The sequence below is a fragment of the Paraburkholderia antibiotica genome, assembly GCF_012927125.1.
In the GTDB taxonomy this organism is placed as follows: domain Bacteria; phylum Pseudomonadota; class Gammaproteobacteria; order Burkholderiales; family Burkholderiaceae; genus Paraburkholderia; species Paraburkholderia antibiotica.
Genome location: NZ_JABBFZ010000017.1, coordinates 57,258 through 171,659, shown reverse-complemented (window position 1 = coordinate 171,659; position 114,402 = coordinate 57,258). Strand labels below are relative to the sequence as shown.

103 protein-coding genes, 1 tRNA gene and 1 other RNA gene (2 of these 105 running past the window's edge) are annotated in these 114,402 nt (G+C 64.5%); 46 read left to right on the top strand and 59 right to left on the bottom strand.

The genetic code is table 11. From position 1 onward, the window contains the following. The 8 genes from HHL14_RS24780 to HHL14_RS24745 all read right to left on the bottom strand — a co-directional run. Positions 1-882: the 5' portion of an ATP-binding protein gene (locus HHL14_RS24780; protein ID WP_169500216.1), read on the bottom strand. It extends 111 nt beyond the left edge of the window; only the first 882 of its 993 coding nucleotides appear in the window; it begins with the start codon at positions 880-882; its stop codon lies off the left edge, out of view. Positions 883-1,136: 254 nt separating this feature from the next. Beyond that, the gene (locus HHL14_RS24775) at positions 1,137-2,168 is read right to left on the bottom strand and encodes a tRNA dihydrouridine synthase (RefSeq protein ID WP_169500215.1); all 1,032 of its coding nucleotides are present in this window, start codon (positions 2,166-2,168) and stop codon (positions 1,137-1,139) included. Positions 2,169-2,628: 460 nt separating this feature from the next. Further along, positions 2,629-3,249: a polyhydroxyalkanoate synthesis repressor PhaR gene (gene phaR / locus HHL14_RS24770; protein ID WP_169500214.1), complete on the bottom strand. Its 621-nt coding sequence runs from the start codon at positions 3,247-3,249 to the stop codon at positions 2,629-2,631. Positions 3,250-3,385: 136 nt separating this feature from the next. Continuing rightward, positions 3,386-4,126: a 3-ketoacyl-ACP reductase gene (locus HHL14_RS24765; protein ID WP_169500213.1), complete on the bottom strand. Its 741-nt coding sequence runs from the start codon at positions 4,124-4,126 to the stop codon at positions 3,386-3,388. A gap of 248 nt (positions 4,127-4,374) precedes the next feature. Beyond that, positions 4,375-5,556: an acetyl-CoA C-acetyltransferase gene (locus tag HHL14_RS24760; RefSeq protein WP_169500212.1), complete on the bottom strand. Its 1,182-nt coding sequence runs from the start codon at positions 5,554-5,556 to the stop codon at positions 4,375-4,377. 148 nt (positions 5,557-5,704) lie between these two features. Beyond that, a complete protein-coding gene (phaC, locus tag HHL14_RS24755; protein ID WP_169500226.1) occupies positions 5,705-7,528 on the bottom strand; it encodes a class I poly(R)-hydroxyalkanoic acid synthase in 1,824 nt (607 codons plus the stop codon). A 631-nt stretch (positions 7,529-8,159) separates the two neighbouring features. Next, complete coding sequence (gene pgeF, locus HHL14_RS24750; RefSeq protein WP_169500211.1) at positions 8,160-9,023, bottom strand: peptidoglycan editing factor PgeF; 864 nt, start codon at positions 9,021-9,023, stop codon at positions 8,160-8,162. Continuing rightward, positions 9,020-10,333, bottom strand: a complete 1,314-nt coding sequence (locus HHL14_RS24745; protein WP_169500210.1) for an RluA family pseudouridine synthase — start codon at positions 10,331-10,333, stop codon at positions 9,020-9,022. Before HHL14_RS24745 ends, pgeF begins: the two co-directional genes overlap by 4 nt. 38 nt (positions 10,334-10,371) lie before the next feature. Between HHL14_RS24745 and HHL14_RS24740 the strand changes: the two genes are divergently transcribed. After that, entirely contained in the window at positions 10,372-11,232 is an 861-nt protein-coding gene (locus HHL14_RS24740) for an outer membrane protein assembly factor BamD (RefSeq protein WP_169500209.1), read from the top strand. A gap of 125 nt (positions 11,233-11,357) precedes the next feature. Here the strand turns inward: HHL14_RS24740 and rlmD are convergent, their stop codons facing one another. The 6 genes from rlmD to surE form a co-directional block, all read right to left on the bottom strand. After that, on the bottom strand, positions 11,358-12,788 hold the full coding sequence (gene rlmD, locus HHL14_RS24735; RefSeq protein ID WP_169500208.1) for a 23S rRNA (uracil(1939)-C(5))-methyltransferase RlmD: 1,431 nt from the start codon (positions 12,786-12,788) through the stop codon (positions 11,358-11,360). 202 nt (positions 12,789-12,990) lie between these two features. Further along, positions 12,991-13,767, bottom strand: coding sequence for a 3'-5' exonuclease (locus HHL14_RS24730; RefSeq protein ID WP_169500207.1), 777 nt, complete (start codon positions 13,765-13,767; stop codon positions 12,991-12,993). Positions 13,768-13,771: 4 nt separating this feature from the next. Next, positions 13,772-14,854: an RNA polymerase sigma factor RpoS gene (gene rpoS, locus HHL14_RS24725; protein ID WP_169500206.1), complete on the bottom strand. Its 1,083-nt coding sequence runs from the start codon at positions 14,852-14,854 to the stop codon at positions 13,772-13,774. Positions 14,855-14,865: 11 nt separating this feature from the next. Further along, positions 14,866-15,810 carry a peptidoglycan DD-metalloendopeptidase family protein gene (locus tag HHL14_RS24720; RefSeq protein ID WP_169500205.1) on the bottom strand — a complete coding sequence of 315 codons (945 nt, stop codon included), beginning with the start codon at positions 15,808-15,810 and terminating at the stop codon, positions 14,866-14,868. A 5-nt stretch (positions 15,811-15,815) separates the two neighbouring features. Further along, positions 15,816-17,066, bottom strand: a complete 1,251-nt coding sequence (locus HHL14_RS24715; protein WP_169500204.1) for a protein-L-isoaspartate(D-aspartate) O-methyltransferase — start codon at positions 17,064-17,066, stop codon at positions 15,816-15,818. After that, the gene (gene surE, locus HHL14_RS24710) at positions 17,063-17,821 is read right to left on the bottom strand and encodes a 5'/3'-nucleotidase SurE (protein WP_169500203.1); all 759 of its coding nucleotides are present in this window, start codon (positions 17,819-17,821) and stop codon (positions 17,063-17,065) included. The genes HHL14_RS24715 and surE overlap by 4 nt, the downstream gene beginning before the upstream one ends. A 397-nt stretch (positions 17,822-18,218) precedes the next feature. Between surE and HHL14_RS24705 the strand changes: the two genes are divergently transcribed. Further along, positions 18,219-19,193 carry an NADPH:quinone oxidoreductase family protein gene (locus HHL14_RS24705; RefSeq protein WP_169500202.1) on the top strand — a complete coding sequence of 325 codons (975 nt, stop codon included), beginning with the start codon at positions 18,219-18,221 and terminating at the stop codon, positions 19,191-19,193. A gap of 232 nt (positions 19,194-19,425) precedes the next feature. Here HHL14_RS24705 and HHL14_RS24700 read toward each other — a convergent pair whose 3' ends face one another. The 8 genes from HHL14_RS24700 to ffs form a co-directional block, all read right to left on the bottom strand. Further along, positions 19,426-20,250 (bottom strand): ABC transporter permease, encoded by an 825-nt coding sequence (locus tag HHL14_RS24700; RefSeq protein ID WP_169500201.1) that lies wholly within the window; start codon positions 20,248-20,250, stop codon positions 19,426-19,428. A gap of 82 nt (positions 20,251-20,332) precedes the next feature. Next, positions 20,333-21,145, bottom strand: a complete 813-nt coding sequence (locus tag HHL14_RS24695) for an ABC transporter ATP-binding protein (RefSeq protein ID WP_169500200.1) — start codon at positions 21,143-21,145, stop codon at positions 20,333-20,335. A 237-nt stretch (positions 21,146-21,382) separates the two neighbouring features. Next, positions 21,383-22,420: an ABC transporter substrate-binding protein gene (locus tag HHL14_RS24690; protein WP_169500199.1), complete on the bottom strand. Its 1,038-nt coding sequence runs from the start codon at positions 22,418-22,420 to the stop codon at positions 21,383-21,385. A gap of 326 nt (positions 22,421-22,746) precedes the next feature. Then, on the bottom strand, positions 22,747-23,988 hold the full coding sequence (locus HHL14_RS24685; protein WP_169500198.1) for a CaiB/BaiF CoA transferase family protein: 1,242 nt from the start codon (positions 23,986-23,988) through the stop codon (positions 22,747-22,749). A gap of 126 nt (positions 23,989-24,114) precedes the next feature. Beyond that, positions 24,115-24,711, bottom strand: a complete 597-nt coding sequence (gene recR / locus HHL14_RS24680) for a recombination mediator RecR (RefSeq protein ID WP_169500197.1) — start codon at positions 24,709-24,711, stop codon at positions 24,115-24,117. 250 nt (positions 24,712-24,961) lie between these two features. Then, entirely contained in the window at positions 24,962-25,288 is a 327-nt protein-coding gene (locus tag HHL14_RS24675; protein WP_027197578.1) for a YbaB/EbfC family nucleoid-associated protein, read from the bottom strand. 72 nt (positions 25,289-25,360) lie between these two features. Continuing rightward, complete coding sequence (locus tag HHL14_RS24670; RefSeq protein WP_169500196.1) at positions 25,361-28,063, bottom strand: DNA polymerase III subunit gamma/tau; 2,703 nt, start codon at positions 28,061-28,063, stop codon at positions 25,361-25,363. Positions 28,064-28,311: 248 nt separating this feature from the next. Then, positions 28,312-28,410: signal recognition particle sRNA small type (gene ffs, locus HHL14_RS24665), an RNA gene on the bottom strand. Positions 28,411-28,920: 510 nt separating this feature from the next. Between ffs and trxA the strand changes: the two genes are divergently transcribed. The 8 genes from trxA (at position 28,921) to HHL14_RS24625 (ending at position 38,086) form a co-directional block, all read left to right on the top strand. Then, positions 28,921-29,247: a thioredoxin TrxA gene (gene trxA / locus HHL14_RS24660; RefSeq protein WP_013089343.1), complete on the top strand. Its 327-nt coding sequence runs from the start codon at positions 28,921-28,923 to the stop codon at positions 29,245-29,247. A gap of 319 nt (positions 29,248-29,566) precedes the next feature. Further along, complete coding sequence (gene rho / locus HHL14_RS24655; RefSeq protein ID WP_008921615.1) at positions 29,567-30,835, top strand: transcription termination factor Rho; 1,269 nt, start codon at positions 29,567-29,569, stop codon at positions 30,833-30,835. Positions 30,836-31,045: 210 nt separating this feature from the next. Then, entirely contained in the window at positions 31,046-31,642 is a 597-nt protein-coding gene (locus HHL14_RS24650) for a MerR family transcriptional regulator (RefSeq protein WP_169500195.1), read from the top strand. After that, positions 31,639-33,195 carry an MFS transporter gene (locus HHL14_RS24645; protein ID WP_169500194.1) on the top strand — a complete coding sequence of 519 codons (1,557 nt, stop codon included), beginning with the start codon at positions 31,639-31,641 and terminating at the stop codon, positions 33,193-33,195. Before HHL14_RS24650 ends, HHL14_RS24645 begins: the two co-directional genes overlap by 4 nt. A 13-nt stretch (positions 33,196-33,208) precedes the next feature. Further along, positions 33,209-34,042, top strand: a complete 834-nt coding sequence (locus tag HHL14_RS24640) for a M90 family metallopeptidase (RefSeq protein ID WP_169500193.1) — start codon at positions 33,209-33,211, stop codon at positions 34,040-34,042. A 304-nt stretch (positions 34,043-34,346) separates the two neighbouring features. After that, positions 34,347-34,610, top strand: coding sequence for a type B 50S ribosomal protein L31 (locus HHL14_RS24635; protein ID WP_169500192.1), 264 nt, complete (start codon positions 34,347-34,349; stop codon positions 34,608-34,610). Positions 34,611-34,946: 336 nt separating this feature from the next. Then, entirely contained in the window at positions 34,947-36,704 is a 1,758-nt protein-coding gene (locus tag HHL14_RS24630; RefSeq protein ID WP_169500191.1) for an ArnT family glycosyltransferase, read from the top strand. Positions 36,705-36,706: 2 nt separating this feature from the next. After that, positions 36,707-38,086 (top strand): MATE family efflux transporter, encoded by a 1,380-nt coding sequence (locus HHL14_RS24625; RefSeq protein WP_169500190.1) that lies wholly within the window; start codon positions 36,707-36,709, stop codon positions 38,084-38,086. Positions 38,087-38,341: 255 nt separating this feature from the next. Here HHL14_RS24625 and HHL14_RS24620 read toward each other — a convergent pair whose 3' ends face one another. Then, positions 38,342-38,752, bottom strand: a complete 411-nt coding sequence (locus HHL14_RS24620; RefSeq protein WP_169500189.1) for a carboxymuconolactone decarboxylase family protein — start codon at positions 38,750-38,752, stop codon at positions 38,342-38,344. Continuing rightward, positions 38,749-39,198, bottom strand: coding sequence for a MerR family transcriptional regulator (locus tag HHL14_RS24615; RefSeq protein WP_169500188.1), 450 nt, complete (start codon positions 39,196-39,198; stop codon positions 38,749-38,751). The genes HHL14_RS24620 and HHL14_RS24615 overlap by 4 nt, the downstream gene beginning before the upstream one ends. A 327-nt stretch (positions 39,199-39,525) precedes the next feature. Between HHL14_RS24615 and HHL14_RS24610 the strand changes: the two genes are divergently transcribed. After that, positions 39,526-40,146 (top strand): ComEA family DNA-binding protein, encoded by a 621-nt coding sequence (locus HHL14_RS24610; RefSeq protein ID WP_169500187.1) that lies wholly within the window; start codon positions 39,526-39,528, stop codon positions 40,144-40,146. Between the two features lie 176 nt (positions 40,147-40,322). Then, the gene (locus HHL14_RS24605) at positions 40,323-40,751 is read left to right on the top strand and encodes a YidB family protein (RefSeq protein ID WP_169500186.1); all 429 of its coding nucleotides are present in this window, start codon (positions 40,323-40,325) and stop codon (positions 40,749-40,751) included. Positions 40,752-40,940: 189 nt separating this feature from the next. On the opposite strand, the gene clpB is transcribed toward HHL14_RS24605, so the two are convergent. Both clpB and HHL14_RS24595 read right to left on the bottom strand, forming a co-directional pair. Beyond that, positions 40,941-43,538, bottom strand: a complete 2,598-nt coding sequence (clpB, locus tag HHL14_RS24600) for an ATP-dependent chaperone ClpB (protein ID WP_169500185.1) — start codon at positions 43,536-43,538, stop codon at positions 40,941-40,943. 121 nt (positions 43,539-43,659) lie between these two features. Further along, positions 43,660-44,184: an Rrf2 family transcriptional regulator gene (locus HHL14_RS24595; protein WP_169500184.1), complete on the bottom strand. Its 525-nt coding sequence runs from the start codon at positions 44,182-44,184 to the stop codon at positions 43,660-43,662. Between the two features lie 383 nt (positions 44,185-44,567). On the opposite strand from HHL14_RS24595, the gene HHL14_RS24590 reads away from it, so the two are divergent. Beyond that, complete coding sequence (locus HHL14_RS24590; RefSeq protein ID WP_169500183.1) at positions 44,568-45,110, top strand: group III truncated hemoglobin; 543 nt, start codon at positions 44,568-44,570, stop codon at positions 45,108-45,110. Positions 45,111-45,275: 165 nt separating this feature from the next. On the opposite strand, the gene moaE is transcribed toward HHL14_RS24590, so the two are convergent. The 6 genes from moaE to HHL14_RS24560 all read right to left on the bottom strand — a co-directional run bounded on the left by moaE (position 45,276) and on the right by HHL14_RS24560 (position 51,901). Then, entirely contained in the window at positions 45,276-45,752 is a 477-nt protein-coding gene (gene moaE / locus HHL14_RS24585) for a molybdopterin synthase catalytic subunit MoaE (protein ID WP_169500182.1), read from the bottom strand. A gap of 51 nt (positions 45,753-45,803) precedes the next feature. Next, positions 45,804-46,061, bottom strand: a complete 258-nt coding sequence (gene moaD / locus HHL14_RS24580) for a molybdopterin converting factor subunit 1 (RefSeq protein WP_169500181.1) — start codon at positions 46,059-46,061, stop codon at positions 45,804-45,806. Positions 46,062-46,106: 45 nt separating this feature from the next. Beyond that, positions 46,107-47,423, bottom strand: coding sequence for a molybdopterin molybdotransferase MoeA (locus HHL14_RS24575; RefSeq protein WP_169500180.1), 1,317 nt, complete (start codon positions 47,421-47,423; stop codon positions 46,107-46,109). 345 nt (positions 47,424-47,768) lie between these two features. Next, positions 47,769-49,220, bottom strand: a complete 1,452-nt coding sequence (gene thrC, locus HHL14_RS24570) for a threonine synthase (RefSeq protein ID WP_169500179.1) — start codon at positions 49,218-49,220, stop codon at positions 47,769-47,771. Positions 49,221-49,228: 8 nt separating this feature from the next. After that, entirely contained in the window at positions 49,229-50,560 is a 1,332-nt protein-coding gene (locus HHL14_RS24565) for a homoserine dehydrogenase (RefSeq protein WP_169500178.1), read from the bottom strand. A 93-nt stretch (positions 50,561-50,653) separates the two neighbouring features. Next, a complete protein-coding gene (locus tag HHL14_RS24560; protein WP_169500177.1) occupies positions 50,654-51,901 on the bottom strand; it encodes a pyridoxal phosphate-dependent aminotransferase in 1,248 nt (415 codons plus the stop codon). Between the two features lie 689 nt (positions 51,902-52,590). Here HHL14_RS24560 and HHL14_RS24555 point away from each other — a divergent pair. The 12 genes from HHL14_RS24555 (at position 52,591) to HHL14_RS24500 (ending at position 66,262) form a co-directional block, all read left to right on the top strand. Beyond that, positions 52,591-52,965: an Mth938-like domain-containing protein gene (locus HHL14_RS24555; protein ID WP_169500225.1), complete on the top strand. Its 375-nt coding sequence runs from the start codon at positions 52,591-52,593 to the stop codon at positions 52,963-52,965. Between the two features lie 89 nt (positions 52,966-53,054). Next, positions 53,055-54,956 carry an ArnT family glycosyltransferase gene (locus HHL14_RS24550; RefSeq protein WP_169500176.1) on the top strand — a complete coding sequence of 634 codons (1,902 nt, stop codon included), beginning with the start codon at positions 53,055-53,057 and terminating at the stop codon, positions 54,954-54,956. 24 nt (positions 54,957-54,980) lie between these two features. Beyond that, on the top strand, positions 54,981-55,352 hold the full coding sequence (locus HHL14_RS24545; RefSeq protein ID WP_169500175.1) for an SMR family transporter: 372 nt from the start codon (positions 54,981-54,983) through the stop codon (positions 55,350-55,352). 353 nt (positions 55,353-55,705) lie between these two features. Beyond that, entirely contained in the window at positions 55,706-56,857 is a 1,152-nt protein-coding gene (locus tag HHL14_RS24540) for a DegT/DnrJ/EryC1/StrS family aminotransferase (protein WP_169500174.1), read from the top strand. A 6-nt stretch (positions 56,858-56,863) separates the two neighbouring features. Continuing rightward, complete coding sequence (locus HHL14_RS24535) at positions 56,864-57,910, top strand: glycosyltransferase (RefSeq protein ID WP_169500173.1); 1,047 nt, start codon at positions 56,864-56,866, stop codon at positions 57,908-57,910. Next, entirely contained in the window at positions 57,907-58,836 is a 930-nt protein-coding gene (locus tag HHL14_RS24530) for a formyltransferase (protein ID WP_169500172.1), read from the top strand. Before HHL14_RS24535 ends, HHL14_RS24530 begins: the two co-directional genes overlap by 4 nt. Positions 58,837-58,838: 2 nt before the next feature. Beyond that, positions 58,839-59,885: a bifunctional UDP-4-keto-pentose/UDP-xylose synthase gene (locus HHL14_RS24525; protein ID WP_169500171.1), complete on the top strand. Its 1,047-nt coding sequence runs from the start codon at positions 58,839-58,841 to the stop codon at positions 59,883-59,885. A gap of 10 nt (positions 59,886-59,895) precedes the next feature. Next, complete coding sequence (locus HHL14_RS24520) at positions 59,896-60,789, top strand: polysaccharide deacetylase family protein (protein ID WP_169500170.1); 894 nt, start codon at positions 59,896-59,898, stop codon at positions 60,787-60,789. 249 nt (positions 60,790-61,038) lie between these two features. Next, entirely contained in the window at positions 61,039-61,500 is a 462-nt protein-coding gene (locus HHL14_RS24515; protein WP_169500224.1) for a peroxiredoxin, read from the top strand. Between the two features lie 356 nt (positions 61,501-61,856). Then, the gene (locus HHL14_RS24510) at positions 61,857-63,722 is read left to right on the top strand and encodes a PhoH family protein (protein ID WP_169500169.1); all 1,866 of its coding nucleotides are present in this window, start codon (positions 61,857-61,859) and stop codon (positions 63,720-63,722) included. A gap of 203 nt (positions 63,723-63,925) precedes the next feature. Further along, on the top strand, positions 63,926-65,212 hold the full coding sequence (locus HHL14_RS24505; RefSeq protein WP_169500168.1) for a C40 family peptidase: 1,287 nt from the start codon (positions 63,926-63,928) through the stop codon (positions 65,210-65,212). A gap of 246 nt (positions 65,213-65,458) precedes the next feature. Next, entirely contained in the window at positions 65,459-66,262 is an 804-nt protein-coding gene (locus HHL14_RS24500; protein ID WP_169500167.1) for an SDR family oxidoreductase, read from the top strand. A gap of 182 nt (positions 66,263-66,444) precedes the next feature. Here the strand turns inward: HHL14_RS24500 and HHL14_RS24495 are convergent, their stop codons facing one another. The 10 genes from HHL14_RS24495 to HHL14_RS24445 form a co-directional block, all read right to left on the bottom strand. Next, positions 66,445-67,455 (bottom strand): inorganic phosphate transporter, encoded by a 1,011-nt coding sequence (locus tag HHL14_RS24495; protein ID WP_169500166.1) that lies wholly within the window; start codon positions 67,453-67,455, stop codon positions 66,445-66,447. Beyond that, entirely contained in the window at positions 67,455-68,081 is a 627-nt protein-coding gene (locus tag HHL14_RS24490; RefSeq protein ID WP_169500165.1) for a DUF47 domain-containing protein, read from the bottom strand. The genes HHL14_RS24495 and HHL14_RS24490 overlap by 1 nt, the downstream gene beginning before the upstream one ends. A 170-nt stretch (positions 68,082-68,251) precedes the next feature. Then, positions 68,252-69,640, bottom strand: a complete 1,389-nt coding sequence (locus tag HHL14_RS24485; protein ID WP_169500164.1) for a replicative DNA helicase — start codon at positions 69,638-69,640, stop codon at positions 68,252-68,254. Between the two features lie 188 nt (positions 69,641-69,828). Then, positions 69,829-70,281, bottom strand: a complete 453-nt coding sequence (gene rplI / locus HHL14_RS24480) for a 50S ribosomal protein L9 (protein ID WP_169500163.1) — start codon at positions 70,279-70,281, stop codon at positions 69,829-69,831. 27 nt (positions 70,282-70,308) lie between these two features. Continuing rightward, positions 70,309-70,584, bottom strand: a complete 276-nt coding sequence (rpsR, locus tag HHL14_RS24475; RefSeq protein WP_169500162.1) for a 30S ribosomal protein S18 — start codon at positions 70,582-70,584, stop codon at positions 70,309-70,311. A 2-nt stretch (positions 70,585-70,586) separates the two neighbouring features. Continuing rightward, on the bottom strand, positions 70,587-70,886 hold the full coding sequence (gene priB / locus HHL14_RS24470; protein WP_169500161.1) for a primosomal replication protein N: 300 nt from the start codon (positions 70,884-70,886) through the stop codon (positions 70,587-70,589). A 67-nt stretch (positions 70,887-70,953) separates the two neighbouring features. Further along, on the bottom strand, positions 70,954-71,328 hold the full coding sequence (gene rpsF, locus HHL14_RS24465; protein ID WP_169500160.1) for a 30S ribosomal protein S6: 375 nt from the start codon (positions 71,326-71,328) through the stop codon (positions 70,954-70,956). 349 nt (positions 71,329-71,677) lie between these two features. Next, a complete protein-coding gene (locus tag HHL14_RS24460) occupies positions 71,678-72,778 on the bottom strand; it encodes an anti-sigma factor family protein (protein ID WP_169500159.1) in 1,101 nt (366 codons plus the stop codon). Then, positions 72,768-73,829, bottom strand: a complete 1,062-nt coding sequence (locus tag HHL14_RS24450; RefSeq protein WP_329601725.1) for an RNA polymerase sigma factor — start codon at positions 73,827-73,829, stop codon at positions 72,768-72,770. The genes HHL14_RS24460 and HHL14_RS24450 overlap by 11 nt, the downstream gene beginning before the upstream one ends. A 277-nt stretch (positions 73,830-74,106) precedes the next feature. Further along, entirely contained in the window at positions 74,107-75,021 is a 915-nt protein-coding gene (locus tag HHL14_RS24445; protein ID WP_169500158.1) for a substrate binding domain-containing protein, read from the bottom strand. A gap of 203 nt (positions 75,022-75,224) precedes the next feature. On the opposite strand from HHL14_RS24445, the gene gcl reads away from it, so the two are divergent. From gcl to HHL14_RS24430, 3 genes are all read left to right on the top strand, one after another. Further along, positions 75,225-77,000: a glyoxylate carboligase gene (gene gcl / locus HHL14_RS24440; RefSeq protein WP_169500157.1), complete on the top strand. Its 1,776-nt coding sequence runs from the start codon at positions 75,225-75,227 to the stop codon at positions 76,998-77,000. Positions 77,001-77,197: 197 nt separating this feature from the next. Continuing rightward, positions 77,198-78,019, top strand: coding sequence for a hydroxypyruvate isomerase (gene hyi / locus HHL14_RS24435; protein WP_169500156.1), 822 nt, complete (start codon positions 77,198-77,200; stop codon positions 78,017-78,019). Then, positions 77,964-78,980 carry a 2-hydroxy-3-oxopropionate reductase gene (locus HHL14_RS24430; RefSeq protein WP_407945301.1) on the top strand — a complete coding sequence of 339 codons (1,017 nt, stop codon included), beginning with the start codon at positions 77,964-77,966 and terminating at the stop codon, positions 78,978-78,980. Before hyi ends, HHL14_RS24430 begins: the two co-directional genes overlap by 56 nt. A 392-nt stretch (positions 78,981-79,372) precedes the next feature. On the opposite strand, the gene HHL14_RS24425 is transcribed toward HHL14_RS24430, so the two are convergent. Both HHL14_RS24425 and HHL14_RS24420 read right to left on the bottom strand, forming a co-directional pair. Beyond that, positions 79,373-80,446 (bottom strand): asparaginase, encoded by a 1,074-nt coding sequence (locus HHL14_RS24425; protein WP_169500154.1) that lies wholly within the window; start codon positions 80,444-80,446, stop codon positions 79,373-79,375. Between the two features lie 38 nt (positions 80,447-80,484). Further along, the gene (locus HHL14_RS24420) at positions 80,485-81,393 is read right to left on the bottom strand and encodes a LysR family transcriptional regulator (RefSeq protein ID WP_169500153.1); all 909 of its coding nucleotides are present in this window, start codon (positions 81,391-81,393) and stop codon (positions 80,485-80,487) included. Positions 81,394-81,547: 154 nt separating this feature from the next. On the opposite strand from HHL14_RS24420, the gene HHL14_RS24415 reads away from it, so the two are divergent. Next, positions 81,548-83,131, top strand: a complete 1,584-nt coding sequence (locus tag HHL14_RS24415; protein WP_169500152.1) for an MFS transporter — start codon at positions 81,548-81,550, stop codon at positions 83,129-83,131. 135 nt (positions 83,132-83,266) lie between these two features. Here HHL14_RS24415 and HHL14_RS24410 read toward each other — a convergent pair whose 3' ends face one another. From HHL14_RS24410 to HHL14_RS24390, 5 genes are all read right to left on the bottom strand, one after another. After that, entirely contained in the window at positions 83,267-84,193 is a 927-nt protein-coding gene (locus tag HHL14_RS24410) for a CysB family HTH-type transcriptional regulator (RefSeq protein ID WP_169500151.1), read from the bottom strand. A gap of 151 nt (positions 84,194-84,344) precedes the next feature. Beyond that, a complete protein-coding gene (locus HHL14_RS24405) occupies positions 84,345-85,403 on the bottom strand; it encodes a sulfate/molybdate ABC transporter ATP-binding protein (protein ID WP_169500150.1) in 1,059 nt (352 codons plus the stop codon). Continuing rightward, positions 85,404-86,426 (bottom strand): sulfate ABC transporter permease subunit CysW, encoded by a 1,023-nt coding sequence (gene cysW, locus HHL14_RS24400; RefSeq protein WP_169500149.1) that lies wholly within the window; start codon positions 86,424-86,426, stop codon positions 85,404-85,406. Beyond that, complete coding sequence (cysT, locus tag HHL14_RS24395) at positions 86,423-87,331, bottom strand: sulfate ABC transporter permease subunit CysT (protein WP_169500148.1); 909 nt, start codon at positions 87,329-87,331, stop codon at positions 86,423-86,425. The genes cysW and cysT overlap by 4 nt, the downstream gene beginning before the upstream one ends. 234 nt (positions 87,332-87,565) lie before the next feature. Then, positions 87,566-88,603 carry a sulfate ABC transporter substrate-binding protein gene (locus HHL14_RS24390; RefSeq protein WP_169500147.1) on the bottom strand — a complete coding sequence of 346 codons (1,038 nt, stop codon included), beginning with the start codon at positions 88,601-88,603 and terminating at the stop codon, positions 87,566-87,568. A 311-nt stretch (positions 88,604-88,914) separates the two neighbouring features. On the opposite strand from HHL14_RS24390, the gene lexA reads away from it, so the two are divergent. The 3 genes from lexA to HHL14_RS24375 all read left to right on the top strand — a co-directional run bounded on the left by lexA (position 88,915) and on the right by HHL14_RS24375 (position 90,788). Next, positions 88,915-89,565 carry a transcriptional repressor LexA gene (lexA, locus tag HHL14_RS24385; RefSeq protein ID WP_169500146.1) on the top strand — a complete coding sequence of 217 codons (651 nt, stop codon included), beginning with the start codon at positions 88,915-88,917 and terminating at the stop codon, positions 89,563-89,565. A 116-nt stretch (positions 89,566-89,681) separates the two neighbouring features. Then, the gene (locus HHL14_RS24380) at positions 89,682-90,026 is read left to right on the top strand and encodes a hypothetical protein (RefSeq protein WP_169500145.1); all 345 of its coding nucleotides are present in this window, start codon (positions 89,682-89,684) and stop codon (positions 90,024-90,026) included. A gap of 150 nt (positions 90,027-90,176) precedes the next feature. After that, positions 90,177-90,788, top strand: a complete 612-nt coding sequence (locus HHL14_RS24375; protein WP_169500144.1) for a DUF2939 domain-containing protein — start codon at positions 90,177-90,179, stop codon at positions 90,786-90,788. A gap of 215 nt (positions 90,789-91,003) precedes the next feature. On the opposite strand, the gene HHL14_RS24370 is transcribed toward HHL14_RS24375, so the two are convergent. Next, positions 91,004-91,471 (bottom strand): universal stress protein, encoded by a 468-nt coding sequence (locus HHL14_RS24370; RefSeq protein ID WP_169500143.1) that lies wholly within the window; start codon positions 91,469-91,471, stop codon positions 91,004-91,006. A gap of 496 nt (positions 91,472-91,967) precedes the next feature. Here HHL14_RS24370 and nodI point away from each other — a divergent pair, with 496 nt between their 5' ends. Further along, entirely contained in the window at positions 91,968-92,882 is a 915-nt protein-coding gene (gene nodI, locus HHL14_RS24365) for a nodulation factor ABC transporter ATP-binding protein NodI (RefSeq protein WP_169500142.1), read from the top strand. Positions 92,883-92,962: 80 nt separating this feature from the next. Beyond that, the gene (locus HHL14_RS24360; RefSeq protein ID WP_169500141.1) at positions 92,963-93,790 is read left to right on the top strand and encodes an ABC transporter permease; all 828 of its coding nucleotides are present in this window, start codon (positions 92,963-92,965) and stop codon (positions 93,788-93,790) included. 176 nt (positions 93,791-93,966) lie between these two features. On the opposite strand, the gene HHL14_RS24355 is transcribed toward HHL14_RS24360, so the two are convergent. After that, positions 93,967-94,389 carry a hypothetical protein gene (locus tag HHL14_RS24355; protein ID WP_169500140.1) on the bottom strand — a complete coding sequence of 141 codons (423 nt, stop codon included), beginning with the start codon at positions 94,387-94,389 and terminating at the stop codon, positions 93,967-93,969. A 360-nt stretch (positions 94,390-94,749) separates the two neighbouring features. Continuing rightward, complete coding sequence (locus HHL14_RS24350) at positions 94,750-95,730, bottom strand: LysR family transcriptional regulator (protein ID WP_169500139.1); 981 nt, start codon at positions 95,728-95,730, stop codon at positions 94,750-94,752. Between the two features lie 282 nt (positions 95,731-96,012). Between HHL14_RS24350 and HHL14_RS24345 the strand changes: the two genes are divergently transcribed. After that, positions 96,013-97,401, top strand: a complete 1,389-nt coding sequence (locus HHL14_RS24345) for a M20 family metallopeptidase (protein WP_169500138.1) — start codon at positions 96,013-96,015, stop codon at positions 97,399-97,401. A gap of 186 nt (positions 97,402-97,587) precedes the next feature. Here HHL14_RS24345 and HHL14_RS24340 read toward each other — a convergent pair whose 3' ends face one another. Continuing rightward, on the bottom strand, positions 97,588-98,640 hold the full coding sequence (locus tag HHL14_RS24340) for an NADP(H)-dependent aldo-keto reductase (protein WP_169500137.1): 1,053 nt from the start codon (positions 98,638-98,640) through the stop codon (positions 97,588-97,590). Between the two features lie 287 nt (positions 98,641-98,927). Between HHL14_RS24340 and HHL14_RS24335 the strand changes: the two genes are divergently transcribed. The 3 genes from HHL14_RS24335 to HHL14_RS24325 all read left to right on the top strand — a co-directional run bounded on the left by HHL14_RS24335 (position 98,928) and on the right by HHL14_RS24325 (position 101,228). After that, positions 98,928-99,152 carry a DUF3820 family protein gene (locus HHL14_RS24335; RefSeq protein ID WP_169500136.1) on the top strand — a complete coding sequence of 75 codons (225 nt, stop codon included), beginning with the start codon at positions 98,928-98,930 and terminating at the stop codon, positions 99,150-99,152. Between the two features lie 329 nt (positions 99,153-99,481). Beyond that, entirely contained in the window at positions 99,482-99,730 is a 249-nt protein-coding gene (locus HHL14_RS24330) for a hypothetical protein (RefSeq protein ID WP_169500135.1), read from the top strand. A gap of 1,165 nt (positions 99,731-100,895) precedes the next feature. Next, positions 100,896-101,228, top strand: a complete 333-nt coding sequence (locus HHL14_RS24325) for a hypothetical protein (RefSeq protein ID WP_169500134.1) — start codon at positions 100,896-100,898, stop codon at positions 101,226-101,228. Positions 101,229-101,461: 233 nt separating this feature from the next. Here HHL14_RS24325 and HHL14_RS24320 read toward each other — a convergent pair whose 3' ends face one another. Continuing rightward, positions 101,462-101,731, bottom strand: a complete 270-nt coding sequence (locus HHL14_RS24320) for a hypothetical protein (protein ID WP_169500133.1) — start codon at positions 101,729-101,731, stop codon at positions 101,462-101,464. A 905-nt stretch (positions 101,732-102,636) separates the two neighbouring features. Between HHL14_RS24320 and HHL14_RS33300 the strand changes: the two genes are divergently transcribed. The 7 genes from HHL14_RS33300 (at position 102,637) to HHL14_RS32885 (ending at position 111,302) form a co-directional block, all read left to right on the top strand. Then, a complete protein-coding gene (locus HHL14_RS33300; protein ID WP_230413175.1) occupies positions 102,637-103,026 on the top strand; it encodes a nitroreductase family protein in 390 nt (129 codons plus the stop codon). 147 nt (positions 103,027-103,173) lie between these two features. Beyond that, positions 103,174-104,175, top strand: coding sequence for a tRNA dihydrouridine(20/20a) synthase DusA (dusA, locus tag HHL14_RS24310; protein ID WP_169500132.1), 1,002 nt, complete (start codon positions 103,174-103,176; stop codon positions 104,173-104,175). Between the two features lie 89 nt (positions 104,176-104,264). Further along, positions 104,265-104,340 (top strand) — tRNA-His (locus HHL14_RS24305). A 1,541-nt stretch (positions 104,341-105,881) separates the two neighbouring features. Next, positions 105,882-106,424 (top strand): fimbrial protein, encoded by a 543-nt coding sequence (locus HHL14_RS24300; protein ID WP_169500131.1) that lies wholly within the window; start codon positions 105,882-105,884, stop codon positions 106,422-106,424. A gap of 83 nt (positions 106,425-106,507) precedes the next feature. Beyond that, the gene (locus HHL14_RS24295) at positions 106,508-107,257 is read left to right on the top strand and encodes a fimbria/pilus periplasmic chaperone (protein ID WP_169500130.1); all 750 of its coding nucleotides are present in this window, start codon (positions 106,508-106,510) and stop codon (positions 107,255-107,257) included. A gap of 158 nt (positions 107,258-107,415) precedes the next feature. Beyond that, on the top strand, positions 107,416-110,100 hold the full coding sequence (locus tag HHL14_RS24290) for a fimbria/pilus outer membrane usher protein (protein WP_169500129.1): 2,685 nt from the start codon (positions 107,416-107,418) through the stop codon (positions 110,098-110,100). Positions 110,101-110,108: 8 nt separating this feature from the next. Beyond that, entirely contained in the window at positions 110,109-111,302 is a 1,194-nt protein-coding gene (locus HHL14_RS32885) for a fimbrial protein (RefSeq protein WP_329601724.1), read from the top strand. A gap of 45 nt (positions 111,303-111,347) precedes the next feature. Here HHL14_RS32885 and HHL14_RS24280 read toward each other — a convergent pair whose 3' ends face one another. Then, positions 111,348-111,590 (bottom strand): DUF6566 family protein, encoded by a 243-nt coding sequence (locus tag HHL14_RS24280; protein WP_169500128.1) that lies wholly within the window; start codon positions 111,588-111,590, stop codon positions 111,348-111,350. Positions 111,591-111,754: 164 nt separating this feature from the next. Next, positions 111,755-111,949, bottom strand: a complete 195-nt coding sequence (locus HHL14_RS24275; RefSeq protein ID WP_169500127.1) for a hypothetical protein — start codon at positions 111,947-111,949, stop codon at positions 111,755-111,757. Positions 111,950-112,259: 310 nt separating this feature from the next. On the opposite strand from HHL14_RS24275, the gene HHL14_RS24270 reads away from it, so the two are divergent. Next, a complete protein-coding gene (locus tag HHL14_RS24270) occupies positions 112,260-112,520 on the top strand; it encodes a hypothetical protein (RefSeq protein ID WP_169500126.1) in 261 nt (86 codons plus the stop codon). 45 nt (positions 112,521-112,565) lie between these two features. Here the strand turns inward: HHL14_RS24270 and HHL14_RS24265 are convergent, their stop codons facing one another. The 3 genes from HHL14_RS24265 to ssuC form a co-directional block, all read right to left on the bottom strand. After that, the gene (locus tag HHL14_RS24265; protein ID WP_169500125.1) at positions 112,566-112,781 is read right to left on the bottom strand and encodes a TOBE domain-containing protein; all 216 of its coding nucleotides are present in this window, start codon (positions 112,779-112,781) and stop codon (positions 112,566-112,568) included. Between the two features lie 86 nt (positions 112,782-112,867). Further along, positions 112,868-113,905 carry an ATP-binding cassette domain-containing protein gene (locus HHL14_RS24260; RefSeq protein WP_169500124.1) on the bottom strand — a complete coding sequence of 346 codons (1,038 nt, stop codon included), beginning with the start codon at positions 113,903-113,905 and terminating at the stop codon, positions 112,868-112,870. After that, a protein-coding gene (gene ssuC / locus HHL14_RS24255; RefSeq protein WP_169500123.1) for an aliphatic sulfonate ABC transporter permease SsuC crosses the window boundary here: on the bottom strand, positions 113,902-114,402 show its 3' portion. The gene runs 348 nt beyond the window's last position; the window shows 501 of its 849 coding nt (coding positions 349-849); its start codon lies beyond the right edge, outside the window; the stop codon is at positions 113,902-113,904. Before ssuC ends, HHL14_RS24260 begins: the two co-directional genes overlap by 4 nt.

Here is a 114,402-nt window from a genome sequence, read left to right as displayed (position 1 = left end):
TCCTTGCCATCCAAACCGCATTGGACGAAAAGTCTTGGCCTGCGGTGTTTCTCGGTACCAAGCGCCCCCACTGAAGATATCTACCGTTCCTTTAGCAGCAAGGGTCAGTTCCTTGGATGCAGTCAACCCGATTCCTTGGTTTGCCGAATCGAGCCCCCTGGCCAAATCACGATTACAGCTGACACGCGGGCGTAGGGCTGCCTCGATCGCTGCAGCGTCAGTTTCCTCTTCAAGTGCAGAATGACCACGCAAACTGTCAAGAAAGCCGCAACCATCGTCAAGGATGGCCAATCGCACATTGCCGGTATCGTTGTAATATTGCGCCGCGACCCAGATCTCCGACCGTGCGCGGCCCCGCGCACGGCCATGGAAAGCGGCATTGTTTATCAATTCCGAAAACACATATTGCAATACCGTATGTAAGCGATCCGCCGGACTAGGCCGCATGCCCTCTGGGTCGGGCGCAGAAGACGCTGCGGACGCTCCCACCATTGCCTTGGCCAATCGTCCGGCCGCCGAGTCAATCTCAAGCTCGCTCCCGATTTTGGTCATTTCGACTCGCAGATGGTCGAGATTTGCGCGGGACTGCTGCTTGGGTCTATTGGAACAGTACACACCATCAGCGAGGTCGGAAAAAAAATTCATCCGCTCCAGATATGCGGCGGCAACATCCGACAGCCCGTCTAGGTGAACGGTGCAGTCGAGGTAAGTCACCAGATCGAGGTGATAACGAAGAAAGCACAGCCCCATGGGATCCGTGAAAACAAACTCACTGCAATCGATATGGATTTCTTCTCCGCGCTCGTGGAACAGAGAAGCAAAAAAGGCCAAGGTGGACGGTAGAGTCCGGATTGAAATTTTTTTAGGGAGGACGAGATTCATTTTCGTTTTTATTGAAACCCCGCGCAGCGGCGACTCACTTATCTTAACGCGAACTGGCCGAACTCACCTAACCTCAGTTTATATATACTAGCCTACGGGCAGCCAAGCGAAACGAAGCCGACTTTCGGCGTGGCGCCCGGTGCGACCGGGGCGTTCGAGGGGGTGGAAGACATGGGGAACCGCTTGAAGACGTTAAACCCCGAATTGTAGCGGTTCGCCACCGCTACCGCTCGTAAGTCTTTGAATTCTAGTCTTCAAACGGCGATCGCTTCGGCCAGATCGGCTTGATTCGGCTGGTTATTTTCGTCGTCGGAAAGCGCCGCCGATCCACCTTCGGCCGCCAGCGCCTCGCCGATCACCGCGAGAATCTGATCAGAATCCTGTACCCGCCGGATGGCCTCGTGCAGCGCCGTGGCTTGCGGCCAGGTCCGCTGCAGATAGCTGAGCCACTGCTTCACGCGGCCATGCTCGTGGCTCAACCTGCCATGCGCGCGCAGTTTGCGCAGATAGCCGGCGATCTCGTGCAGTACCTCCCGCCATTCGTCGGCGCACGGCTGCGGCTCGACGAGACCGCAGATGCGCTGCGCGAGAAACGGATCCGACACCGCGCCGCGCCCGATCATCACGTCAGCGCAGCCGCTAACTGCCCGGCAGCGCTGCCAGTCCGCCACGCTCCAGACTTCGCCGTTTGCGATCACGGGTACGTCGACGGCGTCGTCGATACGCGCGATCCACTCCCAGTGCGCGGGTGGCTTGTAGCGATCGTCGCGGGTGCGCGCATGCACGACCAGCGACGCCGCCCCGCCGTCCACGAGCGCCTGTGCGCACTCGATCGCCCGCGACGTATCGGACACGCCGAGGCGCATTTTGGCCGTCACCGCGATGCCGGCGGGCACCGCGCCGCGCACCGCCGCGACGATCCGGTTCAGTAGCTTCGGATCGGCGAGCAGCATCGCGCCGCCGCCATGCTGATTGACGACCTTGGCGGGACAGCCGAAGTTCAGGTCGATCCCATACGGCGACAGCGTGGCCGCATGCGCGGCATTGCGCGCCATCGATTCGGGATCGCTGCCGAGCAACTGGATCACCATCGGCGTGCCGCTGGCGGTCACGCTCGCGTGCAGAATCTCGGGCGCCTCGCGCTCGTAGACGCGCGTCGGCAACATCGAACCCGTGATGCGGATAAATTCGGAGACGCAGCCATCGAAGCCGCCCGCGCTTGTCAGCACGTCGCGCAGCACGTAGTCCGCGAGCCCCTCCATCGGGGCGAGAAACAACCGGCTCATGAGGAAATCCTGGCGAGCCGCGGGTCAGGCGACGCCGAGCCGTGCAGCCTTCGGAGTCGAAGGCGCTGACGCGCTCGGGGAAACAGTCGGAAACATAAGGCGGGTCCGGCGGAAGAAAGACGATAACAATGAAACTGCGCGATAGGGACTGCGGTGCGGACCGTTGACGCTCGATCAAGACCGCGTGGTCGAAGCGACAAGGGTGAAGCCACCAAGTCGAGGCCACCCGCTTGAGGTCGGCTTAAGGTCGGCTTGAAGCCGCACAGGCAATCCGCAATTGTATCGCGCCGGCGCTTGCCCACTTCCGGCCTTCCGGCCGCGAACCGCCCACGGCGCGCGCGAACGATACCGGCGAGCGCACTTCAGTCGCATCCGTCCGCGTAGCAACGACGGCGGGTTTCGTCCCCTTCGACTGTCGCCAGGCCCTTGCCGACCCGGCCGCGCTCCCCCGCTCCGCCCGTTACTTCTTCTCCGCCTCGGGGTTCCCCTGCGGCGTGCCCGGCGCATTGTTCGCGTTGCCCGCATTGACTGCGCCGCTGCCCGGCGTGAACGGGAACGTGGCGAACATCGTCTTCGCCTGGTTCTGCATCTGCTCCTGCATCTGCACGAACATGTTCTTCGATTGCTCGATGTAGCTGGTCATCATGCCCTGCATCATCGGGGCCTGCATGTTCATGAACTGCGACCAGACTTCCGGATTCATCGCCTTGCCTTCATAGAGATTCTTCGACTGGTCGGCCAGTTTCGCCTGAATGTCGATGAAGGCCTGGATGTTCTTTTCCAGGTACGTGCCCATCATGCCCTGCATCGCATGACCGTAGAAGCGGATGATCTGCGACAGCATCGACGACGAGAACATCGGCAGGCCGCCGCTCTCCTCTTCGAGAATGATCTGCAGCAGGATCGAGCGTGTCAGGTCCTCGTTGCTTTTGGCATCGATGACCTTGAAATCCTCCTGATCGAGCACGAGCTGCTTCACATCAGTCAGCGTGATGTAGGTACTCGTCTCCGTGTCATACAACCGACGATTCGGATATTTCTTTATCAGTCGTTCGGCCGTTTTCTTTGTAGTAGTAGTCATGTAACGCCTTTAGGCTCGGTTAAAGCAACGCGGAAACGGCGTCCGGGCTGTGCAATCGGATCCATTGCGCAGCCGGGACGCCGGCGGAAAACCTGTGAGCCGACACGCGCCGCCTTGTGAGCGGCGCGGCGGGGGCTCAACCCATATGCAAACCACCGTTCAGCGAAAAATCGGCGCCGGTCGAGAAACCCGACTCTTCCGACGCGAGCCACGCGACGATCGAGCCGATTTCGTCCGGCTGACCGAGGCGGCGCACCGGAATCGTCGCGACGATTTTTTCCAGCACGTCCGGTCGGATCGACTTGACCATGTCGGTGCCGATGTAACCCGGCGACACGGTGTTGACCGTCACGCCCTTGGTCGCGACTTCCTGCGCGAGCGACATCGTGAAGCCGTGGATGCCGGCCTTCGCGGTCGAATAGTTGGTCTGGCCGAACTGGCCCTTCTGGCCGTTCACCGACGAGATGTTGATCACGCGCCCGAAGCCGCGCTCGACCATGCCGTCGATCACCTGCTTCGTGACGTTGAACAGGCTCGTCAGGTTCGTGTCGATCACCGCCGTCCAGTCTTCATGCGTCATCTTGCGGAACACGACGTCGCGCGTGATACCGGCGTTGTTGACCAGAATGTCGATCTCGCCGACTTCAGCCTTGACCTTGTCGAACGCGGCCTTGGTCGACTCCCAGTCGCCGACGTTGCCTTCGGAAGCGACGAAATCGTAGCCGAGCGCCTTCTGCTCGTCGAGCCACTTCACACGACGCGGCGAATTCGGGCCGCAGCCCGCGATCACCCGGTAGCCTTCCTTGTGCAGACGCTGGCAGATACTGGTGCCGATCCCGCCCATGCCGCCCGTTACGTACGCAATTCGCTGTGTCATAAACTACACTCCGTTATCGTTGTCGAGGCGCCGGCCGGCAGCCTCGTCCCTCACCTGATGCTGGTTCCCGCTGCCGCCGGACAGCCGGATGGCCGGCCAGCAACACGCACTAACAGCGCGACTTGCCAGTAGCGACGCGCCGCTACGCCAATCGGCGTGCGGCGCGGCCTGATACCCAGTCCCGCTGCCGGCGCAAGACCGCGCGATCGACGCGAAAGCGTGAATCCGCGCGGCGTACCCAGCGTACTTTAAACGCGCTCGAGCGCGAGCGCGACACCCATACCGCCGCCGATACACAGCGATGCCAGCCCCTTCTTCGCATCGCGCTTCTGCATTTCGTGCAGCAGCGTGACGAGGATCCGGCAACCGGACGCGCCGATCGGGTGGCCGATCGCGATCGCGCCGCCGTTCACGTTGATCTTCGACGTGTCCCAGCCCATCTGCTGGTGCACGGCCAACGCCTGCGCGGCAAACGCTTCGTTGATTTCCATCAGATCGAGGTCGGCCGGCGTCCAGCCCGCGCGCTCCAGACAGCGGCGCGAAGCCGGTACCGGGCCCATACCCATCACCTTCGGATCGATACCGGCGTTCGCGTAGGCCTTGATGCGTGCGAGCGGCGTGAGGCCGAGCGCTTCCGCCTTCTTCAGCGACATCACCAGCACCGCGGCCGCGCCGTCGTTCAGACCCGACGCGTTCGCCGCCGTGACCGAACCTTCCTTCGAGAACGCCGGCTTCAGGCTCGCGAGCGACTCGGCGGTCACGCCATGACGCACGAATTCGTCGGTGGCGAAACGCAGCGGCTCGCCCTTGCGTTGCGGAATCTCGACCGGCACGATTTCGTCGTTGAAGCGGCCGGCCTTCTGCGCGGCTTCCGCCTTGTTCTGCGACAGCGCCGCGAACGCGTCCTGCGCCTCGCGCGTGATGCCGTACTCCTTCGCGACGTTTTCAGCCGTCACGCCCATGTGGTACTGGTTGTACACGTCCCACAGACCGTCGACGATCATCGTGTCGACCAGCTTCGCGTCGCCCATGCGGAAACCGTCGCGCGAACCCGGCAGCACGTGCGGCGACGCGCTCATGTTTTCCTGACCGCCGGCAACCACGATGTCAGCGTCGCCCGCGATGATCGCGTTAGCCGCGAGCATCACGGCCTTCAGACCGGAGCCGCACACCTTGTTGATCGTCATGCCGGGCACCGACGACGGCAAACCGGCCTTGATCAGCGTCTGGCGCGCGGGGTTCTGACCGGAACCCGCGGTCAGCACCTGACCCATGATCACTTCGCTCACCTGTTCAGGCTTCAGACCAGCCCGTTCGAGGACGGCGCGCACTGCCACGGCGCCGAGATCAGGAGCGGCAACCTTGGCGAGCGAACCACCAAACTTGCCCACTGCAGTACGAGCGGCCGATACGATCACAACATCAGTCATTTCCATATCCTCCGGGCACCTCGGCTAACCGCGCCGCAGCCCGCTACGTTAAAAATGCGTTGCAAATTACTTTGCTCTCACGCCTTCATCAACCAGACGCCCATTTACCTGCTTTACATCGACAGCCCACGTTGGCGCATGTCAAAAACTACTCCCGCTGCCGCACGTAGCGGCCGGGTGCCGGTTCGATCACCGGGAATTCGTCGGAGCCCGCGTTCGCGCGCGGCTTCACCTTCTTGCCGCCGTACTGGTCGAGCCACTCCGTCCATTCGGGCCACCAGCTGCCGGGCACTTCGGTCGCCGCGCCGAACCATTCGTCCGCGCTTTCCGGCAACGTCTTCGCGTCGGCTTCGAGCTTCCAGAAGTTGCGCTTTTTCTTCGCGGGCGGATTGATCACGCCGGCGATATGCCCCGATGCTCCAAGCACGAACTTCAGCGGCCCGGACAGCAGCGGCACCGACGCGTACGCGGTTTGCCACGGCACGATATGGTCTTCGCGTGAACCGTAGATGAAGGTCGGCACATCGATCTTCGACAGATCGACCGGCTCGCCGCAGGTGGTCAGCGCACCCGGCACGCGCAGCTTGTTCTCGAGGTACGTGTTGCGCAGATACCAGACGTACATCGGCCCCGGCACGCTGGTCGAGTCGCTGTTCCAGTACAACAGATCGAACGGCACCGGTGTGCGGCCTTTCAGATAGTTGTCGACCACGTAGTTCCACACGAGGTCGTTCGGGCGCAGGAACGAGAACGTGTTGGCGAACTCGAGGCCGCGCATCAGTCCGGGCCGCCCACCGTTCTTGCCGCCGATGGTCTGTTCGCGCATCTGCACGTGCGCCTCGTCGACGAAGACGTCGAGCACGCCGGTATCGGAGAAGTCGAGCATCGCGGTGAGCAGCGTCATCGACGCGGCCGGATGTTCGCCGCGCGCCGCGGCGACCGCCAGCGCGGTGGCAAGCAAGGTGCCGCCGATACAGAAGCCGAGCGTGTTGATCTGCTCGCGGCCGCTGATCTTGCGCACGGTGTCGATCGCGGTCAGCACGCCTTCGCCGATGTAGTCGTCCCACGTCTTGTGCGCGACCGACTGATCCGCATTGCGCCACGAGATCAGGAACACCTGGTGGCCCGAGTCGAGCCCGTGCGCGACCAGCGAATTCTCCGGCTGCAGATCGAGGATGTAGTACTTGTTGATACACGGCGGCACGATCAGGAGCGGCCGCTCACGCACGGTCGGCGTGCGCGGTTTGTACTGGATCAGTTGCAGCAGCTCGTTTTCGAACACCACCGAGCCTTCGGTGGTCGCGAGATTTTCGCCGACCGCGAAACGCGATTCGTCGGTTTGCGAAATCTTGCCGCGCTGCATGTCACCGAGCAGGTTCATCACACCCTGCCGCAGGCTCTCGCCCTTGCTCTCAAGCAGGGTTTTCTGCGCTTCGGGATTCAGCGCGAAGAAGTTGCTCGGCGAAGCGGCCGCGGTCCACTGCTGGATCGCGAAGCGGATGCGCTCGCGCGTCTTCGGTTCGGTGTCGAGCGCGTCGACCATCTCCTGCAGATAGCGCGCGTTCAGCAGATACCACGCGGCGGTAAATGCATAGGCCGGTGTCGCGCTCCATGCGTCGGCGCTAAAGCGCCGGTCCTTGAGTTCGGGGGCCTTGTTCGCCGAGGTGCCGGCCTGCTGGATCAGCTCCATCGCCTCGCGCGAATAGTCGCTTTGCATTTTCTGCAAACGCTCCGGCGCAATCGCGGCGGTGGGAATGTTCAGCCCCGGGAACGACGGCAGCGACGGCAATGCGCCGGCGGCCAGCTTGCTGAAGTCCGGCATGCCGGGGAACGTCGGCATTTGCGGAAAGGCCGCGGCCATCTGCGCGATGTCGGGCATCTGCGGCATTGAAGGCACCTGGAACGGTGTGCCGTTGGACGGCACGCCCAACGAACGCCATGCGTTCGCCCAGGCGTCGAAAAACTGCTGCATGCCTGCGGCCGCCGATGCGCCGCTCGTACCGGCCTGCTGCGTTTGCTCCTTCGAGGAGTCCGTGCTGGGGGAAGCTGAGGAATGAGATGCCATACCTGCTTTTGACCGGTAAGTCCTTACGGACGGGTTGAGAGGCAGGTCGTGCACACGTGGCGATTGCTCGCGACTTCGTCCACGCCCTGTCCCATATACGACGAGGAGCTTGGGAGGAACATTCTTGCTCCCCATCACAAGGCATGTCAATGCTTGTTCCCGATTTTGCCGCAGTGCGATAGTTTTTTAATTATCGTTTTCCCTGTATGGCAAATCGCTCTTTTAGAAGTCGAACGCGCGCAATTCTGAACTGATGAAAAAAGCCTGCTTTCCGCCGTTTTTAAGATATTTATACATTCGCACGGCCGCCTTGACCGTGGCCGATCTGCGCTAGCCGAAGGCGTTCCGGCAGCGCAGCAAAAATGTGCGTTTGCAGGCGCGATATTGCATATTCGCGCATCCGTTAGCGAGATGAAAAATCACGAACGTGCGTATTTATCCAGAATAAATACGCGCGTTCGATTTCAAATCGTCAAAGGTATGAAGAGAGCTCAATGAGGAGCGCGATGAGGAAGGCGACGGGCGTCGCCCGCATCGGTTAATCGGCGAGCGTCTGCGCCTGTTCGTCCAGCCAGATCAGTGCGGCCATGCGGCCGGTTTCGCGATCGCGTCGATACGAATAGAAGCGCTCGCGCAGCGTGACCGTGCAGAGGTCGCCGCCGCTGATGTGCGACACACCGAGCCGTTGCAGCCGCAGTCGCGCGAGCGCCGGCAGATCGGCGAGATATTTGCCCGCATTGACGGGATGGGCGACGAATGCCTGCGCGGTCGCCTCGCGCTGCTCGCCATCGACGCCATTCAGGAACGCATCGCGCACATCCGGGCCGACCTCGAACGCGTCGGGTCCGATCGACGGTCCGAGATACGCGTGCAACGCGCCCGCCTCCACCCCGGCCAGTTGCGCGACCCGCTGCGCGGTCTGCTCGACGATGCCCGCCGCGAGTCCGCGCCAGCCGGCATGCGCGGCGCCGACCGCGCGACCTGCTTCGTCGCACAACAGCACCGGCATGCAATCGGCGACCATCACGACGCACGCGATGCCCGCGCGATCGGTAACGCTCGCGTCGGCGCGCAGCGGCGTGCCGTGTTCGCGCGCATACGCGAGCGCGTCTTCGGCACGCACGATGCCCGCGCCGTGAATCTGCTCGAGCCATGCGCTCTCGCGAACGCCGGCGAGCGCGACGAGCCGCGCGCGATTAGTCGCGACCGCGGCCGGATCGTCGCCGGTTTTCATGCCCAGATTAAGGCCGCCGGGCTGATCGGCGCCGTCACGCCAGCGGCCGAACGGCGCGGCGCTCACGCCGCCGTCGCGCGTCGTCACGAGCGCACGCACGCGCGGCGACACGTTCCATGCGGGTTGCACCACGTCGGCAAAGCCCAGCTCCGGCATCTCGATGCTCATGCGTGATCGTCCTCTTCGCGGTCGTCGTCCTGGTCGTCATTCTGGTCGTGATCCTGGCCGGCGTGATCGGTGTCGTCCTCGTCGCTGTCGGCGTAGTCTGCGTCGGCGTCGTCGAGCGAGGCGTCGTAGTCCTCGTCCTCATAGTACGTGTCGTCGAATTCGCCCGACTCGTCGCGGCCGAGTCCGAGCGCCGCCGACAACGCCTCGATATCGGCCGGCGCATCGGCGCGCCACTGCATCGAGCGGCCCGTCTTCGGATGGATCAACCCGAGCCGCCACGCATGCAGCGCCTGACGCGCGAAGCCGTCCGGCAGCGGCGTGACCGAGCGCTTGCCACGGGCGCGCCCATACACCGGATCGCCCAGCAGCGGATGACCGATGTGCGCGCAATGCACGCGAATCTGATGCGTGCGGCCGGTTTCCAGATCGCAGTGGATCGCGGTGACCGGCTGCCGCTGCCAGATCGCCGAACTGACGCGCCGGAAATGCGTGCGCGCCGGCTTGCCGGCCGCGCCGGTCACCACCGCCATGCGCGTGCGCTCGCGCGGATCTCGGCCGATCGGCGCGTCGATCGTGCCCTCATCGGGCATGTTGCCCCACACGAGCGCGAGATAGCGACGCTTGACCGTGCGTGCCTGCAACTGGCGCACGAGATCGGTCTGCGCTTCGAGCGTGCGCGCGATCACCATCAGGCCGGAGGTCTCCTTGTCGAGCCGATGCACGATGCCCGCGCGCGGCAGCCCGGCAGCCGCCTCGCCATAACGATACAGCAGCCCGTTCAGCACGGTGCCGCTCCAGTTGCCGGCGGCCGGATGCACGACCATGCCGGCCGGTTTGTTAATGACGACGAGCGTCTCGTCCTCATAGACGATCTCGAGCGGCACCGGCTCCGGCGTGAACGCGAGCTGCTCGGGCAGCAGGTCGGGCACGAGTTCGATCGTGGCGCCAAGCGGCACCGGCTGGCGGATTTTCGCCGTCTTGCCGTCGACGCGCACGCGCTCGGCCTCGATCCAGCTTTGCAGACGGCTGCGCGAGAACTCGGGGAAAACCTTCGCGAGCACCTTGTCGAGGCGCTCGCCGGCCAGTTCGTCGGGCACCACGACCTGGCGCGGGGTTTCGTCGGCGGTACGGTTCGGCACCATCGCCGGCGCGGACCTGGCGCCCTGCGGGGCGGTCGCGGCGAGCGCGTCGCCGGCGAAGTCGTCGTCGAGGGAATCGACGCCCAACGCGTCGGCGGGGTCGGCGCTTACGCTATAATCTTCGTTGCTATTCCGGGCGCCAGCGGCGCCAGGAGTATTTGAGCGGGTCATTGAGTCTGGGTCACCTGGACGTAAAGCTAGACTGGAAAATGCGAGCCTTGAACACCATCACTGAAGCGGCGATCAATTTGGCGGCCATCAAGAAGGCGGCCCGGAAAGTGGCCGGATACATTGCATGCGCTGCGGCCGTCGTCGCTGTTGCGGCTTGCCACGGCCTGCCGGAGAAGACCGACGAAACGGCAACGTGGAACAACAACAAATTATATACGGAGGCGAACGACGCTCTGAGCGGTGGTGACTGGGGCAAGTGCGCGAAGTACTTCGAGCTGCTCGAGGGCCGCGACCCGTTCGGCCACTTCGCCCAGCAGGCGCAGATCAACGTCGCGTACTGCAACTGGAAGGACAACGAAAACGCCGCCGCCGACCAGGCCATCGACCGCTTCATCCAGCTGCACCCGGATCACCCGGACATCGCCTACGCGTATTACCTGAAGGGCATGATCCACTTCAACGACGACCTCGGTCTGTTCGGCCGCTTCTCCGGCCAGGACATGAGCGAGCGCGATCCGAAGTCGCTGCGCGAGTCGTATGACGCGTTCAAGGTCGTGGTGGAGCGTTTCCCGAACAGCAAGTACGCGCCGGACGCCGCGCAACGCATGCGCTACATCGTGAACGCGCTGGCGTCGCACGAAGTCCATACGGCGGACTACTACTACCGCCGTGGCGCCTACGTGGCCGCGATCAACCGCGCGCAGCTCGCTTTGCGCGAGTACAAGAACGCGCCGGCGATCGAAGACGCACTGCACATCATGATCCTGTCGTACGAAAAGCTGAACAACCAGCAACTCGCCGACGACACGCGGCGCGTGCTGGCCGGCACCTTCCCGGACAGCCCGTACGTAACCGGCAAGGCACGGCCCGGCACGCAGAGATCGTGGTGGCAGTTCTGACGCGCCACACGCCGACGGCGCCCTGAGCGCCACCGTCTGCAAACAGAAACGCCACGACTTTGGTCGTGGCGTTTTTTATGCGCGTCGCGCGTGAAGCTTCGTCGCGCCCGCGCAGTCGCGCGTCCTCAGTCCCGCTCGAACAGCGCGATCGATTCCACGTGCGACGTATGCGGGAACATGTTGACGACACCCGCGCCCACGAGCCGGTAGCCGGCCTCGTGCACGAGCAGGCCGGCATCGCGCGCGAGTGTGGCCGGCGCACACGACACGTAGACGATGCGCTTCGGCAGCGGCCCGTCGCCGCTCTGCGCGATCTCGGCGAGCGCCTTGGCCACCGCGAGCGCGCCTTCGCGCGGCGGGTCGATCAGGAACTTGTCGAAATGGCCGAGCGCGCGCAGGTCGTCGGCGGTGACTTCGAACAGGTTGCGGCACGCGAACGACGTATGCGCGGCCACGCCGTTCAGCTCCGCATTCGCGAGCGCGCGCTCGGTCAACACCTCGCTACCCTCGATGCCGACCACTTCCCGCGACACGCGCGCGAGCGGCAGCGTGAAGTTGCCGATCCCGCAGAACAGATCGAGCACGCGGTCGGTGCGCGCCGGCGCGAGCAGGCGCAGCGCGCGGCTCACCAGCACGCGGTTGATCGCGTGATTGACCTGGGTGAAATCGGTCGGCTTGAACGGCATGCGGATGTCGTACTCGGGCAGCGTGTAATCGAGCTGCACGTCGAGCGGATAAAGCGGCGTGACCGTATCGGGGCCGCCCGGCTGGATCCAGAACTGCACCTTGTGCTCGTCGGCGAACTCGCGCAGCACCTGCTCGTCGGCAGTCGTCAGCGGTTCGAGGTTGCGCACCACGAGCGCCGTCACCGACGAGCCGACCGCGAGCTCGAGCTGCGGCATACGCGTGTAGATCGACAGCTTGCGGATCATGAAGCGCAGCGGCATCAGCATCGCCGACACATGCGGCGGCAGCACCTCGCAGGTCTTCATGTCGGCGATATAGCTGCTCTTCTTCTCGTGAAAGCCGATGCGCATGCCGCCCTTTTCCGGCAGAAAGCGCACCGCGAGACGCGCGCGATAGCGATAACCCCAGGACGGCCCGTGAATCGGCCGGAACACGGTTTCGGGGCGCAGTTTCGCGAGATGCTGCAGGTTGTCCTCGAGCACGCGCTGCTTGACCGCGACCTGCGCGCGCACATCGAGATGCTGCATCGAGCAGCCGCCGCAAATGTTGAAGTACGTGCACTTCGGCGTCGTGCGGATCACGCTTTCGCGGAACACCTGGACGACCTCGGCCTGCTCGAATTTCGGCTTGCTGCGATGCGTCGAGTAGCTGACGCGCTCACCAGGCAGCGCGCCTTCGACGAACACCACCTTGCCGGGCGTGCCGTCTTCGCTTTCGGTGCGGCCCACGCCGCGCGCTTCCATATCGAGCGAAACGATTTCGATGACCGGTTCGTTGCCGGTAATGACGGGCGCCGGCGCGGCGGCGTGCGCCTTCGCGTGCTTCGATGAGCGCCGCGGCGAGTGACGTTGGGGAGCAGTTCGGGACACCTGCGGACTTCCTGACAGACTGTGGGGGAAAGGCGAGATTGTAGACGAAGCGCCGGGCGTGGCAGGAAGGTCGGGCCGATCGTATCGGGCGCAGCACGGCCGGAACCGAGCCCGCCTCGTCGCGTGAATGGCTACGCGACTGGCGCCCGGACCGCGCGCGTCCTGCTTATTCGTCGCTCATTCGTCGACTACGCGCACCAGCTCACGACTCGAAGGCCGCCAGATACTCCGCCCATTGCGGCGCGGTTTCGAGCGCGAGCGCGTTCTTCACGAGGTTGATCTCGTCAGCATACTCCGACGGCGAGAAGCCGCCGCGCATCAGCTGGAAGCGGCAATACAGCAGGTACGTGTTGACGACGTCGGTCTCGCAGTAGTTGCGGATTTCCTCGATGCGCCCCTGCTGGAACGCCTGCCACACCTGGCTGCCGTCCATGCCCATCTTGCCCGGAAAGCCGCACATCTTCGCGAGCGCATCGAGCGGCGCGTTGGCGCGCGCCTGGTACATTGCCAGCACGTCCATCAGGTCGGTGTGACGCGCGTGATAGCGGCTGATGTAGTTGTTCCACTTGAAGTCGCGGTCGTCCTCGCCGGTATCCCAGAAGCGGTACGCGGGAATGCCGTTGACGAGCGCGCGGTAGTTGAGCACCGGCAGATCGAAACCGCCGCCGTTCCACGACACCAGCTGCGGCGTGTACTTCTCGATCACGCGATAGAACGACTGCACAAGTGTCGCCTCGCCATCCTCGGGGGTGCCGAGCGAGCGCACGCGAAAACCGTTGTTGTCGCGAAACACGCAGGAAATCGCCGCGACCCGCTGCAGATGATGCGGCAGGAAATCGCTGCCGGTCTTCTCGCGACGCGCGGCGAACGCGTGCTCGGCGACGTCGGCGTCGCTCATCGACGCGGGCAAATCTTCAAGACGGCGGATGCCGGCGACATCGGGAATCGTCTCGATGTCGAAAACTAGAATCGGTGTCATCAGGTCAGAGAACGGCGTCTTTGCGAACGCCGTTGGAGGCGAAGAAGCGCTTTAACCGCACCAGCGCTTCCTGTTGAATCTGGCGCACACGCTCGCGCGTGAGGCCCATTTCGTCGGCCAGTTCCTCGAGCGTGGCGGGCTCGATGTGGTTCAGGCCAAAGCGCCGCTCGATCACATGGCGGTGCTTGTCCGACAGCCGCGCAAGCCACGCGCGCGTCAGCGTTTCGAGCTCGCGATGCTGCACCTCGGCATCCGGCGACTGGCTCTGGTCGTCGGACAGCAGATCGAGCAGGCTCGACGCCGGATCGAGGTCGAGCGGTGCGTCGAGCGACGCGGTGTGCTCGTTCAGCGCAAGGATGTCGGTGACTTCGTCGGTGGTTTTGCCGGTCAGGTACGCGATGTCGTCGATGCTGGCGTCGCGGCGATCGGCCGCCTCGCCGGAATTCATCGAGTTCTTTTCCAGATGGCGCTTCGCGCGCAACACCTGGTTGAGCTCACGAATCACGTGCACGGGCAAGCGCACGGTGCGCGCCTGGTTCATGATCGCGCGCTCGATGCTCTGGCGGATCCACCACGTCGCGTACGTCGAAAAGCGGAAGCCGCGCGTCGGATCGAATTTCTCGATCGCGTGCATCAGGCCGAGGTTGCCCTCCTCGATCAGATCGAGCAGCGGCACGCCGCGATTCAGATAACCCTTCGCAATGCTGACCACCAGCCGCAGATTGCGCTCGATCATCACCTGCCGCGCCTCGAACTCGCCGGCCTTGGCAAGACGCGAATATTTCTGCTCTTCCTCGACGGTGAGCAGCGGCTTCACGCTAATGCGATTCAGATAATGCTGGATTGTGTCGGCCGTGAGTTCGGCCTGCAGCAGTGCGCGGAAATCGTCGGCGTCGGGCGCGGCATCGGCCGAGCCTTCGCGCGCGTCGGCAGCCTGATCGATGCCGCCCTGGCGTTCGTCGAGATCGCGTTCCTCGACGATCTCTTCTTCCGCTTCCGAAGCGCCGCTTTCATCCACTGCGGCGGACGTAGCTTCGCTGATCGTCTCAGACTCGGCTTGCGGCGGGCGGCGCTTCGATTTCGGCATGGTCGTATCGCTTATTGCGGCGGCAAATACTTCAGTGGGTCGACAGGTTTACCCTGCCGGCGAACTTCGAAATGCAACATCACGCGGTCGGAATCGCTATTGCCCATCTCGGCGATCTTCTGCCCTTTCGTCACCGCATCCCCCTCTTTTACCATCAAAGAGCGGTTGTGTGCATACGCGGTGAGATAAGTTGCATCATGCTTGATGATAATGAGATTGCCGTAACCACGCAGCCCATTTCCGGCGTAGACCACGCGACCGTCCGCCGAAGCCTTCACCGCCTCGCCCGCCGAGCCGCCGATATTGACGCCCTTGTTGGTCGAGTCGTTGAACGTACCCAGCAACGGACCGCGCACCGGCCATGCGAACGCGACGTTGCTCGCGGCGGCGCTGCCCGAGTCGGATGCCGCGGCGGGGTTAGCCGGCGGCGACACGACTGCACCGTTCGCGGGCGTGCCGTTCGTCGCCGCACCATAGAGCGGCGGCATCGCGGCACCGACGGTGGCCGCGTTGTTGTTCAGCGGTGCGCTCTGCACCGCGCCGTTGCTGCCGATCGGCGCGGTCGCGACACCCGGCGTCATCGCTGCGGTGTTGGCACCCGGCGGCACCACGCGCAGCAGTTGATCGACCTCGATCTGATTCGGGTTGGTCAGATTGTTCCACGTCGAGATATCACGGTAATTCTGGCCGTTCTCGAGCGCAATCCGGTACAGCGTATCGCCCGGCTTCACGCGATAGTAGCCGGGCGGCGGCGGGCCGAGCGGCACGGCCGGCTGCGCCGCGCCCGACGCGGTAGCGAGCGTACCGCCGCCGGAGCGGTCGACGACAGGCGCCTGATCGAGCCGGGAGGCACAAGCCGTCATCAACAGGGACAAGGCGAGCACGCACACGCTGCGCCGGGTTACGATCATAGGGGAATTCGGGGTGGTTCTTTGCATCGCGCGCAACATACTCATCGGTGTCAAATCACTCCGGATTTTAAAGGGACAAAGAAAACGCGATCAAGCCGCGACTCACGCCATTGCGCGGGACCGACGCGCTCGACCAGCGTCAGCACCTGACTCTGTCCGTCCTGCGAGCCGACCGGCGCAATCAGACGTCCGCCGATGGCGAGCTGTTCGAGCAGCGCCTGCGGCACGTCGAGGCCGGCCGCCGCGATCACGATCGCGTCGAACGGCGCCGCCGACGGCAAACCGAGCCGCCCATCGCCGTAATGCAGCCGGATATTCGGAATACGCAGCGGACGCAGATTCGTCTTCGCGCGTTCGGACAGCGGCTTGATACGTTCAATCGAATAAACCTCGCGTGCGACCTGGCTCAGCACCGCGGCCTGGTAGCCGCAGCCGGTGCCGATTTCGAGCACCGTGTTCAGCTCGCGCCCGGCGCCCGCCAGTTCGATCATCCGCGCGACCACCGAGGGTTTCGAGATGGTCTGGTGATGACCGATCGGCAACGCCGCATCTTCGTAGGCCTGGGCCGCGAGACCGGGGTCGACGAACATGTGGCGCGGCACGACCGCCATCGCGTTCAGCACGCGCGGATCGCTGATGCCGTTCGCACGCAGGCGTTCGACCATGCGTTCGCGAACCCGTTCCGAAGTCAGCGCCAAGGCATTGTTCAGCGCACCGCTGCCGGCGCCGCCGAAGGTGCTGCCCGGCACGGCGTTCGCCGCGGTGCCGCGCTCGCTGCCCGCGCGCGGTGTGGTCTTCGTCGCGTTCGTGGCCTTTGCCGCCTTCGTGGCCTGCTGCGCGGACGGCTGAAGCGGCGCGGACGTCGCGCGTGCATAACCCGCCGTCCTGTTCGACTTCACCGACGGCTTCACAACCTGCGCGGCAGGCTGCCGCGCCGAGATACCGGCAGACGGATTCACAGCGGGTTTCGCAACCGGCGCGGCCTGCGGTCTCGGCGGCACTGCGCCACTCGCCGCGGCGCTACCCGATGCGCTGCCAACCGCGCTGCTTTGCGCCTTCGCCTGGGGAATCACCTGGGGGCGTGCCGTCGCCGCATTCTGCGCGGCGCCAGTCGCTCTCGCCTGCGCACGCGCCGCCGCGCCGCTCTGGGTGGATTTCGCCGACTGCTGCCGCGTATTCAACGCGGCACTCGCCGCGAGCGCCGCCGCGCGCATTTCGCCCGGACGTCCTTCGGGCCGGCGCGGCTCGCGCACCAGGTCCTCGAGACCGAGCGGAAAGCGCTTCGCGCGCTCGCCGGTCATGAAGTGCCGCTGCCGGCGCGCAGCCAGTCGCGCGCGGTGGGCAGCATTTGCGTGTAGGTCAGATCGAGCTGCAGCGGCGTGATCGACACGGCGCCGTTGGCGACCGCGTGAAAGTCCGTGCCCTCGCTCGCGTCGCGCGCGCTGCCCGACGCGCCGATCCAGTAGATCGGCTCGCCGCGCGGATTGGTCTGGCGGATCACCGGTTGCGACGGATGCCGCTTGCCGAGTCGCGTGATCTGCCAGCCGCGCAACTGGTCGTACGGCAAGTTAGGAATATTGACATTCAGAAGCGGGGGCCCCGGCAACGGCCGCTCGAGATAATGCGCGACGATCTCGGCGGCGACGCGCGCCGCGTCTTCGAGATGCGCCCAGTCTTTATCGACCAGCGAAAACGCGATGGCCGGCACGCCGAACATGATGCCTTCGGTGGCGGCCGCGACGGTGCCGGAATACAGCGTGTCGTCGCCCATGTTCTGACCGTTGTTGATGCCGGAGACCACGAGGTCCGGCGTATGGTCAAGCATGCCGGTCAGCGCGATATGCACCGAGTCGGTCGGCGTGCCGTTCACGTAATAGAAGCCGTTGGCCGAACGCAGGACCGACAGCGGCCGCGACAGCGTCAGGGAATTCGACGCCGCGCTGCAGTTCTGTTCGGGAGCCATCACGGTGATGTCGGCGATCGGCTTCAGCGCTTCGTAAAGCGCGGCGAGGCCCGGCGCCAGATAACCGTCGTCGTTGCTGAGTAGGATTCGCATGCGCCGATTGTAACCGAGGAAAGATGGCACGCGAACGACATGGCGGACGCGCTTGCATCGCGCGCGAAACACGCGTTCCTGCCGGCGTTTTTCGCGTGCGAAGATGCCTGCTTCGCGCATATGAACGACGCGTGGACGATGCACGAATGCCGGGCGTGAAGTTACCGAATCCCTCTCGCACCGAACGCCTGGTGAGAGACGCTGACGATGCACCGCTGCGACGTGTTAAATCGCGGTGCAGTCACGATGCGCACCGCGCCGCGCTGGCCGTGCAACTTTGACAGTGCTGTCATCGAATCGCGCGGCGCGCCGTCACAGCGCAGCAATAAAATCGCACGGTCGTACGCTTTGCTTTACACTCGAAAACGTTGCGAACCCTGAACGATATGGAGACACGATGCGCGCGATTCGCTGCAAGCAATACGGGCCGCCCGAGAGTCTGGTCGTCGACACCCTGCCGGACCTTGAAGCGCCGCCCGGTCACGTCGTGATCGACGTGAAAGCCGCGGCCGTCAATTTCCCCGACGTGCTGATCATCGAAAACAAATACCAGTTCAAGCCGCCGCTGCCGTTCACGCCGGGCTCGGAGGCCGCGGGCGTCGTGCGCGCGGTCGGCGAAGGCGTCACGCAATTCAAACCGGGCTCGCGCGTGGCCGCGTTCACCGGCTCGGGCGGCTTCGCCGAACAGGCGCTCGCGCCCGCCGCGGCCTGCGTGCCGCTCGACGACGACGTGCCGTTCGAACTCGCGGCCGCGTTCACGCTCGCCTATGGCACGTCGCATCACGCGGTGGTCGATCGCGGCGCGTTGCAGCCCGGCGAAACGATGCTGGTGCTCGGCGCGGCCGGCGGCGTCGGACTCGCGGCGGTCGAGATCGGCAAGGCGCTCGGCGCGCGCGTGATCGCGGCGGCATCGAGTGACGAAAAACTCGCGACCTGCGTGAAGCACGGCGCGGACGCCACCATCAACTACAACACCGAGGACCTGCGCGAGCGCATCAAGGCGCTCACCGACGGCAAGGGGCCGGACGTGATCTACGACCCGGTCGGCGGCGTGTACGCGGAGCCCGCGTTTCGCAGTATCGGCTGGCGCGGACGCTATCTGGTGGTCGGCTTTGCCAACGGCGAGATCCCGAAGCTGCCGCTCAACTTGATGCTGCTCAAGGGCGCGAGCGTGGTCGGCGTGTTCTGGGGTGACTTTACGAAGCGCGAGCCGCAGCGCAATCGCGCCGCGTTCGAGCAGATGAACGGCTGGATTCGCGAAGGCAAGCTCAAGCCGTACGTGTCGGCCCGCTATCCGCTCGACGACACCGCGCGCGCGTTGCGCGACATGGCCGAGCGTCGCGTGATCGGCAAGATTGTGATTACGCCTTGATGACGGACTGAGAACAAAAACGGCGCGGTGTCCGAAAGCCATTTCGGACACCGCGCCGTTTTGCCGGTGATAAGCCGATAACCGTTACCGTCGCAGTCCTTGCACGGGAAGCTTGTACGTCACCTCGCGCCTCGACGCTTCCCGCCGACGCACCCCGCACTTTTTCCCGCCCCCTCCTCGCCGCTCTGCCCCGTCGCCGCGTCACGCCACAGCCGACTCACAGCAGCCACGCTCACAGCTTCTCCGTATCCCCGCTGCGCGGTTGCCACTTCATCAGACGCCGCTCCGCGATGCCGACGATCGCATCGAGAATCAGCGCGAACGCGGTCAGCACCAGAATCCCCGCGAACACGGTATTGATATCGAACGTGCCTTCGGCCTGCAGGATCAGATAGCCGACGCCGCGCGCCGAGCCCAGATACTCGCCGACCACCGAGCCGACGAACGCGAGCCCCACCGACGTATGCAGGCTCGAAAACACCCAGCTCATCGCGCTCGGCAGATAGACGAAGCGCAGCAGCTGTTTGCGGTTCGCGCCGAGCATGCGCGCGTTCGCGAGCACGACCGGGCTCACTTCCTTCACGCCCTGATAGACGTTGAAGAACACGATGAAGAACACCAGCGTGACGCCGAGCGCGACCTTCGACCAGATGCCGAGCCCGAACCACACGCCGAAGATCGGCGCGAGAATCACCCGCGGCATCGAGTTCGCGGCTTTCACGTACGGATCGAACAGCGCGCTGGCGGTCGGTGCGAGCGCGAGCCACAGGCCGACGCCGAGCCCGAGCGCGGTGCCGAACACGAACGCGAGCACGGTTTCGACCAGCGTGACCCACAGATGCAGATAGATCTCGCCGCCCGTGAACCACTCCCAGATCCGTTGCAGCACTTTCTGCGGCTCGCCGAAGAAGAAGGCGGCCTTGTCCGGATCGTCGAAATAGAACGGCGGCACCAGCGTCGGGCTGGTCAGCACGTACCAGAGCACGAAGCACAGCACGAGCAGCAGCCATTGCCAGATCACCAGATTCGCCCGGTTCGGGCGCAACGTCTTCCACATGACTTGGTTTGCCTTCGACGATGATTGAACGCGTCTTCTGTTCTCACCCGCGAGACCGTCGCGGCGGCCTCGCGCGGTACGCTTAAACAGCGGTCAGTTGCTGCTGATAACCCTTCAGGACTTCGTCGCGCAACACACCCCAGATCTGCGCGTGCAATTCGACGAAACGCGGATGCGAGCGGATTTCGGCGACGTCGCGCGGACGCGGCAGGTCGATCCTGAATTCGCCGATCGGATGCGTGCCCGGCCCCGCCGACAGCACCACCACGCGGTCCGACATTGCGATCGCCTCGTCGAGATCGTGGGTGATGAACAGCACCGCCTTGCGCTTCGCGGCCCAGAGATCGAGCAGCTCGTTTTCCATCAGCTGACGCGTCTGGATATCCAGCGCGGAAAACGGCTCGTCCATCAGGATGATGTCGGGATCGAGTATCAGCGTCTGCGCCATCGCGACACGCTTGCGCATGCCGCCCGACAGTTGATGCGGATAGCGGTCGCCGAAGCCGCCGAGGCCGACGCGCTTCAACCACTCCTCGGCCTTCGCGCGCGCTTCGGCCGGCGGCATGCCGCGAAACGACAGGCCGGCCATCACGTTATCGAGCGCCGAGCGCCACGGCATCAGCGCGTCGGCCTGGAACATGTAGCCGGCGCGGCGATTCAGGCCGTTCAGCTTGTCGCCGAACACGTTGACCGTCCCCGCCGACGGCTGCAGTAGCCCCGCGCCGACATTCAGCAGCGTGGACTTGCCGCAGCCGGTCGGACCGACCACCGACACGAACTCGCCCGGCTCGATGCGCAGCGTCGTGTCCTTGACCGCCGTGTAGCGCTGCGAGCGGTTATCGCGCGCGGCGAACGTGCAGGTGATGTTTTCGAGCGCCAGGGCAGCAACGGTCATCGTTCGGCTCGCTTCGAGATCGGGTTGGGTTGAACTGCGGGTTCGGGGAAGCTTGCGTTAGCAGTCGCGGTGGCGGTCACAGTCACAGTCACAGTCACAGTCACAGTCGCGGTGACGGCAGCGGCGCGGTGGCCACGTGGCCGCGAGGCGCCTGACGGGCGGCGAGACGCAGCGCATTGCCTCCCGCCTCTGCCCTGCACCGCTCTGCGCCACGCCACGTCGCACGCGCCGCCGCGTTTATGCCTTAACCGTCGCCAGCGCCTTCTTCACGAAGTCGTTGGTCCACGTCTTCGACAGATCGATCTGCGCGTTCTGGATCACCGGATCGAAGGCCTTCAACGTCTTCAGCGACGTCGCCGGACCGTCGGCAGGCATCAGGCCATCGGGCGACATCGCCTCGCGCACGTGCTGCCACGCGTCGAGATAGAGCGCGCGGTCGCCGAGCAGATAGCTTTCCGGCACGGTATTGATGAGTTCGCTGCCGCCCGCGTTCTGCAGCCACTTGAGCGCGCGCACCATCGCATTGGTCAGCGCCTGGGTGGTGTTCGGGTTCTTCGTGATGAACGCCTGCGACGCATACAGGCAGCCGGCCGGCATGTCGCCGCCGAACACGCTGTGCGTATCGGCGAGTGTGCGCGTATCCGACACGACGCGCACTTCACCTGCGCGCTCGAGACGCGTGACGACCGGATCGAGATTGGCGATCGCGTCGATCTGCCCGGACTGCAACGCGGCGATCGCACCGGCGCCCGCGCCGACGCCGATGAACGCGACGTCCTTCGGGCTGAGTCCGGCTTTCGCGAGCACGAAGCTCGCCATGATCGCAGTCGACGAACCCGGCGCGGTCACGCCGATCTTCTTGCCTTTCAGATCGGCGATCGACTTGTAGTTCGGCATCGTCTTCTTCGACACCGCGAGCACGATCTGCGGCGCGCGTCCCTGCAGCACGAATTCGCGGAACATCTGCTTTTGCGCCTGCAGCAGCAGCGTGTGCTCGAAGGCGCCGGAGACCACATCCGCGCTACCGCCGACCGCCGCCTTGAGCGCCTGCGAACCGCCGGCGAAATCGGAAATTTCGACGTCGAGCCCTTCGTCCTTGAAGTAGTTGCGGCGCTCGGCAATGGTGAGCGGCAGGTAATAGAACAGGTTCTTGCCGCCGACCGCGATCGCGACTTTGGAGGTCTCGAGTTTGCCCTGTGCGAAAGCGAACGGCGTGGTCGTCAGCGCGGCACCGGCGAGCGCCGCACCGCCGGCAAGGAAGGTTCTGCGTTGCATGGTCTGTTGTCTCCAGATTTTTGTGGTCCGACTTTGTGTCCGACTTTGTGTCCGGCTTTTTTTTCGGCGCGTGGCGGGCGCTGCCGCGCTCGCGGTTACTCAGTTGCTTAGTCGCGCAGTGATTCAGTCGCTCGGTTGCGCGGCTGACGCGCGGCCTGGCCTGCGCCACCCACACCGCTTCCACCGCTCACACCGCGCTCACTGGTGCCACGACGCCGCGCTGTCCCGCGCTTGCGCGCGTTTCCCGCTTCGAACTCTTGCTGCGTGCTTCCCGTTTGCTGCGTGCTACGCGACGCCGCTATCGCGATGCACGCATGGCGTGCTCTTCAAACGATCTGTTGCGCGTGCAACCTCGCGATGTCGTCAGCATCATAACCTAGCGATTGCAGGACTTCATCGGTATGTTCACCCAGTTCCGGCCCCAGCCAGCGGGTCTCCCCGGGCGTCGCCGAGAGCTTCGGCGTGACCGCCGGCAGCGTGATTTCCTGGCCGTCCTGCCATTTGAAACGCTGGATCATCTGCCGCGCGAGGAACTGCGGATCGGTGAACATATCGGCGACGCTGTAGATGCGGCCGACCGGCACGTCGGCCGCGTTCAGCACCGCGAGCGCTTCGTCGATCGTGCGGGTGGACAGCCACGTAGCGATCGCGGCATCGATTTCCGCGGTGCGCGGCACGCGGCCGTCGTTGTGCGTAAGCGCTGGGTCGTTGGCGAGATCGTCGCGTTCGATCGCGAGCATCAACCGCCGGAAAATCGGATCGCTATTGCCGCCGATCACGATGCTGCCGTCGCGGCACGGATACGTGTTCGACGGCACGATGCCCGGCAGCGACGCGCCAGTGCGCTCGCGCACCATGCCGTACACGCCGTATTCGGGCACCACGCTTTCCATCATGTTGAAGACGGCCTCGTACAGCGCGACGTCGACGACCTGTCCTTTGCCGCCGTTCACCTGCTTGTGATGCAGCGCCATCAGCGCGCCGATCACGCCGTGCAGCGCGGCGATCGAGTCGCCGATCGAAATGCCGATGCGCGGCGGCGGCAAATCCGGATAGCCGGTGATATGACGCAGGCCGCCCATCGATTCGGCGATCGCGCCGAAGCCGGGGCGATCGCGATACGGGCCTGTCTGGCCGTAGCCGGAGAGCCGCACCATCACGAGGCCGGGGTTCTCGGCCGACAACACGTCGTAGCCGAGCCCGAGTTTTTCGAGCAGACCGGGGCGAAAATTTTCGACGACGATATCGGCCTCTTTCGCGAGGCATCGCACGATTTCCTTGCCTTCGTCGGCTTTCAGATTGATCGTGACGGACTTCTTGTTGCGCGCCTGCACGGCCCACCACAGCGACGTGCCGCCGACTTCCGGATACAGCTTGCGCCATTTGCGCAGCGGGTCGCCGCCTTTGGGGTCTTCGATCTTGATCACGTCGGCGCCGAATTCGCCGAGAAAACGCGCGGCGAACGGCCCGGCGATCAACGTGCCGAGCTCCAGCACCTTGACGCCGGCGAGCGGACCGCGCGGGTCGTGCGGCACGGCGCTCGCGTCTGATTCGGGAATAGCGCTCATGTGTCTCCTTTGTCGACGGCAGTTAGTGCTTTAGCACTTACTGCCGTCCCATGCGTTTATCGCGGTCGGCAGCAGTTAATTGCTTTAGCACTTACTCCTGCCCCACGCGTTTGTCGCGCCTACGCGCTACATCGACCGACGATCAAGCATCGCGCGCGCGATCGTGCCCGCGTCGACGTATTCGAGTTCGCCGCCCACCGGCACGCCGCGCGCAAGACGCGTGACGGACAACCCGCGCGCCTTCAGCGTCTGGCCGAGGTAATGCGCGGTGGCCTCGCCTTCGTTGGTGAAATTGGTGGCCAGCACGACTTCCTTGACGACACCATCCGACGCGCGCTTCACGAGCCGGTCGAAATGGATTTCCTTCGGGCCGATGCCGTCGAGCGGACTGAGCCGCCCCATCAGCACGAAATAGAGGCCGCGGTAAGTCATCGTCTGTTCGAGCATGATCTGGTCGGCCGGCGTTTCGACCACGCACAGCAGCGACGGATCGCGCTCCTCATCGAGGCAGACCTCGCAGATCTGCGCCTCGGTAAACGTGTTGCATTTTTCGCAGTGACGCAGATGCTCGGTGGCGAACAACAGCGAGCGGCCGAGCTTTTCGGCGCCTTCGCGGTCGTGCTGCATCATGTGATACGCGATGCGTTGCGCGGACTTCGGCCCGACCCCGGGCAGCGCGCGCAGCGCTTCGACGAGCGCCGACAAGGCGGAAGGTTGTTTCATGCGAATCGGCGTCGACGTGAATGGTGCCTGAATGCACAGGTTGGGACGTGGCGGCGGTAGCGGCGAGCGTGAGAATCGTCGTGGCGTTTTCACGCTCCGCGCCACCGCGGCTGGCGCGAATCGTTCGGCGTGTCCGGTACGTCAGTCTCGACCGTACCTCATGCCGGCGCGCGGGGCTTCGCGTCAGCGCCCCGCGCCGCCGTTGACGCCGCGGCATCAACGGCGCAGCGGACGCCCTCTTGCAGCAGCTTCAGAACGGCAGCTTGAAGCCCGGCGGCAGCGGCAGCCCGGCGGTCATGCCGCCCATCTTTTCCTGCGCGGTCGCCTCGGCCTTGCGCACGGCGTCGTTGAACGCAGCGGCGACGAGGTCTTCGAGCATGTCTTTATCGTCGGCGAGCAGGCTCGGATCGATCGACACGCGGCGCACGTCGTTCTTGCAGGTCATCGTCACCTTCACGAGACCGGCGCCCGACTGCCCCTCGACTTCGATCAGCGCGAGTTGCTCCTGCATCTTCTTCATGTTTTCCTGCATCTGCTGGGCTTGCTTCATCAGCCCGGCGAGTTGGCCTTTCATCATGGACATGCTCCTTCTAGATAGCGTGAATCTGTCGTTCCGGCGCCGTGCTGCGACGCCGCCGCGAACGATGGATCAGTGGGCCGGCGCCGCGCCGTTCGAGGCGGCGTCCGGAGTAATCGGGCGAATCGAGCCATCGACGATGCTGGCGCCGAATTCGCGAATCAGCGACTGCACGAACGGATCGGCGCGGATCTCGCGCTCGGCTTCCTGCTGGCGCTGCGCGCGCACGGCGGCGTCGTGCGCGGCGGCGGTACGACGCGCCGCGCCGACCTCGACCTGCACGTCGACGTTCCGGCCGAGCCGCTCGACGAGCGCCGCCTTCAGTTTAGCGACCTGCGACGCTTCCGCGTATTGCGGCACCGGCACGTTCAGCTTCAGCGTACTGCCTTCGAGCGCCATCAGTTCGCTGTTGAACGCAAGCTGATACGAAATGCCCTTCAACGGCAGATCGACCGCGAGCGCGGGCCAGTCGCCGGTGAAGCCGAGCGGATCGAGCGGCACGGCAGGCGGCAGCGGACGCGTATCGACGACCGGTGCGGGCGCGGCGGACTTCGCCGCGCGGTCCATGCGAACGTCGTCGGGGCCGTGATCGAAGACCGGTACGAAGTTGTCGTCGGGCGGGATGAAATACGCGTCGTCCGCGGCCGATAGCGGCATGTAGTCGTCGGGCGGGATGTCGTCCCACGGCATCGACGAACCGTCCTGGGCGCCGCCGTTGCTGCCGCGAGGCTCGCTACGAACTGGCGCGGCCTGCGCGGACGTGGCGTCCGGCTGCGCGCGCCGCGGCGCGCCGGGCGTCGGTACCGGGACGACTACGCGCGGTGCGGCGGGCTTCGGTGCGGCAGACGTGGCAGGTTTCGCGGCTGCGGCCGGGTTGGCGCGGCCACGGTCGGACACTTTCATGCCGGCGTTGCGCAGCACGTCGAGAGCGGCGCTGGCGCCTCCCGCACGACGCGACGCGGAATCGGCCGCAGCTGACGTTGGTGCCAATGCGGGCGAGGCCTCCTCCGGTGCCGGTTCGCGTTGCGGCGGCGTGACAGGTTCCGCACGGGGTTCCGCGCGCGTGGGCGCGGCGGCCGCGGGCGCCGTCGATGCGGATGCAGGCGGCGTATCAACGCTTTCGTTCGATGCCGGTTCGGTCGAACTGACCGTCGCGGCGGTGTCGTTTTCGGGCGCGTCTTCCCACGGTGCCAACGGACGAGCCGCAGCCGTTGACGACACATCGGCCGCGCGTGCGGCCTGCTCGTTCACTTCTTGCCCGGCCGGCACCGAATCCTCGGCACGCGGCGCGTCAATAGCGATGGATTCAGGTGCGGTCTGAGCTTGCACTGCATCAGCATCGGCACCAGCAGTGGGCTGCACGGCCGGCTTCTCAACCTGCTGCTCAACCGGTGTATCCACCGATTTCACCGCCAACTCCGTAGCCGACCCGGCGGATTTTGCCGCCTCGACCTGCCCCGAGCCTGAATCGTCCACCTGCGGTCCGCGCGCCGGCACAGCGCGCTGCGCCGCGTCGCTTGCACGAGGAGCCGCCGGCGGCAGCGGCGCGGCAGCAGCCATAGCCGTCGCGGACGACGGCGACAACGCGCGCAGCGCGGCGACAGTCGGCGCGCCGGAACGCTTCGCACCGGCAGCGCCCGCAGCCCCCGTCTGCGAACCGGCTCCCGCTGTGCCTCCGCCACCACCTGTCGGCGCGGGTTCGAACGCGAGCATGCGCAACAGCGTCATCGTGAAGCCCGCGTATTCGTCGGGCGCAAGACCGAGTTCGCTCCGGCCGATCGTCGCGATCTGATAGAACAGCTGCACGTGCTCGGCGCTCAACGTTTCAGCGAAGCGACGCAGATCCGCCGCCTCCGGCCATTCGTCAAGCACCGACGACGGCGCGAACTGCGCCCACGCAACCCGGTGCAGCAGGCTCGCCAGATCCTGCAACGCCGTCGAAAACGACAGGCTGCGCAACGCCATCTCGTCGGCGATTGCCAGTACCGCGGCGCCATCGCCTTGCGCGAGCGCGTCGAGCAGACGGATCAGATAGCTTTGATCGAGCGCGCCGAGCATTCCGCGCACCGCGTCCTCGCTGACCTGGTTCGCCGAATACGCGATTGCCTGATCGGTCAGCGACAGCGCATCACGCATCGAACCGTCGGCCGCGCGCGCGAGCAGACGCAGCGCCTGCGCTTCGTACGGCACGTTTTCTTCGCCGAGAATCCGTTCGAGATGCGACACGATATGGCCGGCCGGCATCTGCTTCAGATTGAACTGCAAACAGCGCGACAGCACCGTGACCGGAATTTTCTGCGGGTCGGTGGTGGCGAGGATGAACTTGACGTGCGGCGGCGGCTCTTCCAGCGTCTTCAGCATCGCATTGAACGCGTGGTTCGTCAGCATGTGCACTTCGTCGATCATGTAGACCTTGAAGCGCGCATCGACGGGCGCGTACACCGCGCGCTCGAGCAGCGCGGCCATTTCATCGACACCGCGATTGCTCGCCGCGTCCATCTCGACATAATCGACAAAGCGCCCTTCGTCGATCTCGCGACAGGCCCGGCACACGCCGCACGGCGTCGAGGTCACGCCGGTTTCGCAGTTCAGTGCCTTGGCGAAGATGCGCGACAGCGTGGTCTTGCCGACGCCGCGTGTGCCAGTAAACAGATAGGCATGGTGCAGACGGCCGCCGTCGAGCGCGTGGGTGAGCGCGCGCACCACGTGCTCCTGTCCGACGAGCGAAGCGAAATCCTTCGGCCGCCATTTGCGTGCGAGAACTTGATAGGTCATCGGGAAATTGTATCAGTAACGATGGCGCGCAAAACCGAATCCGGATGACGCGCGAACCCCTGCTCCCGCTTTGCTGGAACAGGCTGACAGCCCGACGCGAAAATCCGTCGCCCGCAAGATGTGAACGCAATGAACGCGCGCGATAGGGCCGCGACGATGCTCGGAAAGAACACGGCGAACGAGGAACAGAAAAGCTGGGAATGATTGCGGGAAATCGTGAAAACGCCCGCGAAGAAAATGCAATAGAAGGTGACGAGCCCGACCCTCGGCACTGGTGGAAAACGGCTGTGGCTGCTTCGTTCCCGACCTGACCAGGTTGACCATCCCTCCATGCGAGGAGGCCCGTCACGAAACATTCTATCATTGCCGCGCGCATTGTGCGACTGTTAATACGAGCAAAACGCAAACGACGCGCCGGATCGGACAACTTTGCCCTTCGTCGCGCGCCTCCCGTGATCTCTGTCATGCCTGTCAATGCGCTTCGCGCGTCGCGTTCGGCAGGGACAGCGGCCGTGCGATCCACGTCGTGCTAACCACATCTCGTCGAATCCCGGCGCCCTATCTATTAGCAACCACGCATTCGCCACCACGCTACTCGCGACCCATTAGCCCCACTGCCCTAACGAGTACTATCGCCCATCGGCAACGCATAGCGAATTAAGCTACACTGCCAGATTGAAAGACCCGCAAACGCGAGCTTTTCCGCCTATGCCGTGAAAATCTGCCGGCTTTTCAGATTTTTGCAGGCATGTGCGGCAAGCCTCCGAAGGCGGCAAAGCGAACGGAAATTTCCCAGTTTTTGACGTATCGTGGCGAGCAATTCAAGGCCGGCCTCGAACCGATAGAGGTATTCATAAATGAGCGAACAAATCAAGCATATTAGCGACGCATCGTTCGAACAGGACGTCGTGAAATCCGATAAACCCGTGCTGCTCGATTTCTGGGCTGAATGGTGCGGTCCGTGCAAGATGATCGCGCCGATCCTCGACGAAGTCGCGAAGGATTACGCAGATCGCCTGCAAGTCGCGAAGATCAATGTCGACGAGCATCAGTCCACGCCGGTCAAGTTCGGCGTGCGCGGTATCCCCACGCTGATCCTGTTCAAGAACGGCGCGGTCGCCGCACAGAAGGTCGGCGCCCTGTCGAAGTCGCAACTCACCGCGTTCCTCGACGGCAACCTGTAAAGCAACGCCGCGGCGCTTGCGGATCGCACAGGTCACACGCGGTTCGCAAGCGCGTCACAGCGCGTAACAATGAACATTCGAATGAGCACGCGAGGCAGGCCTGGTAGATTGAACAGCAACCGCCGCACTCGTTGATGAAGCCTGTTGTCAGCCGGCAACACGCGTTATGACAAAGATGCCACGCCGCCGTACTGGCCGAAATTGGCGTGTGCTATGCTAGAATCCGCAAAACGTCGAAAAGACGTGTAAGTCTTTGAGCGTTCCGCTCACCCTCCTCCCAGATTTCATTTCGTCGCACCTTCTCCTGCGGGTTCTCCGTATGCATTTATCCGAGCTTAAGACTCTGCACGTGTCCCAATTGATCGAGATGGCCAATGGCCTCGAGATCGAAAGCGCGAACCGCCTGCGTAAGCAGGAATTGATGTTCGCCATTCTAAAAAAACGAGCCAAAGCGGGCGACACGATCTTCGGCGACGGCACGCTTGAAGTGCTGCCGGACGGTTTCGGCTTCCTGCGTTCGCCGGAAACCTCCTACCTCGCCAGCACGGATGACATCTACATCAGCCCGTCGCAAATCCGCCGCTTCAACCTGCATACGGGCGACACGATCGAAGGCGAAGTGCGTACGCCGAAAGACGGCGAGCGCTATTTCGCGCTGGTGAAGGTGGACAAGGTCAACGGCCAGCCGCCGGAAGCCTCGAAGCACAAGATCATGTTCGAAAACCTGACGCCGCTGCACCCGAACAAGGTGCTGCTGCTCGAACGTGAAATGCGTGGCGAAGAAAACGTGACGGGCCGCATCATCGACATGATCGCGCCGATCGGCAAGGGCCAGCGCGGCCTGCTCGTCGCGTCGCCGAAGTCGGGTAAGACCGTGATGCTTCAGCACATCGCGCACGCGATCAAGCAGAACCATCCCGACGTCGTGCTGTTCGTGCTGCTGATCGACGAACGTCCGGAAGAAGTGACGGAAATGCAGCGTTCGGTGGCCGGCGAAGTGATCGCCTCCACGTTCGACGAACCCGCCGCGCGTCACGTGCAGGTCGCCGAAATGGTGATCGAGAAAGCCAAGCGCCTCGTCGAAATGAAGAACGACGTGGTGATTCTGCTCGACTCGATCACGCGTCTCGCGCGCGCCTACAACACCGTCGTACCGGCCTCGGGCAAGGTGCTGACCGGTGGTGTCGACGCCAACGCGCTGCAGCGTCCGAAGCGCTTCTTCGGCGCGGCGCGCAATATCGAGGAAGGCGGTTCGCTGACCATCATCGGCACCGCGCTGATCGAAACCGGCAGCCGCATGGACGACGTGATCTACGAAGAGTTCAAGGGCACCGGCAACATGGAAGTGCACCTCGAGCGCCGCCTCGCCGAGAAGCGCGTCTACCCGTCGATCAACCTGAACAAGTCGGGCACGCGCCGCGAAGAGCTGCTGATCAAGCCCGAAGTGCTGCAGAAGATCTGGGTGCTACGCAAATTCATTCACGACATGGACGAAGTCGAGTCGATGGAATTCCTGCTCGACAAGATCCGCCAGACGAAGAGCAACTCCGAGTTCTTCGACATGATGCGTCGTGGTGGCGGCAGCTAACGTGTCACGTTAGCGTCGCGGCCTGATCGGCCGGTCGCCACTGCAGGCACAGACTGCAGACCGAAAAACCGCTCGCCCCGCGCGAGCGGTTTTTTTTCGTCCGCGCCCTGCCCGTCTACCGCGCCGTTCATCCGGCACGTGGCTGCCAACATGTACGTGAACGTACACGTTGCAGTACAATGCCCCAGTCCGTCCACGTCCGTCACCACTATGTCGAAGGACTCTGCCGCGCTATTGACCGTGCGCGACGCCGCCGAACGGCTTGGCGTCACCCCGCGCACGCTGAAATACTACGAGGAACGCGGCCTCGTCTCGCCCACTCGCAGCGAAGGCCGCTATCGTCTGTACGACGAGGAAGACCTGAAGCGCTTCGCGCGCATCCTGCGGCTGCGCTCGCTGGGCTTTTCGCTGCATGGCATCACCGAAATGCTGAAGCGTCCGCTCGAAACGGTCGAGGGCGGTCATCGCTTCTCGACCGAATCGCTGCAGCAGATCCGCGATGCGATCGCCCAGCAGGTCGACGCGCTCGATGCCCGCATCGAAACGATGCGCCGTGAGCTCAGGGAAGCGCAGAAGTTGCGCGCCGAACTGAGCCCCGACCTCGACTATCTGGAGCGGCGTCTCGCCGGCGAAAACGCCGACACGCTGCTCGCGCAACGCCGGAACGCCCAGGCCAAAGCAGCGCCGACAGCAACGACCGGCACTCCCCCCACCACACCAACCGGCACGACGCCCGCAAAACGCAGCGGCAAATCGCGCGCGGCGGCAACGGCAATGGCTAAAGCGTCGACGGACAAATCGTCATGAACGGCGTCTCGCCCCATACCGGCTGGTTCAGCGTCGCCAAACTGCGCGGCGATTTTTTCCCATGGGTGCTCGCGGTCGTTACCGGCCTCGACTATTTCGACAACGCGATCTTCTCGTTTTTCGCGAGCTATATCGCCGGCGGCATCAACGCGTCGCCTGATGAGCTCGTATGGGCGTCGAGTGCATACGCGGTCGCGGCGGTGCTCGGCATCCTGCAGCAGGAATGGTGGGTCGAGCGCTTCGGCTACCGGCGCTACGTGGCCGGCTGCATGCTGCTTTACGCGGCCGGCGCGGTGGCCGCGGCGCTCAGCGAATCGTCGATCGAACTGGCATTCGCGCGCGGCTTTCAGGGCTACTTCATCGGCCCGATGATGGGCACCTGCCGCATCCTGATCCAGATGAGCTTTACGCCGCAACAGCGGCCGACCGCCACCCGCGCGTTTCTGATCCTGATCGTGCTGTCCAGCGCGCTCGCGCCGCTCGTCGGCGGTCAGCTGGTCGCGCATTTCGACTGGCGTGCGCTGTTCGCGTGCACGGTGCCGGCCGGCGTGCTGTTCGCGGGGCTGGCGCTGCTTGCGCTGCCCGACGCCGGCAACCGTCTGCCCGAGGAGCGCGGCGCCGCACATTTCTGCCCGTACCTGGTGTTCGCTTTCGCGCAGGGCGCGCTGCAGATCGTGATGCAGCAGGTGCGCTTCCAGCTGTTCAGCACGTCGCCGGCGCTGATCCTGTTGACGCTCGCCGGCTTCGTCGCGCTCGGCTGGTTCGCGTATCAGCAGTGGCATCATCCGGCGCCGCTCGTGCGGCTGCACGCGCTGCGCGAAAAGGTCTTCCAGGTCGGCCTCGTGCTGTACATGTTCTATTACTACATGACGACCGTGTTCAGCTATCTGATCTCGCGCTTTCTCGAAAGCGGGCTCGGCTATCCGGTCGAGAACACCGGGCAACTCGTCGGCGTGACCTCGCTGATTTCGGCGAGCGCGCTGTTCGTCTATCTGCGTTACGCCAAACTGCTGACGCGCAAGAAATGGATCATCGTGCCGGGCTTCGCGGTCGCCGCCTTCGCTGCCGCATGGATGACGCGCATGTCGCCGGGCGTCGGCGAGGCGGCGCTCGTTGTGCCGCTGCTGCTGCGCGGCCTGCTGTTGCTGTTCATCGTGCTGCCGGTCGCGAACCTGACCTTCCGCATCTTCGCGATCGAGGAGTTCACGCACGGCTACCGGCTCAAGAACATCGTGCGGCAACTGACGATTTCGTTCGCGACCGCATCGGTGATCATCGTCGAGCAGCATCGGCTGGCGCTGCACCAGAGTCGCCTCGCGGAGTCCGTGAGTCCGTACAATCCGGTGTTCCAGAACACGCTCGCGACCCTGACCCAGAGTTTCGCGGCCGCTGGCCACGCGGCGACCGAAGCGCACGCGCTCGCGATCGCGTCGATCGGCCGGACGGTCGCGCAGCAGGCGAGCTTTCTCGCGTCGCTCGACGGCTTCTATTTTCTGATCGGCGTTGCGATTTGCGGCGGGCTGTTTGCCGCGTGGCAAAAACAGATCGACTAGAGGTAGCTCAAGCATGCTGTCGAAACTCACGAACTGGCTGGGCGCGCGCCGCCGCGAACGCGCGCTGCGCGACTACGCGATCGACGAACCGCTGTGGCAGGCGACCCTCGCCGGCCTGCCGTTTCTCGCCCACCTCGAAGCGCCCGATCTCGCGCGGCTGCGCGAGCTGACGAGCCTGTTCATCGCGCAAAAGGAGTTTTCGACCGCACACGAGCTCGAGCTGACCGACGCGATGACGGTCGCGATCGCCGCGCAAGCCTGTCTGCCGGTGCTGAACCTGAGTCTCGAGTTGTACCGCGGCTGGGTCGGCGTGATCGTCTATCCGGGCGAGTTCGTGATCCGCAAGACCGTCGAAGACGAGGACGGCGTCGTGCACGAGGTCGAGCACGACGCGAGCGGCGAAGCGTGGCAAGGCGGTCCGGTGGTGCTGTCGTGGGAAGACGCGCAGATAACCGACAGCACCGACGCGTACAACGTCGTGATCCACGAATTCGCGCACAAGATCGACATGCTGGACGGCGAAGCGGACGGCCATCCGCCGCTGATGCGCCGCTGGCACGCACCGCTCGACGCACAAGCCTGGGCCGACGTGTTCGACAACGCGTACGACCACTTCTGCGCGCAAGTCGACGCGGTGCCCGAGCGGCGCTGGACGCGCTTCGAGCGCGAATCGCTGATCGATCCGTATGCGGCGGATCATCCGTCGGAATTCTTCGCGGTGTGCAGCGAGGCGCTGTTCGTGAAGCCGCAGGCCTTCGAAGCCGAGTATCCGGAACTGTACCGGCTGCTTGCGCGCTATTACCGGCAGGATCCGGCGCGTGTCGGCCTGACGTTCGCTGCGCCCTGACGCCGACCCTGACGCGGGGCGGCCCAGGCCGCGGGGACCGCACGTAGGGTTGCGCGCCCAGGCCCGGTGCGCATAGTTGCGAACGCCCCGCCCAGCGGGCACTTGCGGCGTCAACCTGCGAGCGCCACTACCTGCCACTCCGATAGCACGCGCCCGAATAGAATCCGCTGGCAGAAAAATCGCCAAGCGACTGATTTTCTGGCATAATCGCGTTTTTTCGACCGTAGGCAAGTGGCTCGCGCCTGAAGGCAGCCCCGTTCAAGGCTGCACGCGGGTTGGCTACCGCCAGATTAAAGGAAAGACCATGAAAGAAGGCATTCACCCGAATTACCGCGAAGTCCTGTTCATCGATATGTCGAACGACTTCAAGTTCGTGACGCGTTCGACCATCCAGACGCGCGAAACCGCCGAATTCAACGGCAAGACCTACCCGCTCGCAAAGATCGAAGTGTCGTCGGAATCGCACCCGTTCTACACCGGCCAGCAGAAGATCATGGACACGGCCGGCCGCGTCGAGAAGTTCAACAAGAAGTTCGGTGCACGCGCTTCGGGCAAGGCAGCGAAGTAATACCGCTTCATCGCCGGCTTGCGCCGGCCACGGAGCAAACAGAAAGGGCAGCGCGAGCTGCCCTTTTTTGTCGCCCGCGTCTGCCGGGTCGTGTCGCTTGCGGGGCTGCTTGCGAGGCTTATGGCGCGCTATCTGAGCGCCACGCCCGTCGGTACCGACCCGGCACGGCACGCCAACACGGCATCGTGTTACAGCTTTTGTCATGACGTTGCCGGTCGTTACCGGCCGTGACGGGCGTCCCACGGCACGACTACAATGCCGGATGCTCCAGACGGGCCATTCCCCGGACCTGCCGTCCGGCTCTGGCCGCATCGCTTATCCAATACCCAACACCGCATGAGACCTGTCGTTCGCCTCACTGCCTCAGCGACCAGTGCGTTGCCGCGCTGGCTGCTACTGACCATCTGTGCCGTCTACGCGGCGTTCGGCCTGTTCGGCCGCGATCCGTGGAAGAACGAGGACGCAGCCGGCTTCGGCGTGATGTGGACCATGGCCAACGGCGGCGCCCACGACTGGCTGCTGCCGAACCTCGTCGGTAAATATCTGACCGAGGACGGTCCGCTCGGCTACTGGCTCGGCGCCAGCGCGATCCGCGCGCTCGCGCCGTGGGTCGACGCGAGCAACGCGTCGCGCGTGTTCACCGGCCTGCTGTTCTGCGCGGGCTGCGCGTTCGTCTGGTACGCGGCCTATCTGCTCGGCCGCCGCGCCGAGGTGCAGCCGTTCAAATACGCGTTCGGCGGCGAGCCCGAGCCGCGCGACTACGGCCGCACGCTCGCCGACGGCGCGCTGCTGATCCTGCTCGCCTGCTTCGGTCTCGCCGAGCGCGGCCACGAAACCACGCCGCAACTCGCGCAGTTCGTCGGCATCGCGATGCTCGTCTACGGTCTCGTGCGGATGATCGACAAGCCGATTCAGGGCGCGCTGATCTGGGGTCTCGCGCTCGGCCTCGTCACACTCGCGAGCAGTCCGGTGCTGGTCGGCGCGCTGCTGGTCGGCACCCTCGCGATGACGCTGATCGTGCGCGAAACGCGCTCGCGCTGGCTGCTGCTCGCCGGTCTGCCGGTCGCGTTGGTGCTCTCGGTGTCGTGGCCGATCGCCGCGCTCGCCGCGTTCCCCGACGATGCCGTCTGGTATCTGAACCAGTGGATCCACGTGAGCCTGAGTTCGTTCGCCGGGCCGCCCGGCTCGGTCGCCGGCTATGCGCTGAAAAACCTGCCGCTGTTCACCTGGCCCGCGTGGCCGCTCGCGCTGTGGTCGTGGTTCAGCTGGAAGGGGCTGCGGCGCGCGCCGCACGTGGCGATTCCGCTGTCGGTGATCGGGCCGCTGTTCGTGCTGGTGGTGCTGCAAAGCCATCAGTCGAACCGGCTCTACATGCTGCTGTTGCCGCCGCTCGCGGTGCTCGCGACCTTCGCGCTACCGACGCTCAAGCGCGGCGCGATCAACGCGATCGACTGGTTCGCGCTACTCAGCTTCACGATCCTCGGCAGCTTCGTGTGGCTCGTCTACATCGCCAGCCTCACCGGTTTCCCGCATCCGCTCGCGCGCAACCTCGCGCGACTCGCGCCGGGCTTCGTGCCGCAGTTCAAGATTCTGTCGTTCGTGTGCGCGGTCGCGGTGACCGTGTGCTGGTTCGTGCTGGTGCGCTGGCGGCTCGCGCGTCATCCGAAGGTGCTGTGGCGCAGCGTCGTGCTCTCCAGCGCCGGCACGACGCTGATGTGGGTGCTGCTGATGACACTGTGGCTGCCGGTCGTCAACTACAGCCGGACCTATCGCGACGTCGCGCTGCAGATCGCAAGTCACCTGCCCGAGGACTACACCTGTATCGCGCCGGTACGGCTCGGTAACGCGCAGATCGCGACCTTCGCCTATTTCGGCGACATGCACTTCGCGTTCGACCAGGACTGCGACGTGATCCTGCGTCAGGACACCCAGGACTACGGCGACCCGAGCGCGATGCCCGACTACATCTGGAAGCTGGTCTGGGAAGGCCGCCGCGCCGCCGACCGCGACGAGCGCTTCCGCCTGTACGTGCGCATCGACCGGCCGAAGCCGGTGCCCGGCAAGCGGCGCAGCTGGCACAAGAAGCTCGACTGACGATGTTCGCCGACATACGGAAAATCGCCGCGCTCGCGTGGCCCGTATTGATCGGTCAGTTGGCCATCATCGCGTTCGGCGTGATCGATACGGCGATGGTCGGCCGTTTTTCGGCGGTCGATCTGGCCGCGCTCGGCCTCGGCTCGTCGATCTACGTGTCGGTCTATATCGGCCTGACCGGCATTCTGACCGCGCTACAGCCGATCACCGCGCAGCTGTACGGCGCGCGACGCTATGGTGAGATCGGCGAGGAAGTGCGCCAGTCGCTGTGGCTCGCGGCGGCGCTAACCGTGATCGGCTTTCTGATCCTGTTCTTTCCGGGGCCGCTGCTGAATCTGTCGCGCGTGCCCGACGCGCTGCATGAGCGCACGCTCTCCTATCTGCGCATTCTCGCGTTCGGGCTGCCCGCCGGGCTCGCGTTTCGCGTCTACAGCTCGGTCGCCAACGCACTCGGAAAGCCGCGACTCGTGATGTTCCTGCAGGTCGCCGCGCTGCTGCTCAAGATCCCGCTCAATACGTGGTTCATTTTCGGTGGGCTCGGCTTGCCGGCGCTCGGCGGCCCCGGCTGCGCGCTCGCGAGCACGCTACTCAACTGGGCGCTCGCGGTGCTCGGCATGCTGCTGCTCGCGCGGGTCGACGATTTCAAAACGCTCGGCATCTTCACTCACTTCTGCTGGCCGGTCTGGAAGCGCCAGGCCGCGCAACTGCGGCTCGGCATTCCGATGGGGCTGTCGTACCTGATCGAAGTGACGTCGTACACGTTCATGGCGCTCTTTATCGCGCGCTTCGGCACGACCACGCTCGCCGGCCATCAGATCGCCGGCAACATCGGCGCGGTGCTGTATATGACGCCGCTGTCGATCGGCATTGCGTCGTCGACGCTGGTCGCGCAGGCGCTCGGCGCGCACCGACCGGCAGCAGCGCGCACGCTGTCGCGGCACGGCATTGCGATGGCGGTTGCGATCGCCTGCTGCTATGGCGCGCTGGTGCTCGCGCTGCGGCCGTATATCGTCGACGGTTACACCACGGACGCACAGGTCGCGGCGAAGGCGCTGCCGCTGGTGCTGATCGTCGTTTGCTACCACCTGTTCGACGCGTTGCAGATCTCGACCGCATTCGTGCTGCGCGCCTACAAGGTGGCGGTCGTGCCGACCGTCATCTATGCGGTCGCGCTATGGGGCGTCGGGCTCGGCGGCGGCTATGCGCTCGGCTTCGATACGACCGGCCTGACGCCGTCGTGGCTGACCGGCGCGCGCGGCTTCTGGGTCGCGAATACGGCGAGTCTCGCGATTGCCGGCGTGGGATTGCTGCTGTACTGGCGGATCGTGAGCCGGCGGTATTTGCGCGGTGAGACGGGTGTCCGGGCGGATACGAAGGTTTGAGGGAATGGGCGGGGAGCGGTCGAGGCTTCAGTTCGAGCAAGTGGCAGGCGTCGCGTCGGCGGCAGGGAACGTGAACGGAACCCCCTCCTTCTCTGCAAAATGCCGCCTACATGCTCGCGCGACGTGTGGTATGGGATGACCTGTCCAAACGGGGATAGTCAGCCCAAACAAGCCCGTTAGTTGCGTGAGAGCGCAGATCAAAACAAGCGTTTTTCTTCGCACTCACCTCCGCACATGCCCGGCCCGGCGCCCCTCTCAGACGTTGCTCGCAGCCGCCTCCTCCCGATCTCTACGCTCGAAAATCTCCCGCGCCGCGAACAGCGCATTGAGCGCGGCCGGAAATCCGGCATAAAGCGCCATCTGCATGAACACCTCGACGATCTGCTCGCGCGTGCAACCGACGTTCAACGCCGCCTCGATATGCACCTTCAGTTGCGGCTGGGCGCAGCCGAGCGTTGCGAGCGACGCGATCGTCGCGATTTCGCGTGCGCGCAGATCGAGCTGCGGCCGGCTGTAGATGTCGCCGAAGCCGAATTCGATCAGCAGGCGGCCGAATTCCGGCGCGATCGGCGCGAGCGCGGCGATGACCTGCTCACCGGCCGAGCCGTCGATCTCCCGGAGCTTGTCCCAGCCGCGTGCGTAGCGCTCGTCATGTGCGTAGTTCATTGCAAGTCCTTATCGATGTGCGAGGGCAACGAGGATTCGTTGCCCTGTCGGGTCGGAACAGGCTCGATCGCGCCGCTCGTGGCGGCCTCGTAATAGGCGATCTTGTCGTCGATCGCGCTGAGGTTGCTCTGCAGATCGGCGATTCGCGCAAGCAGTTCAGTGCGATGCACGACCAGCAGATCGCGCCGCGCGCGCATCGTCGGCCGGCCTTGCACGCGCAGCGCGGCGATCTGCTGCATGCCGGAAATCGACATACCGGTCGCCTTCAGACGCATGACGAAGCGCAACCAGTCGAGATCGGCCGGCGAATACAGCCGATGCCCCGCGTGCGTGCGCCCGACCGGCCGGATCAGCCCGGCCTGTTCGTAATAGCGCAGCGTGTGCGTCGACACGCCGATCGTTTCGGCGACTTGACCAATGGTGAGCGCGATTGAGTGTTTCGACATGACGGACTCAGGTTAGGACTTCGAGTGCACTCCAGGTCAAGCGTAACGGACAATCATTCGTTCGCGTTGCCCGTTTTCATCGCAGACGACTTCGGACGGCCGAATCGCACTCGAGCAGGCAGCCGATAAACGCACAGGCGTTACACCGGCCAGTAAAAGTTTTAAATATTGTCTACCCTGATTTACTTGTCATGAATCGATCGGTATAAATCGTCCGCGATCACAAATTGGGCCAGCGATTTGTTCTATGCTTAAACGCAGCGCCCGCAGACAGAATGTGTCGTCCTTTCCCGGCTAACTTTTTTTGCCCTCAATGGAGTGCTTGCCATGCTGAAAAAGCTTTTGATGCTTTGCGTTGCTGTGGCTTTGTCGCTGTCGGCCGGCTTTGCCGCGGCCGTCGAAGTGAATACCGCGGATCAGGCCGCGCTCGAATCGGTCAAGGGCATCGGCCCCGTGCATGCAAAAGCGATTCTCGATGAACGCGCGAAAAACGGCCCGTTCAAGAATGCCGACGATCTCGCCACGCGCGTCAAGGGCATCGGCCAGAAATCGGTCGCGAACCTTGAAGCCGCCGGTCTGACGATCAACGGTTCGGCGGCGCCGCCGACCGGCGCGAAGGCGTCGACGAAGAGCAGCACGGCAAGCACGCAGCCGGCTCCTGCACCGGCGGCCACCACGCCGGCGGCCACGACCCCGGCACCCGCGGCCACGACCGCTGCGGCACCGGCCGCGACCACCGCTGCACCGGCCGCGCCTGCCGCCGCTTCGGCTGCGAAGACGTCGAAGTCGAAGAAGAAGAGCAAGGCCGCAGCGTCCGACGCGGCGGCGGCCGCAGCACCGGCCACCGCAGCCGCAAACGCGCCGGCCGACGCATCCGGCACCAAGGCTTCGAAGAAGAAGGCAAAGAAGAGCAAGGCGGCATCGGCTGCGGCTGCTTCCGGCGCCTGATGCTGAGGCGTCTCTACTGAGCGCCTTCACTGAACGTCATTACGCGCAGGCGGTTGCGCCCTAGTTGCAATACAGCGAAACCGCCCTGCCGCCCCGTTTTACCGCGCCGCGCAACCGCGCGGCGTTTTCACCCGCCAGGCCGTCCCCACACGCGCCGGCATTCAAGAGAGTCCGTCATGAGCCTACTCGACACCATCGGTTCCCTGCTTGGCAAATCGCCGGAAGGCGGCGGCCAACAAGCGCTGATCGCAGCCGCGCTCGAATTCGTCAACAACCAGCCGGGCGGCCTGAACGGCCTGATCCAGCGCTTCCAGGAAAAGGGCCTCGGCGACGTCGTGACGTCGTGGGTCAGCAACGGCGAAAACCAGCCGATCGCACCGGACGCGCTGCACAACGTACTCGGCTCGCAAGCGGTGACCGATCTCGCCGCGAAGGTCGGCGTTCAACCGGATCAGGTCACGGGCATGCTGTCGCAGCTCCTGCCGCACGTCGTCAACGCCGCGACGCCGGAAGGCCAGGTGCCGGCCGAAGGCCAGCTCAACGCAACGACCGTGCTCGGCGCGCTCGGCGGCCTGTCGGCGCTGTTCGGCAACAAGAACGCTTAAGCCGCCAACGCGCTCCGCGCAGGCGGAGCGCTTGCACCGCCGCTCGACGACGCCTGCGTCATCGAACCTCGGCGCATAAAAAAGCCGGCAACGAAGTTTTCTTCGTTGCCGGCTTTTTAACGTCGGCGGATAACGTCGGCTGAAACGGCGAAGCTATCGCCGTTCCGTGACGTCACCCATCCGCAGTGCTCAATGCACGACGCGGTCGAACACGAGCTCGCCCTCTTCCACTTCGACCGGAATCACATCCTTCGGACCGAACTTGCCGGCCAGAATCAGCTTCGCGATCGGGTTCTCGATCTCCTGCTGGATCGCACGCTTTAACGGCCGCGCGCCGAACAGCGGATCGTAGCCGACCTTGCCGATGTGCTCGAGCGCCGCGTCCGACACCACCAGCTGCATCTCGAGCTTCGCGAGCCGCTCGTGCAGACGTTGCAGCTGGATCCGCGCGATCGACTGGATGTTCGAGCGATCGAGCGCATGGAACACGACGACGTCGTCGATCCGGTTCAGGAACTCGGGCCGGAAGTGCAGCTTCACCTCTTCCCACACCGCGTCCTTGACCGCGTCCTGCGACTCGCCGACCATCGACTGGATCACCTGCGACCCAAGGTTCGAGGTCATCACGATCACCGTGTTCTTGAAGTCCACGGTGCGCCCCTGGCCATCGGTCATGCGGCCATCGTCGAGCACCTGCAGCAGCACGTTGAACACGTCCGGATGCGCCTTCTCGATTTCGTCGAGCAGGATCACGCTATACGGCTTGCGACGCACGGCCTCGGTCAGATAACCGCCTTCCTCGTAGCCGACATATCCCGGCGGCGCGCCAATCAGACGCGCGACGCTATGCTTCTCCATGAACTCGCTCATGTCGATACGAATGAGATGATCCTCCGAATCGAACAGGAACGACGCCAGCGCCTTGCACAGCTCGGTCTTGCCGACACCGGTCGGGCCGAGGAACAGGAACGAGCCATACGGCCGGTTCGGGTCCGACAGACCCGCGCGCGAGCGCCGGATCGCGTCGGCGACCGCGTTGATCGCCTCGTCCTGGCCAACCACGCGCTCATGCAGCTTCGACTCGATCTGCAGCAGCTTTTCGCGCTCGCCCTGCATCATCCGCGACACCGGAATGCCGGTCGAGCGCGAGACGACCTCCGCGATTTCTTCGGCGCCGACCTGCGTGCGCAGCAGACGCAAACGCTTCGGACTGTTCTGCTCCTCGGCTTCGGCGCGCGTGACTTCCTTCAGTTGCGCTTCGAGCCCCGGCAGCTTGCCGTACTGCAGCTCAGCGACCTTCTCGAGCTTGCCTTCGCGCTGCAGGCGCACGATTTCCGCCCGCGTCTTCTCGATCTCTTCCTTCAGTTGCGCGCTGCCCTGCACCGCCGCTTTTTCCGCGGTCCAGATTTCTTCGAGGTCCGAATACTCGCGATTCAAACGCTCGATTTCCTCTTCGATCAGTTGCAGACGCTTCTGCGACGCTTCGTCCTTCTCCTTCTTCACCGCTTCGCGTTCGATCTTCAACTGGATCAGACGACGGTCGAGCCGATCCATCTCCTCCGGCTTCGAGTCGATTTCCATCTTGATCTTCGACGCGGCTTCGTCGATCAGATCGATCGCCTTGTCCGGCAGGAAGCGGTCGGTGATGTAGCGATGCGACAGCTCGGCGGCCGCGACGATCGCCGGGTCGGTGATGTCGACACCGTGGTGCAGCTCATAGCGTTCCTGCAGACCGCGCAGGATCGCGATGGTCGCCTCGACCGACGGTTCGTCGACCAGCACCTTCTGGAAGCGGCGTTCGAGCGCGGCATCCTTCTCGATGTACTTGCGGTATTCGTCGAGCGTGGTCGCGCCGACGCAATGCAGCTCGCCGCGCGAGAGCGCCGGCTTCAGCATGTTGCCCGCGTCCATCGCACCCTCGGCCTTGCCCGCGCCGACCATCGTGTGGATTTCGTCGATGAAGACGATGGTCTGCCCTTCGTCCTTCGCGATGTCGTTGAGCACGGCCTTCAGGCGCTCTTCGAACTCGCCGCGATATTTGGCGCCGGCGAGCAGCGCGGCCATGTCGAGCGACAGCACGCGCTTGTTCTTCAGCGTTTCCGGCACTTCGCCGTTGACGATGCGCTGCGCGAGCCCTTCGACGATCGCGGTCTTGCCGACGCCCGGCTCGCCGATCAGCACCGGATTGTTCTTGGTGCGGCGTTGCAGAATCTGGATCGAGCGGCGGATTTCGTCGTCGCGGCCGATCACGGGGTCGAGCTTGCCGGCGCGCGCTCGCTCGGTCAGGTCGATCGTGTATTTCTTCAGCGCCTCGCGCTGACTTTCGGCGTCCTGGCTATGCACCTGCGAGCCGCCGCGCACCGCCACGATCGCGGTTTCGAGCGATTTGCGCGACAGCCCGTGCTCGCGCGCGAGGCGGCCGGCTTCGCCTTTGTCGTCGGCGATCGCGAGCAGGAACATCTCGCTCGCGATGAACGTGTCGTTGAGCTTCTGCGCTTCCTTGTCGGCCTGGTTCAACAAGCCGGTCAGCTCGCGGCCGATCTGCACGTTGCCGTCGGTGCCCTGCACCTGCGGCAGCCGCGTGATCGCGTCGTTCAACGCGGTTTGCAGCGGCTGCACGTGCACGCCGGCGCGCGAGAGCAGCGAACGCGCGGAGCCGTCCTGCTGCGCGACGAGTGCCGACAGCACGTGGAGCGGCTCGATGTACTGATTGTCATGACCAACGGCGAGACTTTGCGCATCGGCCAGTGCTTCCTGGAATTTAGTGGTGAGTTTGTCGATTCTCATCAAGAGACCTCCAATTTCGATTACCACCAAAATGAGGCGATTTATTGGAGTTTCAAGCGCTTTTTTGGCCTCGGACGCAACTATTTAACATTTAAGCGAAACAACTGGCGTGGCCCCGTTTTCAGACGACGGGGGCTGGACTGCCGCTGCCCGGCCCGCCCGGACTATCCGCAACCGCCGCCAGCGGCACGACCGGAATCCTGACGCTGAGCCCGAGCAGCGCCGCGAGCGGGCTTTGCGGCTGCGCGACATCGCCGATCGTATGGCGGTCGAGTTCGGCGAGAAACGCCTGGTTTGCCGCCTGGAGCGCACCGCGCAAGCGGCAATGCGGCGTGATCACGCAGGGGCGCTGTTCGCCCTGACGGTCCGGCAGGCAGCCGACCAGCGCGAAGTCGCTTTCCGTCAGCCGCACCACGTCGCCGACCGTCAAGGTGAGCGTTTGCGCGCCGAGTCTCAGCCCGCCGTTGCGACCGCGCACGGTTTCGACCCAGCCGTGCTCGCCGAGTTGCTGCACGACCTTCATCAGATGGTTCTTCGAGATGCCGTACGCTTGCGAAATGTCCTGAATCGTCGATAATCCGTCGCCCCGCACGGCGAGGTAGAGCAGCACGCGCAGCGCGTAATCCGTGTAGTCGGTTAGTCTCATAAATTCTTGGTGTCGCGTGAAAGGCAGCGAGGAAGCGAGCCGCGAGGACGGGGATAACCGCGTCGATGCAAGGGTTGCCGTTACGGGTCCGACCGCCGAGCCCAAAATGAGTGGCTCACGACGTCGGCATCGAGTCGTTTTGCATTAGCAATGGTAACGTTTCCTGCCCCGGTCATTCGTACGAAAAGCAGGTGATTCGAGCCCTTCTTCCGTTTGATTGCGCATTGTGCGCATTGCGTAGGGCTGGGTGCCTGGTTGGCGGCGTTGACGGCGTTTGGCCCCCCAGGCGCCGCGCGTGCGCCGACGTAATCGATGTAACGCTGCCGCCTGCTCGCGTCGCTATCGCCCGCTGTCGTCGGGAACCGTATTTTTCTGGAATCCGCATGAATCCGTCTTTCCCCGCCGCGCCGCCGGTCGAGCGCGCGGCCGAACCCAGCGACGCGAATATCCGCGATCTCGTCTATGGTTTTTACGATCGCGTGCGCGCCGACCCACTGCTGGGCCCCGTGTTCGATGCGAAGCTCGCGGGCCGCTGGGACGATCATCTGCCGAAGATGTGCACGTTCTGGAGCAGCCTCGTACTGGGCGCGAAGCAGTATCGCGGCAACGTGCAGCAGGCGCATCAGCCGCTCGAAGGCATCGAGCCGCAGCACTTCAGCCGCTGGCTGTACCTGTTCCTCGATACGGTCGAATCGCGTTATCAGCCGGCCGCGGCCGTGCGCTTCATGGAACCGGCGTTGCGGATCGCGCAAAGCCTGCAGTTGAGCCGGTTCGGGTGGGATTACAAGATTCCGCCGGAGCAGCAGGAACTGCTCGAGCGCGTCGCGCCGAAGCGGCGGCCGCGCGATGACGACAGCGAACATCCGCCACGACCGGCCGGCGAGCCGTTTCCGGTGCCGATTATCGGGCGCTCGCGGGACGAGTGAGATGGGCCTGGGCCTGGGCCTGGGCTTGGGCTTCAGCCTCGGCCTCAGCCTCGGCCCGAGGTTTCAGATTCGCGGGTTCAAGCTCGAAACCGAAGCTCCGGCTAAGCGCGCCGTTTTCCCGGCCCGGCGTAGGGCCTCGAAACCTCACAGCCTCGACGCCGCCACCTACTCCGCCTCCCGCTTCCCCGCTTCGAGCCCCCAGCGCGCAAGCGCCGCATCGTCGCTCACGCGCGCGTCGACCCAGCGCTCGCCCGCGTCGGTTTTCTCTTTCTTCCAGAACGGCGCCTCGGTCTTCAGATAGTCCATCACGAACTCGCACGACGCAAATGCGTCGCCGCGATGCGCGGCCGTCGTCGCGACGAGCACGATCTGATCGAGCGGATACAGCTTGCCGACCCGATGCACGATCAACACTTCGATGCCCGGCCAGCGCGCCCGCGCCCGCTCGACGATCGCCTTCAGCGACTTCTCGGTCATGCCCGGATAGTGCTCGAGCTCCATCGTCTCGACCGCGCTGCCTTCGTTCAGATCGCGCACCGTGCCGACGAAGCACGCGACCGCGCCGATCTTCGGATTGCGCGCGCGCAGCGCGGCGACCTCGGCGCTGAGGTCGAAATCTTCGGTCTGGACGCGCACGGGCATGATCGGCTCCTGAGGCTGCTGGCGGGCTGGCGGGCTGGCGGCGAGCGCCGCTCAACCGCCGGTGACGGGCGGGAAGAACGCGACTTCGCAGCCCTCGGTGAGGCGCGTGCCCGCGTCGGTCATCACGTGATTGCAGGCCATGCGCAGCGCGCGGCCTTCGGCGAGCGTCTCGGCCCAGACGCCGCCGCGCACGCGCAACCACGCGCGCACGTCGCCGACGGTCGAGATGCCATCGGGTACGTCGACGGTTTCGTCGGACAGGTTGAGCGCTTCACGCACGCTCGCAAAATAGCGGAGTTCGATTTTCATAAGAGTCGCGCCGGTCCGCGCCGGATCTCGCGCGGACGACCGGCCTCAGTTCAGCAGTTCGGAAAACGGAATGAAGCGCACGGTCTCGCCGGCGCTGATCGCATGGTTCGGTGGATTGTCGATCAGGCCGTCGCCCCATACGGTCGACGTCAGCACGGCCGAGCTCTGGTTCGCAAACAGATCGAGCCCGCCCGCCACGTTGACGCGCGCGCGCAGGAACTCGTTGCGGCGGTCGGCCTTGCCCTGCGCGAAGTCCGCGCGTAGTGACAGCGCGCGCGGCGCGACCGCCTGCACGCCGGCGAGACGCAGCACGAACGGGCGCACGAACAGCAGAAACGTGACGAAGCTCGACACCGGATTGCCGGGCAGGCCGATGAAGAAGGTTTCGGCTGCGGTTCCGGGGGCGGATTCGGACGCGGATCCGGAAGCCGTGGAAGACGCTGAAGCCATGGGAGCCGCAGAAGACGCCGAAGCCGTCGCCTGATCCACACCCACACCCGCTCCCACGCCACGGCGCACCGCGCCGAATGCGAGCGGCTTGCCCGGCTTCATCGCGATCTGCCACATCGACAGACGCCCTTCCGCCTCGACCGCCGGCTTCACGTGATCCTCTTCACCCACCGACACGCCACCGCAAGTCAGAATCAGGTCGTGCTCCCGCGCGGCTTCGCGCAGCGTCGCGCGGGTCGCGTCGAGTCGATCCGCGACGATGCCGTAGTCGGTCACCTCGCAGCCGAGATTTTCGAGCAGCCCACGCAACGTGAAGCGGTTCGAGTTGTAAATCGCGCCTGGCTTCAGCGGCTCGCCGGGCATCGTCAGTTCGTCGCCGGTGAAGAACACCGCGACCTTCACGCGACGACGCACCTCGAGCTGCGCGCAGCCGACCGACGCGGCCAGTCCCAACGCCTGCGGCGTGAGCCGCGTGCCGGCCGGCAGGATCACCGAACCCGCGCGGATGTCCGCGCCTTGCGCGGTGATCCACTCGCCCGCCTGCGGCCGATGCACGATCGTCACATCGTCGCCAGCGGCCTCGGTCTGCTCCTGCATCACGACCGCATCGGCGCCCGGCGGCACCGTCGCGCCAGTGAAGATGCGCGCCGCGCTGCCGGACGCGAGCGGCGTCGGCGCATGGCCGGCCGGAATGCGTTGCGACACCGGCAAGCGGCTGCCGTGCGCGAGATCGGCGATACGCACCGCGTAGCCGTCCATCGCGCTGGTGTTCATCGGCGGCACGTCGAGCGGCGACGCGACGTCGGCGGCGAGCACGCGGTTCAGCGCGTCGAGCGTCGGCAGCGATTGCGTGCCGTCGATCGGACGCGCGGCGTCGAGCAGGATCGCCAATGCGTCGGCAGTGGCAAGCATCGGAGCGCGGGGCGTGGGGGTGGACATCTCGGAGGTCGAAGCCGCAGGTTAAAAGAGCATTGTAGCGGCCGATGCCGTCAGCCTGGGCGGCCGGGCGTTATGGAGAACTTTTTGTGTTTTTCGATGCGTGGATGGGCGGGCGTATGGAGTCCGTGTTCGTGGCGGAAGATATCGCGGAGGATTGCATCGACCGGGTGAGCCGAAAACGCTACCGCATGGAATGCTGCCTTGTTCGCACAAGCTGTCCTCCAGCCCGCGCGAACAAAACCGATCGGCAAAAACAAACGGGCCTTGCCTACCCGGCAAGGCCCGTTCGCCTATTCACTCACCTGCCAGCGAGTCGGCTTATTTGCCCGTGTTAGCGACGATAAAGTCCTTCACCCGTTGCGCATCCGCCGGCACGACCTCGAAGCGCTGCGGCAGCGATTCGAGCCCCGAGAACGCCGCCGGCCGCTCCGGTTCGCGCAGCAGCGCCTCGCGGATCGTCTCGCCGAACTTGATCGGCTGCGCGGTCTCCAGCACGATCATCGGGATGCCCGGCTGCAGATGCTCGCGCGCGACCTTCACGCCGTCGGCCGTATGCGTATCGATCATCGTGTCGTAGCGTTCGAACACGTCGCGGATCGTGTCGACGCGCGTGTCATGGCTGCTGCTGCCCGACACGAAACCGAATTCCTTCACGCGCGCGAAGTCGCCGCTCGCCGCGAGATCGAAACCGCCCTTCTCCTCGACGTCGCGGAACAGTTGCAGCACGCGCGCCGGATCGCGGCCGAGCAGATCGAACACGAAGCGCTCGAAGTTCGACGCCTTCGAAATGTCCATGCTCGGGCTGCTGGTGTGATACGTCTCGGCCGCCTTGCGCACGCGGTAGATGCCGGTGCGGAAGAACTCGTCGAGCACGTCGTTCTCGTTGGTCGCGACCACGAGTTTTTCGATCGGCAGACCCATCATGCGCGCGATGTGGCCCGCGCACACGTTGCCGAAGTTGCCCGACGGCACCGTGAACGACACGCGCTCGTCGTTGCTCTTCGTCGCGGCAAAGTAGCCCTTGAAGTAGTACACGACCTGCGCGACGACACGTGCCCAGTTGATCGAATTGACCGTGCCGATCTTGTACTTCGCCTTGAACGCGTGATCGTTCGAGACCGCCTTGACGATGTCCTGCGCGTCGTCGAACACGCCTTCCACCGCGAGGTTGAAGATGTTCGGGTCTTGCAGGCTGTACATCTGCGCGGTCTGGAACGCGCTCATCTTCTTGTGCGGCGACAGCATGAACACGCGGATGCCTTGCTTGCCGCGCATCGCGTATTCGGCGGCGCTGCCGGTGTCGCCCGAGGTCGCGCCGAGGATGTTCAGCGTTTCGCCGTGCTTCGCCAGCGCGTACTCGAACAGGTTGCCGATCAGCTGCATCGCCATGTCCTTGAACGCGAGCGTCGGGCCGTTCGACAGTTCGAGCAGCGACAGCGGCGCGCCGCCTTCGACGCCGAGCGTCTTCAACGGTGTGATCTGCGCGGCGCTTTCGTCGTCGCGCACATTGCAGTAGGTCGCGGCGGTGTAGGTCTTGCGCGTGAGCGCGCGCAGATCTTCGGCGGGGATGTCGTCGCAGAACTTCGACAGGATCTCGAACGCGAGATCCGCGTACGGCAGCGTGCGCCAGCGCGCGAGTTCGTCCGCGGTGACACGCGGGTAGTCGGCCGGCAGATACAGGCCGCCGTCTTTCGCGAGACCGCCGAGCAGGATGTCGGAGAAGGTATGGCGCTCGCCGGCTCCGGCGCCGCGCGTGGAGAGGTAGTTCATAGTTCGGCCTAGTTCAGCGCTTCCATGCGCAGCTTCGTGACTTGTGAGACGACGGTCTTCAGCGCTTCGATCGACTTGATCGCGGCATTGACCTGCTTTTCGACCGTCTCGTGCGTGATCAGCAGAATGTCGGTTTCGCCCTTGCCGTTCGCGTCGACCTGCTCCGATTCCTTCTGCAGCAGCGCGTCGATCGAGATGCCGGTGTCCGCCAGAATGCGCGTGATGTCGGCGAGCACGCCGGTCACGTCGGCGACACGCAGGCGCAGGTAGTAGCCGCTCGTCACTTCTTCGATCGGCAGGATCGGCGTGTTCGACAGGCTGTCCGGCTGGAACGCCAGATGCGGCACGCGATGCTCGGGGTCCGCCGTGTGCAGGCGCGTCACGTCGACCAGATCGGCGACCACCGCGGACGCCGTCGGCTCCGCGCCCGCGCCCTTGCCGTAGTACAGCGTCGCGCCGACCGCGTCGGCTTGCACGACGACCGCGTTCATCGCGCCTTCCACGTTCGCGAGCAGGCGCTTGGCCGGAATCAGCGTGGGGTGCACGCGCAGTTCGATGCCTTTATCGGTACGACGCGTGATGCCGAGCAGCTTGATGCGGTAACCGAGTTCCTCGGCGTATTTGATGTCGATCGCGGCGAGCTTGCTGATGCCCTCGACGTACGCGCGGTCGAACTGCACCGGCACGCCGAACGCGATCGCGCTCATGATGGTCGCCTTGTGCGCGGCGTCGACGCCTTCGATGTCGAAGGTCGGGTCCGCTTCCGCGTAGCCCAGCTCCTGCGCGGCCTTCAGCGCGGTCGCGAAATCGAGGCCGCGGTCGCGCATCTCCGACAGGATGTAGTTCGTCGTGCCGTTGATGATGCCGGCGATGTACTGGATGCGGTTCGCCGTCAGCCCTTCGCGCAGCGCCTTGATGATCGGAATGCCGCCCGCCACCGCCGCTTCGAACGCGACCATCACGCCGTTGGCGCGTGCCGCCTCGAAAATCTCCGTGCCGTGCACCGCGAGCAGCGCCTTGTTGGCCGTGACCACGTGCTTGCCGTTGTTGATCGCGCGCAGCACGAGCTCGCGCGCGATGCCGGTGCCGCCGATCATTTCCGCGACGATCGCGATCGACGGATCGTCCACGACCGCGTTGAAGTCATCGGTCAGCGCGACCTTGCCGGCTTCGCTGCCGAGCGCCGCGGTGGCCTTGGCCGGATTGCGCACGGCGATGCGCGCAATCTCGATGCCGCGGCCCGCGCGACGTTTGATTTCTTCCTGATTGCGGCGCAGTACCGTGAAGGTGCCGCTGCCTACCGTGCCGAAGCCCAGCAGTCCAACTTTGATCGGTTCCATGCAGCGTGTGTGTCGAGTAAATGATTAAAAAACGGGGTCGGGCGTGGCGCCTCATGTCTCGCACTCGCGCGCCACATCGTACGCGAGGCCGGCTCAGGCCGTGTGACGCTTGCGGTAGCCGTCGAGGAAACGCGCAATCCGGTTGATCGAATCCGCGAGGTCGTCGACATTCGGCAGGAACACGACGCGGAAGTGATCCGGCGTCTTCCAGTTGAAGCCGGTGCCCTGCACGAGCAGCACGCGTTCTTCGAGCAGCAGGTCGAGAATGAATTGCTGGTCGTTCTGGATCGGATACACCTTCGGGTCGAGGCGCGGGAACATGTAGAGCGCCGCTTCCGGCTTCACGCAGCTCACGCCGGGAATCGCCGTCAGCATGTCGTAGGCGAGCTCGCGCTGCTTGTAGAGACGCCCGCTCGGCACGATCAGGTCGTTGATGCTCTGATAGCCGCCGAGCGCGGTCTGGATCGCATACTGGCCGGGGACGTTCGGGCACAGCCGCATCGACGCGAGGATGCCGAGCCCTTCCAGATAGTCTTTCGCGAGCCGGCGGTTCTCGCCGGTCAGACCCGAAATCGCCATCCAGCCGGCGCGATAGCCGCACGAGCGATAGCTCTTCGACAGACTGTTGAAGGTGACCGTCAGCACGTCTTCGGACAACGACGCCATCGACGTGTGGGTCCTGCCGTCGTAGACGATCTTGTCGTAGACCTCGTCGGCGAAGATGATCAGGCCGTGCTGGCGCGCGATCTCGATCAGGCCGAGCAGCAGTTCGTCCGAGTACAGCGCGCCGGTCGGGTTGTTCGGGTTGATCACGACGAGCGCGCGCGTGTTCGGGGTGATCTTCGCGCGGATGTCGTCGAGATCGGGCATCCAGCGGTTCGATTCGTCGCAGATGTAGTGCACCGGCGTGCCGCCCGCGAGGCTTACGCCAGCGGTCCACAGCGGGTAGTCCGGCGCGGGCAGCAGCACTTCGTCGCCGTCGTTGACGAGGCCCTGCAGCGCCATCACGATCAGCTCGGACGCGCCGTTGCCGATGTAGATGTCGTCGAGCCCGACGCCCTGCACGCCCTTTTCCTGCGTGTAATGCATGATCGCCTTGCGCGCGGCGAACACGCCCTTCGAATCGGAGTAACCCGACGAATTCGGCAGGTTGCGGATCATGTCCTGAATGATCTCGTCCGGCGCCTCGAAGCCGAACGGCGCAAGGTTGCCGATGTTCAGCTTGATGATGCGGTGGCCCTCTTCTTCGAGCCGCTTCGCATGTTCGAGGACGGGCCCGCGAATGTCGTAGCAGACATTCAACAACTTGTTGGATTTGAGAATCGGTTTCACGGCGGGCACTTCATCCTGGTTGATGGCTGGGGCAAACCTTGGCAAACGGGGCCGGCTGACGACACTGGACCGCCCGGATTCACCGCTAGGGGGCATTCGAAACGCGGCGGCGACGACCGCCAGTCGCGGATGGCGAACTGTCGACACTGCCGAACTATCGAGCCGCCGTGGCCGCCGGGGGTGATGAGGCGGCTTTTTCCGGGCGACCGGCTGTTCGGAGCGCTCCGGCAGGCATTGCAGGCTGCGTTTTTGCGGATCAGCTTTCCGGGGCTTTCCGGCTGTCTTGCGCCGCCGCTTACCGGAACGCTCCGGGCCAATCCCGAAAGCAGGCGAACCACCGGCAAAAGCAACGAAAACGCATCAAAAGCGCAGCAAAAACCGCCACCGCCGACACGAACAGCTACCCGGATCTCCACGCAGGCAACCGCGGGGACGACCGCGTAGGAATCCGCGCAAATGACCGATACGCCATACCGATGCTCGACGCAGCTTGTGGCAGCTATCGAGCAAGGGACGCCGCAAGGCGGCTAAAAAGTTATAATTTAGCGGATTTTGGCCGACTTCCGCAATGCACCAACCGCATCGGCAAGCCTTTTCGGCCCCTTCGTGTGTCACGCGCGCCGAACCGCGCGGCCCGTGCCGCGTCCAACCAGGCCGGCAACACGCATGACGTCTCACGACGACTTCGGAAAACCAATTTGAAATTACATCAGGATTCCAGCGGCGCGCTGAACACCGTCACCGGCTACGGCACCGACTACGTCGAAATCAATCTGGTGCGTCACGCGGGCAGCATTCTCGTGCTGCCGGACGCACCGGTCATTGCCTGGCCCGTCTCGTCCTTCGAGCAATTGAGCCCCGAGCACTTCGCGATGCTGATCGACGCCGCGCCCGAGGTGGTCGTGTTCGGCAGCGGCGAGCGGCTGCGCTTTCCGCACCCACGCCTGACCGCCGCGCTCACCGCGAAACGCATCGGCGTCGAAACGATGGACTTCAAGGCGGCCTGCCGTACCTACAACATTCTGATGGCCGAGGGCCGCAAGGTCGCGGCCGCGTTGCTGATCGAAGCCTGATCGCGCCCGGCGCCGGCGTATCCCGCCCGGGGCCGGACTCCGGCGCCGCGCGCTTGCGCGCGTCATCGATAACAAAAGGTTGAAAATTCATGAACGATACGCCGTCGAGGCTACCGCTCAACCGCACCGCCATCCTGCTGCTGGTGCTGGTTCTCGCCGTGATCTGGTTCGTGCCGCTCGGCTGGCGCCATCTGCTGCCGAGCGACGAAGGCCGCTACGCCGAAATGGCGCGCGAGATGTTCGTCACCGGCGACTGGATCACGCCGCGCTACAACGCCTACAAGTATTTTGAGAAACCGCCGCTGCAAACCTGGGCGAATGCGCTGACGTTCGCGTGGTTCGGTATCGGCGAATGGCAGGCGCGCCTCTATACCGCGCTGACGGGCTTCGTCGGCGTGCTGCTGCTCGGCTTCACCGGCGCGCGCGTGTTCAACACGACGGCCGGCGTGTTCGCGGCGCTGGTGCTCGCCTGCTCGCCGTACTGGAACCTGATGGGCCACTTCAACACGCTCGACATGGGCCTGTCGTTCTGGATGACGCTCACGCTGTGCGCGCTGCTGCTCGCGCAGCGCCCCAACCTGCGGCCATCGTGCGTGCGCGGCTGGATGTGGGTGTGCTGGGCATCGATGGCGATGGCGGTGCTCTCCAAGGGCCTCGTCGGCCTGATCCTGCCGGGCGCGGTGCTGGTGCTGTACACGCTGATCGCGCGCGACTGGGCGCTGTGGAAGCGGCTGCACCTGGTGAGCGGACTGATCGTCTTTTTCGCGATCGTGACGCCGTGGTTCGTGCTCGTGCAACAGCGCAATCCGGAATTCCTGAACTTCTTCTTCATCGTTCAGCAGTTCAAGCGCTATCTGACGCCCGAGCAGAACCGCCCCGGCCCGTTCTACTACTTCGTGCCGGTGCTGCTGGTGGGCTTCCTGCCGTGGCTGTCGGTGACGCTGCAAAGCGTGCGTCACGCATGGCGCCAGCCGCGTCAGCCGAACGGCTTCGCGCCGGTCACGCTGATGCTCACCTGGATCGTGTTCATCTTCCTGTTCTTCAGCGCGTCGCATTCGAAGCTGCTGTCCTATACGCTGCCGATCGCGCCGCCGATCGCCATGCTGATCGGCATGTACCTGCCGCTCGTCACGCGTGAGCAGTTGCACCGCCATCTGGCGGGCTACGCGCTCTTTTTCGTGGTCGCCGCGTTCGGCGCGCTGTTCCTGCCGCGCCTCGGCACCGCGCGCAACCCGACCGAGCTGTACGTCGCATTCCGCGTATGGGTGCTCGCCGCGCTCGCCGTCGCGTTCGTGCTGACGCTGTTCGCGCTGTGGCTGAATCGCCGCGGCCAGGCCGGCGGCGCCGGCAAGCGGGTCGGCCTCGGCGCGCTCGCCGCGTTCGGCGCGGGCTGGCTGCTGCTCGGCACGATCGCCGGCACCGGTCACGACGTGTTCGGCCGCCTGAGCTCCGGCGCGCCGCTCGCGCCGGCCATCAAGGCCGAGCTCGCGAAGCTGCCGCCCGACACACCGTTCTATTCGGTCGGCGTGCTCGATCACACGCTGCCGTTCTATATCGACCACACGATGATCATGGTCGAGCACCCGGACGAACTCGCGTTCGGCGTATCGGTCGAGCCGAAAAAATGGGTCCCGACCGTCGATGCGTGGATCGAACGCTGGAAGGCCGACCGCTACGCGCTCGCGCTGATTCCGCCGCCGACCTACGAGCGCCTCGTCAAACAGGGGCTGCCGATACAGGTGATCGCGCGCGATTCGCGTCGCGTGGTGGTGATGAAACCGCTGCCGGCGGACGCCGGCGCTGCGCCCGCCGCGACCGATGCCGCGCCTGTAACCTCGCCGGCCGCGGCCTCTTCGGCTTCCCCGGCCGCAGCACCGGCCACGCCGGCCACGCCGGCCGCAGCGGACACCGCAGCCCCGGCCGCATCCACCACGCCAGCCACGCCCGCCGCGGTACCGGCGCCGGCGTCGGCTGCCAAAACACAACCCTGACCACCCCGCCATCCGGACCGTTCGATGAACCCGATTTCCCTCTTCTGCATTCTCGCCGGCGTCACGCTGAACGCCGGTGCGCAGCTCCTTCTCAAGGCCGGCACGAATGCCGTTGGACACTTCGAATTCACCCGTGCGAACATCCTGCCCATCGGCTTCAAGCTCGCGATGCAGCCGCCGATCATCGGCGGGCTCGCCTGCTATGTGATCAGCGTGGTGGTGTGGGTCGTCGGGCTGTCGCGCGTGGACGTGTCGATCGCCTATCCGATGCTGTCGCTCGGCTACGTGGTCAACGCGCTGGCCGCGTGGTATCTGTTCGGCGAAGTGATGTCGGTGCAGAAGCTGGTCGGCATCGGCATCATCCTGATCGGCGTGTTCGTGCTCGCGCGCAGCTAGGCGCGGCGCCGGCCACGGCTGGCCGGCTACCGCCGGTCAGGCCCGGTCACCATTTATAACCGTTTAGCATCTTCGCGCCGCCTTGGCGAAACACGCCCGGCGCGACAATTTCGCGAAAAGTTCGCGGCCCACGTGCGACAGTCGCGCAACGGCCGCGCTGCAATCGGACTGTAAGCGATCGGCAGGCACGCAGGAACCCAGGCGGCTTACCGGCCGCCTAAGCCAGACGTAAGCTTGAGCGCGGTAAGCTGCACGGTTGCGTCTTTTCCGCCGTGGTCTTGGGTTTGCGCGTACTTTGTGGTTTACTTCGCGCCCGTCGGGCTGAGCCCCCCTTTCAATCGAGCGATGCATTCATGAGCCAGTCAACAGTCCCGTTTTTGCCGTTTGTCAAACCCGAGATCGATGAAGAAACGATCCAGGGCGTCGCCGACGTGCTGCGTTCCGGCTGGATCACCACCGGCCCGCAGAACCAGAAGTTCGAGGCGGCGCTCTCCGAGTTCTGCGGCGGCCGTCCAGTGCGCACCTTCAACTCCGGCACCGCGACGCTCGAAATCGGCCTGCGCATCGCCGGCGTCGGTCCCGGCGACGAAGTCATCACGACGCCGGCCACCTGGGTGTCGACCTCCAACGTGATCCTCGAAACCGGCGCGACGCCGGTGTTCGCCGACATCGACCCGGTCACCCGCAACATCGATCTGGACCAGCTCGAAAAAGCCATCACACCGCGCACCAAGGCGCTGCTGCCGGTGTTCCTGAGCGGCCTGCCGGTCGACATGGACCGCCTGTACGCGATCGCCCGCGCGCACAAGCTGCGCGTGATCGAAGACGCGGCGCAGGCGTTCGGCTCGACGTGGCGCGGCGAGCGCATCGGCAAGCTCGGCGACATCGTGTCGTTCAGCTTCCACGCGAACAAGAATCTGACCTCGGTCGAAGGCGGCGCGCTGGTCCTGAACAACGAGGAAGAAGCGCTGCTCGCGCAGAAGTACCGGCTGCAGGGCATCACCCGCACCGGCTTCGACGGCATGGACTGCGACGTGCTCGGCGGCAAGTACAACCTGACCGACGTCGCCGCGCGCGTCGGCCTCGGCCAGCTGCCGCACATCGAACGCTTCACCGCGCAGCGCAGGAAGCTGGTGCGGGCGTATTTCGCCGGCCTCGAAGGCGGCGCGGCGGTCCAGCTCGGCATCGGCCTGCCGTTCGCCGACTTCGAGAACAGCAACTGGCACATGTTCCAGATCACGCTGCCGCTCGAAAAACTGTCGATCGACCGCGCCGGCTTCATGGGCGAGCTGAAGAATTGCGGCATCGGCTCGGGCGTGCATTACCCGGCGCTACACCTGTTCTCGCTGTACCGCGCGCGCGGCTTCCGGGAAGGCATGTTCCCGCACGCGGAGCGCTTCGGCGCCACCACCGTGACGCTGCCGCTCTTCACGCTGATGAACGAAGGCGATGTCGAGCGCGTGTGCCGCGCGGTCAATGAAATTTGCGAACAATACGGAAAATAAGCGGACATGACTTATTCGGAACATCGCGCCGTCGCACCGGAAGTATCGATCATCATCCCGGTGTACAACGAGGAAGCCGGACTGGCTGCGCTGTTCGCGCGCCTCTATCCGGCGCTCGACGCGCTCGGCACCCGCTATGAAGTGATCTTCATCAACGACGGCAGCCGCGACAAATCCGCCGCGCTGCTCGCCGAGCAGTTCCGCGCCCGCCCCGACGCGACGCGCGTGATCCTGCTGAACGGCAACTACGGCCAGCACATGGCGATTCTCGCGGGCTTCGAGCAATCGCGCGGCGACATCGTGATCACGCTCGACGCCGACCTGCAGAACCCGCCCGAGGAAATCGGCAAGCTGGTCGCGAAGATGCGCGACGGCTACGACTACGTCGGCACGATCCGCATGCAGCGCCAGGACAGCCTGTGGCGCCGCAAGGCCTCGCGCGCGATGAACCATCTGCGCGAGCGCATCACGCGCATCAAGATGACCGACCAGGGCTGCATGCTGCGCGCGTACAGCCGCCACATCGTCGATACGATCAACCGCTGCGGCGAGATCAATACGTTCATTCCGGCGCTCGCGTACACGTTCGCGCAGAACCCGGTCGAGATCGACGTCGCGCACGAGGAGCGCTTCGCCGGCGAATCGAAGTACTCGCTGTATTCGCTGATCCGGCTGAATTTCGACCTCGTCACCGGCTTTTCGGTGGTGCCGCTGCAATGGCTGTCGTTCATCGGGGTGATCCTGTCGCTCGGCTCCGCGGCGCTGTTCGTGCTGCTGCTGATTCGGCGCTTCATCATCGGCGCGGAAGTGCAAGGTGTGTTCACGCTGTTCGCTATCACCTTCTTCCTGCTCGGCGTGATCATCTTCGCGCTCGGCCTGCTCGGCGAGTACATCGGCCGGATCTATCAGCAGGTGCGCGCGCGGCCGCGTTATCTGGTGCAGACCATTCTCGAAGAGCGTGACGGTTTGCCGATCAGCCAGACGCCGCGCGAGAGCGTCGCGCAACCCGCGGTGCGGGCCACCCCGCTCGCCGATCAGGGACCCACGCCATGAAGCCGCGCGCCGTCGTATTCGCGTATCACAACGTCGGCGTGCGCTGCCTGCAGGTGCTGCTCGCGCGCGGCGTCGAGGTGGCGCTCGTCGTCACCCACGAGGACAACCCGAGCGAGAACATCTGGTTCCGCAGCGTCGCGTCGGTCGCGGCCGAGCACGGCATTCCGGTCGTCACGCCCGCCGATCCGAAGAGCCCTGAGCTGCGCGCCGCGGTCAGCGCCGCGCGGCCGGACTTCATCTTCTCGTTCTACTACCGCCACATGTTGCCGCTCGAGCTGCTGGCGCTCGCCGCACGGGGCGCTTACAACATGCACGGCTCGCTGCTGCCGAAATATCGCGGCCGCGTACCGACCAACTGGGCAGTGATCCACGGCGAAACGGAAACCGGCGCGACGCTGCACGAAATGGCCGCCAAGCCCGACGCCGGCGCGATCATCGCGCAGACGCCGGTACCGATCCTGCCCGACGACACCGCCGCGCAAGTGTTCGACAAGGTCACGGTCGCCGCCGAGCAGACCTTGTGGCGCGTGCTGCCGGCGCTGCTCGCCGGCGAAGCGCCGCATCTGCCGAACGATCTCGCGCACGGCAGCTACTACGGCGGGCGCAAGCCGGAAGACGGCCGCATCGACTGGACCCAGCCCGCGCAGCAGGTCTACAACCTGATCCGCGCGGTCGCGCCGCCCTATCCGGGCGCGTTCACGGACCTGAACGGCCACCGGCTGATCGTCGCGCGCGCGCGCCTCGCGATGCCCGGCGCGCTCCGCCCGGATTTGCCGGCGGGCCTGCACGTAAGCGATAATGCCGTTTTCGCGATCTGCGGCGACGGCCGCGCGATCACCATCCACGAATTACGGCACCAGCACGACGGCGCAGAAACTGTCGTCAGTCCGGCGGAATTCGCCCAGCTCATCCAAACTCCCCGATAGTCATGAAAAAAGTCCTGATTCTGGGTGTGAACGGCTTTATCGGCCATCACCTGTCCAAACGCATTCTCGAAACGACCGACTGGGAAGTGTTCGGGATGGACATGCAGACCGAACGTCTGGGTGACCTCGTCAATCACGAGCGGATGCACTTCTTCGAAGGCGACATCACGATCAACAAGGAGTGGGTCGAATATCACATCCGCAAGTGCGATGTGATCCTGCCGCTCGTCGCGATCGCCACGCCCGCTACCTATGTGAAGCAGCCGCTGCGCGTGTTCGAACTGGACTTCGAGGCGAACCTGCCGATCGTGCGTTCGGCCGTCAAGTACGGCAAGCACCTCGTGTTTCCGTCGACCTCCGAGGTCTACGGCATGTGCACGGACGAGCAGTTCGATCCGGAAGAATCGCAACTGTCGTACGGCCCGATCAACAAGCCGCGCTGGATCTACGCGTGCTCGAAGCAGTTGATGGACCGCGTGATCTGGGGCTACGGCATGGAAGGCCTGAACTTCACGCTGTTCCGTCCGTTCAACTGGATCGGCCCGGGTCTCGACTCGATCTACACGCCGAAGGAAGGTTCGTCGCGCGTGGTCACGCAGTTCCTTGGCCACATCGTGCGCGGCGAGAACATCAGCCTCGTCGACGGCGGCGCGCAGAAGCGCGCGTTCACGGACATCGACGACGGCATCGGCGCGCTGATGAAGATCATCGAGAACAAGGACGGCGTCGCGACCGGCAAGATCTACAACATCGGCAACCCGACCAACAACTTCTCGGTGCGTGAGCTCGCGCACAAGATGCTGGCGCTGGCCGCGGAATTCCCCGAATACGCGGCGATGGCCAAGCAGGTGCAACTGGTCGAGACGTCGTCGGGCGCGTACTACGGCAACGGCTACCAGGACGTGCAGAACCGCGTGCCGAAGATCGACAACACGATGCAGGAACTCGGCTGGGCGCCGAAGTCGACCTTCGACGAAGCGCTGCGCAAGATTTTCGAGGCGTACCGCGGCCACGTCGCGGAAGCCCGCGCACTCGTCGAACAGCAATAAGAGCGCATCCTTGGCTCGCATCGTTCTGAAGATCGACGTCGACACGCTGCGCGGCACCCGCGAAGGCGTGCCAAACCTCGCGCGCATCTTCGACCGCTTCAAGGCGCGCGCCACCTTCCTCTTCAGCCTCGGTCCCGACCACACCGGTTGGGCGATGCGCCGCGTGCTGCGGCCGGGCTTTCTGAAGAAGGTGTCGCGCACTTCCGTGGTCGAGCACTACGGCATCCGGCAACTGATGTACGGCGTGCTGCTGCCTGGTCCGGACATCGGCGCGAAGACTTCGGCGGAAATGCGCGCGATCCACGAAGCCGGCTTCGAGTGCGGCATCCATACGTGGGACCACGTGTACTGGCAGGACAACGTGCGCTCGAAAGATCGCGCGTGGACCGCGCGGCAGATGCAGCACAGCCACGAGCGTTTCATCGAGGTGTTCGGCGCGCCGCCCGTCACGCACGGCGCGGCCGGCTGGCAGATGAACGGCTACGCGTTCGAGCAGATCGACGCGTGGGGCATGCGCTACGCGTCCGACGGCCGTGGCCGCTCGCCGTATCTGCCGGTGGTCGACGGCAGGACGCTCGCGCACGTGCAGATGCCGACCACGCTGCCGACACTCGACGAAGTGCTCGGCGTCGACGGTGTCGACACGCACAACGTCGCCGCGTGGATGCTCAAACAGACCGAAAACAATCCGCACGACCAGGTGTTCACGCTGCACGCGGAACTCGAAGGACAGAAGCTCGCGCCGATTTTCGAGCAGCTGCTGGAAGGCTGGCGCGCGCAGGGCCACACGTTCGCGACGATGGGCGACTACTACGCCACGCTAGACCGCGACACATTGCCATCGTACCCTGTTACGTGGGGCGAAATTCCAGGGCGCTCCGGCAAGCTGATCATCCAGCCCTGACACGGCCGGAACACGGCGCGACGCTCGCCGCCTGCAGCATCGGGGACGCGGCAAGCTCGCCTGATGCTGCAGGCGGGCTCCGAAGGCGCCGCAAGCAGGCGCAAGCAGGCGCAAGCGGGCTGCGGGCAGGCTGCCATCGGGCCTCCTCGCACCGGCACCGCCCGCCTCCCCGAACAACAACAACCTCGACGACAGACCAGCCGACGCCGCGGCAGCCAGCGACGCCGGCTCCAACCACCGGAGAACCTCGTGTCCATCGCAGTCGACCAACCCATCCCCGACTTCACCGCCCCCGCGACCGGCGGCGAGATCACGCTGTCCAAGCTGCGGGGCAAGAAGGTGGTGCTGTATTTCTATCCGAAGGACAACACGCCGGGCTGCACGACCGAAGGTCTGCAGTTCCGCGATCTGTACCCGAAGTTCAAGAAGGCCGGCGCGGAAGTGCTCGGCGTGTCGCGCGACAGCCTGCGCTCGCATGACAATTTCAAGGCCAAGCTCGAACTGCCGTTCCCGCTGATTTCGGATACGGAAGAAACGCTCTGCGCGCTCTTCAATGTCATCAAAATGAAGAAAATGTATGGCAAAGAGGTACGGGGGATCGAGCGCTCCACGTTCCTCATCGACGCCGACGGGGTGCTTCGCCAGGAGTGGCGCGGCGTGAAAGTGCCGGGCCACGTCGACGACATTCTGGAAGCTGTACAAGCGCTTTGAGGCGCGCTATATTGGGCCGCAATGAGTGCCTGTCCACCCCATACTGTTCTCCGCTGCGCCAACTCTGACGGCCGCTTGACCGGATCCACCGGGGCGGTTCGGAGCATGAGGCGCAACGCGAGCATCGTAGTCGAGCCGCTTGCCCCCAATGCCGGGGCGGCGGCTTTTTTAATTGCGCGCGACCGTTCGTTTATCGGGTTGCGCGCTTCCGTCAAGGAGCCTATCGAAGACCAGGCGAACCGGCATCTCTAGACCGAATGCGCGCCTCCTCGCGCAAACTGGGCGCCCCCGTGAGGGCGCCGGCAGAATGCGACGGGCGGCGCACGATATGTGACCCGATTATTTCGAGGGAAACCATGCCTTTGCCTACTCCCCCCAGCAAGCTCGGCAATCTTTTGTCGCCTGACGAATACAAGGCCAAAGCCGTCACGCCCGCGCGCTCCGCCGCGAAAAAACAGCCGCGTGAAGGGGAATCCGCAGAGTCGGCCGATTACGGCCGCGCCAATGTCGCCACCCCGATGGCGCACGCGGCCAACGCCGCCACCACATTGCGTCCGGTGCCGGCCGTCGAGCCGCAGCCCGTCTCGCAACCCGCGCCGGCACGCGGCCGCAAAACGAAGCAGACCGCCGCGCTGTTGCAACCGGTGCCGGCTGCGCGTGCGCAACCCGAGATCGCTGCGGCCGCTGCCGCCGAAGCCCGGCTGCACGCCGAGCCGGCTGTCGCGCGCTCGCCGTCCGCGAAACAACCCACGGCCGAAACGGCCGCCGCGCCCACGCAAGCCACCGGCACCACGCGCAAGAAACGCGGCACCGGCGCCGCGCCGGCCGAGGTGCAGAAGCTCTTCGTGCTCGACACCAACGTGCTGATGCACGACCCGAGCTGCCTGTTCCGCTTCGAGGAACACGACGTCTATCTGCCGATGATGACGTTGGAAGAGCTCGACAACCACAAGAAGGGCATGTCGGAAGTCGCGCGTAACGCGCGTCAGGTGAGCCGCACACTCGACGCGCTGGTCGCGAACGCCGGCGACATCGCCGACGGCATTTCGCTCGCGCGTCTGGGCAGCCGCGAGGCGTCCGGACGGCTGTACTTCCAGACGCGGCTGACCGCGATCGAGCGGGTCGAAGGTCTGCCGGAAGGCAAGGCCGACAACCAGATCCTCGGCGTCGTGCGCGCATTGCAGCGCGACCGCGCGGATCGCCAGGTCGTGCTGGTGTCGAAAGACATCAACATGCGCATCAAGGCGCACGCGCTCGGCCTGCCCGCCGAAGACTACTTCAACGACCAGGTGCTCGAAGACAGCGACCTGCTGTATTCGGGCGTGCGCGCGCTGCCGCAGGACTTCTGGACGAAGCACGCGAAGGGCATGGAGAGCTGGCAGGACACCAAGACCGGCACGACCTACTACCGGGTCACGGGTCCGCTGTGCGCGTCGATGCTGGTCAACGAGTTCGTCTATCTGGAGCCGCAGAACGGCGAGCCGGCGTTTCATGCGCTGGTGCGCGAGCTGAACGGCAAGACAGCGCTGCTGCAAACCTTGCGCGACTACGGCCACCACAAGAACAACGTGTGGGGCATCACGGCGCGTAATCGCGAGCAGAACTTCGCGCTGAACCTGCTGATGAATCCGGAAATCGACTTCGTCACGCTGCTCGGCCAGGCCGGCACAGGCAAGACGCTGGTCGCGCTCGCGGCCGGCCTCGCGCAGGTGCTCGACGACAAGCGCTACAACGAGATCATCGTGACGCGCGCAACCGTGCCGGTCGGCGAGGACATCGGCTTCCTGCCGGGCACCGAAGAGGAAAAGATGCAGCCCTGGATGGGCGCGTTCGACGACAACCTCGAAGTGCTGCAAAAGACCGACGACGCCGCCGGCGAATGGGGCCGCGCGGCGACCCAGGAGCTGATCCGCTCGCGCCTGAAGGTCAAGAGCATGAACTTCATGCGCGGCCGGACCTTCGTCGACAAGTATCTGATCATCGACGAGGCGCAGAACCTGACGCCGAAGCAGATGAAGACGCTCGTCACACGCGCGGGCCCGGGCACGAAGATCATCTGCCTCGGCAATATCGCGCAGATCGACACGCCTTATCTGACTGAGGGCAGCTCCGGGCTTACCTACGTGGTCGACCGCTTCAAGGGTTGGGCGCATAGCGGCCATGTAACATTGGCGCGCGGCGAACGTTCGCGTCTGGCGGACTACGCGTCGGAAATTCTGTAAGCGTCGGCTGTTTTTTCCCCGCAAAGCCGCGTCCGGTGGGTTCCGGACGCGGCTTTTTTATTGCCGACGACGTCCCGCACCGGCAACACTTAGCGCACAAACTTCAAGTAATTGATGAACAATTCTTGCCGCGACCCTATTCGGCGGCTACCATCCCGACATCGTCAGTGAGTAAGCGGGTGTTTACACCCGTTACGTTTTTCATGCGCCGACTCGCCCTTTCGCTGCTCCCCGTCCTGCTGCTCGCCGCCTGTGCCGGTGCACCGCAGAAGAGCGCGCGCGGCTCCGGCGGCATCGTCGTTGCGAACGGCACGTATCATGCGCCGCCGCCTGGCTTCCCCCACTTCGTCGATCACAGCATCGGCCGCGAGGAAATCTCGATCCAGGCGATGGGCCTCGTCGGCGTGCCGTACCGCTGGGGCGGCAATACGCCCGATAGCGGCTTCGATTGCAGCGGCCTCGTGCGCTATGTGGTGCTGCGCGCGGCGTCGGTGAATCTGCCGCGCACCACGGCCGAGATGAGCGGGCGCGGCGAATCGATCGAACCGGACGGAATTGCGCCCGGCGACCTGATCTTCTTCAATACGACCGGGCGCCCGCATTCGCACGTCGGCATCTATGTCGGCAAGCTGCGCTTCGTCAATGCTCCGTCGACGGGCGGCACGGTGCGGCTCGACTATCTGACCAATCCCTATTGGGCCAAGCGCTTCGACGGTATTCGCCGGGTAGCCGGACCGGCCGCGACGCCGGCGCCGTTCGATGCGCCGAGCTACCAGGCGGCGGCTCCGGCCTCGCAGGGGGAACGTGGCGCGGTTGGCACGGCTGCAGTTGCGGCGACGTCGTCTTCGGGATATGCGGGAGCGGGTGCCGCTTCGAATAACGTGCCGCTGACGGCGAAGGCATCGTCGGCACAGGCGCCGGTTTATGCCGGAGCGGGCGCGCCGGCGCAAACGGCACGCGTTGACGCAGCGCCGCGCGCGCCGTCGATGGCGGCACCTCAGGTGTCTACAGTTTCGACAACAGCATTGGCCAACTCAGGCGGCGCTCCCGCCGCGCAGGCCGATCCGTTCGAACCGCCGCCGCCCGGCATGAGCGCGGCGCAGTTGCAGGCGCGCTCCGCCGGCGCCGTTGCACCGACTGTCGTGCCGACCGCTCAGGCGAGCACCTACGGGGCCGGCGTGCCGTCGGCAGTTCAAGCGGCACAAGCTGCGCAAGCGACACAATCGGCACCGCAGCCGATAGCGACCCGCGCCGCCGCACCGGCCTCGGCGACCGGAACAGGCGCTCCCGACGCCATCGATGCCGCCGCCGATGCGTTCGAGCCGCCTCCGCCCGCCGCCGTGGCGACACGTCAGGCCCAGCAGGCGCAGCAGGCGGAAACGGGCAGCGGCGTACAGCTCATGCGCGCATCGACGGCCTCACGCGGTGTGCCAGCGCCGACGCAAACCAGCGACGACCCGATCGCCCGCTTCGCGAACGGTAGCTACTGACGCAGCCCAGGCACGCTCACCACGGCCACGGTGCCGGACTCAACAGCATTCGCCGTACGCCGGCCGACGCGATGGGCTACGAAGCGCTGCTGCCTGCGGCGCAATACGACACGCCGCGCCTTACCTGCTGTCCGCAAAACGCGCGACTCCACCCTCTCCCGCCTCGCATAAAAAGCCGCCGTCAGGCACCGCCCGGACGCTGATCTGCTATCGTCATCGATATTCTTCCGACGGCGGGTGGCGACGATGGAACTCGGTCTCAAAGACAAAGTGGTGCTGATCACCGGCGGCAGCAAAGGCATCGGCTTCGCCTGCGCGCGCGCCTTCGCGCAGGAAGGTGCCAAGGTCGCGATCGTGTCGCGCGATCCCGCCAATCTCGCGCGTGCCTACGAGCAGCTAACGCAGGAAGGCCTGCACGTGCATCGCACGCGCGCCGATCTGCACGAGCCGCATAGCGCCGCCGACATCGTCGAGGAAGTCAGCACCGCGGTGGGCCCGATCGACGTGCTGGTCAACAGCGCCGGCGCCGCGCGCCGCTACGACCCGGAAACGCTCGACGCCGACGCGTTCCGCGCGACCATGGAAGCGAAGTATTTCCCCTACATCTATCCGCAGCAGGAAGTGCTGCGCCGCATGGCCGAGCGCGCGAAGGCCGGCGGCGGCGAGCCCGGCACGATCGTCAACATCATCGGCATGGGCGGCAAGATGGCGAGCGACATCCATATCGCGGGCGGCGCGGCGAACGCGGCGCTGATGCTCGCGACCGTCGGTCTCGCGCACTACTACGCGCGCTACGGCATTCGCATCAACGCGATCAATCCGGGTTCGACGCTGACCGAACGCGTCGAGGAAGCGGTCAAGCTGGAAGCGGCGCAGCACGGTATCGGCAACGAGGAGGCGCTCGCGCGCGGCCAGGCCAAAGTGCCGCTCGGGCGCTACGCAAAGCCGGAGGAAATCGCCGACGTCGCGCTGTTCCTCGCGAGCCGGCGCGCGAGCTACGTGACGGGCGCGATTATCCCGATGGATGGCGCGAGCGCGCCGCTGATCTGAACGCAAGTCACGCGCGATGCCGTTGCAGGCCGACGCGAAAGCGTGCTTTGAGGAGAACTGCGTGAAAACCGCACGGAGTCTGCGGTAAGAAGGAAACCGCAGCGATGCGGCTAGCAGCATAAAGCCGACGCCCGCGCGTGCCGCTCAGCCAAACCGGCAGCGCAGGCCCGCATCGCCCGGTTTTACAGGAAGCGGTGGCCGAGCCACCAGGCGGCGCCGGACAGCACCGCGGAAGCCGGAATCGTCAGAATCCACGCCCAGACGATATTGCCCGCCACGCCCCAGCGCACGGCGGAGAGCTTTTGCGTCGCGCCAACACCGACGATCGCGCCGGTAATCGTGTGGGTGGTGGACACCGGAATGCCGAGCCACGACGCGGTAAACAGCGTAAGCGCCCCGCCCGACTCCGCGCAAAAGCCGCCGACCGGCTTCAGCTTGGTGATCTTCTGGCCCATCGTCCGCACGATCCGCCAGCCGCCGAACAGCGTGCCGAGACCCATCGACAGATAGCAGCCGCCGATCACCCACAGCGGCGGCGCATCCGCGTTCATCGACGCGAAGCCGGTTGCGATCAGCAGCATCCAGATAATGCCGATAGTCTTCTGCGCGTCGTTGCCACCGTGCCCGAGGCTGTAGAGACCCGCGGACAGCAGTTGCAGGCGGCGGAAGCGCCGGTCGACCTTGCTGGGCGGCGTGCGGAAATACAGCCACGACACCAGCAGCATGAAAAACGAGCCGAGCACGAAGCCGAGCAGCGGCGAAATGAAGATGAACGCGACGGTCTTCATCAGGCCGTCGAGGTTCAGCGAACCCCAACCCGACTTCGCGAGCGCCGCGCCGACGAGACCGCCGATCAGCGCGTGCGACGAGCTGGACGGAATGCCGTAATGCCACGTGATGATGTTCCACGCGATCGCGCCGACCAGCGCGCCGAAGATCACGTAATGGTCGACGATTTCCGGGTCGATCGTGCCCTTGCCCACGGTCGCGGCCACTTTCAGGTGGAACACGAAGTACGCAATGACGTTGAACGCCGCGGCGAACGCCACCGCCTGCTGCGGCTTCAGCACGCCGGTCGACACGACCGTGGCGATCGAATTCGCGGCGTCGTGAAAGCCGTTCATGAAGTCGAACACCAACGCGATGGCGACCAGGCCGGCGACGACCCAGATAGCGAGTTGTATCGATTGCATTATGCGTTTTCCAGCACGATGCCTTCGATGATGTTCGCCACATCCTCACATTTGTCCGTGATCGTTTCGAGCAGCTCGTAGATCGCCTTGAGCTTGATCAGGACCTTGACGTCGTCTTCCTCGCGGAACAGCTTCGAGATCGCCGCGCGCAGCACGCGGTCGGCCTCCGATTCGAGCCGGTCGATGTCCTCGCAAGCCTTCAGGATCTGGCTCGCCTGCTTCATGTCCGACAGCAGGCTGACCGCGAACTGCACGCGCTCGGCGGTCGCGGTGCAGATATGCGCGAGCTGGCTGGCCTCCGACGTGACCGACTGCACGTCGTACAACGAAATCGCGGTCGCGACGTCCTCCATCAGATCGAGGATGTCGTCCATCGTCGTGATCAGCTTGTGGATCTCGTCGCGATCCAGCGGCGTGATGAAAGTCTTGTGCAACAGGTCGATGGCTTCGTGCGTCAGTTTGTCTGCCGCTTTCTCGGCCTTCTGCACGTTCTGCTTGTGGGTTTCCGCGTCCTGCAGATTGTCGATCAGCAGCTCGAGTTCGTGGCTCGCCGAGACGATGCACGTTGCGTGCGAATTGAAGATTTCAAAGAACTTGCCCTCGGTGGGCATGAATCGACCGAACATTGGGATCCTGGAAATGGGTCACGTGATGGCTGACATAAAACCGCCATATTGTACCGTCGTGTAACCGATGTCGCACTTTTGACAGTGCCGTTACAACAACGGGGCGACACTGCGTCGCCCCATCGTGTTACTGACGGACTGCCCGCGAGGGTTCCGCGGGCCGGGCGGCGTCACTCGCCGCCGTAGAAATTCTGCGCGCCGGCAAAATTGTCAAACTTTGTGTATTGACCGTGGAATGTGAGTCGAACAGGGCCGATCGGACCATTACGCTGCTTACCGATTATGATCTCCGCGGTGCCCTTGTCCGGGCTGTCCGGGTTATACACCTCGTCGCGATAAATGAACAGGATCACGTCCGCATCCTGCTCGATAGCGCCCGATTCGCGCAGGTCCGACATGATCGGACGTTTGTTCGGGCGCTGTTCGAGACCACGGTTCAGCTGCGACAGCGCGATCACCGGCACGTCGAGTTCCTTCGCGAGACTCTTCAGCGAACGCGAGATTTCGGAAATTTCGGTCGCGCGGTTTTCGCCGGACGACGAACCGCTCATCAGCTGCAGGTAGTCGATGATGATGAGGCCGAGCTTGCCGCACTGGCGCGACAGCCGGCGCGCGCGCGAGCGCAGTTCCATCGGGTTCAGACCGCCGGTTTCGTCGATGAAAATCTGCGCCTCGCTCATTTTCTGCACCGCGTGCGTGAGCTTCGGCCAATCCTCGTCGGTCAGACGCCCGGTTCGCATACGGTGCTGGTCGAGCCGGCCGACCGAGCCGAGCATACGCATGGTCAGCTGCGTGCCCGGCATTTCCATCGAGAACACCGCAACAGGCAGCCCGTACTCGACTGCCACGTATTCGCCGACGTTCATCGAAAACGCCGTTTTACCCATCGACGGACGACCCGCAACGATGATCAGCTCGCCGCCGTGCATGCCCGACGTCATCCGATCCAGATCGACGAAGCCGGTCGGCGTGCCGGTCACATCGCTCGGATTGGCGGTGTGGTACAGCGTGTCGATCCGCTCGACCACTTCGGTCAGGAGCGGTCCGATTTCGAGGAAGCCCTGGGTGCCGCGCGCGCCGTCTTCGGCGATCGAAAACACCTTCGATTCCGCTTCGTCGAGCAGTTGCCGGACTTCCTTGCCTTGCGGATTGAACGCGTCGGCAGAAATTTCATCGGCGACCGACACGAGCCGGCGCAGCACCGCGCGATCGCGCACGATTTCCGCATAGCGGCGAATATTGGCCGCGCTCGGCGTGTTCTGCGCGAGCGCATTCAGGTAAGCGAGACCGCCGACCTCTTCCGCCTTGCCCGAGGTGCCGAGCGCCTCGTAGACGGTGATCACGTCGGCCGGGCGCGTCGCCGCGATCAGCTTGCCGATGTGCTCGAAGATGATGCGGTGGTCGTAGCGATAGAAGTCGCTTTGCGCGAGAAAGTCGGCGATGCGGTCCCACGCCGCGTTGTCGAGCAGCAGGCCGCCCAGCACCGATTGCTCGGCCTCGATCGAATGCGGCGGGACTTTCAGCGACTCAAGCTGAGGGTCTTTGGACGGTGCGTTCATGGGGAGGAATTATCAGGCAATCCGGCGGCTGCGGCGAGCGGAAAAAACGCCAACACCGACGATGCGGGAAAAGAGTCGGGCACAAAAAAAGCAGGGGCCGGTTACCCGGCCCCTGCCCTTCAGCAGCACAAAGTGCTGGCTGATCCTGCGTAATGCTCAGTGCAGCTCAGTGCGGCTCAGCAGTCGACTTAGACGTGCTCGCCGATCACGGCCACCGTCACATCGACGAGAACGTCGGTGTGCAGCGAAACCTGAACCGGGTGCTCGCCAACCATCTTCAGCGGGCCTTCCGGCAGACGCACTTGCGCCTTTTCCACTGCGAAGCCTTGCTTGCCCAGTGCGTCAGCGATGTCGGCGTTCGTCACCGAGCCGAACAGACGGCCGTCGACGCCAGCCTTCTGATGGACCTGAACCGTCTGGCCTGCCAGCTTTTCGCCTTGAGCCTGAGCAGCTGCCAGCTTTTCAGCGGCGAGCTTTTCGAGTTCTGCGCGACGCACTTCGAATTCAGCCAGCGCGTCCTTCGTTGCACGGCGAGCTTTCTTGTTCGGGATCAGGAAGTTACGTGCGTAACCGTCCTTGACCTTCACGATGTCGCCCAGGTTACCCAGATTGACGACTTTTTCCAGAAGAATGATTTGCATTCGGATGCTCCTTATCGCGTCGTCGGGTTAGGCCTTGTGCTGGTCGGTGTACGGCACCAGCGCGAGGAAACGTGCGCGCTTGATAGCCGTGTCCAGCTGGCGTTGGTAGTGAGCCTTGGTACCCGTGAGACGTGCCGGCGTGATCTTGCCGTTCTCGCCGATGAAGTCCTTCAGCGTTTCGATGTCTTTGTAGTCGATGGATTCGACGCCAGCTGCCGTGAAACGGCAGAACTTCTTGCGCTTGAAGAGCGGGTTCTGTTGCTGACGACGCTTGTCGAATTTCTTACCAGTCGGGCGGGGCATGATTAGTCCTTTCCAATGTCCTGCAATGCTGTGATGTGAAATACCAGAGTTCGCGCGTTACGGTGCTGTTTCGCCAGAAAACCTGTGAAGAGCGTTTCGACGCCCATCCGACAGTTTTCGAGCTGACCGCTCGCTTCGCCCGCGGCAACCGCCTGCATGGTCAGTTCGACCTGACGGGCAATGCCCGCCTCGACGACTTCCGTGCGGTGGTGCAACGTGCAGCTTGCAATCGGAACGCCGGCGGGGGTGTACCGCACCGGTTCGCGTTCGACGACGCTTGCCGTGAGTTGCAGCCGGTTCATGTACCTGATTTACCTGTGTACGTGAGCGACAGCGACGCTACGCGTCTGGCAGCTTAAATAGTGTGTCTTAAGCCTGCGCTTCGGTCGGCTGAGCTGCTGCCGACTTCTTGGCTTCTTCGCGCTGCACTTCCTTCATCATCGGCGACGGGCCGGTTTCGGCCTTCTTCAGCTTGACGATGAGGTGACGCAGAACGGCGTCGTTGAACTTGAACGCGTGTTCCAGCTCGTCAAGCGTGGTCTGGTCGCATTCGATGTTCATGCAGACGTAGTGAGCCTTCGCGAGTTTCTCGATCATGTAGGCCAGTTGGCGACGGCCCCAGTCTTCGACGCGGTGGATCTGACCACCGTGCGACGTGATCGTGCTTTTGTAACGCTCGATCATGGCGGGCACTTGCTCGCTTTGATCGGGATGCACGATAAATACGATTTCGTAATGACGCATATTCACTCCTTGTGGATTAAAGCCGCCCGGGCGTCGGAACCGGTGCGGCAAGTGAGAAGCCGAAGACTATAACGCAAAATAATCGGTGCTGCAACGTTTCCGCCGTTTTGGCGACGGAATCGGCTGTATTTTCAAGGCTTTAGAAAACGGGAGGCTGGCCTCGCGAGGCGCTGAAACAGGTGCGCATGGAAACTTCCCCGGATTCTCCACGGACTGCGGGCCGCCTTGTGCAGCGGCCCTCCGGCGCTTGCCGGGCAGTCGGCGGCAGCACGTTCCTGTCCGCCCTGCGCGCACTTTCTCACCCTCGCGAGCCGTTGCGAGCGCTCCCGAGCTTTGTCCGCGCGCCCGCTCAGCCCGCTTCCGTGCGCTCGCTGCCGGCCTGCAGGCGCGCCCGCAGCGCCGCCTCGAGACCGCTCAGCGCATCGGGAGCGGCGTCGGTGATCGCCCACCAGGTCATGCCGGCCGCGTCCCAGTGCGCGATCGAATAACCGTCGTGACCGAGCGATGCGGGTAGCGCGCCGCCTGTCGCGCCCTGCGGGAACACGTACACGTCGATCACGTGCTTGCGATACCGGTACACGAGCACCGCGACCCGCTGATGGGCGAGGTAGTCGAGCCGCCCGCCTTCGAGCGCGAAACCGCTTGCTGCCAGGTCCTCGACCGGTGGCGAGTAGTCGAGCTTGCCGTTGAACCATGGCTTGACGGTGTGCCGGTCGGTCGAAATCACGTCGATGTCGCGGCCCGACACCTGCGCGCGCACATGACTTTCGATAAGTTCGTCGGTGAATGGCGCGACGTCGGCGGAGCGATGCAGCGTGAGCGCGAGCACCCCGGCCGCCGCGCACAACGCGATGACGAGCGCCGCAAGGCCGCCGCGCGCGGCGCTGCGATTCGCGCCGCCGGCGCCGACTGGTGCGCCGAAGCCACCCCAACCGCCCCAGCCGCCGAAGCCACCTTGCGGGTCGCGTGAACCGCCGGCTGTGCCTGAGCCCCCTGGGCCGCCTGAAGCGCGCGCCCCCACGGAGCCACCCGAGCCACCGCCGCCTCGCAGCCACCCGCCCAGCCACGCGGACCACCCTACGCCGCGCCGCCCACGCCCGGACTCAGGCTGCGTCGCGCCGGCAGCGCCCGCCATGCCTGCACTCCCCCCGCTCGCAATCTCGCCAGCCTGCGCCGCCGCATCGTTCCAGGAAGTCTCGCCCGCAGCAGACGCCGTGGCCCCTTCATCCACCGTCGCCGGCAACCCGGCCATGATCCGCTGCCGCAACGCCTGCGGCGTCCGATGATACGGCGCCGCGCGCAGCGCACCGCTCAGCGCGCGCAGATTTTCGCTGGCGCGCCGGCAGTCGTCGCAGCTCTCGATATGCTGCTGGACCCGGCGCGCATCGGGCGCCGGCAATTCGTGATCGGCATTCGCATCGAGGAGCGGCCGTGCTTCGTTACAGTCCATCCGGCGTCTCCTGGGCAGCGTCGGCGGCAGCGCCGGGAATGATGAGGGGCCGGCCGTCGGCAAACGCCCGGAGCTGGGTGACGGTGGCAGTTGCGGTGGCGATGGCCGGAGGACTGGTCGTAGACAAGCCTGTAACCGGCGAACCGGCGGCGGCCAGATCAGTGGCCAGGTTAGTGGCCTGATCAGTAGCCAGACCGGCGGCCGAACTCGCGGCAACCGCAGCGGCTCGACCGGCGCCGGCGTGTCGCACTGTCTGCGTCGATGCTCCGGCTGATACGGGCGACACCGATCGCATCGACTGCCCGGCCTCGTCCGATGGCGTTCGCTTCGGCACGCTCGCAGCAGTCGTCCCTGCGTCACCTGAACGCGCGGCACCACCGACAGATTTCGCCGATTCCGCGGTTCCGGCATGCGACACGCCCAGCGCGCCTCGCCTCCCCGCGCCCGCGCCGGCCGACGCCGCCCCACCGCGTTCCTGCGCCATCAGCACCTCGGCGAGCTTACGCCGTCCGCGCGCGAGCCGCGACATCACGGTGCCGATCGGCACGTCGGCGACCACCGCGATCTCCCGATAGCCCATCTCCTCCAGCTCGCGCAGGATCAACACCTCGCGATACTCGACCGGCAAGCGAGCGAGCGCGTCATGGACCTGGCGCGCATCCTCGTCTCGGATCAGCAGCGTCTGCGGATCGTCACCGCCTGCGCTCCAGCCGTCGAAAGTCGCGTCGTCCATGGTTTCGTCGAATTCGAGCATGTCGTGCGATGGCGCGCGCCGCCGCCATTCAGTGTACCAGGTGCGACGCACGATCGCGAGCAGCCACGGCCGCGCGGAGTCGCCGCGAAACGTATCGAAGAAGCGGAACGCGCGCATGAACGCCTCCTGCACGACGTCTTCGGCGTCGTTCGGGTTGCCGCACAGCCAGCGCGCGAGGTTGTACGCGGCGTCGAGATGCGGCAGCGCGAGCTGCTGGAAGCGGCGGCTCCTGGCGGCATCGGCAGCGGCGTCGGGCTCGCCGCGCGCGCGGGCGGCGTCTGAATCGGTCTGGACCACGTGGGCCCCTCCAAGGGCATCGCTACGTCGTGCGGGGCGCCGCGATTCGCAACGTTCGCGCTCCGCGCCGTGTCATTCGTGATGTGTCTTTCACAGCAGAACCGCTCATTTGCCGAGTTTATTCCCGCCTTCGGCCGGGATTCTCAAAAAATCGGTGATGCCCTTCGCCCTTCGCCCTTCGCCCTTCGCCCTTCGCCCTTCGCCCGCAGCCCTTCGCCCGCAGCCCGCAATCACACCCCATCCCGAGCATCCACCACATTAAGCGCGCACGGCCCCCCTAATACGACGCCCGATTCCAATACCCCTCGCTCGCGTAAATCTCCTTCAGATAATCGATGAAATACCGCACCTTGGCCGGCACGTAGCGCTGCTGCGGATAGACCGCGAGGATGTCGTAGTCGGGCAACGCGTACTCGTCGAGCACGGTTTCGAGCTCGCCGCACGCGAGCTGCCGCTGGATTTCCCACGTCGAGCGCCAGCCGAGCCCGAGCCCCTCCGAGACCCAGCGATGCAGCAGCTCGCCGTCGTTACAGTCGAGCGAGCCGCCGACGCGCACCGTCGCCAGTTTGCCGTTGCGGCGGAAATACCAGCCGCGGTTCTGGCCGCCCTGCAGATTGAACGCGAGGCAGTTGTGGGCCGGCAGATCTTCGAGCGTCTTCGGCCGGCCGTGGCGCCGGAAATACTCGGGCGTGCCGCACACCACCCGCCGGTTCGACGCGAGCTTCACCGCGACGAAGTTCGGATCGACCGCGCCGCCGATACGAATCGACAGGTCGTACCCCTCGCGCACCAGATCGACCACCCGGTCGGTCAGATTGAACGACATCTGCAGTTCCGGCTTGCCGGCGAGAAACGCCGGCGCGAGCGGCGCGACGTGCTTGCGACCGAACGCGGCCGGCGCCGACACGATCAGGTGACCACTGACCGCGCGCCGCCCCGCGCTCAGTTCGTTTTCCGCCTGGTCCCATTCGGCGAGCAAGCCGCGGCAGCGCTCGAGAAACGCGGCACCGTCCTCGCTGACGACGAGCCGCCGCGTAGTCCGATACATCAGCTTCACGCCGAGGCGCTTTTCGAGTGCGTCGATGCGTCGCCCGAGAATCACCGGCGACACCCCTTCCTCCAGCGCCGCCGCCGCGAGACTGCCCGCCTCGGCGACCCGCACGAAAGTTTCGATCTGTTTGAAGCGATCCATTGTCGTCTCCTGCCTGTCTCGCGCGATAGCGCCCGGCCAGCCCCGACGGTCATGCGTTGCAAGGCCCTGCCGGCTCGTCCGTCACGGCGTCATTCAATACTTTTTGTTTCGAAATAAGCGACCCGAACTGATCTTATCAAACCTTTAATGCAGGCCTAAAGTCTCCTCCAACAGAGTTATTTCCGACATTGAGGAGACATTTCATGGCCAGAATGAGAGCTGTCGACGCCGCCGTGCTGGTGCTCGAAAAAGAAGGTATCGATACCGCGTTCGGCGTGCCCGGCGCCGCGATCAACCCGTTCTACTCGGCGATGCGCAAAGCCGGCGGCATCAGCCACGTGCTCGCGCGGCACGTGGAAGGCGCGTCGCACATGGCCGAGGGCTACACTCGCGCGCAGCCGGGCAACATCGGTGTATGCATCGGCACGTCGGGCCCCGCCGGCACCGACATGATCACCGGTTTGTACTCCGCCCAGGCCGACTCGATTCCTATTCTCGCTATCACGGGCCAGGCGCCGCGCGCGCGTCTCTACAAGGAAGACTTCCAGGCCGTCGACATCGAATCGATCGCCAAGCCCGTCACCAAGTGGGCCGTGACCGTGCGCGAGCCGGCGCTGGTGCCGCGCGTGTTCCAGCAGGCATTCCATCTGATGCGCTCGGGCCGTCCGGGCCCGGTGCTGGTCGATCTGCCGATCGACGTGCAGCTCGCCGAAATCGAGTTCGACATCGACACCTACGAGCCGCTGCCGGTCTACAAGCCGAAGGCGACGCGCAAGCAGATCGAAGCCGCGCTGACGCTGCTCAACGACGCCGAGCGTCCGCTGATCGTGTCGGGCGGCGGCGTGCTGAACGCCGTGGCCGAAGACCTGCTCGTGCAGTTCGCCGAAACGCTCGGCGTGCCGGTAATCCCGACGCTGATGTCGTGGGGCGCGATTCCCGACGATCATCCGTTGATGGCCGGCATGGTCGGTCTGCAGACCTCGCACCGCTACGGCAACGCGACGATGCTCGCATCCGACTTCGTGCTCGGCATCGGCAACCGCTGGGCGAACCGTCATACCGGCAGCGTCGACGTCTATACGAAGGGCCGCAAGTTCGTGCACGTCGATATCGAACCGACGCAGATCGGCCGCGTGTTCGGCCCGGATCTCGGCATCGTGTCGGACGCGAAGGCCGCGCTCGAACTGTTCGTCGAAGTCGCGGACGAATGGAAGGCCGCGGGCAAGCTGAAGGATCGCAGCGCATGGGTTGCCGACTGCCAGCAACGCAAGCGCACGATGCTGCGCAAGACGCACTTCGACAACGTGCCGATGAAGCCGCAGCGCGTGTACGAAGAGATGAACCAGGTGTTCGGCCGCGACACGTGCTACGTGAGCACGATCGGTTTGTCGCAGATCGCCGCCGCGCAATTCCTGCACGTGTACAAGGCGCGCAACTGGATCAACTGCGGCCAGGCCGGCCCGCTCGGCTGGACCATTCCGGCGGCGCTGGGCGTGCGCGCGGCCGATCCGCAACGGCCGATCGTCGCGCTGTCGGGCGACTACGACTTCCAGTTCATGATCGAAGAGCTCGCGGCCGGCGCGCAATTCAAGCTGCCGTACGTGCATGTGGTCGTGAACAACTCGTACCTCGGGCTGATCCGCCAGGCGCAGCGCGCGTTCGAGATGGACTACTGCGTGCAGCTCGGCTTCGAGAACATCAACTCGCCGGAGATGGAAGGCTATGGCGTCGATCACGTCGCGGTCGCCGAAGGTCTCGGCTGCAAGGCGATTCGCGTGTTCAAGCCTGAAGAGCTGAAGCCGGCGTTGCAGAAAGCACAGTCGATGCTCAGCGAGTTCAACGTGCCGGTAATCGTCGAAGTGATTCTGGAGCGCGTGACCAACATCTCGATGGGCACCGAAATCGACGCGATCAACGAGTTCGAGGAACTGGCCGAGAAGCACGCGGACGCGCCGACGGCAATCAGTCTGCTCGACTGAGCCGCTCTTCTTCGCGGCAGCCGCGGCGCGAACGATAACCGCGGCAGCGACGCGCACGGACCGGGCCGATGCCCGGCACCGTCTGCGCGCGCATCGCGGGCGTCGCACGTCGCACGCACCCACGTCGCCCACGCGGTTCGCCACACCTCGGCCGCCCCGCGTGCCCTTCCCTGACCGACCTGAGAGATCTACGCACCATGCCGAAATTCGCTGCGAACCTGACGATGCTGTTCAACGAAGTGCCGTTCCTCGACCGCTTCGCGGCTGCGGCCAATGCCGGCTTCGATGCCGTCGAATTCCTGTTCCCGTATCCGTACGCGATCGCCGAATTGAGCGAGCGTCTGCAACGCAACCGCCTGAAGCTGGTGCTGCACAACCTGCCCGCCGGCAACTGGGAAGCGGGAGAACGCGGCATCGCGTGTCTGCCGGATCGGGTCGGCGAGTTTCAGGACGGCGTCGGCCGCGCGATCGACTACGCCAGCGCGCTGAAGGTGCCGCAACTGAACTGCCTCGTCGGCATTCCGGGCGCGAACGTGGACGCCGACACCGCGCACGCGACGATCGTCGACAACCTGCGCTTCGCCGCCGGCGAGTTGAAGAAAGCCGGCATCCGGCTGCTGGTCGAGCCGTGCAACGCGTACGACATTCCGGGCTTCGCGCTGAACCGTTCGCGCGACGGGCTCGACGTGATTCGCGACGTCGGCTCGGACAATCTGTTCCTGCAATACGACATCTATCACATGCAGCGGATGGAAGGCGAACTCGCGGCGACGATCGAAAAGAACCTCGCGCGGATCGCCCACATCCAGCTCGCCGACAACCCGGGCCGGCACGAACCGGGCACCGGCGAAATCAACTATCCGTACCTGTTCGCGCTGCTCGACTCGCTCGGCTACGACGGCTACGTCGGTTGCGAATACAAGCCGCGCACGACGACCGAAGCCGGCCTCGGCTGGCTGCAGAGTGTGGCCGGTCAGACGCGCGGTGCGGCGCACGGCTCGGCGCAAACGGCGGCCTGACGCGCGTCGCGCGGCCCCAAGGCCCTTCCCTCTCACCTGGAGATTCACACACATGGCAAAGATCGGCTTCATCGGCCTCGGCATCATGGGCGCGCACATGGCGCGCAACCTCATCAAGGGCGGCCATACGCTGTTCGTGAACGGCGCGTATCCGGTGCCGGACGACATCGCGAAGAACGCGAGCGTGGTCGCCAGTTCGAGCGCGGTCGCGCAGGCCGCCGACGTGGTCATCATCATGGTGCCGGACACGCCCGACGTCGCCAACGTGCTGTTCGCCGACGACGGTGTCGCCGCCGGTCTCGCGAAGGGCAAGCTCGTGATCGACATGAGTTCGATCTCGCCGCTCGACACGCAGGCGTTCGCGAAGAAGATCAACGCGCTTGGCGTCGACTATCTCGACGCACCGGTATCCGGCGGCGAAATCGGCGCGCGCGAAGCGACGCTGACGATCATGGTCGGCGGTCCGGAAAAGGCTTTCGCGCAGGCGAAGCCGCTGTTCGATCTGATGGGCAAAAACGTTTCGCTGATCGGCGAGAACGGCGCGGGTCAGACCTGCAAGGTCGCGAACCAGATCATCGTCGCGCTGAACATCGAGGCGGTCGCCGAGGCGCTGCTGTTCGCGTCGCGCTCGGGCGCCGATCCGGAGCGCGTGCGCCGCGCGCTGATGGGCGGCTTCGCATCGTCGCGGATTCTCGAAGTGCACGGCGAGCGCATGACGAAGCGCACGTTCGAGCCGGGCTTTCGCATCGAGCTGCATCAGAAGGACCTGAATCTCGCACTCGACGGCGCGCGCAAGCTCGGCATCGCGTTGCCGCATACCGCGAGCGCGCAGCAGTTGTTCAGCGTCTGCGCGGCGAACGGCGGCAAGGCGTGGGATCACTCGGCGATGGTGCGCGCGCTGGAAATCATGGCGAATCATGAGGTCGCGCAGGCGCCCGCTGGTGAGGCGAAGGCGGCCTGACAGCATGAGGGCATGAAGCCTTCGTGATTGCCCGGCGCTTCAGCTCGCAGTGGGTCGCACCGATGGCCGCGTCGGCCTCGACGAACTCGCGGTAAGAACTCACAGCGAGCACAGGTGGGGCGCCCGTTCGTCGCGTGTCAGCTTGGGGGCTGTGCGCGGCGCAACGGGCAAATCTGCCGCTCTGGGCTGAGAGCGGCAAGTGGGGTCCGCAGCGGCACCCGTCGGCGACGGGGAAGCCTTGGTCGGTCAGACGTCGTCGTCGGGTGTCCGGCTGTCGGATTCGCTATCGTGTTTCGTGGGTCGTTCCCCACGCTTGCCGAACCATGACGTAGAAGCCAGGAATCACAATCCTGGACTCCACCGCGCGTGCAATGATCACGCGCCGGCTCGCATCAATACGTATCGAACAGCTTCTGCAACGCCGCCGGCGCCGTCTGTCCCGCCGCCAGCGCCAGCATCAACAGCACGCGCGCCTTGTACGGATTCAGCGAACCCGCGCTGACGAAGCCGAGCGCGTCATCAGCAGCCGCGCCGTTGCGCATCACGTGCCCCGAGCCGACGCGCGACGAACGCACCACCGCCACGCCACGCGACACCGCTTCCGCCAGCGCCTGCTGCAAGGTCTGATGGATCGAGCCGTTGCCGGTGCCCGCGACGACGATCCCGCGCACACCCGCCGCCACCAGCGCATCGACGGCCAGCCGCGACACGCCCGCATAGCTCGCGACGATCTCCACCTGCGGCCGCGCGGCATCGGGTGAGTCGAGTGAAGCGAGCGTGAATTCGCTCGTCAGCGTATGCGCGCGCACCACGCCGCGCTGGAATTCGACGCGGCCATCCTGCACCCAGCCGAGCGCGCCAATCTCCGGCGACTGGAACGCATCGACCGCATAGGTGCTGGTCTTCACGACATCGCGCGCGCTATGGATGCGGTTGTTGAACGCGACCAGCACACCCTGCCCGCGCGCCGCGGCATGGGTTGCCACATAGGCGGCGACCGTCACCGCATTTAGCAGATTCAGCGGGCCGTCGGCCGACAGCGCCGAGGCCGGCCGCATCGCCGCGGTCAGCACGACCGGCTTGTCCGACTTGACGCTCAGGTGCAGCAGATAGGCGGTTTCTTCGAGCGTATCGGTGCCGTGCGTGACGACCACACCGTCGACGTCGTCGCTCGCGAGCAGCGTGTTGATGCGTTGCGCGAGCGTGGTCCACAACGACATCGTCATGTCCTTGCTATCGACGCTGGCGATCTGCTCCGGCGCGATCCGCGCGACCGTGGAGAGCGCCGGCACCGCCGCCAGCAATTGATCGACGCCGACCACGCCGGCCTGATAGCCGGAGGTGTTGGCGGCATCGGGCGCCGCGCCGGCAATCGTGCCGCCGGTCGCGAGTACGGCAATGCGCGGCAACGAGCTTGCGCCAGGCACGCTGGAGGAATTCGAGGAAGAGGAAGTCGGAATATTCATGGCGGCGATTGTAAGGGGTGCCTTCGGGAAAGGGGCTTTTATCGACCGAGGTGCATGAGCGGAATTTCGGCCACCAGCGCATCGATCGCGCAGCGCGTCTTCAAGGGAAGATAGGGCGTTTTCGGCCACATCGCGTGGATCTCCCTGGGTCGCACGCCGCAACGCTCCCGCACCGCGACGAGGTCCCCCGTCGCCACATACCGCGTCAGCAACCAGCACGGCAACTGCACGAGCCCCAGACCGGCGATGCCCGCTCCGGCAATCGCCTGCACGTCGTCGAGGCTCAGTTGCGACCGGACCGGCAATTCCCGTTCGACGCTATCCGTGTCGACTACGCACCACGGCGTCACCACGCCGGCGCGCGAGTAAGCGATGCCCGCATGCTTGCCGAAATCGTCGATCTCGACAGGCATGCCGTGCCGCGCCAGATACGACGGCGCAGCCCCGATGCTCATTTCCTGCACGCCGAGGCGTCGCGCGGCGAGGCTCGTGCTGTCGCGCAACTCGCCGATGCGCACCGCCAGATCGATGTTCTCTTCGACGAGATCGACGACCCGGTCCGTAAACGAAATGTCGATCTGAAGTTCGGCGTACTGGCGTGTCAGTTCGAACAACACCGGCGCGACGCAATGGTGACCGAAGGCCAGCGGCGCGCTGACCCGCAGGCGACCGCGAGGCTCGCTGTGCCCGGTCTCGAGTTCGACCTCGGCCGCTTCGAGTTCGGCCAGCGCCCGCACGCATCGATCGTAATAGGCGCGCCCCGCCTCCGTCAGCGTCTGACGGCGCGTCGTGCGCTGGAGCAGACGCACGCCGAGACGCCCTTCGAGCTTCGCGATCACCTTGCCGATGGCCGAACGCGTGAGGTGCATGCGCTCGGCCGCGAGCGTAAAGCTGCCGGCATCGATGACCTCCACAAAGACCGCGACGCCATCCATCCGATCCAGCATATTGGGTCCTTGTGGGATTAATTAATGGGAAAAATCGTCGTCAGTGGGAATAAAAATCCCCGATATAGTACATCGGACGTGATGCCGATCGAGTTGCCATCCGTCCGTGTACGCCGGTCGTGTACGAACCAGGGCGCCTTGCCCCGCACTCTTCATGACACTTTCCCGCTCTCCCCGCAATGCCGTCGCGCTCGCCGCGGTGTGCCTGACGTCGCTGATGTTCGGCCTCGAAATTTCCAGTGTGCCGACCGTGCTCCCCACCCTTGAAAGCGTGCTGCACGCGGATTTCAAGGCGCTTCAATGGATCATGAACGCCTACACGCTCGCCTGCACCACCGTGCTGATGGGCACCGGCGCGCTGGCGGACCGCTTCGGACGCAAACGCATCTACGTCGCCAGCTGCGTGATGTTCGGGATCACCTCGCTCGTTTGCGGGCTCGCGCAGAGCGCGTCCGTTCTGATTGTCAGCCGCTTTTTTCAGGGCATGGGCGGCGGCGCGATGCTGATCTGCCAGGTGGCCGTGCTTTCGCATCAGTTTCAGGCGGGGCGCGAACGCAGCAACGCGTTCGGCATGTGGGGCATCATCTTCGGCATCGGCCTCGGTTTCGGGCCGATCATCGGTGGGCTGATCGTCGCGGTCGCCAACTGGCAGTGGGTCTTTCTGATCCACGCGTTGATCTCGATCGTGGCGCTCGGCCTCATCTTCGCGGGCGTGCAGGAGTCGCGCGACCCTCATGCGCAACATCTCGACGTCGCCGGCATGCTCACGCTTTCCGCGTCGTGTTTCGGCCTCGTTTATTTCATTACGCAGGGACCCGATCTCGGCTTGGGCAGCCCCGCCGCGTTAAGCATCGTCGCGGCGACGGCGTTGAGTTTTATCGCGTTCCTTGTTGTCGAGAAACGCAGCCCTCGGCCGATGTTCGACTTTTCCGTGTTCCGGATCCGGCCGTTTTCAGGCGCGCTGTGCGGGTCGATGGGCATGAACTGCAGTTACTGGCCGTTCATGATCTATCTACCGATTTATTTTCAGGGCGCGCTCGGCTACACGAACGTGAAATCGGGACTGTCGCTGCTCGCCTATACGCTGCCGACGCTGGTCGTACCGCCGCTTGCCGAGCGGCTTGCGCTGCGCTTCGACGCGCGCCGGGTCATTCCGCTCGGCATGTTCACGATCGGTCTCGGCTTCATGCTGATGCGCTACGGCGCGGGGATGGCGCACGCGAGCTGGCTCACGATGCTGCCGGGAAGCCTGCTATGCGGCGCCGGGCTGGGCCTGACCAATACGCCGGTCACCAATACGGCCACCGGCTCGGTCTCGCCGAACCGTGCGGGCATGGCGTCGGGTATCGATATGAGCGCGAGACTGATCAGCCTCGCCATCAATATCGCGCTGATGGGTTACCTGCTCGTCGAAGGCGTGCTGTCTTATCTCACTCGCGCGCTTCCCGGTTTTTCCGACACCGCATCGCTGCGTTCGCTCGCGGAACAGGTGGCCGCCGGCAATCTCGCGAGTCTCGCGAACCTCGCGCGGGACAGCGCGACGCTCACGACTGCCGATCCGCACGGCGCGCTCCTTCATGCGGCGCTCGTGCACGGCTTCGGCGTCGTGATGCTGTACGCGATGATCGCTGCCTGGGCCCTGGCGCTGCTCAGCGTCGTCGCGTTCGGAGCGGGCCCCACGCGCGCGCATTGCGCGACCTCCACGCTGGATAAGGACGCGTGTCGCCCGAGCATGTAGCGCATCCGTATGCGCTCGATGGGATATTCATGCGTTCGGATTTGCCGAACACCGTGCAGACGAACTACATGCACACGTGAACGCGGCTTCACGCCGCGTCCACGCGAACACTACCGCAGCAAAGCTGCCCAGGCTTTAAACCGCCTCGCGCAACTGCGCCGCGATCTCCGCCTCGTTCAGTTGTGGCGCGAACATCTCGATCAGCCGGTACGCGTATGCGCGCAGGAACGCGCCCTTGCGCAAGCCGACGCGCGTCGTGCTCGCCTCGAACAGATGCTGGGTATCGAGCGCGACGAGTTCGGTGTCGCGCTTCGGGTCGTAGGCCATCGCCGCGACCACGCCGATGCCCATGCCGAGTTCGACATAGGTCTTGATCACGTCGGCGTCGATCGCGGTCAGCACGACGTCGGGCAACGCGCCCGCTTTCGCGAACGCCTGGTCGATGTGCGAGCGGCCCGTGAAGTCCTGGTCGTAGGTGACGATCGGGAATTCGGCGATCTCGTCGAGCGTCAGATTTTCACGACCGACGAGCGGATGGTCCTTCGGCACCACCACCACGTGATGCCACGAATAGCACGGGAACGTGACGATGTCGGGGAAGCGGTCGAGCGCCTCGGTCGAGATGCCGATATCGGCCTCGCCGTTGATGATCATCTGCGCGATCTGCTGCGGGCTGCCCTGGCGCAGCGCCAGATGCACCTTCGGGAACACCGCCGTGAACTGCCGCACCACCTTCGGCAGCGCATAGCGCGCCTGCGTGTGGGTGGTCGCGACGACCAGGTGGCCGCTGTCCTGATCCGCGTACTGACGCGCGACGCGGCGCAGATTCTCCGCGTCGAGCAGCATCCGCTCGATCAGCTGATGCACCGCCTTGCCCGGTTCGGTCAGGCCCGTGAGCCGCTTGCCGCGACGAATGAAAATGTCGACGCCGAGTTCGTCCTCGAGGTCCTTGATCTGCTTCGACACGCCCGACTGCGACGTGTACAGCACGTTCGCGACTTCGGTCAGGTTCATGTTCTGCCGCACCGCTTCGCGCACGAAGCGCAGTTGCTGGAAATTCATCGATGTGTCTCCGGTTCTGCCAGAGTTGAGTTATTGGAGCCGCTGACTGGAGACACGGATTCGGTCTGCCCAGCCGGGCTGATACGTTTTCTCTCCTGTCGCACCCGCCGCGCCGCGTTGCCGCTCATTGCAGCGCGACGGTCCATCCATGTCACTGCGCCGGGAACACGCGCAATGCGCGCGGCACCGCGGTCACGCCGTCGCCGACCGCGAGTTGCAGATCGCGCCACGTCTCGCGATCGAGTTCCGCTTCGAGCAGATTGCCTTCGCGGCCGGCCAGCTCGACGCGTACCGAGCCGCCGAGCGTCACCACGCGCCGCACATCGACGACAATCCCCTCGCGATGCCCGGCCGCCTGCGGATACAGCTGCAGATCGTGCGGCCGCACGTACGCGAACGCCGGACCGCTGAAGCCCGCCGCAATCGCAACCGGCAACGCCGCGCCATCGACGACGAAACCCTGCGCATCCACGTTGCCGTGCAAGCGGTTCGCCGCGCCGAGAAACTCGTAGACGAACGGCGTCTGGGGATGATCGTAGACCTCCTGCGGACTGCCCACCTGCTCGACGTGCCCGCGATTGAGCACGACGATGCGATCGGCCACTTCGAGCGCCTCTTCCTGATCGTGCGTGACGAAGATCGTCGAGATATGCAGATCGTCGTGCAAACGACGCAGCCAGCTGCGCAATTCCTTGCGCACCTTCGCGTCGAGCGCGCCGAACGGCTCGTCGAGCAGCAGCACCTTCGGCTCCACCGCCAACGCGCGCGCCAGCGCGATGCGCTGCCGCTGCCCGCCCGACAGCTCCGACGGATAGCGCTGCGCGAGCCAGTCGAGCTGCACGAGCTTCAGCAGTTCATGCACCTTCTCGCGAATCACCTTCTCCGACGGACGCTCCTTGCGCGGCTTCACGCGCAGCCCGAACGCGACGTTCTCGAACACCGTCATATGACGGAACAGCGCGTAATGCTGGAACACGAAGCCCACTTCGCGCTCGCGCGCGCCGACTTCGGCAACGTTCTGGCCTTGCAGCTCGACCTGACCGCCGTCCGCGTATTCGAGGCCGGCGATCACCCGCAGCAAGGTCGTCTTGCCGCAACCGGACGGCCCGAGCAGCGCGACGAGTTCGCCCGGCGGGAAGTCGAGCGATACGTCGTCGAGCGCGACGAAATCGCCGAAACGCTTTTGCAGGTTACGAACGGTGATACCCATTTACAGCTCTCCTTGCTTGAGCGGGTGTCGCTGCGACGCAGGCGCGGCGTTGACGAAAATCGAATGAGAAGCGGACTGCGCGTGAGCGGCTTGCGAAGAAGCGCCGGCTGGCGCAACAGCCGGCGCCGGCCCCGCATACGCGGGCACGTCGCTCGCGGCCGACAGTTCCGCCGACATGTGGCGCTCGGCCAGCAGCTTCAGCCCGAGCGTCACGAGCGCGAGCAACGCGAGCAGCGACGCCACCGCGAACGCGGCCGAGAAGTTGTATTCGTTGTAGAGAATTTCGACGTGCAACGGCATCGTGTCGGTCTGGCCGCGAATATGCCCCGACACCACCGACACCGCGCCGAACTCGCCCATCGCGCGCGCATTGCACAGAATCACGCCGTACAGCAGGCCCCATTTGACGTTCGGTAGCGTGACGCGACGGAAAATCTGCCAGCCCGACGCGCCGAGCACGTGCGCGGCTTCTTCCTCGTCGTTGCCCTGCGCCTGCATCAGCGGAATCAGTTCGCGCGCGACGAACGGGAACGTGACGAAGATCGTCGCGAGCACGATGCCCGGCACCGCGAAAATGATCTGCACGTTATGGTCCTGCAGCCACGGGCCGAACCAGCCCTGCGCGCCGAACATCAGCACGTAGATCAGACCGGAGATCACCGGCGACACCGAAAACGGCAGATCGATCAGCGTGGTCAGCAGCGCCTTGCCGCGAAACTCGAACTTCGCGATGCACCACGACGCCGCGAGGCCGAACACGAGATTCAGCGGCACCGCGATCGCGGCGGTGATCAATGTCAATTTGATCGCGGACAGCGCATCCGGATCGGCGAGCGATTCGAAGTAGAAACGCAGCCCCTTGTTGAGCGCCTGATAGAACACCGCGACGAGCGGCACGACGAGGAACAGCGCGAGAAACAGCAGCGCAATGCCGATCAGCAGCCAGCGCACCGCGCGCGGCTCGCTAACCGGGTCGGGACGGCGCGCTGCCACATTCAGCGGCGTAGTCGGAACGCGGTTCATTGCGCACCTCCACCGATGGCCGCGACGTTCGCCGCACCGGTCGCGACCGTGGGAGCCGGTCCCGCGCTGCCGCGACTCGTACGCCGCTGCAGATACCACTGCAGCGTATTGATCAACAGCAGCATCACGAACGACACCACCAGCATCACCACCGCGAGCGCCGTCGCGCCCGCATAGTCGTACTGCTCGAGCTTCGTGATGATCAGCAGCGACGTGATCTCCGACTTCATCGGCACGTTGCCGGCAATAAAAATCACCGAGCCGTATTCGCCGAGCGCGCGCGCGAACGCGAGCGCGAAGCCGGTCAGCAGCGCGGGAAACACGGCCGGCAGCACGACGCGGCGAAACGTCAGCCAGCGCGATGCGCCGAGGCACGCGGCGGCCTCTTCCTGCTCGCGCTCGTACTCCTCGAGCACCGGCTGCACCGTGCGCACGACGAACGGCAGGCCGATAAAGGTCAGCGCGACCAGCACGCCGGCCGGCGTGAACGCGATCCTGATGCCGAGCGGCTCCAGAAACTGACCGATCCAGCCATTGCCCGCATACACGGCCGCGAGCGAAATGCCGGCCACCGAGGTCGGCAGCGCGAACGGCAGATCGACCACCGCATCGACGATGCGCTTGAACGGAAAGGTGTAGCGCACCAGCACCCACGCGACCAGAAAGCCGAACACCGCATTGATCAGCGCGCCGCCGAGCGCCGAAAAAAACGTCAGCCGATACGACGCCAGCACGCGCGGCGACGTGACCGCGCGCACGAACTGATCCCAGTCGAGCGTCGCGGTTTTCAGGAAGGTCGCCGCCAACGGAATCAGCACCACGAGGCTCAGATAAGCCACCGTGATGCCGAGTGTCAGGCCAAAGCCGGGCAGCGCGCTCGGCTTGCGGAAGGTCAAGGTGGTCATGCTGGAGACTCGTTCATGGTTGATGCTCGCGCGGTTGTGTCGTGTTGCCGGGTTGTCCGGTCGTTGTGTTGCTGCATTGTGTTGCGGTGTTGCTGCGTTGCGGTGTTGCTGCGTTACTGGCCACCATGTGGCCACCTGCATGGCCAACCGCGTCCGGTTAGCCAAAAGCGCGCCTCCTGGGCGCGCCCTTTTCGCCGCCGCCCGAGCTTCGGGCGGCGCCTGTCGATACGGCTGTTACTGCGGCTGATAGATCGAATCGAACACGCCGCCGTCCGCGAAATGGGTCTTCTGCGCGTTGGTCCAGCCGCCGAACGAGTCGTCGATCGTGTACAGCTTCAGCTTCGGAAATTTCGCGGTCAGCTCGGCCGGCACCTTGTTCGAACGCGGCCGATAGAAGTTACGCGCGGCGATCTCCTGGCCCTCCTCGCTATACAGGAAGTTCAGATACGCTTCGGCGAGCTTGCGGGTGCCGTGTTTGTCGACCACCTTGTCGACCACCGCGACCGGCGGCTCGGCGAGAATGCTCACCGACGGCACGATGATCTCGAACTTCTCGGGCCCGAACTCCTTCAGCGACAGGAATGCCTCGTTTTCCCACGCGATCAGCACGTCGCCGATACCGCGCTGCACGAAGCTGGTGGTCGCGCCGCGCGCGCCCGAATCGAGCACACCCGCATTTTTATAGAGCTTGCCGATGAACTCCCTGGCCTTCTGGTCGTTGCCGCCCGGCTGATGCGCGGCATACGCCCATGCGGCCAGATAGTTCCAGCGCGCGCCGCCCGAGGTCTTCGGATTCGGCGTCACGATCGATACGCCCGGTTTCACCAGATCGTCCCAATCCTTGATGTGCTTCGGGTTGCCCTTGCGCACGAGGAACACGATCGTCGACGTGTACGGCGATGCGTTGTCGGGCAGCCGCTTCTGCCAGCCCTTGTCGAGCAGGCCCTTGTTGGCGAGCGCATCGATGTCGTAAGCGAGCGCGAGCGTGACGACATCGGCCTGCAGGCCATCGAGCACCGAGCGGGCCTGCGCGCCCGAGCCGCCGTGCGACTGCTTGAAGGTGACCGACTCGCCGGTCTTCGCCTTCCATTCCTTGCCGAAAGCCTGATTGACGTCCTGATAGAGCTCGCGCGTCGGATCGTAGGAAACGTTCAGCAGCGTCGTGTCGGCGTGCACCGCGCCGCTCGCGCCGAGCATGCCGGCCGCGCCGACGGCCAACGCCGCGAACAGTCTTCTGGCGCGGCCCGCAAGCCCCGTATGCCGATGGTTCATGTCAACTTTCTCCACGTGATGGTCCGCTTGTGAGCGTCTGATGTTGTTTTGCGTCGCGGTCACGTGCACATGAGCGCCAACCCGGAAGCCAGTCTATCGAAGCGCTTTCATCATTAAAAATAATGTTTATTCATTTTTTAATACGCAAAAGTGGTAACGGCAGACGCGTTCGCCGCCGCAACGTCCGAACCGACGCGATGACGCGGGAAAACGACGCCGCGGCATGGTCGTCACGACGAACTTAAAGTAAAGCTTGAATTGCGCCGAATACTGTATAAAAATACAGTCACCTGTTCATACATACAGTGGCCATGACCAAACTCACCGCACGACAGCAGCAGGTTTTCGATCTGATCCGCCGCGCCATCGAGCGCACCGGCTTTCCGCCCACCCGCGCGGAGATCGCCGCCGAATTGGGCTTCAGCTCGGCCAATTCCGCGGAAGAGCACCTGCGCGCGCTGGCACGCAAGGGCGTGATCGAACTCGCGGCCGGCGCGTCGCGCGGCATCCGCCTGCTCGCGGGGCAAGACGATGCGCCGCACCAGTTCACGCTGCCGCATGCCGGGCTGATGCAGCTGTCGCTGCCGCTCGTCGGCCGGGTCGCGGCGGGTAGCCCGATCCTCGCGCAGGAACATATCTCGCAGCACTATGCGTGCGACCCGGCGCTGTTCTCGAGCAAGCCGGACTACCTGCTGAAGGTGCGCGGGCTGTCGATGCGCGACGCGGGCATTCTCGACGGCGACCTGCTCGCGGTGCAAAAGCGCAGCGAAGCGAAAGACGGCCAGATCGTCATCGCGCGGCTCGGCGACGACGTCACCGTCAAGCGCCTGAAGCGGCGCCCGAACGGGCTCGAACTGATTGCCGAGAACCCCGATTACGACAACATCTTCGTCGCCAGCGGCAGCGCGGATTTCGCGCTCGAAGGGATCGCCGTCGGGCTGATCCGCCCCGGCGAGTTCTGATCTTTATAGCCGCATCCCGGACCACCCGCCGAATCTTCTGCCGGCCCCTCGTCGGACCGTTCGCGCCGGTTTGTCCAACCCAAGCTGCATTTACGTCGCATCGCCTGGAGAGACTCATGGAACGCCTTGCCCGCCTGCTGCCTTTTCGCCAGTTCGGTCGTCTGCGCCATCTGCGCAAGCTCACGCCCTGCGCCCCGATCGAGACATCCGCGGCGCACACGCCGTCGCTGTTCGACGAGCCGGTGCAAAACGCGGGGCTGCCGTCGTCGTTGCCGGCCTTCGCGCGCGTGTCGCTGAATGCGGGCCTCAATCTCGCCGAACCCGCCCGTCGCGCGCCGGTGCGGGTCTATCATGGGCCGTCGCGACTGATCATGGTCGGCACGGTCGACGCCGTATGCCGTATGATCGACCGGTGCATAGCCGACGAAGCCAACGTGCACGGCGCGGTGTTCGAGGGTTGAGCAAAGGTTGCGCGAAGCGTGAGCAAATCCGGGCGAATTCCGAGCAGGCATTCGGAGCGCATTGAATGTTTCAGATATTCGTCCGGGATGGGATCGTTTCGACCTCGCCGTGGTCCACGTTAGATCATTACTGACGGGGAGTCCCATTCGATGAGAGTTCCGAAACGTATTCAGGGCAGCGCCACCCGGCCACTGCTGATCACGCTGGTTGTGGTGATCGTGATTGCCGCGCTGGGATTTGTTTATGCGTCGCCGTATATCGCGGTGAACAATCTGAAACGCGCGGCCGATGCGCGAGACGTGCAAACGGTCAATCAATACGTCGACTTTCCCGCGTTACGCGACAGCCTGAAGCAGCAGGTCGGCGCGATGCTGACGCGCCGGCTCGAAGCCGACGCCGGTAACAAGATGGCCACGATCGGCGCGGTGATCGGCGTCACGCTGATTGGTCCGCTGGTCGACGCGTACGCAACGCCCGACGGCGTTTCGGCGCTGCTCAACGGCATGCCGCCGCGCGGCACGCCAGGCGAGCAACCCGCCGCGCCACCAGCCGGCGGTACCGACGCAGCGCCCGCCGCGGCCGACAACGGTAGTCAACCCAACGCTGCGCCGCCCGAACGAAAAGGCACGGCCGGCTATCGCAGCCTCAATGAATTTGCCGTCACCTACCAGCGTGGCGAAGGCAACGCGAATTACTCGGCGATCTTCCGGCGCGAAGGCCTGATCACGTGGAAGCTCGCGGCGATCAATCTGAACGAATGATGTGAAAGCGGGGGGAGCGGAGACGTCGCGGGTTATCCGCTCCCAGCGCTTCGGAAGCCGGCCATCGCGGCCCATCCGCATGAGCCCGGCAACATGAAGCCAGCCAGATAGGCGACATATTCCGATCGCTCCGCATCAGCCGCCTCGCTGCGAAGCCATTCAAGCCGTGCCGCCCGCCTCCCAACCGCGAGCGGTACGAATCCCACTCAATCCCGCTACGCCGCGGCGGCCTGCTGCTGTTCCTGCCCGGATGAACAGGCCACCAGAATGCTGCACGACACCCGGTCGAGTAGCGGCGTATTGCCCGCCCCCATCCACCAGCGCGACAAACCGGTCCGGCAGCGATGGCCGACCACCACGAGATCGACCTGCAATTCGTTGGCGAGGTTGGCGATCTCGTCGATCGGATGGCCGAATGCGAAATGCCCTTGCGCGTTCACGCCGCGCTCGGTCAGCCAGTTCACGCCCTCCTGCAGAATTTCGCGGGCGGTTTTTTCAAAGCTGCCGCAGGCGACATCGGTCAACAGCCCCGCGCTTTGCGCAATGCTCGAACGCATGTCGACGACGGAAAGCAAATGCGTTTCCGCCTTCAGGTCCAATGCCAGATCGGCGCCGCAACGCAGGGCTTTGCGGCCTTCGCGCGAGCCGTCGTAGCACAACAGGATTTTCTGGTAGCTCGCCATCGTTTTCTCCCTTCGCGCGGAAAGCGCGGTCTGAATCAATCATGGTGCGCCGCAATTCGACTTGCAAGAGATGGAAAACGCTAAGTGCATCACCGGTGCATCGTGATCCAGTCTGCACAGGCGTTGGGCGATAGCGGCCGGGATCGTGCATGCGGATGCGGCGGTGCAAAACGCGGAGCGTCAGTTTGTCCTTCCTCTCGCAGCCCATGGTGCGCGCCTGGTTTCGGCTACGTTGCCCGCCGGCGCGGTACCGACGCAGGTTCCCGCGTTTCGTGCAACCGCCACCACGGCGCGCATCCCACCACGCGCTGCCCAACTACACCCGCACCGACAGCGCGCCTGGCACCAACATCACCAACATCGCATGCATGACGCGTTCCCGGACACGCGTTCGCCGCGCCAAGCGATACCCTAGAATAGGCGATTGCTTACCGGCCATTCCGGCCGCGCAGGCGCGTCGCATGTGCTGCGCGTTCCTTGGAGCCTCGATCGATCTATGCCCGCCGCACCCATCGAATTCCACCAGGTCAGAAAGAGCTACGGCGAAAAAACGGTCGTCGACGGTTTGTCCTTCCATGTGAACGCCGGCGAATGCTTTGGCCTGCTCGGCCCCAACGGCGCGGGCAAGACCACGACGCTGCGGATGCTGCTCGGCATCGCGTCGCCCGACGCCGGCGCGATTCGCCTGTGCGGCGAGCCGATTCCGGGTCGCGCGCGGATCGCGCGTTCGCGCGTCGGCGTGGTGCCGCAGTTCGATAACCTCGATCCCGATTTCACCGTGCGCGAAAACCTGCTGGTGTTCGGCCGCTACTTCGGCCTGAGCGCCGCGCAGTGTCGCGACGCGGTGCCTGGACTGCTCGAATTCGCGCGCCTCGAAAGCAAGGCCGACGCGCGCGTGAGCGAGTTGTCGGGCGGCATGAAACGACGCCTCACGCTCGCGCGCGCATTGATCAACGATCCCGACGTGCTGATCATGGACGAACCGACCACCGGGCTCGATCCGCAGGCGCGTCATCTGATCTGGGAGCGGCTGCGCTCGCTGCTCGCGCGCGGCAAGACGATCCTGCTGACCACGCACTTCATGGAGGAAGCCGAGCGGCTGTGTCATCGGCTGTGCGTAATCGAGGAAGGACGCAAGATCGCCGAGGGCGCGCCGAACGAGTTGATCGCCTCGGAAATCGGCTGCGACGTGATCGAGATCTATGGTCCCGATCCGCAGGCATTGCGCGACGAACTCGCGCCGCTCGCCGAGCGCACCGAGATCAGCGGCGAGACGCTGTTCTGCTACGTGAACGACGCGCAACCGGTGCACGCGCGGCTCAAAGGGCGTGCCGATCTGCGCTACCTGCATCGGCCGGCGAATCTCGAAGACGTGTTTCTGCGGCTCACCGGCCGCGAGATGCAGGACTGAGCACGCCGCACGCACAACACCACAGCGACACGAAACGCTTGAAACGCACGAAATACAAGAGACGACACCCGAGACCTCCAATGGACGCACGCACCTACGAAACCCACGACGGCACGCCGTCGGCGCAGCACCCGTTCGCCGCCTTCCCCGCCAACGCGGTGAACTGGATCGCGGTGTGGCGCCGCAACTACCTGGTGTGGAAGAAGCTCGCGATCGCGTCGATGTTCGGCAACCTCGCCGATCCGATGATCTATCTGTTCGGTCTGGGCCTCGGGCTCGGGCTGATGGTCGGACACGTCGACGGTGTCTCGTACATCGCGTTCCTCGCGGCGGGCACGGCGGCATCGAGCGTGATGATGTCGGCGAGCTTCGAGTCGATGTACTCGGGTTTTTCGCGCATGCACGTGCAGCGCACGTGGGAAGCGATCATGCATACGCCGCTGTCGCTCGGCGACGTGGTGCTCGGCGAGGTGGTGTGGGCCGCCAGCAAGTCGGTGCTGTCGGGTATCGCGATCATGCTGGTGGCCAGCGCGCTCGGCTACGCGAATTTTCCGTCGATGCTGCTCGCGCTGCCGATCATCGTGCTCGCCGGCCTCGCGTTCGCGAGCGTCGCGATGATCGTGACGGCGCTCGCACCGTCGTACGACTTTTTCATGTTCTACCAGACGCTCGTCCTCACGCCGATGCTGCTGCTCTCCGGCGTGTTCTTTCCGACCTCGCAACTGCCCGCCGCCGCGCAGGCGGTGACCGCCGCGTTGCCGCTCGCGAATGCGGTCGATCTGATCCGCCCGGCGATGCTCGGGCGGCCACTCGAGCACGCGCTGCTGCACGTGAGCGTGCTGGCTGCCTATGCGATCGGCGGTTTCGTCGTGTCGGCAATCCTGTTTCGGCGCCGGATGATGAAGTAGGCGCGAAATCGGGACGAGGCGACGCGCGAGGTCGGTCGCGCATCATTCCATTCGCGAGACCAACCACGCATCATGCGAAAACGGCCATACGTAGGCACATTTCGCATGATCCCGCGCCGAACCGACGCTACGTCGTCTCCCTCGAATCGACGCGCTCGTGCGTCAATCCTCGCGCATCAATCCTCATCGTCGGTCCACGGAATCTCGACGTCGGAGATGAACGCGACCGTCGCGAACGGGCCGCCCTCGTGACGCCCGATCTTGCCGTCGGCGCGCTGCCACTCGACCCGGAACACCGTGCCCGGATCGTCCGCGATCAGTCGCACCGTGCGCAGTTCGTCGGGATCGGAATCCTCGACGGGACCATCGAGCGAGATCAGCAGTGCCTGCGGCCACAGGCCGTCGGCGGGATCGTAAATCTTGTCGCCGTCGTGGATCAGCGTGAAGGCTTCCACGCCGATGGTCGCCGATGCATCGACGATCATCCTCGCGAGCGTACGCAACAACGCGGTCGCGCGCGCCGAATTGGCCTGCCGGATTGCCAGATCGCCGCGCGTGAGCGCCTGCTCGAGTTTCGGATTGGTTTTCTGTTGCGCCATTGAGGTCCGGGTCCTATCGCTTTGTGGTTGGCGGCGTGTCGTCGGAACGACGTGCCGCGTTTGCTGTTGGGGTTGAATTCCGCCCGCCGCCGGCGCGTCGCGGCATCACGCGCTGCACGGTGCGCCTGCGGTGAGACTGTCATGGTCGTGTCGTTGTTCTACCGTTATTCGTCATCGCTGCTCGTGAACGTTGCGCACGCTGTCGAGCGCTACGGGGTGCTCTCCGGGCCGCCACCAGCACGTCTTCGCGGTACCGTCCATCCGGGCGGCCGCCTCCGTCACAGTTTAGGTCGTGATTCGGCTTCCGGGAGGACATTTGCCCGTTTATCGGGCACGCACCGCGATTTTTCGTTGTATTCCTCATTCGGCTTGCGTACGCCGCGACACCCGCTTGCCGCGTGCGCGGCCCGCTTTCGACGCCGGCACATCGGCCGATTTCGCGTCGGCGATCCGCGCGATCAGATGATCGCGAAACGCGCGGACCGACGGGGGCAGCTCGCGTCCGGCCATCGTCTGCACCTGGATGCTGCGCTGGCGCATCTGCGGATCGGTCAGCGGAATCACCACGAAGCCGTCGTCCTCATAGCGATCGCGCACCGTCAGCAGCCCGGTGAACATGATCGCGCCGGACTTCTGCGCATAGCGATACATCGAGCCGCTGTTGTTGCAGATCAGATCCGGCTCGAGCAGGATGCCTTCGAGCGCGCAGGTAATGTCGATCAACTGACGAATCGTCGTGCCCGCCTCCGACAACACCAGCGGATAGCGGCTCACCTCGGCCAGCGACAGCTTCGCGCGCGCGGCCAGCGGATGATCCGCGCGCATCAGCGCGAGCACCGGCGCGCGCTCGGTGTGCTCGACCTTGACGCCCTTCTCCGGCGCGAGGCTGAAGGTCATCGCGAGATCGACGTCGCCGTCGCGCACGAACCGGGTTGCGTCGGCCGGCGACATCACGGACAGCGTGAAATCGATGCCGGGATGCGCGCTACGAAAATCCGCGATCGCGGCGGGCAGGAAGTCGACCGCGAAGCCTTCGGCGGTCGCGACCTTGACACGACTGCCATGCAGACTCGCGAGACCGCCGATTTCCTTCATCACGTGCTCAGCTTCGAGCAGGCTGCGCTGCGCATAGCCGAGCAGTCGCTCGCCGGCCTCGGACAACGCCATGCCGCGCGGCCGCCGCTCGAACAGCGTCGCACCGAGTTCGCTTTCGAGTCGCGCGATCTGCCGGCTGATCGCCGACACCGCGACGTGCAGCCGCTCGGATGCGTCGCTCAACGAACCGCTGCGCGCGACTTCGACGAAATAGCGCAACGCGATGCCGTGCAGGGAACGTGCCATTCTGGGCGCCTCACTCCAGTCGATTGCAACGATGAGCGGCGCGCATGCGACAGCGCACGCGCGGCAGGGTTTGGGCTGCTTTGCCTTTCCGGCAACGCAAGCTTCGAAACACGATCATTGTGACAAAAATAACGCGCTTCTAGAATCGGTCGCAACGTGTTGGCCGGAAAATGGCATTCACTGTCGTTCACACGACGCCCCGCCACGCCCCGATGCGTTGCGCGGCTCCGGCCATCGAGCGTCGCATCCCCTTCCCCACGATTTCCGCATTGGAGACATCCCATGAGCCGCACCCAGGCGATCGAACACGCTGCCCGACATTTCGACTCCGGCGCCTTTCTCGCCGATCTGAACCGGCGCGTCGGCTTTCGCACCGAAAGCCAGGAGAGCGATCGCGGCGCGCTGCTGCTGTCCTACCTGACCGACGAGATCGTGCCCGAGGCGCAACGCCTCGGCTTCCGCACCCGCATCGTCGATAACCCGGTGGACGGCTTCGGCCCGTTCCTGATCGCGGAGCGCCACGAAGGCGACGCGCTGCCGACTGTGCTGATCTACGGTCATGGCGACGTCGTGCGCGGCTACGACAGCCAATGGCGCGCGCCGCTGACGCCGTGGGCGGTGACGGTCGAAGGCGAACGCTGGTTCGGCCGCGGCACCGCCGACAACAAGGGCCAGCACTCGATCAACCTCGCCGCGCTCGCCAGCACGCTCGCCGCGCGCGACGGCAAGCTCGGCTTCAACACCAAACTGCTGATCGAGATGGGCGAGGAAACCGGCTCGCCGGGGCTCGACGCGATCTGCCGCGCGCATCGCGACGAACTCGCCGCCGACGTGCTGATCGCCTCGGACGGCCCGCGTCTCGCCGCGCGCCGCCCGACCGTGTTTCTCGGCTCGCGCGGCGCGGTCAATTTCAAGCTGTCGCTGAACCTGCGCGACGGCGCGCATCACTCCGGCAACTGGGGCGGCCTGCTGCGCAACCCGGCGACGGTGCTCGCGAATGCGCTCGCGTGTCTCGTCGATGCACGCGGCGTGATCGCGGTCGACGGCCTGCGTCCGCCGCCGATTCCCGAAGCCGTGCGCCGCGCGCTGGCCGACATCGCGGTCGGCGGCGGCCCCGGCGACCCCACCGTCGACGACAACTGGGGCGAACCGGGCCTGAGCGCGCCGGAGCGCGTATTCGGCTGGAACAGCTTCGAGGTGCTCGCGCTCAAGGCGGGCAACCCGGAGAATCCGGTCAATGCGATTCCGCCGTCGGCGTTCGCGGTGTGCCAGTTGCGCTTCGTGGTCGGCACCGACTGGGAGAATCTCGGCCGCTATCTGCGCGAGCATCTCGATGCGCACGGGTTTCAGCAGGTCGAGGTCGACGTCGAACGCGGCGCACCGGCCACGCGTCTCGATCCGGACGATCCGTGGGTCACGTGGGCGATCGCATCGCTCGAGCAGACCACCGGCAAGAAGACCGCCGTACTGCCGAATCTCGGCGGCACGCTGCCGAACGAAGTATTCGCCGATACGCTCGGGCTGCCGACGATCTGGGTTCCGCATTCGTATCCGGCGTGCTCGCAGCATGCGCCGAACGAACACCTGCTCGCCCCGGTCGTGCGCGAAGGCCTGCAGATGATGGCGGGACTGTTCTGGGATCTGGGCGAGAATTCGCCGCATCGGGGATAAGCGGCTCGGGCGCTTGAGGCTGGCAGAAAAACCGGCCTCGCTATTGCCCTCGTTACTGCGGATCTTGCGGATATCGCAGATGACCTGCAGGTTGCCCCGGCATTCGAGCCGGGGCGACTGACACTTCCTTTTCCACGTTGAAGCAGGTCGGGCGACCCGCTCCAACGTACGCCTCACACTGACGGCTTACGGCGCCGGATTCGGCTGTAGTTCGTGCAGCTTGTCGATCTCAGCCAGCACTTCCGGCGACAGCTTCACGTCCGCGCTCGCGATGTTTTCCTTCAACTGCTCGAGCGAGGTCGCGCCGATCAGATTGCTGGTCACGAACGGCCGGCTATTGACGAACGCAAGCGCGAATTGCGCGGGCGTCATGCCGTGACGCTTCGCGAGTTCGACGTAACGCGTGGTCGCCTGCACCGCCTGCGGCTTGCTGTAGCGCTGGAAGCGCTCGAACAGCGTGATGCGTGCGCCTTCCGGACGCGCGCCGCCTTCGTACTTGCCCGACAGCCAGCCGAACGCGAGCGGCGAATACGCGAGCAGACCGATGTTGTCGCGATGCGCGTACTCGGACAGACCCGCTTCATACGTGCGGTTCAGCAGGCTGTACGGATTCTGGATGCTGACGATACGCGGCAGGCCGAGCTTTTCGGCCGCGCGCAGAAACTGCGCGACGCCCCACGGCGTTTCGTTCGACACGCCGATATGGCGCACCTTGCCCGCCTTGACGAATTCGGCGAGCACGCTGAGCGTTTCCTCGATCGGCACCGTGTACGCGTCGTCGACCCACGGATATGCCGGGCGGCCGAACGTCATCGTGCTGCGATCCGGCCAGTGCAGCTGATACAGATCGACGTAGTCCGTTTGCAGACGCTTGAGGCTGTCGTTGAGCGCTTCGGTCAGGTTCTTGCGATCGAACTGGTTGCCCTCGCCACGGATATGACGCGGATTGTGCGGCTGACGCGCGGGGCCGGCAATCTTGGTAGCGAGCACGATCTTCTCGCGCGCGCTCTTGTGCTGCGCGAGCCACGTGCCGATGTAGCGCTCGGTCGAGCCCTGCGTTTCGGCGCGCGGCGGCACCGGGTACATTTCGGCGGTATCGATCAGGGTCACGCCATGATCGAGCGCGTAGTCGATCTGCGCATGCGCTTCCTGTTCGGTGTTCTGCTCGCCCCACGTCATCGTGCCGAGACCAATCAGGCTGACCTGCACGTCGGAGTCGCCGAGTCTGCGGTATTCCATCTAACTTGTCCTGTTGAAGAGGTAATCGGAAAGCGCAGACGTTACCACGCCGGCGCAAGACCTGCACACGCTAGAATGCGAAGCCGCGCGGCGTGTTTGTGCTGACCATGCGTTGACAGTGCGCTGACGATGCGCCGGCTGCGTGAATGAATGCGTCGCATGGCGGCATGCTTTTGCTTCGCGCTTCGTTGCATCTCATTGCACCTCGTTGCGTTTCGTTGCGCCTCATTACGCGTTGCCGCGCATTCCTCGCCATCCGATTACTCCCAGCTTGCCATCGCGTTGCCATGAATCCCGAACACCTCCAACTGCTGGTTACGCGTGAAATGCCTTACGGGAAATATAAAGGCCGCCTGATTGCCGAGCTGCCCGGTCACTATCTGAACTGGTTCGCGCGGGAAGGCTTTCCGCCCGGCGAGATCGGCCGGCTGCTCGCGTTGATGCACGAGATCGATCACAACGGTCTGAAGCCGCTGCTCGAACCGTTGCTCAAGTCGGTCGGCAAACGCTGAGGCAAACGCGAAGGCAAACGTTGAAGCAAACGTTAAGGCACGCGTCGATACCTGCCTTCGTACGAGCGCCGACACGCGCGTGATGAAAGCCGCGTGAAGCCTTATCAAGCCCGCTGAAAGTCGCTCGACAGGCAAGCTGCAAGCAAGCACTGTCAGTAAAAAATTTATACAGTCTTTTTCTTGCGCATCGCAGGTGCGTAGGCTTTAATCGGCATAAGTCGTCGCGACGTCGGGTATCGAATGCGAACCCAGTCTGCCCCGTTCGTCGAGCTGTCACCTTGTGTTTCGACGTCGTCCGATCCTCCGCCTGCGTGTTTCCCAACCTGTCCATGCCCGACTTCAATCTGTCCGCGCTGCTCGAGTTTATCGGCCACGATCTGTCGCCCGTGTGCGCGGTCATCGTGTTCTTTCTGATCGGCTATGTGGTGGTCGGCTTGCCGGTGCATTTCCGTCAAGGCGCCGCCTCGCGCGACGTCTGGGGCACAGCCGCCGGCGTGACGATGGCCGCGTTGTACGCGGCGTTTCTCGTTGGCGTGTATCCGGTGCTGCATCATGTGAGTGCGGCTGTCGCGCGTTGATGCGTGGGGCGCGGTTCACGCTTTATTACGTCGCGTCTCGTGGTCTGGACATGCGGTGTCTGTCGGCTGCGACCGGTTCTTCTTCGGGACTCTGCAGTAGCGGTACGAGCAATTCGCGGCACGGCTGCAGGTGCCGTATCGAGCTTCTATAAAGCGGTTCGCGCGTCTGCGTCGAACTCGACGACCATGCTCTCGCTCCGCGTCGTTTCGTGAAACGCCGGGACAGCGTTCATTTCAGGCGGGTCCGCGATGCACGAGCAGGCGGCATGCGTAGGCTTCGAAATCGTCGGTCAATACCTCTTCATACCCTATCCCGATCGTCACGTCCGCAGGCGATATGCGTTGCCGGCGGGCAATCGATGCATCATACGCGTGACGGTAGCGACGCCACTTGTTGAGGTCGTCACCAGACGGTACGTCGTAAAAGATCCTTGAGAAAATCGACAGTCAGGTCTGCAACGGCAAATGTCAGCTTTTTAATAAAGCTCGTTCGGCTGCGTGAGAGGGATCAGGCCGATGTTGATGAAGTTGAACGGTATCTGCTGGCGAAGCGTGTGGTGTGTTCATCGCGTTGCGCCAACGCGCGCTGCATCCCTATGCAGATACTCGGCACCAAGCACACTCCACCGCCACTCGCAACGCATGACGCTCGATCCGCAACGGATCACCTCCCTTATTGCCCGATGCTGTTGACGAATATCTCGCCGAACTTGATGCGCGCGCACGACGATGTCCAGCTGAAAGTCGGGCTCTGGGTTACCTATCGACGATGGCCGAATCGAGGCACGCACCCTGCTGCAACGTCCGGAGAGCAAACACAATGGAGAGCGCGGTACGCACTCGGGAATGACACACGAATGACCGCACAGCAATGGCCACTCTATGCACGGCATGCAGATCTACGTCGAGGCCAAGGCTAATTGTCTGAACGAAACCTGATCACCCTGGCCTTCAATTTCGTTTCGCCTCCTTATCCGTGTGTTACGACCATCCGGCGTGTCAGACACAGAGAAATGTCGGGCAAGCACGAACGTCGCGAGATCCGGTTTCGTCGCACGAACCAAGCACGGATAACACCGTTTTCGCGCAGTAACGTGTGGACACAAATGCCGCTGAACTCTGCCGCGCGCGGATTTTCTGACGTCTTATATGCAAGGAGAAAATCGTGAGCAGGCTCATGGCGTCGATGACGCTGCTAGCGGCGGCAGCGAGTTTCACCGGATGCGCGGTCGCACCCGCGGGCTATGACTACGCGTACCCGCAGCCTTACTACCCGTATGCGTACGGACCGCCGTACGCGCCGGTGTATGGCACGGTCGGCATCTGGGGCGGCTTCGGCGGTCCGTGCTGCTATTACCACGGCGGCCACGGATACTGGCATGGCCCGCACAGCGGATGGCATGGCGGCCATGGCGGATGGCACGGCGGCGGCTATGGCGGCGTGCATGGAGGCGGAAGTGCGTGGAGCGGCGGCGGGATGGGAGGCCGGGGACACTGAGCGCGGCTGACGGAGCCGATCAGCGCAAGCAACGCTACGCAATTGCAACAGATTGACTCTGGACGTCAGACTGGTGCCCGATAAAGCAAAGCACAGCGGCATCGCATCAACTGCACGACAAGCATGCTCATGCGCTTGCAAATGCAATCAGGCGCCGGCATCCTGACTGGATGCGCGGCGCCTGACAGATCGCTGCCCGTACGGGCAGCGGATTCAACCGTGCGAGCGGCGGCTTACTGGCCGAAGAACACCGAGCGCGGACCCGAAGTGGGTTCAGCACGCGTGCCCGACTGCGACGACACGCTCTTCACACCACCGTATGCATTGGAGTCGTTGCTGGCGCGTTCGGCAGCGACGGTTTGCTCGTTCTGGCCTTGTTGCGAGGCCGGTGCGCCAACCGACGGATGATAGAACGGTGCCGGGCCGTAGCCGCTTGCGAAAGCGGGAGCGGCGATCGAGGCAGAAGCGGCAACCAGCAGGGCGGCGATAAACTTGGTCTTCATGGTAGGACTCCGATAGCGTTTCGACTGCATTCAGGAAGGCGTCGCAGGAGCCTATGAAGTAAGGTATCTGCGACATCAGTGAAGGCAGTGTATACCCCTACTATCGAAAATTTGTGTCGATAATCTGAAATTACTATTCCTCTTCTGAAAACAATCAATCAGACCTATACGCGACAAGGCTCAACAGTGGTCCGACCCCGTTGACCAAGCGTTTTTTTAGCCGGTTCAGGGCCAGTTATTTTTACCCAATCGGCATTGAATCGTATTCGACCACTGGCTTGAGGTTCGACATACCCGCGCGAATCGTCGACAATCGGACGCGCTCTCTCCGTTCAGACTGAACGCCGTCGGGTGGGGCCTCCCGGGATCCTAATCGGCTTCCAGTTCGACTGGTCGACGTAACCTCCCGGTCGACCAGATTGCGTCGCCTGTGAACCGTCACCTTGCCGATGCCGCAGTTTTCTCCTTTCATGACGGTTGGGGCATCCCCCCGATACCACAAGGTCTGTGCCTCTCGACGAGGTTTGCCAGCGTAGAAAACAGGCTTGAAAACGTGCAATGCTGAGATTCACCCAGGCTGCAGGGGCCGCCTGCCGACCTGTTCCTTTGCTCAAGGAGGCGCCCGATGAAACGCCGTGAAGTGTTGGCTGTGCTGGCCGCAAGCGCGATTGCCGAGGTTTCCACCAGCCCGGCGCAGGCGAGCCCGGCGCAGTACACCAAAGAAATCGAATTGCCGAAGCCCAAAACTGCCGGCACGGTTTCCCTCGAGGACGCCATCGCGCGGCGCCGGTCCGTGCGCACCTTCGGCCCGGACCCGCTGCCCGTCGACACCATCGGTCAGTTGCTGTGGGCCGGACAGGGCGTGACCAGCCCGGACGGCAAGCGCGCGGCGGTCGGCCGGCGCTTTGTATGCGCTCGACCTCTACGTGGTAACCGCCACGGAGATCATGCACTACCTGCCTCAGGGCCACCGCGCCGAGACGCGGGCCTCGGCCGATTTGCGCCCCAAGCTCAAGTCGCTGGCACTCGGGCAGGCATCGGTTGGGGCAGCGCCGGCATTGCTGGTGGTGGCCTACGATCCCAGTCGGCTCGCCGCGCGATATGGCGCGCGAGCCAACCCGTACGCGAGCTACGAGGTCGGACACGCTGCGCAGAACATGTTGCTGCAAGCCACCGCGCTCGGGCTGGTGGCGGTGCCGGTGGCCGCCGTCGATGGAGCGCCGGCAGCACAAGCGCTCGGTTTGCCCGCCGGGCAAACCGTCATCTATCTGATTCCGGTGGGCTTTCCCGCCTGAACTGTTACGCGAGGGGGAACGTCGACACGCCGACGCATCCCCCCCGAGGCGGGCGCCTTCCTCACCGCACTGATCGAGCCTTCGCCCGCGGCGCTTGCAGGCCTTGCGGTAAAATTACTGTTTTGGTTCAACCCGTCTGGCCGTCCCATGTCTTTACCTCACTCCCCCAGCCCCCGCCGCATCTCCGTCGCGCCGATGATGGACTGGACGGATCGTCATTGCCGTTCGCTGCATCGGATGATTTCGCGTCACACGTGGCTGTACACGGAAATGGTGACGACCGGCGCGCTGCTGCACGGCGACGTGCCGCGTCATCTCGCGTTTACGCCCGCGGAAGCGCCGGTCGCGTTGCAACTCGGCGGCAGCGAGCCCGACGATCTCGCGCGTTCGGCCAAGCTCGGCGAGCAATGGGGTTACGACGAAATCAACCTGAACTGCGGCTGCCCGTCCGAGCGCGTGCAGCGCGGCGCATTCGGTGCGTGTCTGATGAACGAGCCGCAACTCGTCGCCGATTGCGTGAAGGCGATGCGCGACGTCGTGTCGGTGCCGGTGACCGTCAAGCATCGGATCGGTGTCGATGCGGTCGAGGAATACGGCTTCGTGCGCGATTTCGTCGGCACGATTGCCGAGGCGGGCTGCGAAGTGTTTATCGTCCACGCGCGCAACGCGATCCTGAAGGGTCTGAGCCCGAAGGAAAATCGCGAGATTCCGCCGCTCAAATACGACTACGCGTATCAGTTGAAGCGCGATTTTCCGCAGTTGGAGATCATCATCAACGGCGGCATCAAGACGCTCGACGAAGTCGAAACGCATCTTCAGCACGTCGACGGCGTGATGCTCGGGCGCGAGGCTTATCACAACCCGTACGTGCTCGCCGACGTGGACGCGCGCTTCTACGGAGCGACCGATGCACCGCTGACGCGTGAGCAGGTCGAAGCGCAACTGATCGAGTATTGCGCGGCGGAAATGGCGCGCGGCACGTATCTCGGCGCGATCACGCGCCATGCGCTCGGCCTTTATCGCGGCGAAGCGGGCGCGCGTGGCTGGCGTCGTGTGCTGTCCGACAGCAAGCGGCTCGCGGCGCGCGATCTGGCTATCTTCGACGAAGCAAGACAGCATCTGCGCGAGCCCATCGAAATTTTTGAATAAAGGACTAGGCAAACGCAAAACTAGTCCCTATAATCTCGTTTCTTCGTTGGCGAGACAAGTTTTTAAAACAAGTCAAGCAGACGTTAGTGGTGGCTGTAGCTCAGTTGGTAGAGTCCAGGATTGTGATTCCTGTCGTCGTGGGTTCGAGTCCCATCAGCCACCCCAGAGAATTCAAGCAAAAGCCCAGTCATCGCGACTGGGCTTTTTGCTTTCCGGGACCGTGTAGGCGCTGCGTGGGCCAATTCGATCAACGCAGATCAGTGGTCGGTTGCCCTCTTCCACCTTCAACTAGATCTGCGATCAAAAGCTATCACTTTCGCAAACCGCGTCGCATTCGGTCCGCGCCGCGTTAAACCGGAGCCTTACGGCGTAGATCTAGCCCTTGCTCAACGCGACAAAGTTCGGCACTGTGCAATCGATTTTGGCGCTTGCCACATGTTCGCCGCAACTGCATACGTCCGCTCAAGCCGAGGATGTTCCCAGCGGCAACACCCGATGGCTGGAAACGGTCATCTGCCACGTCAGACCCGCTCCGAGTCCTGTCGGCCCTATCCCTTCGCTTCAGTGGCATCGCGAAAGTATTGCGTGCCCCGCAAGTAGCGACCATTCGCCGCGCTGCCATTGCCGACACAACGGGCGCACAACCGGCACGACATTCCGTGGGCACGCAGCGCGCGATGCGCTAGCGCGGCGGACAAGCGCATGGGGTAACCCGCGGGCTGATTTGCGGCGGCTGACGCTGTGCTATCCAGTGCGCTCGACGCGAGCAGGCGTTGCGCGGCTTCAATGGCATCGCGCAACAAGACACTGTCGCCTATGTGTCCGAGGCCATCGGCCATCAACTCAATCACCGCGCTGGCGGCGCGCCGAGGGCGGCGCACATCAATAGTGGACTGCGCTGGAATTTCCGGAGCACTAGCGATCTGCCCCGCGCAATGAATAACCTGAGCCAGCGCCACCCCTTAAGGTGAATAAATAAAGTTTGGCATCCTTAACGATTGCGGAATATTTTAACCCGAGGCCATAGTAATGTGGCGCCCATAAAGATCGAGGGGGCACCCAGAGTTCCGCACCCTCGCTCACCTCGCATCCTGCCACCATTCCTTCGATCAGGAATGGACTCTACCGGCGTCACACTTCGCTTTGCGTGCCAAGCTACTGGCTCGTTATGCGGCCATCGCCTGCAAGGTATGCATGAGCAGAGAAAGACTTCGCGTGACCGTTCGCTATTCCCGCCCGCCAGCTACGACCGGTCAATCGGCAGTTACATTGCTCCGCGCAACTCGCGCGAGCAACGCAGCATTCGGTACACCAGCGCTGCCATTCTCATGAAACAGGCTAACGGGCAGCGCAATCGCAACTGCAATCGACTGGGCTTCCGAACGGACCGCTGCCATATGAATGGTGCGGCCGCAGATACCTTTACTGAGACCCGCCCCCGGCTAAATGGCGAACGTGTCCTAATTCTGCGTCCGGGACGCCTCGCGTCACTCCAAATTCAGACCGGTTCGATAAACAGCATCGCCGGTTTTCCGTATCTTCGGTCTGGCTCGTCTGGTCAATGCTCTGCAGCACTGCGCCATCGCAGCCCCCCACGTCCACCGCTGCGCAGTGAGTCTGTTCTCGACCGGGATGGACCTACCGCCGGAACATGAACGTGGTCACTTATTAAGTAATCCTTCCTTTCTATTTCTGGAGTATCTAATATGAAGCAATCTCTTCGCGCGATCGCTGCCTTCGGTGTGCTCGGCCTGGCGTCGCTCGGCGCCCACGCAGCGGACGGCACGATCACCTTCAACGGCATGGTGACGGCGCAGACCTGCACGATCAACGGCAACGGTTCGGGTAGCAACGACTTCACTGTGACCCTGCCGACCGTCTCGGCCTCGACGCTGGCCGCAGCCGGCGACACCGCCGGTCGCACGCCGTTCAACATCGCACTGACCAACTGCACGCCGGCTAGCGGCAACGTGCACACCTTCTTCGAACAGGGCCCGACGATCGACGCGACCACCGGCGACCTGATCCTGGCCAACGGTGGCGCCACCAACGTCCAGCTGCACCTGCAGAACAGCGACCTGAGCGACATCGCGCTCAACGGCGACGATGGCACGCAGAACTCGCTGTCGGTCGCGATCAGCTCGGCCGGAGCGGCCACGCTGCCCTACTACGTCGAGTACAAGGCAACCGGTGCAGCAACCCCGGGCGCGGCAGACTCGAGCGTGATGTACACGATGTCGTACCAGTAAGCCGTTGTGGCGGGGCGGACAACAGTCTGTCCGTCCTGCTTTTCCCGGTTTCTGTTTTTTGTCTTTTTTGGTGAACCCTGACCATGAACTCCAGATCCTTCCTCGGACACGTGTTATACGCCGGCGCGATGATGCTGGCCTCTGTGATGATGCACCCGGCCCACGCCTCGGTCGTTATTGCGGGCACCCGCGTGATCTACAACCAGAAGGACCCGGAAGTCACGGTGAGGCTTTCCAACGAGGGCGGCTCGCCCGCGCTCGTCCAGGCATGGATCGACAAGGGCAACGCACGCGCGGCCCCCTCCACGATCGACGTGCCCTTCACGGTCACGCCGCCGGTCTCACGCATCGATCCGGGCAAGGGGCAGACGCTGCGCATCATCCGCACGGGTGAGGTGCCGGCGAACGATCATGAATCCGTGTACTGGCTCAACGTGCTGGAGATTCCGCCCAAGGTAGCCGGCGCGGCAGCCGACGCCAACAAGCTGCAGCTCGCGTTCCGCTCGCGCATCAAGCTCTTTTACCGCCCCGCTGGCCTCAGTGGTCGCGTCGAAGACGCACCCGCGAAGGTCACGTGGCAACTCACGAGCGTGAACGGAAAACCTGCCCTGCAGGCACACAACCCGGGTGCCTATAACGTCTCGTTCTCCGGCGTGGATGTCGTCGATGGCGCGAACACCGCCACTTTTGACGACGGCGGCATGGTGCGGCCAGGCCAGAGCGAAACGTTCCCGCTCAAGGGCACGTTGTCGAACGCAAGTGGGGCTCGCGTGCACTACCACGCGATCAACGACTACGGCGGCACCGTGGAAGGCGAAGCCCCGCTGCAGTAATCCTCCTGCTCGACGGCATCCACGCCGTATCCGCAATCCGGCGTCGCCCTGAAGCAGGCGCGCGACGTCCCTGAAATTCCATTGCCCCTGACTTCCCCTGACAAACCGTGCCGGCCTGACCGGCAGGGGGAAGCCTGTGCGTCAACGTGCCGACTGTCATGAAAAGGATTCACCTGTCTCACTGTTCCCGGCTGCGCCCGCTGCACGCGCTCACGCTGCTCAGTTTTGCCTCGGCAGCGCTGGCTGCTGCCCCGCAGGGCGAGCAGGTGGCAGAAGTGCAATTCAACGACGGATTCCTGCAGCAGTTTGGCGGCACCCATATCGACGTCAGCCGCTTTGACAAGGGTAATGTGGCCACGCCGGGCAGCTACGTGGCCGACCTGTATGTCAACCAGATATGGCTGGGACGCACCGAAGTGACGCTGAGGAAGACGGCATCGGGCAGCGTCGAGCCGTGTTTCGACAAGGATCTGCTCGAGCGCATCGGGGTTGACCTCACGAAACTCTCCCCCGAGGCCACCGCGCAGCTCGCGAACAAGGGTGAGTGCACAACGCTGCCCCAACTCATCAACGACGCAAGCGCCTCGTTCGACAACGGCGAGCTGCGCCTTGATATCAGCGTGCCGCAGGCCGCGATGAACCGCCAGGCGCGCGGCTACGTGGACCCGAAGTACTGGGATGATGGCGTGACCTCCGCCATGCTGCAGTACAACGCCAACGCCTGGCGCAGCCAGAACGGCGGCGCCTCGGTGACCCAGGGCTACCTGGGCCTGACGGCCGGCGTGAATGTCGGGCCATGGCGCTTCCGGCATTCGGGCAACCTGTCCAGCAGCTCGCAGACTGGCACGCAGTCGGGTACCCACTACCAGGCGATCGAGACGAGCCTGCAGCGCGCGATTGCGCCGCTAAAGAGCGCGCTCACCATTGGCGACGCCTTCACCGATGGCACCATGTTCGACAGCGTGGGCTTTCGGGGCGTGCAGCTCGCGAGCGACATCCGCATGTATCCGGATTCGCAGCGCGGCTACGCGCCGATCATCCGCGGCACGGCACGCACCAACGCGCGGGTGCAGGTACAGCAGAACGGCAATGTGCTCTACGAGACAAACGTGGCGCCCGGACCGTTCGAGATCAATGACCTGTATGCCACCGGCTACGGCGGCAACCTGCAGGTCGTGGTGACTGAGGCCGATGGTTCCCAGACGATCTCCGTGGTGCCGTATGCGGCGGCGCCCAACGCGCTGCGCCCGGGCGTCACGCACTACAGCGTGACGGCCGGTGAGTACCGCAGCGCGCTGCTCAACGAGAAACCGCTGCTGTTCCAGGCGACTGTCCAGCACGGCTTCACCAACCTGATCACGGGCTACGGCGGCGTGACCGTTGCCGACGGCTACCTCGCCGCCGTGGCGGGGGCGGCGCTCAATACCCGCTTCGGCGCATTCGGGATGGACATCACGCAGTCCGATACCCGCCTGCCGCAGCAAGTCTCGCGCAGGGGGCAAAGCCTGCGGCTCAGCTACAGCAAGTTTTTTGCGCCGACCGACACCAACATTTCGGTGGCGGCGTACCGGTATTCCAGCAGCGGCTTCCTGAGCCTGGAAAACGCCATCGCCATGCGCGCCACGGGCAACCTGAGCCCGGACACGTTCGGCAACGGCACCCCGCGCAACAGCGCGCAGGTGACCCTGAACCAGCGGCTGCCGCAGGGCTGGGGCACGTTCTACCTGAGCGGCACGGCCCAGAACTACTGGAGCCAGCGGGGCACCGATGTGCAGTTCCAGGCAGGCTACAACAATGTTTTCAAACGCGTCAGCTACGGCATCTCGCTGTCGCGCCAGCTCGAAGTGGTCAACCACAAGTGGGACAACCGAGTGATGCTCACGGCCTCAGTCCCGCTGGGCATCGGAGCCCATACGCCGTTCAGCTCCACCAGCGTGCAGCACGACTCCAACGGGCTCACCAGTGTGCAGCAAACGGTGTCGGGGACGCTCGGCGAGAACAACGCGTTCAGCTACTCGGTCAACGGCGGCTACAGCGGTGGCGGCACCTCGCGCAACACGACCAGCGCCGGCGGCAGCGTGTCGTACCGCTCGCTGGTGTCTACGCTCGCGGCCAATGCATCGACGGCCAGTGGCTACAGCCAGTACGGGGCTGGCGCCTCGGGCACGGTGGTGGCCTACGGCGGTGGCATCGTGATGTCGCCCGCCACGGGCGACACGATGGCCATCGTGGAAGCGAAGGATGCCGCGGGCGCCCAGCTCGCCAACCAGGCAGGGTTGCGCGTGGACCACTGGGGGCATGCGCTGGTGCCGGGCCTTACGCCGTTTTCGAGGAACGAGATCGGGATCGACCCGAAGGGGCTGCCGGTGAGTGTGGAGTTGAAGTCCACCTCGCAACACGTGGCGCCTACCGCGGGCGCGATCGTGCGCGCCACATTCGAGACCGACAACCCGGGTGCCTCGGCGATCATCCGCACCACGCGAACGGATGGCCAGCCCATGCCGTTCGGCGCGGACGTGTTCGATGCCGCCGGACAGAACATGGGCACGGTGGCGCAAGGCGGACGCATCATCGTGCGCGGCCTGAAGAGTCAGAAGGGTGAGCTTAGCGTGCGCTGGGCCGATGGCATCCACCGGCAGGAGTGCCGCCTGTCGTACTCGCTGCCCGACACCGTCAGCAAGACGTCCACTACGTGGACCACGGTGGACTCCGTTTGCCAGGTTGGCCAGGTCGGCACGGTGCCAGTCGCCGGCGACCAGAAGATGCCCTCCTCCGGCACGGCGCAGCAGGCCGACAATTCTCCTCGGCCGTTACCGGACGACCGTCAAACAGAGGTGAAGTAATGAGGACTGTGAAGAATCTCGGTGAGGATAGCCGACGCGGCAATTCACCGCTGGTGAAGCGAATGTCGGGCTGGATGGCGATGCCTGCGAGCCCCGTTGCAGGAGCACCGGGGTGCGGGAGCACGCTGCAGCCGGGCTTGCCGTGGGGATCGCTGTCTCTGAAGTATCTATTCCTGCGCTTCGCGCTTCCGTTACTGGTTTGCCTGTTCTGTATGAATCAGGGTGCGTTTGCGCAGACCGGGTGCAGACTTGCAAGCACACAGAACGGCGACGTCAACCTTACGCTACCTGCCACGCTGGTGGTCCCCCGGGATGCCGCAGTCGGGTCGGTGCTGCTAAATGTAGGAGCTACAGCATCCACCTCAACCGCCAATATCAGCTGTCCCGCGAGCGTAGTGAATTACTTGGTTGAAGGCATGTACACGGCACAGACGACGACATCAATCGCGAACGTCTACGCCACCAATGTGCCAGGCATTGGAATCAAGGTCATTGGTTACAACAATCCATCCGGTGCACTGCTGGCGTCTCCCTCAGTGTACGCATATTCCACGGTTACTGCGCCGATCATCGTCCCGTGGGAAACGTGGGGATACCAGCTCATCAAAACCGGGTTGGTGACGGCAGGGACACTCAGCTTTTCCGGACCAATCGCGACCAGTTGGCTCTCGGCCTCCGCTACCAGCGTGGTGGCCACCAGCGTGACCTCCCCTCAGCTTAACTCTCTCTATATCAACGGGAGCATGAACATCGTGACCCCGTCCTGCACGACACCCGACGTTAATGTCGTCATGTCGAGCATTAAGCAGAGTGAGCTCAAGGGCGTGGGCACGTCTGCCGGCACGACCTCATTCAACATCGCACTGAACAGCTGTCCGGCGGGAATGAACAGCATCCAGTACGAGATCGATCCCGCTACGACAGTCGTATCGAGTACAGATGCGGTCATCGCGCTGGATGGTTCATCCACCGCGACCGGGATCGGCCTGCAATTGCTCGATAACGACGGCAACCCACTGACAGCGGCAAAGGGATTTCAAAGCGCCGCAACGCTTGGCTCAGCCCCTGGTAGCAGCACCTACAACTCCAGCACGGGCGGTGACTACACGATTCCGCTCAAGGTGCGGTATTACCAGACTGGCACGCCTGTCGGTCCAGGTACAGCCAATAGTGAAATGACTTTCACCATGACGTATCAGTGATTGGAGCGGCGCGCCATCTGCCACTACGGCGCCACCACGGCGCCGCTACCGCGCCAACCCCGCATCGATCGCCTCACGCGCCGCGCGAAATCCCGCCTCGGCCGCCGCATGCTCGGTGGGCCACAAGGTGTCGATATGCACCAGTTGCCAGTCGACCACCGTCTCATCGCCGCGCAGCACCCGGAAGTGCGCCTTGACGCCGGTTAGCACCTGCTCGACGGCGACCTCGATGTCGTAGTCGCCGTAGCGCTCCTGATAATCGCCCATATCGAGGCCCCTCGGTTCCATGCTCGCCTCCGTGGTGTCGGAAATTGGCATCGGGCGGCCGCAGCCGTCCCTGCAAGCGTCGCGATTGCTCGCCACTCTCGCGCCTGCAACGCGCCGCTTCGTCTTCCGAATCACGCCGCAGTATCGATCATCGGTCAGCCATCGACGCGCCGCCGGTCGCCCGATCAATCGCAATCGCCGGACAGATACTGCCGCCCGCTGCAATTGATCTCCACGCCGCTGCCGGCCTCGGCCACGAGGCCGCTCGCCAGCAACTCCGCCACGACGGACGGCGCGACTTCGGGCGTCGTCTGGCCGACGCCGACTTCGTTCAGACGCCGTAGCGCTTCGACCGCTTCGGGACTCAGGGACTTCGACATGGCCGTCTCCATCGGAATGTTCAATTCATCCTAGCAAGTTTCATCCGCCGATGCTGGCGGGCACAGGCGATGCGCGATGACACGGAGCGCGGACGCTGGAAATTGGCGTTCTGGAACCGGCTTGAAAACGCGCGCAGCGCGACAGTCCGGCGCGCGCGTAAAGGTGGATCCAGGTGGAAATAGAACGGCACGAAGGCCACACCGTCGGCGCGGAACACGACATGCTACTCACGCAGTGTCGATACAGCCGCGTGGCTAGCCATCACCTGCGCTCGAAACGCAAAGGCGCGCGGCATCGAAGGAGAACGACATGAAGCAATGCAAAGGCTCGACGCTAACCGCCGCCGGGATCGCGCTCGCGGCGGCGCTCGCGTGCAGCGCGACAGCTTTCGCGCAGACGCCCCCGAGCACGCCGCCGGACAGCCATGCGCCGATGGCCAAACCGCCCGAGACCGCCTCGGGCGCGGGCAGCTCCAGCAACCCGGACAACATGCCGATCAAGCGTCCTGCGAGGCCGACCAACGATCGCATGTCGCACGCACCGCCCGCGAGCGGCGCGAACGCGAAATAGCCGCGCGCGGCCTTCGCGTCAAAGCCGATCCTTAACGCAGCACGGTCAAAGTCGCGCGATCGATACCTCGGTCGACTTCACGAGCGCGACCACTTCCGAGCCGACTTTCAGTTCGAGCTCGTCGACCGAACGCGTCGTGATCACCGACGTGACGACGCCGAACGGCGTCTCCACATCGACCTCGGACACCACCGAGCCGCGGATGATTTCCCTGATCTTGCCTTTGAACTGATTGCGCACGTTGATGGCGGAAATGCTCATTTGAAATAGCTCCACAAAAGCAGTTGAAAACGAAAACCCAATAAAAACCACCCAACAAACCGGTTAAATCGCGCCGCTTCGCCCACTCACACGGCCCAGCGCACCTCGGTCGGCCGCGCGAGACGTCCCGCGTCGGACACCCCGTATGGGTCATACGGCTGATACACGCGATGCGACCGCGCATCGTCATTCGGTGCATTTTTCAGCACGCGTTGCAGCACGTGCTCCTCAAGCGCGGCGAAGCCCGCCGACGCCCGTGCGCGCGGACGCGCAAGCGCGACCGGCTGATCGAGCGCGATGCGCCCCTCCTCGATCAGCAGAATCCGGTCACCAAGCGCAACCGCTTCGTGCACGTCGTGCGTGACAAGCAGCGCGGTGAAGCGATGTTCGCGCCACAGCCGCTCGATCAGCGCGTGCATTTCGATTCGCGTCAATGCATCGAGCGCGCCGAGCGGTTCGTCGAGCAGCAGCAGTTGCGGACGATGCACGAGCGCTCGCGCGAGCGCGACGCGCTGGCGCTGGCCGCCGGATAGCTGCGCGGGCCAGTCGTTCGCGCGTTCGAGCAGACCGACCTCGGCCAGCACCGCGCGCGCATCGTCGCGCGCGCCGCGGCCGAGACCGAGCATCACGTTCTGCAGCACGCTCTTCCACGGCAGCAGACGCGCGTCCTGAAACATGATGCGGGTATCGAGCGGACCACCGTCGTCCACGTGCTTGTCGAGCACACCGGCACTGGCCGTCTCGAGCCCAGCGATGAGCCGCAGCAACGTCGACTTGCCGCAACCGCTACGGCCGACGATCGCCACGAAGCTACCGCGCTCGATCGACAGATCGAAACCGGACAGCACTTCACGCTCGCCGTAGCGTTTGCCGACGCCGCGCAGTTGCACCGCGTAGTCGTTCGTGTAATCGTTCGCCTGGTGTGTGTCGCCGCGCGTATCATGGCGGCCGAGCGCCACGGCGGGCTGTAGTCCTCGCGCGGCGCCGTGCCCGGGCACACTCTCCCGCTCGACTTCCCTCACCTCGCTCGCGTCGTGGTCCGCCACGCGCGGTTGCGCGAGCTCGGCCTCGAGGTCGCTGCCCGCGATCCCGCCGAACGTCGCCGCCAGGGTCGTTGCGCTCATGCTTTTTCTCCTCGCTGATAAGCCGGATGCCAGCGCAACGACACGCGCTCGAGACTTTTCGCGAGCATGTCGGCAAGTTTGCCGAGCGCCGCGTACAGCAGAATGCCGACCACCACCACATCGGTTTGCAGGAATTCGCGCGCGTTCATCGTCATATAGCCGATGCCCGATTGCGCGGAAATAGTCTCGGCAACGATCAGCGTGACCCACATCAGTCCGAACGCGAAGCGCACGCCGACCAGAATCGACGGCAGCGCGCCCGGCAGGATCACGTGCCGGTACAGCGCGAAACCCTTCAGACCATAGCTGCGCGCCATCTCGATCAGATTCGCGTCGACCGAGCGGATGCCGTGGAAGGTGTTCACGTAGATCGGGAAGAACACCCCCAACGCGACGAGAAAGACCTTCGCTTCCTCTTCGATGCCGAACCACAGGATCACTAACGGAATCATCGCGAGCGCGGGGATGTTGCGGATCATCTGCACGCTCGAATCGAG

Coding starts and splice junctions, on each gene's coding strand:
- HHL14_RS24775 (WP_169500215.1), bottom strand. CDS start 2,168: ATGAGCCGGTTGTTTCTCGCCCCGATGGAGGGGCTCGCGGACTACGTG.
- phaR (WP_169500214.1), bottom strand. CDS start 3,249: ATGACTACTACTACAAAGAAAACGGCCGAACGACTGATAAAGAAATAT.
- HHL14_RS24765 (WP_169500213.1), bottom strand. CDS start 4,126: ATGACACAGCGAATTGCGTACGTAACGGGCGGCATGGGCGGGATCGGC.
- HHL14_RS24760 (WP_169500212.1), bottom strand. CDS start 5,556: ATGACTGATGTTGTGATCGTATCGGCCGCTCGTACTGCAGTGGGCAAG.
- phaC (WP_169500226.1), bottom strand. CDS start 7,528: ATGCAGCAGTTTTTCGACGCCTGGGCGAACGCATGGCGTTCGTTGGGC.
- pgeF (WP_169500211.1), bottom strand. CDS start 9,023: ATGAGCATCGAGATGCCGGAGCTGGGCTTTGCCGACGTGGTGCAACCC.
- HHL14_RS24745 (WP_169500210.1), bottom strand. CDS start 10,333: ATGACCCGCTCAAATACTCCTGGCGCCGCTGGCGCCCGGAATAGCAAC.
- HHL14_RS24740 (WP_169500209.1), top strand. CDS start 10,372: ATGCGAGCCTTGAACACCATCACTGAAGCGGCGATCAATTTGGCGGCC.
- HHL14_RS24730 (WP_169500207.1), bottom strand. CDS start 13,767: ATGACACCGATTCTAGTTTTCGACATCGAGACGATTCCCGATGTCGCC.
- rpoS (WP_169500206.1), bottom strand. CDS start 14,854: ATGCCGAAATCGAAGCGCCGCCCGCCGCAAGCCGAGTCTGAGACGATC.
- HHL14_RS24720 (WP_169500205.1), bottom strand. CDS start 15,810: ATGAGTATGTTGCGCGCGATGCAAAGAACCACCCCGAATTCCCCTATG.
- HHL14_RS24715 (WP_169500204.1), bottom strand. CDS start 17,066: ATGACCGGCGAGCGCGCGAAGCGCTTTCCGCTCGGTCTCGAGGACCTG.
- surE (WP_169500203.1), bottom strand. CDS start 17,821: ATGCGAATCCTACTCAGCAACGACGACGGTTATCTGGCGCCGGGCCTC.
- HHL14_RS24705 (WP_169500202.1), top strand. CDS start 18,219: ATGCGCGCGATTCGCTGCAAGCAATACGGGCCGCCCGAGAGTCTGGTC.
- HHL14_RS24700 (WP_169500201.1), bottom strand. CDS start 20,250: ATGTGGAAGACGTTGCGCCCGAACCGGGCGAATCTGGTGATCTGGCAA.
- HHL14_RS24695 (WP_169500200.1), bottom strand. CDS start 21,145: ATGACCGTTGCTGCCCTGGCGCTCGAAAACATCACCTGCACGTTCGCC.
- HHL14_RS24690 (WP_169500199.1), bottom strand. CDS start 22,420: ATGCAACGCAGAACCTTCCTTGCCGGCGGTGCGGCGCTCGCCGGTGCC.
- HHL14_RS24685 (WP_169500198.1), bottom strand. CDS start 23,988: ATGAGCGCTATTCCCGAATCAGACGCGAGCGCCGTGCCGCACGACCCG.
- recR (WP_169500197.1), bottom strand. CDS start 24,711: ATGAAACAACCTTCCGCCTTGTCGGCGCTCGTCGAAGCGCTGCGCGCG.
- HHL14_RS24675 (WP_027197578.1), bottom strand. CDS start 25,288: ATGATGAAAGGCCAACTCGCCGGGCTGATGAAGCAAGCCCAGCAGATG.
- HHL14_RS24670 (WP_169500196.1), bottom strand. CDS start 28,063: ATGACCTATCAAGTTCTCGCACGCAAATGGCGGCCGAAGGATTTCGCT.
- trxA (WP_013089343.1), top strand. CDS start 28,921: ATGAGCGAACAAATCAAGCATATTAGCGACGCATCGTTCGAACAGGAC.
- rho (WP_008921615.1), top strand. CDS start 29,567: ATGCATTTATCCGAGCTTAAGACTCTGCACGTGTCCCAATTGATCGAG.
- HHL14_RS24650 (WP_169500195.1), top strand. CDS start 31,046: ATGTCGAAGGACTCTGCCGCGCTATTGACCGTGCGCGACGCCGCCGAA.
- HHL14_RS24645 (WP_169500194.1), top strand. CDS start 31,639: ATGAACGGCGTCTCGCCCCATACCGGCTGGTTCAGCGTCGCCAAACTG.
- HHL14_RS24640 (WP_169500193.1), top strand. CDS start 33,209: ATGCTGTCGAAACTCACGAACTGGCTGGGCGCGCGCCGCCGCGAACGC.
- HHL14_RS24635 (WP_169500192.1), top strand. CDS start 34,347: ATGAAAGAAGGCATTCACCCGAATTACCGCGAAGTCCTGTTCATCGAT.
- HHL14_RS24630 (WP_169500191.1), top strand. CDS start 34,947: ATGAGACCTGTCGTTCGCCTCACTGCCTCAGCGACCAGTGCGTTGCCG.
- HHL14_RS24625 (WP_169500190.1), top strand. CDS start 36,707: ATGTTCGCCGACATACGGAAAATCGCCGCGCTCGCGTGGCCCGTATTG.
- HHL14_RS24620 (WP_169500189.1), bottom strand. CDS start 38,752: ATGAACTACGCACATGACGAGCGCTACGCACGCGGCTGGGACAAGCTC.
- HHL14_RS24615 (WP_169500188.1), bottom strand. CDS start 39,198: ATGTCGAAACACTCAATCGCGCTCACCATTGGTCAAGTCGCCGAAACG.
- HHL14_RS24610 (WP_169500187.1), top strand. CDS start 39,526: ATGCTGAAAAAGCTTTTGATGCTTTGCGTTGCTGTGGCTTTGTCGCTG.
- HHL14_RS24605 (WP_169500186.1), top strand. CDS start 40,323: ATGAGCCTACTCGACACCATCGGTTCCCTGCTTGGCAAATCGCCGGAA.
- clpB (WP_169500185.1), bottom strand. CDS start 43,538: ATGAGAATCGACAAACTCACCACTAAATTCCAGGAAGCACTGGCCGAT.
- HHL14_RS24595 (WP_169500184.1), bottom strand. CDS start 44,184: ATGAGACTAACCGACTACACGGATTACGCGCTGCGCGTGCTGCTCTAC.
- HHL14_RS24590 (WP_169500183.1), top strand. CDS start 44,568: ATGAATCCGTCTTTCCCCGCCGCGCCGCCGGTCGAGCGCGCGGCCGAA.
- moaE (WP_169500182.1), bottom strand. CDS start 45,752: ATGCCCGTGCGCGTCCAGACCGAAGATTTCGACCTCAGCGCCGAGGTC.
- moaD (WP_169500181.1), bottom strand. CDS start 46,061: ATGAAAATCGAACTCCGCTATTTTGCGAGCGTGCGTGAAGCGCTCAAC.
- HHL14_RS24575 (WP_169500180.1), bottom strand. CDS start 47,423: ATGCTTGCCACTGCCGACGCATTGGCGATCCTGCTCGACGCCGCGCGT.
- thrC (WP_169500179.1), bottom strand. CDS start 49,220: ATGAACTACCTCTCCACGCGCGGCGCCGGAGCCGGCGAGCGCCATACC.
- HHL14_RS24565 (WP_169500178.1), bottom strand. CDS start 50,560: ATGGAACCGATCAAAGTTGGACTGCTGGGCTTCGGCACGGTAGGCAGC.
- HHL14_RS24550 (WP_169500176.1), top strand. CDS start 53,055: ATGAACGATACGCCGTCGAGGCTACCGCTCAACCGCACCGCCATCCTG.
- HHL14_RS24545 (WP_169500175.1), top strand. CDS start 54,981: ATGAACCCGATTTCCCTCTTCTGCATTCTCGCCGGCGTCACGCTGAAC.
- HHL14_RS24540 (WP_169500174.1), top strand. CDS start 55,706: ATGAGCCAGTCAACAGTCCCGTTTTTGCCGTTTGTCAAACCCGAGATC.
- HHL14_RS24535 (WP_169500173.1), top strand. CDS start 56,864: ATGACTTATTCGGAACATCGCGCCGTCGCACCGGAAGTATCGATCATC.
- HHL14_RS24530 (WP_169500172.1), top strand. CDS start 57,907: ATGAAGCCGCGCGCCGTCGTATTCGCGTATCACAACGTCGGCGTGCGC.
- HHL14_RS24525 (WP_169500171.1), top strand. CDS start 58,839: ATGAAAAAAGTCCTGATTCTGGGTGTGAACGGCTTTATCGGCCATCAC.
- HHL14_RS24510 (WP_169500169.1), top strand. CDS start 61,857: ATGCCTTTGCCTACTCCCCCCAGCAAGCTCGGCAATCTTTTGTCGCCT.
- HHL14_RS24505 (WP_169500168.1), top strand. CDS start 63,926: ATGCGCCGACTCGCCCTTTCGCTGCTCCCCGTCCTGCTGCTCGCCGCC.
- HHL14_RS24500 (WP_169500167.1), top strand. CDS start 65,459: ATGGAACTCGGTCTCAAAGACAAAGTGGTGCTGATCACCGGCGGCAGC.
- HHL14_RS24495 (WP_169500166.1), bottom strand. CDS start 67,455: ATGCAATCGATACAACTCGCTATCTGGGTCGTCGCCGGCCTGGTCGCC.
- HHL14_RS24490 (WP_169500165.1), bottom strand. CDS start 68,081: ATGTTCGGTCGATTCATGCCCACCGAGGGCAAGTTCTTTGAAATCTTC.
- HHL14_RS24485 (WP_169500164.1), bottom strand. CDS start 69,640: ATGAACGCACCGTCCAAAGACCCTCAGCTTGAGTCGCTGAAAGTCCCG.
- rplI (WP_169500163.1), bottom strand. CDS start 70,281: ATGCAAATCATTCTTCTGGAAAAAGTCGTCAATCTGGGTAACCTGGGC.
- rpsR (WP_169500162.1), bottom strand. CDS start 70,584: ATGCCCCGCCCGACTGGTAAGAAATTCGACAAGCGTCGTCAGCAACAG.
- priB (WP_169500161.1), bottom strand. CDS start 70,886: ATGAACCGGCTGCAACTCACGGCAAGCGTCGTCGAACGCGAACCGGTG.
- rpsF (WP_169500160.1), bottom strand. CDS start 71,328: ATGCGTCATTACGAAATCGTATTTATCGTGCATCCCGATCAAAGCGAG.
- HHL14_RS24460 (WP_169500159.1), bottom strand. CDS start 72,778: ATGGACTGTAACGAAGCACGGCCGCTCCTCGATGCGAATGCCGATCAC.
- HHL14_RS24445 (WP_169500158.1), bottom strand. CDS start 75,021: ATGGATCGCTTCAAACAGATCGAAACTTTCGTGCGGGTCGCCGAGGCG.
- gcl (WP_169500157.1), top strand. CDS start 75,225: ATGGCCAGAATGAGAGCTGTCGACGCCGCCGTGCTGGTGCTCGAAAAA.
- hyi (WP_169500156.1), top strand. CDS start 77,198: ATGCCGAAATTCGCTGCGAACCTGACGATGCTGTTCAACGAAGTGCCG.
- HHL14_RS24425 (WP_169500154.1), bottom strand. CDS start 80,446: ATGAATATTCCGACTTCCTCTTCCTCGAATTCCTCCAGCGTGCCTGGC.
- HHL14_RS24420 (WP_169500153.1), bottom strand. CDS start 81,393: ATGCTGGATCGGATGGATGGCGTCGCGGTCTTTGTGGAGGTCATCGAT.
- HHL14_RS24415 (WP_169500152.1), top strand. CDS start 81,548: ATGACACTTTCCCGCTCTCCCCGCAATGCCGTCGCGCTCGCCGCGGTG.
- HHL14_RS24410 (WP_169500151.1), bottom strand. CDS start 84,193: ATGAATTTCCAGCAACTGCGCTTCGTGCGCGAAGCGGTGCGGCAGAAC.
- HHL14_RS24405 (WP_169500150.1), bottom strand. CDS start 85,403: ATGGGTATCACCGTTCGTAACCTGCAAAAGCGTTTCGGCGATTTCGTC.
- cysW (WP_169500149.1), bottom strand. CDS start 86,426: ATGAACCGCGTTCCGACTACGCCGCTGAATGTGGCAGCGCGCCGTCCC.
- cysT (WP_169500148.1), bottom strand. CDS start 87,331: ATGACCACCTTGACCTTCCGCAAGCCGAGCGCGCTGCCCGGCTTTGGC.
- HHL14_RS24390 (WP_169500147.1), bottom strand. CDS start 88,603: ATGAACCATCGGCATACGGGGCTTGCGGGCCGCGCCAGAAGACTGTTC.
- lexA (WP_169500146.1), top strand. CDS start 88,915: ATGACCAAACTCACCGCACGACAGCAGCAGGTTTTCGATCTGATCCGC.
- HHL14_RS24380 (WP_169500145.1), top strand. CDS start 89,682: ATGGAACGCCTTGCCCGCCTGCTGCCTTTTCGCCAGTTCGGTCGTCTG.
- HHL14_RS24375 (WP_169500144.1), top strand. CDS start 90,177: ATGAGAGTTCCGAAACGTATTCAGGGCAGCGCCACCCGGCCACTGCTG.
- HHL14_RS24370 (WP_169500143.1), bottom strand. CDS start 91,471: ATGGCGAGCTACCAGAAAATCCTGTTGTGCTACGACGGCTCGCGCGAA.
- nodI (WP_169500142.1), top strand. CDS start 91,968: ATGCCCGCCGCACCCATCGAATTCCACCAGGTCAGAAAGAGCTACGGC.
- HHL14_RS24360 (WP_169500141.1), top strand. CDS start 92,963: ATGGACGCACGCACCTACGAAACCCACGACGGCACGCCGTCGGCGCAG.
- HHL14_RS24355 (WP_169500140.1), bottom strand. CDS start 94,389: ATGGCGCAACAGAAAACCAATCCGAAACTCGAGCAGGCGCTCACGCGC.
- HHL14_RS24350 (WP_169500139.1), bottom strand. CDS start 95,730: ATGGCACGTTCCCTGCACGGCATCGCGTTGCGCTATTTCGTCGAAGTC.
- HHL14_RS24345 (WP_169500138.1), top strand. CDS start 96,013: ATGAGCCGCACCCAGGCGATCGAACACGCTGCCCGACATTTCGACTCC.
- HHL14_RS24340 (WP_169500137.1), bottom strand. CDS start 98,640: ATGGAATACCGCAGACTCGGCGACTCCGACGTGCAGGTCAGCCTGATT.
- HHL14_RS24335 (WP_169500136.1), top strand. CDS start 98,928: ATGAATCCCGAACACCTCCAACTGCTGGTTACGCGTGAAATGCCTTAC.
- HHL14_RS24330 (WP_169500135.1), top strand. CDS start 99,482: ATGCCCGACTTCAATCTGTCCGCGCTGCTCGAGTTTATCGGCCACGAT.
- HHL14_RS24320 (WP_169500133.1), bottom strand. CDS start 101,731: ATGAAGACCAAGTTTATCGCCGCCCTGCTGGTTGCCGCTTCTGCCTCG.
- dusA (WP_169500132.1), top strand. CDS start 103,174: ATGTCTTTACCTCACTCCCCCAGCCCCCGCCGCATCTCCGTCGCGCCG.
- HHL14_RS24300 (WP_169500131.1), top strand. CDS start 105,882: ATGAAGCAATCTCTTCGCGCGATCGCTGCCTTCGGTGTGCTCGGCCTG.
- HHL14_RS24295 (WP_169500130.1), top strand. CDS start 106,508: ATGAACTCCAGATCCTTCCTCGGACACGTGTTATACGCCGGCGCGATG.
- HHL14_RS24290 (WP_169500129.1), top strand. CDS start 107,416: ATGAAAAGGATTCACCTGTCTCACTGTTCCCGGCTGCGCCCGCTGCAC.
- HHL14_RS24280 (WP_169500128.1), bottom strand. CDS start 111,590: ATGGAACCGAGGGGCCTCGATATGGGCGATTATCAGGAGCGCTACGGC.
- HHL14_RS24275 (WP_169500127.1), bottom strand. CDS start 111,949: ATGTCGAAGTCCCTGAGTCCCGAAGCGGTCGAAGCGCTACGGCGTCTG.
- HHL14_RS24270 (WP_169500126.1), top strand. CDS start 112,260: ATGAAGCAATGCAAAGGCTCGACGCTAACCGCCGCCGGGATCGCGCTC.
- HHL14_RS24265 (WP_169500125.1), bottom strand. CDS start 112,781: ATGAGCATTTCCGCCATCAACGTGCGCAATCAGTTCAAAGGCAAGATC.
- HHL14_RS24260 (WP_169500124.1), bottom strand. CDS start 113,905: ATGAGCGCAACGACCCTGGCGGCGACGTTCGGCGGGATCGCGGGCAGC.